At 45.4% G+C, this 112,135-nt stretch carries 103 protein-coding genes, 2 tRNA genes and 1 pseudogene (1 of these 106 running past the window's edge); 28 read left to right on the top strand and 78 right to left on the bottom strand.

The genetic code is table 11. The annotated features are described in order from the left end of the window. The 38 genes and pseudogenes from ABY044_RS03890 to ABY044_RS03705 form a co-directional block, all read right to left on the bottom strand. A pseudogene (locus tag ABY044_RS03890) lies at positions 1-726 on the bottom strand (flagellum-specific ATP synthase FliI); the annotation flags it as partial. A gap of 88 nt (positions 727-814) precedes the next feature. Then, the gene (locus ABY044_RS03885; protein ID WP_373018363.1) at positions 815-1,600 is read right to left on the bottom strand and encodes a FliH/SctL family protein; all 786 of its coding nucleotides are present in this window, start codon (positions 1,598-1,600) and stop codon (positions 815-817) included. Further along, positions 1,600-2,622 (bottom strand): flagellar motor switch protein FliG, encoded by a 1,023-nt coding sequence (fliG, locus tag ABY044_RS03880; protein ID WP_373018361.1) that lies wholly within the window; start codon positions 2,620-2,622, stop codon positions 1,600-1,602. The genes ABY044_RS03885 and fliG overlap by 1 nt, the downstream gene beginning before the upstream one ends. A gap of 1 nt (position 2,623) precedes the next feature. Beyond that, positions 2,624-4,318 (bottom strand): flagellar basal-body MS-ring/collar protein FliF, encoded by a 1,695-nt coding sequence (gene fliF, locus ABY044_RS03875; protein WP_373018359.1) that lies wholly within the window; start codon positions 4,316-4,318, stop codon positions 2,624-2,626. Between the two features lie 48 nt (positions 4,319-4,366). Beyond that, the gene (fliE, locus tag ABY044_RS03870) at positions 4,367-4,705 is read right to left on the bottom strand and encodes a flagellar hook-basal body complex protein FliE (protein WP_373018357.1); all 339 of its coding nucleotides are present in this window, start codon (positions 4,703-4,705) and stop codon (positions 4,367-4,369) included. A gap of 288 nt (positions 4,706-4,993) precedes the next feature. After that, on the bottom strand, positions 4,994-6,361 hold the full coding sequence (locus tag ABY044_RS03865) for a sigma-54-dependent transcriptional regulator (protein WP_373018355.1): 1,368 nt from the start codon (positions 6,359-6,361) through the stop codon (positions 4,994-4,996). Further along, entirely contained in the window at positions 6,358-7,506 is a 1,149-nt protein-coding gene (locus ABY044_RS03860) for a PAS domain-containing sensor histidine kinase (RefSeq protein ID WP_373018353.1), read from the bottom strand. The genes ABY044_RS03865 and ABY044_RS03860 overlap by 4 nt, the downstream gene beginning before the upstream one ends. Before the next feature lie 25 nt (positions 7,507-7,531). After that, positions 7,532-8,644, bottom strand: a complete 1,113-nt coding sequence (locus ABY044_RS03855) for a sigma-54 interaction domain-containing protein (RefSeq protein WP_373018351.1) — start codon at positions 8,642-8,644, stop codon at positions 7,532-7,534. Between the two features lie 90 nt (positions 8,645-8,734). Continuing rightward, complete coding sequence (locus ABY044_RS03850; RefSeq protein WP_373018349.1) at positions 8,735-9,022, bottom strand: flagellar protein FliT; 288 nt, start codon at positions 9,020-9,022, stop codon at positions 8,735-8,737. 2 nt (positions 9,023-9,024) lie between these two features. Beyond that, positions 9,025-9,459: a flagellar export chaperone FliS gene (gene fliS / locus ABY044_RS03845; protein ID WP_373018347.1), complete on the bottom strand. Its 435-nt coding sequence runs from the start codon at positions 9,457-9,459 to the stop codon at positions 9,025-9,027. 36 nt (positions 9,460-9,495) lie between these two features. Continuing rightward, complete coding sequence (gene fliD / locus ABY044_RS03840; RefSeq protein WP_373018345.1) at positions 9,496-11,835, bottom strand: flagellar filament capping protein FliD; 2,340 nt, start codon at positions 11,833-11,835, stop codon at positions 9,496-9,498. Between the two features lie 160 nt (positions 11,836-11,995). After that, positions 11,996-12,442 carry a flagellar protein FlaG gene (locus ABY044_RS03835; protein WP_373018343.1) on the bottom strand — a complete coding sequence of 149 codons (447 nt, stop codon included), beginning with the start codon at positions 12,440-12,442 and terminating at the stop codon, positions 11,996-11,998. 26 nt (positions 12,443-12,468) lie between these two features. Then, positions 12,469-12,882 carry a flagellar protein FlaG gene (locus ABY044_RS03830; RefSeq protein WP_373018341.1) on the bottom strand — a complete coding sequence of 138 codons (414 nt, stop codon included), beginning with the start codon at positions 12,880-12,882 and terminating at the stop codon, positions 12,469-12,471. Positions 12,883-12,917: 35 nt separating this feature from the next. Further along, positions 12,918-13,868, bottom strand: coding sequence for a flagellin (locus ABY044_RS03825; RefSeq protein WP_373018339.1), 951 nt, complete (start codon positions 13,866-13,868; stop codon positions 12,918-12,920). 148 nt (positions 13,869-14,016) lie between these two features. Then, positions 14,017-14,967 (bottom strand): flagellin, encoded by a 951-nt coding sequence (locus tag ABY044_RS03820; protein WP_373018337.1) that lies wholly within the window; start codon positions 14,965-14,967, stop codon positions 14,017-14,019. A gap of 611 nt (positions 14,968-15,578) precedes the next feature. Then, positions 15,579-18,038 carry a 6-hydroxymethylpterin diphosphokinase MptE-like protein gene (locus tag ABY044_RS03815; protein ID WP_373018335.1) on the bottom strand — a complete coding sequence of 820 codons (2,460 nt, stop codon included), beginning with the start codon at positions 18,036-18,038 and terminating at the stop codon, positions 15,579-15,581. 87 nt (positions 18,039-18,125) lie between these two features. Beyond that, positions 18,126-18,851, bottom strand: a complete 726-nt coding sequence (locus ABY044_RS03810; protein ID WP_373018333.1) for a cytidylyltransferase domain-containing protein — start codon at positions 18,849-18,851, stop codon at positions 18,126-18,128. Positions 18,852-18,870: 19 nt separating this feature from the next. Continuing rightward, on the bottom strand, positions 18,871-19,938 hold the full coding sequence (locus ABY044_RS03805; RefSeq protein ID WP_373018331.1) for a nucleotidyltransferase family protein: 1,068 nt from the start codon (positions 19,936-19,938) through the stop codon (positions 18,871-18,873). A gap of 9 nt (positions 19,939-19,947) precedes the next feature. Then, positions 19,948-21,156: a UDP-N-acetylglucosamine 2-epimerase gene (gene neuC / locus ABY044_RS03800; RefSeq protein ID WP_373018329.1), complete on the bottom strand. Its 1,209-nt coding sequence runs from the start codon at positions 21,154-21,156 to the stop codon at positions 19,948-19,950. Next, positions 21,128-22,129 (bottom strand): N-acetylneuraminate synthase, encoded by a 1,002-nt coding sequence (gene neuB, locus ABY044_RS03795; RefSeq protein WP_373018327.1) that lies wholly within the window; start codon positions 22,127-22,129, stop codon positions 21,128-21,130. The genes neuC and neuB overlap by 29 nt, the downstream gene beginning before the upstream one ends. Further along, on the bottom strand, positions 22,129-23,301 hold the full coding sequence (locus ABY044_RS03790; protein WP_373018325.1) for a DUF2920 family protein: 1,173 nt from the start codon (positions 23,299-23,301) through the stop codon (positions 22,129-22,131). Before ABY044_RS03790 ends, neuB begins: the two co-directional genes overlap by 1 nt. Positions 23,302-23,309: 8 nt before the next feature. Continuing rightward, positions 23,310-23,960, bottom strand: coding sequence for an acetyltransferase (locus tag ABY044_RS03785; RefSeq protein WP_373018323.1), 651 nt, complete (start codon positions 23,958-23,960; stop codon positions 23,310-23,312). Beyond that, on the bottom strand, positions 23,953-25,131 hold the full coding sequence (locus ABY044_RS03780) for a LegC family aminotransferase (RefSeq protein WP_373018321.1): 1,179 nt from the start codon (positions 25,129-25,131) through the stop codon (positions 23,953-23,955). Before ABY044_RS03780 ends, ABY044_RS03785 begins: the two co-directional genes overlap by 8 nt. Further along, on the bottom strand, positions 25,124-26,119 hold the full coding sequence (locus ABY044_RS03775) for an NAD-dependent 4,6-dehydratase LegB (protein WP_373018319.1): 996 nt from the start codon (positions 26,117-26,119) through the stop codon (positions 25,124-25,126). Before ABY044_RS03775 ends, ABY044_RS03780 begins: the two co-directional genes overlap by 8 nt. 109 nt (positions 26,120-26,228) lie before the next feature. Continuing rightward, complete coding sequence (locus ABY044_RS03770) at positions 26,229-27,467, bottom strand: murein transglycosylase domain-containing protein (RefSeq protein ID WP_373018317.1); 1,239 nt, start codon at positions 27,465-27,467, stop codon at positions 26,229-26,231. A 58-nt stretch (positions 27,468-27,525) separates the two neighbouring features. Next, positions 27,526-28,560 (bottom strand): flagellar hook-associated protein FlgL, encoded by a 1,035-nt coding sequence (flgL, locus tag ABY044_RS03765; protein WP_373018315.1) that lies wholly within the window; start codon positions 28,558-28,560, stop codon positions 27,526-27,528. 4 nt (positions 28,561-28,564) lie between these two features. Further along, entirely contained in the window at positions 28,565-30,406 is a 1,842-nt protein-coding gene (gene flgK, locus ABY044_RS03760) for a flagellar hook-associated protein FlgK (RefSeq protein ID WP_373018313.1), read from the bottom strand. Between the two features lie 54 nt (positions 30,407-30,460). Next, a complete protein-coding gene (locus ABY044_RS03755) occupies positions 30,461-30,916 on the bottom strand; it encodes a rod-binding protein (RefSeq protein WP_373018311.1) in 456 nt (151 codons plus the stop codon). Between the two features lie 12 nt (positions 30,917-30,928). Then, positions 30,929-32,029: a flagellar basal body P-ring protein FlgI gene (locus ABY044_RS03750; protein WP_373018309.1), complete on the bottom strand. Its 1,101-nt coding sequence runs from the start codon at positions 32,027-32,029 to the stop codon at positions 30,929-30,931. A 445-nt stretch (positions 32,030-32,474) separates the two neighbouring features. Beyond that, positions 32,475-33,185, bottom strand: a complete 711-nt coding sequence (locus ABY044_RS03745) for a flagellar basal body L-ring protein FlgH (protein ID WP_373018307.1) — start codon at positions 33,183-33,185, stop codon at positions 32,475-32,477. A 37-nt stretch (positions 33,186-33,222) separates the two neighbouring features. Further along, positions 33,223-34,014, bottom strand: a complete 792-nt coding sequence (gene flgG / locus ABY044_RS03740) for a flagellar basal-body rod protein FlgG (RefSeq protein ID WP_373018305.1) — start codon at positions 34,012-34,014, stop codon at positions 33,223-33,225. Between the two features lie 29 nt (positions 34,015-34,043). After that, positions 34,044-34,787: a flagellar basal body rod protein FlgF gene (locus tag ABY044_RS03735; protein ID WP_373018303.1), complete on the bottom strand. Its 744-nt coding sequence runs from the start codon at positions 34,785-34,787 to the stop codon at positions 34,044-34,046. Positions 34,788-35,112: 325 nt separating this feature from the next. Beyond that, positions 35,113-36,723 carry a flagellar hook protein FlgE gene (locus ABY044_RS03730; RefSeq protein ID WP_373018301.1) on the bottom strand — a complete coding sequence of 537 codons (1,611 nt, stop codon included), beginning with the start codon at positions 36,721-36,723 and terminating at the stop codon, positions 35,113-35,115. A gap of 81 nt (positions 36,724-36,804) precedes the next feature. After that, the gene (locus ABY044_RS03725) at positions 36,805-37,497 is read right to left on the bottom strand and encodes a flagellar hook assembly protein FlgD (protein ID WP_373018299.1); all 693 of its coding nucleotides are present in this window, start codon (positions 37,495-37,497) and stop codon (positions 36,805-36,807) included. An 11-nt stretch (positions 37,498-37,508) separates the two neighbouring features. Beyond that, entirely contained in the window at positions 37,509-37,919 is a 411-nt protein-coding gene (flgC, locus tag ABY044_RS03720) for a flagellar basal body rod protein FlgC (RefSeq protein WP_373018297.1), read from the bottom strand. Positions 37,920-37,953: 34 nt separating this feature from the next. After that, the gene (gene flgB, locus ABY044_RS03715; protein WP_373018295.1) at positions 37,954-38,352 is read right to left on the bottom strand and encodes a flagellar basal body rod protein FlgB; all 399 of its coding nucleotides are present in this window, start codon (positions 38,350-38,352) and stop codon (positions 37,954-37,956) included. A gap of 483 nt (positions 38,353-38,835) precedes the next feature. After that, on the bottom strand, positions 38,836-40,095 hold the full coding sequence (locus tag ABY044_RS03710) for a hypothetical protein (protein ID WP_373018293.1): 1,260 nt from the start codon (positions 40,093-40,095) through the stop codon (positions 38,836-38,838). A 3-nt stretch (positions 40,096-40,098) separates the two neighbouring features. Then, positions 40,099-41,073 carry a chemotaxis protein gene (locus ABY044_RS03705; RefSeq protein WP_373018291.1) on the bottom strand — a complete coding sequence of 325 codons (975 nt, stop codon included), beginning with the start codon at positions 41,071-41,073 and terminating at the stop codon, positions 40,099-40,101. Positions 41,074-41,175: 102 nt separating this feature from the next. On the opposite strand from ABY044_RS03705, the gene flgA reads away from it, so the two are divergent. From flgA to ABY044_RS03685, 4 genes are all read left to right on the top strand, one after another. After that, complete coding sequence (gene flgA, locus ABY044_RS03700) at positions 41,176-41,895, top strand: flagellar basal body P-ring formation chaperone FlgA (RefSeq protein WP_373018289.1); 720 nt, start codon at positions 41,176-41,178, stop codon at positions 41,893-41,895. Between the two features lie 108 nt (positions 41,896-42,003). Continuing rightward, complete coding sequence (gene flgM / locus ABY044_RS03695) at positions 42,004-42,315, top strand: flagellar biosynthesis anti-sigma factor FlgM (protein ID WP_373018287.1); 312 nt, start codon at positions 42,004-42,006, stop codon at positions 42,313-42,315. 6 nt (positions 42,316-42,321) lie between these two features. Further along, a complete protein-coding gene (flgN, locus tag ABY044_RS03690) occupies positions 42,322-42,822 on the top strand; it encodes a flagellar export chaperone FlgN (protein WP_373018285.1) in 501 nt (166 codons plus the stop codon). A 194-nt stretch (positions 42,823-43,016) separates the two neighbouring features. Further along, complete coding sequence (locus ABY044_RS03685) at positions 43,017-43,601, top strand: PilZ domain-containing protein (RefSeq protein ID WP_373018283.1); 585 nt, start codon at positions 43,017-43,019, stop codon at positions 43,599-43,601. Positions 43,602-43,683: 82 nt separating this feature from the next. On the opposite strand, the gene ABY044_RS03680 is transcribed toward ABY044_RS03685, so the two are convergent. The 8 genes from ABY044_RS03680 to fnr form a co-directional block, all read right to left on the bottom strand. Further along, positions 43,684-43,971 (bottom strand): hypothetical protein, encoded by a 288-nt coding sequence (locus ABY044_RS03680; RefSeq protein WP_373018281.1) that lies wholly within the window; start codon positions 43,969-43,971, stop codon positions 43,684-43,686. 61 nt (positions 43,972-44,032) lie between these two features. Further along, positions 44,033-44,584: an LPP20 family lipoprotein gene (locus ABY044_RS03675; RefSeq protein ID WP_373018279.1), complete on the bottom strand. Its 552-nt coding sequence runs from the start codon at positions 44,582-44,584 to the stop codon at positions 44,033-44,035. 11 nt (positions 44,585-44,595) lie between these two features. Next, positions 44,596-44,853, bottom strand: a complete 258-nt coding sequence (locus ABY044_RS03670; RefSeq protein WP_373018277.1) for a hypothetical protein — start codon at positions 44,851-44,853, stop codon at positions 44,596-44,598. Between the two features lie 18 nt (positions 44,854-44,871). Beyond that, positions 44,872-45,885 (bottom strand): hypothetical protein, encoded by a 1,014-nt coding sequence (locus ABY044_RS03665; RefSeq protein WP_373018275.1) that lies wholly within the window; start codon positions 45,883-45,885, stop codon positions 44,872-44,874. A gap of 91 nt (positions 45,886-45,976) precedes the next feature. Next, positions 45,977-47,365 (bottom strand): penicillin-binding protein activator, encoded by a 1,389-nt coding sequence (locus ABY044_RS03660; RefSeq protein ID WP_373018273.1) that lies wholly within the window; start codon positions 47,363-47,365, stop codon positions 45,977-45,979. A 43-nt stretch (positions 47,366-47,408) separates the two neighbouring features. Beyond that, the gene (gene pepN / locus ABY044_RS03655) at positions 47,409-50,057 is read right to left on the bottom strand and encodes an aminopeptidase N (RefSeq protein ID WP_373018271.1); all 2,649 of its coding nucleotides are present in this window, start codon (positions 50,055-50,057) and stop codon (positions 47,409-47,411) included. 104 nt (positions 50,058-50,161) lie between these two features. Further along, positions 50,162-50,686, bottom strand: a complete 525-nt coding sequence (pal, locus tag ABY044_RS03650) for a peptidoglycan-associated lipoprotein Pal (RefSeq protein ID WP_373018269.1) — start codon at positions 50,684-50,686, stop codon at positions 50,162-50,164. A gap of 62 nt (positions 50,687-50,748) precedes the next feature. Further along, positions 50,749-51,483: a fumarate/nitrate reduction transcriptional regulator Fnr gene (fnr, locus tag ABY044_RS03645; protein WP_373018267.1), complete on the bottom strand. Its 735-nt coding sequence runs from the start codon at positions 51,481-51,483 to the stop codon at positions 50,749-50,751. Between the two features lie 529 nt (positions 51,484-52,012). Here fnr and ABY044_RS03640 point away from each other — a divergent pair. Continuing rightward, complete coding sequence (locus ABY044_RS03640) at positions 52,013-53,215, top strand: PfkB family carbohydrate kinase (protein WP_373018265.1); 1,203 nt, start codon at positions 52,013-52,015, stop codon at positions 53,213-53,215. 125 nt (positions 53,216-53,340) lie between these two features. On the opposite strand, the gene rlmB is transcribed toward ABY044_RS03640, so the two are convergent. From rlmB to ABY044_RS03625, 3 genes are all read right to left on the bottom strand, one after another. After that, entirely contained in the window at positions 53,341-54,075 is a 735-nt protein-coding gene (gene rlmB, locus ABY044_RS03635) for a 23S rRNA (guanosine(2251)-2'-O)-methyltransferase RlmB (RefSeq protein WP_373018263.1), read from the bottom strand. After that, the gene (rnr, locus tag ABY044_RS03630; protein WP_373018261.1) at positions 54,072-56,411 is read right to left on the bottom strand and encodes a ribonuclease R; all 2,340 of its coding nucleotides are present in this window, start codon (positions 56,409-56,411) and stop codon (positions 54,072-54,074) included. Before rnr ends, rlmB begins: the two co-directional genes overlap by 4 nt. A 125-nt stretch (positions 56,412-56,536) precedes the next feature. Beyond that, positions 56,537-57,949: a dihydrolipoyl dehydrogenase gene (locus ABY044_RS03625; protein WP_373018259.1), complete on the bottom strand. Its 1,413-nt coding sequence runs from the start codon at positions 57,947-57,949 to the stop codon at positions 56,537-56,539. A gap of 233 nt (positions 57,950-58,182) precedes the next feature. Between ABY044_RS03625 and ABY044_RS03620 the strand changes: the two genes are divergently transcribed. Continuing rightward, positions 58,183-59,730 (top strand): transglycosylase SLT domain-containing protein, encoded by a 1,548-nt coding sequence (locus ABY044_RS03620; RefSeq protein ID WP_373018257.1) that lies wholly within the window; start codon positions 58,183-58,185, stop codon positions 59,728-59,730. Positions 59,731-59,741: 11 nt separating this feature from the next. Here the strand turns inward: ABY044_RS03620 and thiI are convergent, their stop codons facing one another. Beyond that, positions 59,742-61,184: a tRNA uracil 4-sulfurtransferase ThiI gene (gene thiI, locus ABY044_RS03615; protein WP_373018255.1), complete on the bottom strand. Its 1,443-nt coding sequence runs from the start codon at positions 61,182-61,184 to the stop codon at positions 59,742-59,744. A 197-nt stretch (positions 61,185-61,381) separates the two neighbouring features. Between thiI and ABY044_RS03610 the strand changes: the two genes are divergently transcribed. From ABY044_RS03610 to panD, 4 genes are all read left to right on the top strand, one after another. Further along, positions 61,382-62,353, top strand: coding sequence for a class 1 fructose-bisphosphatase (locus ABY044_RS03610; protein ID WP_373018253.1), 972 nt, complete (start codon positions 61,382-61,384; stop codon positions 62,351-62,353). Positions 62,354-62,441: 88 nt separating this feature from the next. Continuing rightward, positions 62,442-62,978 carry an inorganic diphosphatase gene (ppa, locus tag ABY044_RS03605; RefSeq protein ID WP_373018251.1) on the top strand — a complete coding sequence of 179 codons (537 nt, stop codon included), beginning with the start codon at positions 62,442-62,444 and terminating at the stop codon, positions 62,976-62,978. A 170-nt stretch (positions 62,979-63,148) separates the two neighbouring features. Next, positions 63,149-65,938 (top strand): phosphoenolpyruvate carboxylase, encoded by a 2,790-nt coding sequence (gene ppc, locus ABY044_RS03600; protein WP_373018249.1) that lies wholly within the window; start codon positions 63,149-63,151, stop codon positions 65,936-65,938. 173 nt (positions 65,939-66,111) lie between these two features. Next, on the top strand, positions 66,112-66,501 hold the full coding sequence (gene panD, locus ABY044_RS03595; RefSeq protein ID WP_373018247.1) for an aspartate 1-decarboxylase: 390 nt from the start codon (positions 66,112-66,114) through the stop codon (positions 66,499-66,501). 56 nt (positions 66,502-66,557) lie between these two features. Here the strand turns inward: panD and ABY044_RS03590 are convergent, their stop codons facing one another. The 7 genes from ABY044_RS03590 to ABY044_RS03560 form a co-directional block, all read right to left on the bottom strand. Next, on the bottom strand, positions 66,558-67,283 hold the full coding sequence (locus ABY044_RS03590; RefSeq protein WP_373018245.1) for a flagellar motor protein MotB: 726 nt from the start codon (positions 67,281-67,283) through the stop codon (positions 66,558-66,560). Next, the gene (locus tag ABY044_RS03585; RefSeq protein ID WP_373018243.1) at positions 67,276-68,040 is read right to left on the bottom strand and encodes a motility protein A; all 765 of its coding nucleotides are present in this window, start codon (positions 68,038-68,040) and stop codon (positions 67,276-67,278) included. Before ABY044_RS03585 ends, ABY044_RS03590 begins: the two co-directional genes overlap by 8 nt. A gap of 40 nt (positions 68,041-68,080) precedes the next feature. Then, positions 68,081-68,929: a pantoate--beta-alanine ligase gene (gene panC / locus ABY044_RS03580; protein WP_373018241.1), complete on the bottom strand. Its 849-nt coding sequence runs from the start codon at positions 68,927-68,929 to the stop codon at positions 68,081-68,083. Beyond that, positions 68,929-69,720 (bottom strand): 3-methyl-2-oxobutanoate hydroxymethyltransferase, encoded by a 792-nt coding sequence (gene panB / locus ABY044_RS03575; RefSeq protein WP_373018239.1) that lies wholly within the window; start codon positions 69,718-69,720, stop codon positions 68,929-68,931. The genes panC and panB overlap by 1 nt, the downstream gene beginning before the upstream one ends. A 15-nt stretch (positions 69,721-69,735) precedes the next feature. After that, positions 69,736-70,233 carry a 2-amino-4-hydroxy-6-hydroxymethyldihydropteridine diphosphokinase gene (gene folK, locus ABY044_RS03570; RefSeq protein WP_373018237.1) on the bottom strand — a complete coding sequence of 166 codons (498 nt, stop codon included), beginning with the start codon at positions 70,231-70,233 and terminating at the stop codon, positions 69,736-69,738. Between the two features lie 5 nt (positions 70,234-70,238). Next, entirely contained in the window at positions 70,239-71,699 is a 1,461-nt protein-coding gene (gene pcnB, locus ABY044_RS03565; RefSeq protein ID WP_373018235.1) for a polynucleotide adenylyltransferase PcnB, read from the bottom strand. An 88-nt stretch (positions 71,700-71,787) separates the two neighbouring features. Continuing rightward, entirely contained in the window at positions 71,788-72,456 is a 669-nt protein-coding gene (locus ABY044_RS03560) for a hypothetical protein (RefSeq protein ID WP_373018233.1), read from the bottom strand. Positions 72,457-72,773: 317 nt separating this feature from the next. Between ABY044_RS03560 and ABY044_RS03555 the strand changes: the two genes are divergently transcribed. From ABY044_RS03555 to ABY044_RS03530, 6 genes are all read left to right on the top strand, one after another. Then, positions 72,774-73,379: a TetR/AcrR family transcriptional regulator gene (locus ABY044_RS03555; protein WP_373018231.1), complete on the top strand. Its 606-nt coding sequence runs from the start codon at positions 72,774-72,776 to the stop codon at positions 73,377-73,379. Between the two features lies 1 nt (position 73,380). Continuing rightward, complete coding sequence (locus ABY044_RS03550; protein ID WP_373018229.1) at positions 73,381-73,797, top strand: hypothetical protein; 417 nt, start codon at positions 73,381-73,383, stop codon at positions 73,795-73,797. Positions 73,798-73,818: 21 nt separating this feature from the next. Next, complete coding sequence (locus tag ABY044_RS03545; RefSeq protein ID WP_373018227.1) at positions 73,819-74,925, top strand: MBL fold metallo-hydrolase; 1,107 nt, start codon at positions 73,819-73,821, stop codon at positions 74,923-74,925. A 97-nt stretch (positions 74,926-75,022) separates the two neighbouring features. After that, on the top strand, positions 75,023-75,469 hold the full coding sequence (locus ABY044_RS03540) for an isoprenylcysteine carboxylmethyltransferase family protein (protein WP_373018225.1): 447 nt from the start codon (positions 75,023-75,025) through the stop codon (positions 75,467-75,469). 119 nt (positions 75,470-75,588) lie between these two features. After that, positions 75,589-76,599: a tryptophan--tRNA ligase gene (gene trpS, locus ABY044_RS03535; protein WP_373018223.1), complete on the top strand. Its 1,011-nt coding sequence runs from the start codon at positions 75,589-75,591 to the stop codon at positions 76,597-76,599. Positions 76,600-76,850: 251 nt separating this feature from the next. Further along, positions 76,851-77,789 (top strand): DUF4382 domain-containing protein, encoded by a 939-nt coding sequence (locus tag ABY044_RS03530; protein WP_373018221.1) that lies wholly within the window; start codon positions 76,851-76,853, stop codon positions 77,787-77,789. A 71-nt stretch (positions 77,790-77,860) separates the two neighbouring features. Here the strand turns inward: ABY044_RS03530 and ABY044_RS03525 are convergent, their stop codons facing one another. The 4 genes from ABY044_RS03525 to ABY044_RS03510 form a co-directional block, all read right to left on the bottom strand. After that, on the bottom strand, positions 77,861-78,709 hold the full coding sequence (locus tag ABY044_RS03525) for an amidohydrolase family protein (protein WP_373018219.1): 849 nt from the start codon (positions 78,707-78,709) through the stop codon (positions 77,861-77,863). Positions 78,710-78,721: 12 nt separating this feature from the next. Further along, positions 78,722-79,306, bottom strand: coding sequence for a phosphonate metabolism protein/1,5-bisphosphokinase (PRPP-forming) PhnN (phnN, locus tag ABY044_RS03520; RefSeq protein WP_373018217.1), 585 nt, complete (start codon positions 79,304-79,306; stop codon positions 78,722-78,724). A gap of 116 nt (positions 79,307-79,422) precedes the next feature. After that, complete coding sequence (gene galE / locus ABY044_RS03515; protein ID WP_373018215.1) at positions 79,423-80,406, bottom strand: UDP-glucose 4-epimerase GalE; 984 nt, start codon at positions 80,404-80,406, stop codon at positions 79,423-79,425. A gap of 46 nt (positions 80,407-80,452) precedes the next feature. After that, positions 80,453-81,517, bottom strand: coding sequence for a glycoside hydrolase family 5 protein (locus ABY044_RS03510; protein ID WP_373018212.1), 1,065 nt, complete (start codon positions 81,515-81,517; stop codon positions 80,453-80,455). Positions 81,518-81,768: 251 nt separating this feature from the next. On the opposite strand from ABY044_RS03510, the gene ABY044_RS03505 reads away from it, so the two are divergent. Genes ABY044_RS03505 through ABY044_RS03465 form a run of 9 tightly spaced genes read left to right on the top strand, consistent with a single transcriptional unit; the run spans position 81,769 to position 91,075 of the window. After that, the gene (locus tag ABY044_RS03505) at positions 81,769-82,959 is read left to right on the top strand and encodes a nucleotide sugar dehydrogenase (protein ID WP_373018210.1); all 1,191 of its coding nucleotides are present in this window, start codon (positions 81,769-81,771) and stop codon (positions 82,957-82,959) included. Between the two features lie 54 nt (positions 82,960-83,013). Further along, positions 83,014-84,219 carry an outer membrane beta-barrel protein gene (locus tag ABY044_RS03500; RefSeq protein WP_373018208.1) on the top strand — a complete coding sequence of 402 codons (1,206 nt, stop codon included), beginning with the start codon at positions 83,014-83,016 and terminating at the stop codon, positions 84,217-84,219. Between the two features lie 36 nt (positions 84,220-84,255). Then, the gene (locus ABY044_RS03495; protein WP_373018206.1) at positions 84,256-85,668 is read left to right on the top strand and encodes an O-antigen ligase family protein; all 1,413 of its coding nucleotides are present in this window, start codon (positions 84,256-84,258) and stop codon (positions 85,666-85,668) included. Next, on the top strand, positions 85,661-86,602 hold the full coding sequence (locus ABY044_RS03490; RefSeq protein ID WP_373018204.1) for a glycosyltransferase family 2 protein: 942 nt from the start codon (positions 85,661-85,663) through the stop codon (positions 86,600-86,602). Before ABY044_RS03495 ends, ABY044_RS03490 begins: the two co-directional genes overlap by 8 nt. Beyond that, positions 86,599-87,174 (top strand): serine O-acetyltransferase, encoded by a 576-nt coding sequence (locus ABY044_RS03485; RefSeq protein WP_373018202.1) that lies wholly within the window; start codon positions 86,599-86,601, stop codon positions 87,172-87,174. Before ABY044_RS03490 ends, ABY044_RS03485 begins: the two co-directional genes overlap by 4 nt. Then, a complete protein-coding gene (locus tag ABY044_RS03480; RefSeq protein ID WP_373018200.1) occupies positions 87,171-88,202 on the top strand; it encodes a glycosyltransferase family 2 protein in 1,032 nt (343 codons plus the stop codon). The genes ABY044_RS03485 and ABY044_RS03480 overlap by 4 nt, the downstream gene beginning before the upstream one ends. A 2-nt stretch (positions 88,203-88,204) precedes the next feature. Further along, positions 88,205-89,323 (top strand): glycosyltransferase, encoded by a 1,119-nt coding sequence (locus ABY044_RS03475; protein WP_373018198.1) that lies wholly within the window; start codon positions 88,205-88,207, stop codon positions 89,321-89,323. Beyond that, entirely contained in the window at positions 89,323-89,946 is a 624-nt protein-coding gene (locus ABY044_RS03470; protein WP_373018196.1) for a serine O-acetyltransferase, read from the top strand. The genes ABY044_RS03475 and ABY044_RS03470 overlap by 1 nt, the downstream gene beginning before the upstream one ends. After that, positions 89,939-91,075 carry a hypothetical protein gene (locus tag ABY044_RS03465; RefSeq protein ID WP_373018194.1) on the top strand — a complete coding sequence of 379 codons (1,137 nt, stop codon included), beginning with the start codon at positions 89,939-89,941 and terminating at the stop codon, positions 91,073-91,075. Before ABY044_RS03470 ends, ABY044_RS03465 begins: the two co-directional genes overlap by 8 nt. Positions 91,076-91,120: 45 nt before the next feature. Here ABY044_RS03465 and ABY044_RS03460 read toward each other — a convergent pair whose 3' ends face one another. The 13 genes from ABY044_RS03460 to ABY044_RS03400 form a co-directional block, all read right to left on the bottom strand. Next, positions 91,121-92,176 carry an acyltransferase gene (locus ABY044_RS03460; RefSeq protein ID WP_373018192.1) on the bottom strand — a complete coding sequence of 352 codons (1,056 nt, stop codon included), beginning with the start codon at positions 92,174-92,176 and terminating at the stop codon, positions 91,121-91,123. Positions 92,177-92,229: 53 nt separating this feature from the next. Next, on the bottom strand, positions 92,230-93,171 hold the full coding sequence (locus ABY044_RS03455; RefSeq protein ID WP_373018190.1) for a hypothetical protein: 942 nt from the start codon (positions 93,169-93,171) through the stop codon (positions 92,230-92,232). Positions 93,172-93,196: 25 nt separating this feature from the next. Beyond that, positions 93,197-94,144, bottom strand: coding sequence for a phosphoribosyltransferase family protein (locus ABY044_RS03450; RefSeq protein WP_373018188.1), 948 nt, complete (start codon positions 94,142-94,144; stop codon positions 93,197-93,199). Positions 94,145-94,283: 139 nt separating this feature from the next. Continuing rightward, positions 94,284-95,699 (bottom strand): lipopolysaccharide biosynthesis protein, encoded by a 1,416-nt coding sequence (locus tag ABY044_RS03445; RefSeq protein WP_373018367.1) that lies wholly within the window; start codon positions 95,697-95,699, stop codon positions 94,284-94,286. A 134-nt stretch (positions 95,700-95,833) separates the two neighbouring features. Beyond that, positions 95,834-96,598 carry a WecB/TagA/CpsF family glycosyltransferase gene (locus tag ABY044_RS03440; RefSeq protein ID WP_373018186.1) on the bottom strand — a complete coding sequence of 255 codons (765 nt, stop codon included), beginning with the start codon at positions 96,596-96,598 and terminating at the stop codon, positions 95,834-95,836. Further along, positions 96,591-97,307, bottom strand: coding sequence for an exosortase-associated protein EpsI, B-type (gene epsI / locus ABY044_RS03435; protein ID WP_373018184.1), 717 nt, complete (start codon positions 97,305-97,307; stop codon positions 96,591-96,593). Before epsI ends, ABY044_RS03440 begins: the two co-directional genes overlap by 8 nt. 20 nt (positions 97,308-97,327) lie before the next feature. Beyond that, complete coding sequence (gene xrtB / locus ABY044_RS03430) at positions 97,328-98,200, bottom strand: exosortase B (RefSeq protein WP_373018182.1); 873 nt, start codon at positions 98,198-98,200, stop codon at positions 97,328-97,330. Then, a complete protein-coding gene (gene epsG, locus ABY044_RS03425; protein ID WP_373018180.1) occupies positions 98,190-99,041 on the bottom strand; it encodes a chain length determinant protein tyrosine kinase EpsG in 852 nt (283 codons plus the stop codon). Before epsG ends, xrtB begins: the two co-directional genes overlap by 11 nt. After that, the gene (gene epsF / locus ABY044_RS03420; RefSeq protein WP_373018178.1) at positions 99,041-100,417 is read right to left on the bottom strand and encodes a chain length determinant protein EpsF; all 1,377 of its coding nucleotides are present in this window, start codon (positions 100,415-100,417) and stop codon (positions 99,041-99,043) included. The genes epsG and epsF overlap by 1 nt, the downstream gene beginning before the upstream one ends. 63 nt (positions 100,418-100,480) lie before the next feature. After that, complete coding sequence (gene epsE / locus ABY044_RS03415) at positions 100,481-101,293, bottom strand: polysaccharide export protein EpsE (protein ID WP_373018176.1); 813 nt, start codon at positions 101,291-101,293, stop codon at positions 100,481-100,483. 36 nt (positions 101,294-101,329) lie between these two features. Next, positions 101,330-102,202: an EpsD family peptidyl-prolyl cis-trans isomerase gene (locus ABY044_RS03410; RefSeq protein WP_373018174.1), complete on the bottom strand. Its 873-nt coding sequence runs from the start codon at positions 102,200-102,202 to the stop codon at positions 101,330-101,332. A 24-nt stretch (positions 102,203-102,226) separates the two neighbouring features. Beyond that, the gene (locus ABY044_RS03405) at positions 102,227-103,624 is read right to left on the bottom strand and encodes an undecaprenyl-phosphate glucose phosphotransferase (RefSeq protein ID WP_373018172.1); all 1,398 of its coding nucleotides are present in this window, start codon (positions 103,622-103,624) and stop codon (positions 102,227-102,229) included. A 417-nt stretch (positions 103,625-104,041) separates the two neighbouring features. Next, positions 104,042-104,563 carry an FxDxF family PEP-CTERM protein gene (locus ABY044_RS03400; protein ID WP_373018170.1) on the bottom strand — a complete coding sequence of 174 codons (522 nt, stop codon included), beginning with the start codon at positions 104,561-104,563 and terminating at the stop codon, positions 104,042-104,044. Between the two features lie 491 nt (positions 104,564-105,054). Here ABY044_RS03400 and ABY044_RS03395 point away from each other — a divergent pair, with 491 nt between their 5' ends. The 3 genes from ABY044_RS03395 to ABY044_RS03385 are packed head-to-tail and all read left to right on the top strand — an operon-like array spanning position 105,055 to position 108,800. Beyond that, complete coding sequence (locus tag ABY044_RS03395; RefSeq protein WP_373018168.1) at positions 105,055-106,068, top strand: Fe(3+) ABC transporter substrate-binding protein; 1,014 nt, start codon at positions 105,055-105,057, stop codon at positions 106,066-106,068. A gap of 22 nt (positions 106,069-106,090) precedes the next feature. Further along, on the top strand, positions 106,091-107,719 hold the full coding sequence (locus ABY044_RS03390; RefSeq protein ID WP_373018166.1) for an ABC transporter permease: 1,629 nt from the start codon (positions 106,091-106,093) through the stop codon (positions 107,717-107,719). Then, the gene (locus tag ABY044_RS03385; protein ID WP_373018164.1) at positions 107,712-108,800 is read left to right on the top strand and encodes an ABC transporter ATP-binding protein; all 1,089 of its coding nucleotides are present in this window, start codon (positions 107,712-107,714) and stop codon (positions 108,798-108,800) included. Before ABY044_RS03390 ends, ABY044_RS03385 begins: the two co-directional genes overlap by 8 nt. Before the next feature lie 74 nt (positions 108,801-108,874). Here ABY044_RS03385 and ABY044_RS03380 read toward each other — a convergent pair. The 4 genes from ABY044_RS03380 to ABY044_RS03365 all read right to left on the bottom strand — a co-directional run. Next, positions 108,875-108,951: transfer RNA gene (locus ABY044_RS03380), tRNA-Arg, on the bottom strand. 79 nt (positions 108,952-109,030) lie between these two features. After that, positions 109,031-109,123: transfer RNA gene (locus tag ABY044_RS03375), tRNA-Ser, on the bottom strand. 137 nt (positions 109,124-109,260) lie between these two features. Next, complete coding sequence (gene csrA, locus ABY044_RS03370; RefSeq protein ID WP_373018162.1) at positions 109,261-109,470, bottom strand: carbon storage regulator CsrA; 210 nt, start codon at positions 109,468-109,470, stop codon at positions 109,261-109,263. A 171-nt stretch (positions 109,471-109,641) separates the two neighbouring features. Further along, on the bottom strand, positions 109,642-112,135 hold the 3' portion of the coding sequence (locus tag ABY044_RS03365; protein ID WP_373018160.1) for a hypothetical protein. It continues 509 nt past the right edge of the window; 2,494 of the gene's 3,003 nt are visible here — the last part of the coding sequence; its start codon lies beyond the right edge, outside the window; the stop codon is at positions 109,642-109,644.

The raw sequence follows: 112,135 nt of genomic DNA, 5'->3' as shown, positions 1-112,135 counted from the left end.
TCCGTGCAATCGCATCAAAGGCGGATCGTCTGCGGGTGTCGCCACGACGACAGAACGCTTCAAACCCTCTTCCCCCAGGTTGTTACGAACAAAATCGTTAACCTCGCGACCACGCTCTCCCACAAGACCGACGACAACCACATCGGCATTGGTATACCGCGTCATCATACCCAACAGTACACTTTTTCCGACACCGGTCCCCGCCATCAAACCGACACGCTGCCCTCTTCCCAACGTCAACAAACCGTTAATCGCCTTTATCCCGACATCCAAAGGCTCTTCGATAGGGGCACGTTTCAAAGGATTGACGCGACGTCCCGATAACAGCACTTCATCAGGTGTATCAATCGGGCCATTGCCGTCAAGCGGACTACCGGAACCGTCAACAATCCTTCCAAGCATCGCCGTACCGACTTTAACTTTAACGCCCCCCGGTATCGGAGTGACTTTTGCATTTGGAGATAATCCTTGGGTCTCGCCGATCGGCATTAAAAACAGACGGTCATCGTGAAAGCCGACGACTTCCGCTTCGATGGGATCGCCTTGAGTACTGGAAATTTGACAACGCGAGCCAACCGGAGCATAAGTACCGACAACCTCCAAAGTCATGCCGACCATACGCACCAAACGCCCTTCGACAACCAAAGAGGAAGGCAGACTTATCTCCTTAGACAACTGATCTATCTTTGCCGTCATGGTCTGATTGAGGTGTTTTGCGAAATCCATGTAACGTTCCTAATTCAGCACTGATTACACGTAAAAAAAGAGGAAGTCGAGCCGACTGTTACGGTCGAATTGAAAAGTGTCAAAACAATCATTCGTCATCAGCAGCGTTAGAGGCATCAGCAACGGCTTCAGCCTGCAACTTAACGCTCATACTTTCAAACCGATGATGCCAATTATGTTCGATGGAAGAAAAACCTTGTTTAACCCGGCAAGTTCCGACCGCCACCGCATCACTGCTCGACACCTTCCAATGCTCGGCGAATGAACTCCCGTACTGTGAAATCAATTCAAAATCATGAGGATTCAAAGAGATTTCGATCGGATTCATGCTGTCGTTTAACGCGGCAACCGCTTCGTGAATGATTTTAACGATCCACTCAGGGCTGTCGGTAATGTGTTGCTGAATAACCTCTTCGGCAATATGCAAAGCAAGGCTACTCAAGTGTTCAAAAACCTTCTTTTCCAATAACTTATAAGGTTTATCGAGTGATACTAACAGAGCATCCAATTGCTCTACTTTTGGTGCCAGAGCCGCTTCGGCTTCCGCTAAAGCAATGTCCTTCGCTTCTTGCTGGCCAAGCGCCTTTCCTTCGGCATATCCGGCATCAAACCCCTCTTGCTTGGCAAGTTCATAAGCCTCTTTTTTTAGAACCTCGGTCTGACGATTGATTTCGGGCTGCAACTTCTGTTTAAGGTCGTCGTATACCCTTTGTTCTTTTTCAATCTCTTTCTGCTCGGCTTCCTTGACCAGATTATTCAACTTCCAAGCGCGAATCTGCGGCTTGGCGACCTCTTTAGCCGGAATCACTTTGGCTAATTCCTGAGGTTCGTCGACCACCGACTGATTCGCATTTGAAACAGGCTTGTCCGGCACTATACAAACTCCTCACCGCCACCCGGCATCATCACTTTTTCTTCATCCGCTAAACGGCGCACCGTTTGAATGATGGTACGCTGAGCTTCTTCAACCGCACTGAGTTTCACAGGACCGCCCATTTCCAAATCGTCTCGCATAATATCCGCTTGACGCTTGGAAACGTTGGCCAGGAATTTCTCTTTAAGGTTGTTATCAGCCCCTTTCAAGGCGACAATCAACACCTCATTCGGCACCTCGGCCACAATCGTCTGAATACCGCGATCATCAATACCGATGATGTCATCGAAGACGAACATCTTATCTTGAATGCCCTTACTGACATCTTCATGCTCGACAGCGATATCATCCAGAATACGGGAATCGACGCCACCGCCGACCAAGTTTAGGATTTCGGCCGCACGTTTCTCTCCGCCGATGGTCGCCAACTTACCGCCCTCACCGTCACTAGACGCATTCTCCAACACGTCGTTCAGGTCGAATAACGCTCTCGGCTGAATCGTAGTCAGAGTGGCAATACGGTAAATAACTTCCGCTTGGAAACGTTCCGGAATCCCTCTCAACACTTCTGCCGCTTGATCGGCATCGAAATACGACAAGACAATTGCAACAACCTGTGGATGTTCATTACGCAACATATTGGAGATCGTGGACGGATGCATCCATTTCAAAGCTTCCAGACCCTTGACCTGATCGCCGAGAAGCGCAGCGTCCATCAAATGACCGCCGCTTTCACCCAACGCATCCGCCATCAAGGATTGAGCGTATTCGTTAGGATCGACACCCAGTGCATCTTCGCCCAATTCATCCAGATACGCCTGCATGACATTGTGAATATCGTTACGTGACACGTTCTCGATCGACGTCATCGCCGAACCGATCTGTTGTACCTCACGCGGATTAAGATGTTTTAATACCTGTGCGGCATTATCTTTTCCCAAGGCAAGCAAAAAAATCGCAGCGCTATCCAAGCCGCCGAACTTCTTCCCTTCTCCCATTTCTTCAATGGCTGAATCTGGCATCCTATTTATTCCCCGACATCCACTGTTTCATGATATGAGCCGCCACCTTAGGATCTGCAGCGACCATAGTACGGACTTTTTCAAGTAATTCATGCTCGGCATTCGATTCCGCTTCGGACTGAGCGGCCGTCTGTTCGACTTCTTCACTCATCTGCTCTAGAGCCTTAGAAATTTCATCGACATTTTCAAGTTCCTCTTCCTCTTCCGGAACCTCTTCAGGGTAAGCCAAAATGCTTTCTTCTTTCTTGGCAAGGTCTTTCAACATCGGACGAATGACACCGAAGATGATGATCAATACCGCCAAGCCGGCTAGCAACTGCTTAACTAAATCCCAGAACCAATTCTCTTGCCAGATCGGCGTAATATCCATCTCTTCCGGCGGTGCGGTGACAAATGACGCATTTACAACGGTCAAAGTGTCGCCTCGGGTTTCGTCCAATCCTACCGTATCGCTGACTAAACGGCGATAACGCAGAAGTTCGTCATCCGTCAGTGCGGTTTTGACGACATTATTATCGGCGTCTAAAGCCGCCTTATCATCCAGTACGACCGCTACAGAAAGGCGGTGAATGTTACCCACTGAATTTTTTATATGACTGACAGTACGATCCAGCTCGTAATTTTTTGTCTTCTTCTCGGTCGAGTTTCTTAAATTTGGATCTTTTTCAGCACTATACCCCTCTTCCGGAGCTAACCCTGCACGCGGCGGCTGATTCGTCAAAGCCCCCGGAATACCCGTCGGACCTTCATTACGATTAATTTCTTTTACTTCCTGTTCGGAACGAATGGCTTCCGGATCCGGCTCGTAATTCTCACGCGTTTGCTCTTGCTGGGTAAAGTCCAATTCGGCCGTTACCTGGGCACGAACCTTGTCTTCTCCACCAACGATAGGTGCCAACAATTTGATAATTCGGTTAGACAGGGTTTCCTCAACGGTACGCGTATAGTCGAGCTGCTTCATACTCATATTCAAAGTACCGCTCGAATGGGCATCACCGGTTAATAAATTACCGCGCTGATCGACGACAGTCACGTCTTTGACATCCATATTAGGAATACTGGACGCGACCAAATAGACAATCGAGCTGACCTGCTCGTCATTCAAACTTCTACCCGGATAAAGCTTTACCGCTACGGAAGCGGATGGCTTCTGTTGTTTGCGCACAAAAACGGAACGTTTTGGCAAACCCAGCATCACTCGCGCCGATTTTACGGCATTGATAGAAGAGACCGTTTTAGCCAACTCACCTTCCAGCGCACGATGATATTGAGTTGTTTCTTTGAATTGGGAAATTCCGAAGCCTTGTTCGACATCCAATAACTGATAACCGGTTGCAGCTTGCTTGGGAAAACCGGCTGCTGCCAGTTTAAGCCTTAACGCATAGACTTGATCGGACGGAACCAATATTCCGCCGCTGGACTGATCGATGCGATACTCAACCTGCTCTTGTTCAAGCGTTTGTACCACTTCATTAATGTCTTTCGCGTCCAAACTACCGAATAGTAGAGTATAAGGGGTGTTTTGAGACCAGAGTAAGATGCCCACCGTTAACGCAATACTGGCGGCAAGCGCAATAACGAGACTGACTTGTTTGGCGACTGACAACGCCATAAGATTATTTAAAAGCGTCGTTCCCAAACCCGTCGGTTGCTGCGGATTAAGTGAGGAATCAAATGACGCTTGCGGTTCAGCCATAGGGTTTCTTCTTTATGATTAAGGTTGATAACTCAAAATAAACGCCGATTAAATCGGCATATTCATAATGTCTTTATAAGCTTCCGTTAACTTATTACGGACCTGAGTCATCGCTTGAAACGATAAGCTTGCTTTTTGGGCCTGTAACATCACTTCCGAAAGTTCGACATCCAGATCACCGCGTTCAAAAGCCTCTTTCATAGCACCCGCTTTTTGTTGCTGAGCGTTGACCGCATTGACAGAAGAAGACAACAATTCGGCAAAATTGTCCGCTTTTTCCTCACCTGTCTGTGCCGCACCTTCAACCGGATCAGCCGGCTTGCTAGCCGCCTGCGCCGCCAAAGAACGCATCTGTAACATCAAGCTTTGTGTATCAATTGTGCTCATTAGGCTTAGAACTCCAACTCTTTAAACCAATCCGAATTAACATTTATTCCGTCAATCTAGAAAACCGTGGTGACATTCTTATTTCGCTATTATGTCACATTGAATTATTTTATAACGAATAACACCGGACTAACAGCAATTGATATGCCAAAAAAATGTCAAAAAACCAACAAATCGATTCATTTCGACTAAATTATTTTTTTTCCGGTCGATAACCACTGAATAGCCAGTTCAAACATAAGCTCAATTCTAAGCATTTACCCTCTACTAGGGAATTCGTGATTTAGCTTAAGGGACGTCGACGCCCTGTTCTTTCAGTTTGGCAATTTTATACCTTAAGGTTCTCGGACTAATGTTCAAGGTTTCCGCCGTCTTCTGACGATGCCCGTTATGTTGTTGTAAGGTTTCCAAAATCAAGGCAATTTCACGTGCCTTAAGATCTTTTATTTCATCCGAGTTAGTTATGCCAACCTCTGACTGAACCGTTTCAGTTTCTCCAAAATGCCGTTCGGATGGAACGCTTTCAAATTCCTCGCCGTCAAGATCAAGCAAAATATCCTGCTTTTGAATGGTATCTCCCGACATCATCACCAAAGCGCGTTGAATCACATTATCCAACTCTCGAATATTACCCGGCCACGAGTACTCAATCAAACGCTTCATTGCCGGTGCCGAAACCATCGGTTCAATACGACTTCTACCGCAATGCCTTTGTAACAATCTTTCGGCAATGGCGGCAATATCACGAGGACGCTCTTTAAGAGGAGGCAAACGCATCGGGAAGACATTCAAACGGTAATATAAATCCTCTCGAAAATCGCCATTTTGAATCGCCTGCTTCATAGGCACATTAGACGCACTCAGCACTCTCACGTCCAACTTAATCACCTTATGGCTACCAATTCTTTCGACTTCACGCTCCTGAAGGACGCGCAATAGCTTTGCCTGAAGATCGGGTTTCATTTCGCCGATCTCATCCAAGAAAATCGTTCCGTGTTGCGCTTGCTCGAATTTACCGGGCATCGATTTGGCCGCACCGGTAAATGCGCCTTTTTCGTAACCAAACAGCATGGCTTCGAGCATATTCTCCGGAATGGCGGCACAGTTGATTGCCACAAACGGCTGTTGATTTCGGGAAGATTGGTTATGAATGTACCGCGCCAAGACCTCTTTACCGGTACCACTTTCACCACTGATAAAAACACTGGCATCACTGTCCGCGACTTTTTTCGCCATGTTTTTAATTTGCTGGGTTGCCGGATCGGCTACGACAAAGTCATCTTCACTGGACGCATCGCGATTGAAGTACACTTTGGCTTTTTCAACCAGTACATTGGCTTCGAACGGTTTAACGATGTAATCCACCGCTCCCGCCTTCATCGCGTCCACTGCTTGCTCGATGGTTCCGTAAGCCGTCATCAATACAATCGGCAGATAGGGTTTGATCGCCCTAATCCGCTTCATCAACGTATAGCCGTCCATGCCGTCCATACGAATATCGCTGAACACCATGCCGATATCGTCATCAAGCGCGACCAAAGCGTCTTCCGCACTACTCACACTCAAAGCTTCAAATCCGTTCAAAGACAAAGTATCCACTAAGGCTTCTTGCAGCTCTTGATCGTCTTCTACAATCAATACTTTTGCGATACTCATTCCATTCCCTTTACTTCTGCCAACGGCAATCGTATACCAAACTTGGATCCGTAACCCGGAATCGATTTTACCCAAGCCTGTCCATTATGTGCTTCCGCAATCGCCCTAACGACCGCTAAGCCCAAACCCGTCCCCTTTGCACGACTGGTATAGAAAGGCTCAAACACTTTTTCCAATTTTTCTGCCGGAATGCCCGGTCCGTTATCACTGACGACGATATCCACTTTCTCATCATCAAGCTTATTCACGGTTACCTGCACCCTGGCTTCCTTACCGACCACGTCGATTGCATTGCCGATCAAATTTTGCAACGCCGTCACCAAACCGTCCTGATCACCGCAAACAGCCAAACCAGGCACAAATGGATCGAACAATACTTCGCTACCGCTTAATTTTGCTTGCGGTTCCACGGTTTGCTTCACCAATTCAAGTAAATGACGTAATTCCACTTTCTGTTCACTGCCTTTCCCGCCTTTGGCGTATTGCAGCATATCCTTCACCAGCCCTTCCAAGTGCCTTAAACTGTGCAAAGCTTTGCCGACAAACTTCTCTCGTTTAGAGTCGTCAAGCTGGTCGGAATTCATCTGGGAAACATATAATAATGCGGAGGCCAACGGAGTACGAATCTGATGCGCCAACGACGCCGCCATTTCCCCCATTGAATTGAGTCGTTGATGGCGATTGACATGATCCTGCAAATGACGTGCGGAGGTAACATCCTGGATCAATAAAATTTTACCCAACGCCTGATCCAGATCGGTTTCGGAATACTGAAATACTTTTTCGTCATGAGTTATCAACTCGCCCGCATCGTTCCGGGTCAGGAAGGCGTTCATGACAACCACATCCCAATTCCTTCCCTGTGCATCCGCACCCAAAATCACTTCGGCACTCGGATTCATCTCCACAATCTCGTCTTTATGATTCAAGACGATCACTCCGGCCGGCAATAGGTTCAACAAGCGGCTCAAACGATCGGCGACTTTACGCTTTTCGCGATCGCTTTTGGCAAGCTGCATCTGCAAATCCGAAACTTGCTGTTGAAGCGCCTCATAAGCATGCGTCAACTGTAGAGAAGTTTCGTTAAATAATTCAAATGCCTGCTCGAGTTCGACTAGGCGATTTTTCTCCACTTCATTCAGCACAACCCCTCCCGCTTCTCTTGTTAACCTAGCTTAAGTCGTACTTACGGATCTTTTCGACTAACGTGGTTCGGTTGGTCTGCAGCAACTTGGCAGCTTGGGAAACATTGCCGTCGGTTTGTGACAACGCTTTTTGTATCAACTGAACTTCCATTTCAACCAAATAGGATTTCAAATCCAAACCTTCGTTCAAATTAGGCGTATCATTAAACAGCCCGGTTCCAACGGTTTCTGGATTCGAGGATTCATTCTGAACGTTCAGACTCGCATCCGACTCTGAAATCGGCTGAGTTGTGTCGGCTACCGAAACCGTAGGAGCGGAAGATTCCAACGCCGTCGAATCGATATGGATTAACTTAGCATCGTCGTCCAACGTAACTTGATAACGGCTTGGAAGATCGTCGTATTCCACCGGCAGATCGGGAAATAAAATAGACAAACGCTCAGCCAGATTCCCCAATTCACGAACATTTCCCGGCCAATCATAATTTTGCAAAGCAATCAGTGCACGCTCTGACAGCTTCGGAATCAACCGACCGTTATCTTGAATTTTTTGAAACATGAAGTTGAATAATGCAGGGATATCTTCTCGACGTTCCCTCAAAGCAGGCATTTCAATAGGAAAGACATTCAAGCGGTAAAACAAGTCTTCTCGGAAGGTGCCGTCGGCAATATTATCTTCCAAATCCCGGTGAGTGGCCGCAACCACGCGGACATCACACTGAAAACTTTTATTGCCGCCGACGCGTTCATAGCTGCGCTCTTGCAATACGCGCAACAACTTAACCTGCATCGGAAGCGGCATATCGCCGATCTCATCAAGGAAAATCGTGCCTTTCTCAGCCATTTCGAAACGGCCTTTACGAGCAGTAATCGCACCGGTAAACGCACCTTTTTCGTGACCGAAAAGTTCGCTCTCCAGTAACTCACCGGGAATGGCACCACAATTGATAGGAACAAACGCTTTATCGCTTCGGGCAGAGACGGAGTGAAGGCATTGCGCCACGACCTCTTTACCGGTACCCGATTCCCCCAATATCAAAACCGTCGCATCGGTTTGAGCAACCTGAAGAATCAGTTTTTTAACCTTTTGCATTGCTGGCCCATCGCCAACTAAAGAAGATAAAAGTTCTTGGGACATCTAACCGCCGTTTGTAATTGACCTCTAGGTACCCTTTATATACGGGTTTTTACTGGATGTCAAAAATTTGGCAATATTTTTTGAGGGGATTTATTTTAAATATTTTTTAACAGCGGAATTGGCGTGCATATTTTTTTCCAAATCGACGGCCAACTCATGCTGAGTACGTTGAATACAGTTCTGAATATTTTGATTGTCTTTCATTAGCTGAGGACCGATCGAATTCAACTCAGAACCATATTCGGCAACGGCGGATTCCAATTGAGGTTGCCAAGCGGAATCCAATTGCGAGAAACGTTCCCAATCTTTTTCGCGCGCGGCATTCAACATATTTTGGGAATGCGCCAACAGGGTTAATTTAACCTTTTCTACAGACACTATTAAGCTCTCAATCGTTCGATCTGTTCTTTAGAAGAACGCTTAATCGTTTCAGGCATCTCTTTCCAAGCATCACTTAACGTTTTAATATGTTCAATGACTTCATCAATAATAACCGTATCATTTTTTGTAGAAGCCTCAAGCACTCGACGGTAACAATAGTCATACAAGTCGTAAAGGTTACCGGCCACGTCTCGACCTTTTTCCATATCGACACCGGCTCTTAGCGCGTTAATGATACTCAATGCCTTGTTAGAGAACTCGGCCTTTTTCTCATAATTCTTTTGCTCTATAAACACTTTAGTCAAGTTCAGGTTCTTCAGAGCGCCGTCATACAACATTTCAACCAATTTATGCGGAGTCGCTTCCGAAACGGCTGTCTCTACAAAGTTATTGGCATATTGTTGTGCAAACTTATTTCGCATCGCCATATTCATAGAATTTTCCCTCGTTCAATCTTATTGTTTTATTTATTAATTGTTACTGTTATTGCTGAATGTAGCCGATAAATAATCCATCGTCTGTTGGGAGCTCGAAAGAATCGACTGCAAAGATGCAAATTGCATTTGATACTTCAAAAGCAACTTTTCATAACGCGCATCGATCTTCTTGGTTCGCTCGTCGTAACTCTCCATTTTATCGGTCAAATTACCGATTCTTTCGGAGACCAGTCCCACGCCATCCTTGAACAAATTGTTCACGTTCTCTTCCAGCAAGCTGGCAAAACCTTGAGCATAGGTAATCGTTCCTCGTGCACCTAAAGCGCCGCCAAGTACTTCAAATTCCAAACCTCTCACTTCCGCTGCATTTCCGGAAATGACGGCAAAATCACTGACCTTTACCTTACGGCCGTCGGTAGCGTCCGCATAAGCACCAATATTCATGGTTCCACTCGCCGTCGTGATGGTACCGTCCACATTCTGCCCGATATCGGTCAGATCAGCCGTGAATCCGGCATTGGCGAAGTTGGCAAAACCGGTCAACTCCACTGACGAAAAAATACCGAAACGATCGGAAGTCACGTTCAAAACACCACCCGCAGTCGAAATATTGACGGATGCGCCTGCCGCCATCACATCGGTATTCGAATTGATGTTATTAGTCATCTTAGTCGCCAATTCATCCAACGTATAACGTCCCGCCTGAATCGTCACTGCAGAAGTCACCGATTCGTCGATCTTCACATTAAAGGAAGCATCTGCCGCCGACAGATCGATCAACTGCTGACCGGCATACGCACCGCCCGAGAAGCCTTGACCGGTTAGTCCGGTCGAACTCAAAACGTCTGCCGTGCCCTGACCCGTAGCGGATGAAATTTCAAAACGCGCTTGACTGGAATCATAGGCAAAAGTGGCGATCCCGGCACCAAATACGGCGTCAATTTGAGTTTGAATCTGAGCCGCCACTTCGTCTTTAGTGGTGTATGTACCCGCAATCGAGGACAAATCAATCAAATTTGCCGTCGCTCCGATCTGTAAGTTCAATGAAGCACCGGCATCAATCGTTAATGCCGCCGTGGCATCGGTAACACGATCTCCGGCAACGCTCTCATCCGTAGATAAAGTCACGGCACCGCCACTCACAGTCGCTCTTTCAGCTAATTGAGTGATATCCAATTGATAATTACCGGTTTGAGTCTTTTCGGTACCCGACAGGACATTGACCAATGCGTCGTCACTGCTACCGCCTTTCGAAAACAAGTTCGACAAGGCTTGCATATTCGTTGCCGCCACATTATTCAGAATCGTTTCGTCCAATTGCAAAACACCTTCGCGGTCGAAGCTGATCCCGACCATAGACAAAGAATTGTAATTACTATTTAACTCACCGATCGTTCCCGAAAGAGACGATTCGATCTGGGATTTTACGGAACGTAGCAAACTGTTACCCGCCAAATCTCCAAAATACTTATATTCTTCGGAATCCAACTCTTCTTGAGTCAATTTGCTTTTATCGTAGCTACCCAACTCATCCAATATAACGCCTAATTGATTGTAGACGTCGACAAAACTCTTGACGGTATCGGTTACATTCTGAGAATCCTGACCGACTGTCACCGTCTTCGGACTACCGATGGAAGCGGCATTCAATTGGAACGAAACCCCTTCAATTACTTTATCGAAGTTATTGGTTGAATTGGTTACCGTCAAACCATTCAAAACCATGACTGCATCTTGCGCTTCGGAAGTGGTAGTCAAACCGTTCGTGTCAAAATCCGACAGTCCTGAAATGCTCACCTCGCCGGCCGCACCGGTTTGCTTGGATGTGAACATCATTTGATAGCTTCCGCCGTTATTGATAATCGAAGCCGTCACGCCGTAATCGCCGTTATTGATTACTTTCTGCAACCCTTCCAAGGTATTGTTGGTTGCATCAACCACGATAGAATGCGTTTGACCACCGGCCTGAATATTCAAGGTACCGGCTGAAATAAGATCTGACGGAGAAGAGTATGCTTTATTCGCCACCATGGTATGCGCTTGAGCAAGCTGTCTGGATTCGATTTGATACGAAGCAATCGCCGCATCACTGGTAGAGGTGACTTTAACCACACTCTCATCGGAAGAGGTTGCCGATTTTTGGGAAAAAAGATCAGGAGAAGACAGATCCGTCAAATAGGATTTGAACGCCTGCAAATTGGTTTCAAGAAACTTCAGAGCGTCTAATTCGGTAGACACCTTATCTTGATTCTTTTCAATCAGCGCTCTCGGACCGGCTACTTCGGCTTCCGCCATCACTTTCGCCATACCGCCTATATCAAATTTACTGCTGGTCAGTGTATTTAATAGCGTAGTACCTATTTCGTTTGCCATAACAGCGCTCCTGGTCCTTGATCTTTTTTATTCTTATCTGGTTTAAGCATCATAGATGCCATTCTTATTATAGGTATCGGTCGCACTAAAAAAAACTTTAGCGGATTTATAAACAAAAAAAGCGGTCAAAGACCGCTAAACACACAAGGGAAACTTATTACTAGGCTTGTTCATTTGTAATTAAGCCTGTTGGAGTGGCTACCTTATCAGATAGCTGCTGACGCATTTCTAAAAACTTGGTAATGTTTTGAGAAATCGTCAAAAATTCTTCAGATGGGATTTGTCGAATTACCTCACCTGTTTCACTGTTTTTAACATAGACAATCATTTTTTCCGACTGATCGTCTTTTTCAAACCTCAAATAATTTTGAAGTTTTTCCAACTGGACATTCATATTAGCTAAAAGATCGTCCAATTGGCTTTGGTTAATTTGGCCTTTGGCTTCTTGTGTCGTTGACGATTTTTCCTTAACCGGTTTATTCTCAAAATTCTGAGTCAACTGGTTACGGTCAATCTGCCGATCTTCACTTGAAGCCGCAGGTGTCAGCGACGGACTAGCCGGGACACTATTCAAGCTTTTAGGCTGTATAACATTTAAATCTGCCACACAAACCTCCTTATCAAATCTATCATCTATATGATTTCATTGAATAAGACGCCTGTCAAACCCTCTTTTGGCTGTCCGCCACTTTGTTGTACCGATTCCAGGTAATTTTGGATATTTTTCATAATCCTTAAAGACCCTTCCGTCGGAAACTGCTTCAATACTTCATCAGTCGTCCGATCAATTACCTTTACCACTGAAGACTGAGTATTTTCATCCACTGCAAAGGCCAGTCCTTGACCAAGTTTCAATAATTGATCATTCAATTTCTGAACTTGTTCATTTAACGCCACGGCAGTTTCTTGCTTAGTTTTCTGGGCGGGAGAGATGACTGACTTTTCAGACTGTTGCTGTTTTGCCACTTCGCTTACAGTCGACACAGGGGCCGTCTGTAAGCTCTTTGTGCTATCAGCAGCAGGTGTTGACATAGAATTAATTTCCATACCTGCCTCTCCTCACTAAATCACACTAAAATCAATTAACGTAATAGTGACAGTACGTTTTGTCCTGACTGGTTAGCCTGACTCAACATACTCATACCAGCCTGTTGAAGTACCTGTGCTTTCGCTAAGTTTGCACTTTCTTTAGCAAAGTCAGCATCCGCGATCTGAGATCTTGCAGCAGTGATGTTTTCGTTAACGCTGCTCAAGTTAGATACGGTTGATTCTAGACGGTTCTGCAAAGCACCCCATTTAGAACGCATAGTACCGATGTTTGACAAAGCACCGTCAATTTTCATGATGGCCATGGAAGCACCAGCTTGAGAAGTGATGTTTGCTTTACTGAACGCAGACTCACGAACAGAAATTGCAACCTGAGCACCACCAGCAACCTGAGTACTATAGTGTGTATAGTAACCAAACATGTTAGCACCGCCACCAGAACCAGAGATACCAGTATTGAAGTTACCTAGAGATACATCAATCTTGTTGTCCGCACCAGTCTGCCAACCAGCGTGAATTCCAGTTGGAGTCGCTGCTGCAGAAAGAATAGAACCAGAAGTACCGACGTTCTGCATAACCTGTACACCGTTGAACTTGGTAGTTACGGCAACACGGTCGATTTCAGACATCAACTGTGTGAATTCTTCTTGCATTTGTCCACGGTTTTCTGAGCTGTAAGTACCGTTCAATGACTGAACAGATAGTTCACGCATACGCTGAAGCATGCCGACAACCTCTTCGGTCGCACCATCCATTGTTTGAACCAAAGATACACCGTCGTTTGCGTTACGAATTGCCTGGTTAGTACCGGAAATCTGTGAAGACATCGAAGTGGTGATTGCTAGACCAGCAGCATCATCTGCAGCTGAGTTGATACGTTGACCTGAAGTTAAACGCTCCATCGCAGTAGATTGCTCTAAAGCGGTTTTTTCTAAAATACGGTTTGCATTTACTGCACCCATATTTGTATTGATTACCATTGCCATGATACATCTCCTTTTTGAAAAATAGTCAGTCTTATCCCGTCTGGATCGCTAACTTTAAGTACTCCGCCAACAAGTTGGCAGGTTCTGTTTGGGTATATTCCCAAATTCTTTTTGCCAACGGGCGCTCAAGACGCCCGTTGGTTAATATTTATTGAAGCAACTGCAATACATTCTGACCTTGCTGGTTAGCTTGACTCAACATGCTCATACCCGCCTGCTGTAGCACTTGAGCTTTAGCCAAGTTAGCAGACTCTTTAGCGAAGTCAGCGTCTTTGATCTGTGATCTTGCAGAGTTCACGTTTTCATTAACGTTGTTCAAGTTAGATACAGTCGATTCCAAACGGTTTTGCAAAGCACCCCATTTAGATCTCAATGTATTGGTGTTCGACAGAGCTCCATCAATCTTCATCAGCATCAATGATGCTCCGGCCTGAGTACTGACAGTACCTTTACTGAAAGCGGACTCTCTGACAGAGATCGCAACTTGCGCTCCACCGGCAATCTGAGTACTGTAATGCGTGTAGTAACCGAATAAGTTTGCTCCACCGCCTGAACCCGAGATACCTGTATTGAAGTTAGCCGTTGAGATTGGAATCTTATTATCACCACCAACCTGCCAACCGGCATGAACGTTTAATGTTGAAGGTGCCGCTGATAGAATCGAACCGGAAGTACCTACGTTCTGCATGACCTGTACACCATTGAACTTGGTAGTAACGGCTACACGGTCAATTTCCGTCATCATCTGTTTAATTTCTTCGTTCATCTGTTTGCGGTTTTCGTCGCTGTAAGTACCGTTCAAAGACTGTACCGACAATTCACGCATACGCTGTAACATACTGACGACTTCTTCAGCCGCACCATCTAATGTTTGAACTAGCGACATACCGTCATTCGCATTTCGAATTGCCATATCCGTACCACGGATCTGCGAAGACATACCTTCCGCTACAGCCATACCAGCCGCATCATCGGCTGCTTTGTTGATTCTTAGACCTGAGGTCAAACGTTCCATTGCTGTAGTTTGTTCACCTGCGGTTTTATCTAATAAACGTACCGCATTCATTGCACCCATATTTGTGTTAATTACCATTGCCATGATAAATTCTCCCTTGCTATCTTCTTGTGTTTTGTTTGTGCTTTTATTTTTAGTATTGAGGCAATGTTTCTTGCCTTCAATCTAGTTAACGGCACTCCAATTTTTTCTTTAGCAAAGAAAAGTTTTTTTTTATAAAAAAATTAAAAAAAATACACAGCCCCTCCTCAAAAACCAAACCCCAAAACACCTGAAACCCCTATAAACAGAAGGATTAAAGAAGATAGTCCGATTCAAGAAAAGAAATATAAATTAATACAAAAAAATGCTTAACCGCCTATTTTCCTGCATTGAAAACACCCCTAAATCCGCTCCTTTTAGAACAGAATTAACGACACAGACTGGACGAAGACTCAAAAAACACTGCAGCCAAACAGGCAAACACTCATTTAAGTATTGCCAGAACGGCATTTGATCTACCGGTTCAACGACCGATTCGGTTATGAATGAAATTAAGAGAGAAGAGTTTTAAACAACAAAAATCGAGACTTCTAGATGGAATTTACAGAGGATTAATGAAAAGAAAAAGAAGGAATAAGAGGTTACTTTTGAGGTGAGCCCTAGTACCTACATATCAAATACGATCCACTAGGGCATTAATTTACAAAAGATCGTTAGCGATTGTTCGCCGTCAATAACTGGATCATTTGCTGAACTTGAGGGTTATTCGGCTCTAACTCCAGAGCCTGCTGTAAAGAGGTAATCGCTTCGTCATTACGGCCTGTCTTCAAAGCCAACTCGGCCAGCTTCAACAGAGCAGAGAAATGTTCAGGATGCTCCTTCACAAATGTTTTCAGAACCTCGTAAGCAAAATCGTTCTGCCCGAGAAGAGCTAGGTAGTCCGCATAAGGCAGCATATATTCCAGCGAGAACTCACAAAGGTTTTCAAGGAAAATCAGTACCTTTTCATGCTGCTCGGACTGCATGGCAAAGTTCAACAAACGCTTTAAACTGAATAGCTTAAAAGGTTTAAAGCTGATCTGTTCATAAGCATTTTGCGCGGCAATCACGTCCGCTTGCAGATCGGCCATCATACCTTCGACTAAATAAACCAATTGTTTACCTTCAAAACTTTCCACCTGCGTCAGCTGCTGCGCGATCTCTCCCAATGAGTTCAGATCATGTTTTTCATAGGCTTTCAACGCCTTACCATGCAACTCGACCGGCGAAATGCTTCGATCCTTCAAAAGCTTGGCTTGAACCGTGTCTTTTTGACTGATGTTTTTCTCAAAAATATCGGAAGCCTCTTCCAGCGCTTGTTCATCCGCAGCGCTCAAAACAACACCTTCATGGTATTTTTTCCAGATCAGATAACGCCCGGTCTCGAACTGTTTTTTCCAGATCGGAAGTAAATCGGCCGGGTGGGAATCCTCCACATACTCAAGCATGCGGTTTTTAAGAACGTCAATGGACTTATCCAACTGTTTAATGAACTCTTCGCAGGTCTTCTTCATACCTTTAAAGTAAGCATTCAACGTCAATTGAATCTCTTCTTCAGACATTTGCGAGTCATCTTCAACCGGTCTGAAAGCTTCTCGGAAAGCATCAATGCCGTAGTGATAGAGCACCTCTCCCATTTCACCAAGCTTCTTGTCCAATTTATTTTTGGACTTGGCCAAACGGCTGGAATCGGTCGGATCTTCCTGATATTTGGCAACCTGCTTGATTCCCTCTTCAGACAGTTTGATCGCCTCGCGTAACTGCTGTCTCTCTTTCTGCAAAACCTTAAGCGATGCTTTTTGATGATTGAAAAGCGCTTTCATATCCACATCCAGAACCGAATTGATCTCACCCATCAACGCTTTCTTGGAGGACTGCTCTTCAAGTTGTACAGTCTCTTTGTCACGGTATTCGACACCTTCCACCTTGGCGGCATAAGGACTCAAGTTATAGACTCGACAGTCAGGGGCATAAGTTTCATACCCTTTTACCAAAAAGGCCAGAGAGCTGACTCCATTGGCAAACGGCTGATCGGTTTCCGCCATTTCTCCGGAGTAGGTTTCGACGGTAGTCAGGTTCTTGACGCCGAGCTTACCGATCTCGCTTTCGGCACTGCCCGAAGCGTGTGTTTTACCTTGATAGAAACACAGATCCACACCGGTCAGATAGACATTTTTCGCCCCCATGAAAACCGCCTGATGCAGCGCACTGTGAATAACCGTCGGGCCTGGAGAGCTTGAGTTCTCCTCTTTCACCCAAGGAAGAGAATCACCAAAATAGACACTATTATTCGCCCATTGATTCAGCAATTTAGGATTGATATGGTGACAGTTCATAAGCACGGTGTCGTCACCGAAAAGGAACATCTGTTTTGAGTTATCAAAGCTCAAATCATGCGGATCCACCGAAACCAAAAAATCGGGATCAATCCCCTCTTTCAACAAACGTGCAGAGGTTCGCGCAGCTGCAAAAATAACCAATTTCTCACTGTTCTGCTTAATCCATTCAATTGAACTATCCAAAGACGGTCCACCCCCGACTAGCAACACCTCACGACCCTTCAACATGCCCTGAAGCAATTTAACCGGCTTGATATTACGGTGCAGATTCAACAGTTGGGCATCCACAAACGAACGCGTAACGCTTGTGACGTTTTCGGCAAACAACAGCTTTCGGTACTCGTCTTCAACATGGGCCCAAAGCTGGCCATAAGGTTCATCGTATTTGGCGTCTATCGCTGCAATGGATTTGATCAATGCGGTTTTACCGGAAGCCATGTACTCCACTTCGGATTGACTCAAAATACCCAACGGAAAATCGGCGGGATAGCATTCAACCCAGTCGGGAAGGTTACTAAAATCCGTTTCTTTAGACAGGCTCGCATAATCAATAAAAATGAATTTACGACCCTTACGTTCCCCTTTGAAATGTTCCGCCAGATAAAACGGCAACAAACCGGAATCGGTTCCGCCAATGACATAAAGGGTGTTTTCGTGATTGAATGTTTCTTTGAAATAGCGCCCGAAAACGGTCGATGCCGAAGCTTTTTCAAACAGGTTTTTATTCGCACTAGGGTAATATTTCTCCCCGAAAGCGTTTTCCCTCGGTTCTCCAACTTCGTATTCAAAATCCATTCTCAACTATTCCTAATTCGGTATTATTAAATTTTCACAACAATGCAATTCGCGCATTCTACAAACCAGCTCGCCACTTCAAACAAATCAGTTCGATAACATTTTCAGATAGGCTTCAACCTTGAATACATCTACCAATTCATCAACATCCATTCCGGCAATCGGGCTCATCTCAAATAACTTGGTTTCATTCTCAACCACAAACGCCCGTTGCTCCCTGAACCAATCCGGTTTGATCAGATAAAAGGCACCATTGATCGTGAAATAGTTGTCATCGTAATCTTGTCTTCTGTAAGTTTTTTCAGAAGGCTTCGCCAAGTAGTTCCATTCGCCCTGTTCATTGCGATACATGCTCTTATAAGGATGTTCGACCATCTTATGCACACTGACCATGGAATCCGAGCCGGAATCGATAAACTCTTGAACGGCACGGTTAATATCGTCGGCGGAACGTAACGGTGACGTCGGCTGCAACAAAACCAGAATGTCGGGATACTCCCCAACCTGTTCCAACCAATCCAGGACATCCAAAACCACATCCGCGGTATTGGCACTATCCGTTCCCAAAGAACGAGGTCTTCTATAACGGGTATCGATACCGTGCAATTGAGCGAAGTGTAAAATTTCGTCGTCTTCTGTAGAGATCATAATATGATCCAGAACACCGCTTTCCTTGGCGGCTTCAAACGTATATTGCAGTAAAGGCTTCGCCATGATCGGAAACAGGTTCTTCTTGGGAATTCCTTTCGAGCCGCCGCGAGCCGGAATCAAACCCAAGACACGTCTACCATTGATTTTTTTCTGTTCTACCATTTATGAACCTATTATTAGCCTATTTCTTATTTTTTCTTTTCTGAAAGTGGATTTCATAATCCGCCTGCGCTTGTTCGAAATCCGGCATCTGGCCGATGTCCATCCAATATTCGGTAATCGGAAATCCGCCGACATTGCCTTTTTCAGACAAAACTTCCTCAATTAAGGTCGGCATATCGTAAAACGCCTGTTCCGGAACCTTATCCATGGCCTCGGGCGACAAGGCGTAGATACCGGCATTCACGAAATATCGGTAAACCGGTTTTTCGACCATTTGAGTTACTCGAGTCCCTTGAATATCGACTACGCCATACGGCACCTGCTGTGCATACTCGCGTACACAAGCCGTGGTGATATTGTTGTGTTCGGTATGAAAATCCAGCAAAGCGGTCAAATCCACCTTGGTCAGCAGGTCGCCGTTCATCACCACAAAAGGCAAATCCGGTTTTTCGGGAAGCAGGCTCAATGCGCCGGCCGTTCCCATGCGCTCGTCCTCTTCAACGTATTCAATGTTTACGCCCCACTGGCTACCGTCACCGAAATAACTGCGAATCTGCTCTCCCAGATAGTTGATACAGAAATAGAAATTCACAAATCCCTGTTCGGCGATATGGGTGACGATGGTCTCTAGTATCGGTCGGTCTCCCACACGCAACATCGGTTTAGGAACGCTTTCGGTCAACGGACGCAAACGCGTTCCCAACCCACCTAGCATTAAGACAACCGGGTTCAATCGTTTCACGACCTCTTTTTTGTCGTAATACAGCCCGACAATTTTTTTATCCTCATCCACGATTGGAAGATGACGAATCGATTTTTCCAGCATCTTACGCTTCCAGGCGGTTTCCGTCTGACTCTGTAAACCGACGGTCGGATTCGGATTCAAAGCCGCCGTAACGCTACCGTCCAAACCTTCTCCTCGTAAAAGTGCTCGACGAACGTCACCATCGGTCAAAGTTCCCAACAACACATCATTAGAATCCACGACCAAAACAATCTGTAGAGCTTCACGGTCAAGAACCGTCAAGGCTTCCTTGATCGTTGCCGTTTCATCCACGGCAATACGTCGCCACTCAAAAAGGTTCATCGCTCTCTCCTAATCACTTAAAGGCGGTATAACGGGCAAATCATAAAAAGGTTTTCCTGCCAAATGACTGGCGGAAAAATGTACAAGTCGATCGCAAATCAATTTGGCACTTTCGCCTTTGCCGTAAACACTGATCTTTTTATCGGCAATTTGTTTTTGTTCCAGACTCAACGCTTTGCGCAAAGCTTGCTCAATCGAATAAGCGGACTCATCACAATCGATGACCGAAGGCGATCGCAATCGCCCCTTTTGCCGGGTTCCGATATTAACCGTCGGTACCCCCACAGCAGGGGCCTCGATGATGCCGCTTGAAGAGTTCCCTACTACTGCATCGGCCAATTTCATCAAACTTAAATATCGTAACGAGCCCAAAGAAGTCGCAAAATGCACCTTCAACGGCGTCAGCTTTACCCAATTTTGAATGAAATCGTTCAAATACCGGCCTTCCGCATCGGCATTGGCGCCGGTCCAGATAACGGTGGCCTCTTCGAAATGCTCCAGGGCCAGACACAGGTTCTCCAACGCCTGAACCCCCTGGGTATTCCCCCAAGTGACGGGATGATAAGTCACTAGAAATACCGGAGAATCCAACGAAAGATTCAAATCAGCCTCTAGAGCCTCTTTGGAGAGAAAATCCAATTTTCGAATCACGTCCAGTCCGGGCGCACCGACATTGAAGACCGTTTCCGGGCGCTCGCCCATCTGTATGACTCTTTTCCGGTAAGATTCCGCCGCAGTAAAATGCAGACTTGCCATTTTCGTGATAGCGTGGCGAATAGCTTCGTCGACTGCACCTTCGGTCACCTCCCCGCCGTGGATATGGGCGATCGGAATGTTCATCAGCAATGCGGCCTGTGCCGCCGCCAGGATCTCATAACGATCGCCGAGCACCAGAACGACATCCGGCTTCAAAGCCTGATAGGCATGACCGAAACCGCTCACACCGCGAGCGACGGATTCAACGACTTCAAGCTGATCGTCCTCAGCCGAGTCCTCAAGCATTTCAACCCGCTGGTCTACCTGAAAACCGTCCGCAAGAATCTGATTGACGGTCATGCCGTACTTTTCGGACAGGTGCGCCGCGCAGGCAATAACCTGCAGCTGCAAAGTCGGCTCCTGCTGAATGCGGGACATGATTCCGGACAAGAGTCCGTATTCCGCCCGGGTTCCGGTCACAACACAGATCTTTTTAACCATCGATGCCTTCTCCAGGTTCATAAACTTTCCGCGCCGACTGCCCGATCAAATCGTCCCACTGCTGGGCGAAACTACCGTGGTCGCTGCGCTTCAAAGTCAGGTTCGATTCGCTGAAGATTTCCCCCTCTGCAATCCGGCGGCTCGCGACAATACGTTTGCGCGCCACGGACTTGTTCGCCTTTTCCGAAGAGGAGGCTATTTTCTCTCCCGTTCCCAGCGCGACTTCGATATGGCGGATTCCCTGCACCATCGCTTTGAGTTCTTGCGGTTCCAAACTGGCTTTATGATCCGGTCCCGGTAGGGTTTTATCCAATGTGAAATGCTTTTCGATCACCTCTGCGCCGAGTGCTACGGCCGCAATCGGGACCTCGATTCCCAAAGAGTGGTCGGACAGGCCTGTGGAAACCTCGAAACGTTCAGCCAGCGTCTGCATCGCACGTAGATTAACGTCTTCATAAGGTGTCGGGTAAGCCGTATTGGCGTGCAAAACCGTCAGATTGGATTTGGACAGGCCTGCTCCAATCAAGGTTTCAATCGCTAAACCGACTTCATCCAGATTGCCCATACCGGTCGATAAGATTGTCGTCTGGTCGAATGCGGCAATTTTTCTCAGATAAGGAATGGAGAGTAGTTCACCGGACGGAATCTTCCAGCGTTTCATTCCCAAACTGTGCAGAAAATCGATACTGTCGTCGTCGAACGCGGTCGACATGAATTCAATGCCTTTTTGTCGACAGTAATCGAACAGTTCCAAATGTGCCTGCTCACTCAATTCCAGACGCTTGAGCATGGCGAACTGGCTCTCTTTGACGCCGGTGTTTTCCGTTTGGTAATCCGCCTGTTCGGCAGTTTCGGTGACCAGGTTCTCGGTTTTGAAGGTTTGGAACTTGACCGCATCGGCACCTGCGTCCACCGCCGCATCCACCAGCTGTTTGGCCATTTCGAACGAGCCGTTGTGATTGACACCCGCTTCTGCAATGATAAAGACGCTCATTACACGCCCCCAACCACTTTTGCAGTGACCGGAAGATCCGTAAAATCAAATTCATAACGACATTCGGAAGAGACATAAGATACACGTGACTTTTCCATAAAATCGTTTCCGGAAGAAACTTGATGGGCCTGTATATGGTCATAAGCCTTCCCAAAGAAAGTCAGCATCGACAAATTCATGCCGTGCGCAATCGTTTTAACATATTGTCCGTCTACATCTTCCGGTTCGATCACTTCCATCTGAACCTTAATACCATTGCCGATCATCTGTCTGGCCATCTGAATTTTATCTTCCGTGGAAGCCACCTTATCGTCGACGGCGTGAATGAAATAAAAATAGGTTTCCGGATGATAGCTAGCATACTGCTCGATCTGCGCTTCGGTGAATGCTCGGATATGAAAACGCTTACCGTCAAAGGTATAGGGTAAATCCTTCTTCAAGGTCCAGGCACTGCGGATAAACAGGTTCAATGTAATGTTGCTGTGCAATTTTTCCTTGAACTCCGGTACGCCGTACTCCCTGCCGACGACATAACCGAAATGCGGCGTAGCCCAAGAAGAGTTATCGAACACGGCACGAAAAGTATTAGGAGCGAATTTCGCCGCCAGATTGGCGATATAACCGCCATAAGACGAACCGACCAGAATCACGTTGTCCACCGGAATTTCCTGATCCTGCAGTACATTCCCCACGGCATTGATGATGTCCAATGCCTGCATGACCCCGCCATTCTGGTATTCGCCTTTCCCCGGCTTCATGGTTCCGGTGATGTTTGCCTGCAAATTGTTTTTGGCCAGATGACCGTTCAAGATTTTAATGCCTTCTTCGACGGAATCTCCCGAAAAAGGAAGCTGGCTTTGCAAAAACAACTTCTCGATCAAAGCGACGTCTTCCCCCTCGTAAACGACGGAGTCTTCGAGTTCGGGGCGGCTGTAAAAACAGTGGTAATCGACCGTCATCGCCGCCAAACCGAACTGTTCAGCCACTTTTCTGCAAAAAACATGACGGTAATCCCCGGCGTCTCCACCAAAGCCGGGAATATACACAACCAATCCCTTCGGGGGCTCTGACGGTTTGACCAGATAATAGTCCGTCTGACGGGAGCAATGCTCGAGGCCAAGTTCAAAGTCGGGCGTGGTGGAGAATTGAACGTTTTCTTCGCTTACCGGCATCTGTTTTCCTATTCCTTGGTTTTAGACATTTTTTGAGCAGGAACGCCCAAATAAGTCCCTTTTTGGGTGACGTCCTTATTCACCAATGCACTGGCTCCGATGACCGTTTCCGACGCCACAGATATTCCCTGCAACAAAGTCGCGCATGAGCCAATCAGACAACGCTCACCAACCTTGCAGTCCCCGTTTACGGTTGCGCGGGTAGAAATGTGGCTGTGCGCTCCGATTTTCGATCCATGTTCAATCGCGGCGTAACTGTTCACGATGCAATTTTCTGAAACTTCAGCCAAATTATTGACCAGAGCATAATGCATGATGACCGTTCCGAAACCAATTTGAACCTGACGAGCCACTCTCGCCAACGGCGAAACAATCACCGGTAAGCGCCCGCCGAAACCGAGCACTTTTTCATAAAGTTTCACCCGGAGTTCCGCTTGTTGCAATTGCCCTACGGTAATCACGCAGTCCGGAGTTTGCTTAATCAGCGCTTCCAAATCGTCGTCCGTACCGACAACCGGATAACCCAAAAAATCCGATTTCTCGACACCCGGCGCTTCGACGATTCCCACAATTTCATACTGCTCCGTGCTTTCTATCACGTCGATGATGGAAGCGCAGTGTCCCCCGCCGCCGATCAAAAGCAAAGGGATTTTAACCATGACACTTCACCCCGCTGGGCAAATTCACGACGCGTTCGGCCAGCCATTCGGTTTGAATCAAATCGCCGCGCAGACAATCTTTGTATATCTCAAGCTTGTGCATCGGCGTCCACAAAGGCCGCGTCTGGATCCCCTTTTCATTACTCTCGGCCAGAAAGCGATCACGCTCAGCCGGATCGTGGAACACAATTCCGTTCAACCAGTAATTCGGCAAGCCTGCTTGTAACCCCCCCATGACCGACAGGCTGGTTAGCCTTTCCCCCAGAGTTCGATACATTACCGCCAACGCCCTCTTTTCTTCCAGAAAATCCGCCAAGCGGCTGAATTGGGCCACCCCCAAAGCTGCATTCAAATTCGGCATTCTCAGGTTATAGGCGATTTCGTCATGTTCGAACAGCCAGGCATGCGGTATTTTGGCGGTGGTACTCAAGTGCTTGGCATGTTTGGCCAACGCCACATTGTTGGTTACCAGCATTCCGCCCCCGCCGGTCGTCAGGATTTTGTTACCGTTGAAACTGAACACACCGACATCGCCAAAGATGCCGGTATGCTGTTCCTGATAAAAAGATCCCAAACTTTCGGCAGCGTCTTCCACCACTTTGATATTGTGCTTATGGCAGATCTCGACAATGCGATCAATCTCGCAAGCAAATCCCAAAGTATGCATAGGCACGCATGCGCGGATTATACGACCGCTGCGCGAATGCACGCACCGGCCGTCGAGAATGCTGGTCTGTTCGTTTAGAAATTCTTCCAAAGCATCGGCGGAGAGGCCGTAAGAGTTGGCATCCACATCCAAAAACACCGGATCGGCCTGTAACATCTTGATGGCATTGGCGGTGGCGACAAACGTCAGGGACTGAGTCAATACCAGATCGTCCGGCTGAACACCGACCACCTTCAACCCCAGAAACAACCCCATCGTGCCGTTGACCACCGCCACCGCGTGTTTGGCTCCGGTAAAATCGGCCATGAGTTGTTCGAATTCGTCCACATAACGCCCCACCGATGAAACAAAGGTGGAATCGATGCAATCGTTCAGAGTTTGTTTTTCAGGCTCGCCCAGACAAGGAGCGTGCAACGGAACAAAAGCATCGGTTCCGTAATGCGCTCTGACCGCTTGAATGATTTCATGGATTTCGTTGGAGGTCGCCGACAAAGACTCAGACATTATAGATATCCGCTTTGTAACGCTTCAGGTTTTCAGGCTGGGTAAACCAGTCGATGGTTTTCGACAGACCTGTTCGAATGTCGTTTTCCGGTTCAAATCCGGTGAGTTCACGGATGACACTGTTATCACACCATAAGCGGAACACTTCGGAATCTTTCGGACGCAAACGCTGTTCGTCCTGAACAAACACCACGTCGCTGCCCATCAGCTCTTTGATTAGCTCCAAGGTATCCTGAACCGAAATTTCGTAATTGGAACCGATATTAACGGTCTGACCGACCGTCTGATCGGACTGAGCGATCGCCATCATCCCGCGACAGGTGTCGGTCACGTAGTTGAAATCACGCGTCGGTGAGGTATCGCCTAGTTTGATCTCTTTCATGCCGTTGGCGATCTGCGAAATGATGGTTGGGATTACGGCACGGGCTGACTGTCTCGGACCATAAGTATTGAATGGTCGGGCAATACAGACCGGCATTTCAAACGCATTGTAATAAGACATCGCCATGGCATCCGCACCGATCTTGCTGGCACTGTAAGGCGACTGAGGCTGTACCGGATGTTTCTCGTCGATCGGCACATACTGGGCAGTACCGTACACTTCCGAAGTCGACGTGTGCATGAAACGCTGCACGCCGTTTTCCAGACAGGCCTGTGCCATGTTCAAAGTACCGTTGACGTTGGTTTCAACGTAGGAATTCGGTGCGATATAAGAGTACGGAATGGCAATCAAAGCGGCCAAATGAAAGACTGTATGGCAATCCTGGGTGATTTTCTTGCACAGGAAAGGATCGCGGACATCACCGCTGACCACTTCGATTTCATTGATGACCGGACTTTGATCCAACCAGCCCCAGTCGTTGAACGAGTTATAGAGCGCCAAAGCGCGTACCTTCGCACCGGCCGCCACCAGACTTTCCACCAAATGAGAACCGATGAAACCGTCTGCACCGGTAACCAAAACTTGTTTCCCTTGCCAATAATTCATTTCACGCCAACTTCTATTTTAATTTTAATTCTTTGTTCTTAAATTCCTGCCGGCCATAACAGACTAATAAATTACTCTTCAAAAGCCGGTTAGATGCAATCGATAACGCTTAAACTTCAAAAATTGTTCGGTATTTATTTTTTGCTTTCATCACCTTGTCTAGATAGCGTCGGGTCTCGTCCGATTGATGTTCAAACCGTAACTTACGATAAACCTGACGAGGGTGCAAGCGATTAATATACTCGATCGCCCTCTCTTCCGAATCGCCGAAAAGTTTAAGTACCGTCGACAAACCTCCATTGTATGAAGCGATCGCCAATAACTCTTTGTTGTCTTTGTTACGCACCTTATCCAAATAATCATGAGTCAACAAGCCTAGATACGCGGTTCCCATGCGGATATTATTCTTCTCGTCAAACAGATCCTTGCGTGAAGGGGACCCCTCTTTCAAATCGATATATTGATAAACATCCCTACCGGCCGCTTCCGGCTTTAACTGCATCAACCCCAATGCGTTGGAACGGCTGACGGCATCGGGTTTAAAACCGCTTTCTGTTTCCATAATCGCAAACACCAACGCCGGCGATACATCGAATTTTTTTGCATAGTCGGTTACCCAATCCTTATACAGACTGACCGGCTCGGGATAATTAGGATCAACCAAAGGAATATGAACGGCAACAAACTCGCCCTCTTCATCCTTAATGGTTTCCGAGAATTTCGAGTTCAATAGATAGTCGGCATACTCGAATGCCTTTGCTGGATAACGGATTGGCCGACGATTCTGATCAAGAACTTTCCGGTATAAATAAGGAATGTCTTTAAAGGCTAACGCCTGAGAACTTAATAGATCTTCGGAAAACGGTTGATCGCTCAGCAATAATCGCGATATAGCACGCTTCATATCACGTAGATTAGCGACGGCTTTAGGAAATTCGACGATTAACTCGTCGTCATAAATGATAACGGTAGGCTGGATTACGGTAAGGCTGCTTTCCGCTGTTTGAGTGCTGATCGGACTTTCGGAAACTTCTGTCTCCGGGCTTTGAACGTTTAAAACATCTTGCGCCCGACTCAACTCTCTATCGGTTTCAACGGCTTCAGGCACGACACTTTCGAATGACGTTTTTTTGACATCTTCAACTTCGGAAATCGGAACCGACTTAACCTTCATCGGATCGTTGCTGACCATTCGCATCCCGGAACTCACAAATGGTTGATTTACCTGATTATTCTTTGAATAATTCTGGTATTTCATCCAATTTTCAAAACCTGAAAACGCACCTCCCGCTATCAACAACAGCAAGAAAGACGAGATCGAAATGGCAACAGACATAGGTACTTTCACAAAAAAACCTCCATATAGGAGGTTTTTAGCAAAACAAAGGCCAACTTAAAAAATCGAATTATCTCAGGTAGTTAAATAGAGTCATCCCTTGTACCTGACTGAACACTTGCTGTGCAATACTCAAAGCATTTTGGTTTTTTGTCAAATCCGTAATCCCTTTTAATGCATCCGCATCCTCAAGTCCCGAACGTCGCTCTTCAAGAGCCATCTTAAAGGATTCACCGGTATCATATTGCGTCTGGATTCGGTTCTGTCTCCCGCCAATCTCGGCTCTGACTTGAGATAACTGGGTGATCGAACTATCGATATCTGAGATTACCGACTCCGGAGGCGGCAGTCCAGCGGCCAAAGCATTCTTAAATTCAACTAAAACGTTCAAGATATTGGCATCCTGAGTACCGGTTCCGGAAAAGGTAGTCTGGACATTCGGAACCTGGAAAACTTTATCTCCGTTATCGGAAACGCGAACACGGCTCGGATCACCAAAATCATCCGGATTTACCTTGTTATCTGCATCAAAACCAATCTGCACAAATCGCGAACCGTAATTTGCCAAAGGATCGTACACTGCCGACCCGTCCGTCGCTACTTGACCAATCGCGTTAGTGCTACCGATGTAGGCAAAGTAGCCGGGGTTGTTCGGGTCTTCGACGAACGCCAATTCCGCATTGACGCTGTTTCCGGCAAACAACTTCTCGCCTTCCGAGTTAGTGTAATTCATCATATTGCTAACTTGATCGATGATCTGTCCCAACTCTTCGGCCGTCGCTTTGCGGTTATCGGCATTGTAGGTATCGTTGAGCATCTGAATCCCCAACTCGCGCGCTCTTTGCAACGAGCTGACGGTGTCGGTAATGGCCGTCTCTTCCTGAACCAACTGGGTTTTTGCAAACGTGCCATTTTTCGCATATTGTTCGATGGTGCTGATCATACTCTTCAGACCGTGAATTTGACTATTTGCAACCGGATCGTCACTTGGATTATTGACCCTTTTTCCCGAACTCATTTGCAACTGGGAGTCCAAAACATTTTTCTGGTGCGTTTGAATTGCACTCAGCCCCTGGCTGTGGAACATATTCGTTGAAATTCTCATTCTATTATCCTCTCACCGCACCCAATAGGGTTTGAAAAATACTTTGCGAAGTTGCAATAATCTGTGCCGCCGCCTCATAGGCTTGCTGAAACTTCATCAGGTTCGCAGCCTCTTCATCCAAACTGACCCCAGACAGGGAGTCGCGCTGATTCAGCATTTGTTGATGAACGTTGGTTTGCGCAGTCAACTGAATTTCCGAACTACGCACATACATCCCGGCATTACTCGTCATTTTAGCAAAACCGCCCAAAATAGTTTCGGTTGCCGCGCCGTTATTATCCGCCAACAAGATTTTTTTCGACTGTAAATTTGCCATATTGGCAATATTAACGTTGTCCCCGTAAGCCGCCGGAGCAGGCACTTCGTCATTTAAAGAACCGTCATTATTGGAGTCGATCTGGCTTTGACCTCTGGAAGCGATCAAATCCGAATCGGTGATCAACGTCTCAAATTGCTCCAACATATCTTGATGCGGTTTGACGATAAAACGATCGCCGGCCGCGTAGGTACCGCCGTCGGCCTTAAACTCCAAACCATCAATTATGGACGGATTTAAAGGGTCGTTTGCAAAAGAGCCTAACACCACGCCTTCGTTCTGACGATCATAAACATCGAAATTACCCGTCGTGCCGTTATAGATCATCAAATATTCTCTCGGCTCCATTTCACCGATTGCATTGATGGCATTATTAAAATACTCTTCCTTATCACCATAAGTCGCCGGCTGAGTGGCCGGCGTATAAGGCGGTTCGCCGTTAAACCCGGCGGCCGGCTGTGGCGGGTTAAACGTAATGGCGATTCCCGTTCCGTCATCCGACGCGATATCATTGTTGATATTTTTGATGGCCGTCGACGCCAGCGGTTGAAACAAGCTGGTACCTGCATCGCCGTTTAAATCGTAACCTTGATAATGTTGCCAGTTCATCGACGCAACAAAACCGTTCATCGTCAACCCTAATTCATTCTGGGCCACATCCAACATATTCGATCTAAAATCCAATACGCCACCAAGCTGTCCACCGGAAATTTTGTCGCTGATGACCTTTTGCTCTCCGCCAAGCGTCATGTACAGCTCGATACGGTTTTCATTGGAATAAGGTCCCAACTCAGCCTTAAGCTCGGTGATGGTATTATCGCTCAATAAAGGAAGCTGCCCGTTGGCGGTGTGAATATCGATACGCCCGCTTTCTTGGTAAAACGTCTTGATGCCAATATAACCACTCAACTCCAAAATCGCTTGATCGCGCTGATCCAACAAGTCATTAGGCGGTTGAGATCCGTTATCGAATGCTCTTTCAACCTGATCGTTAATCGACTGTATGGTCTGTAAACGATCGTTGATTTCGTCCGCCATGCTTTTAATTTGGCCGTTTACCTGCTCCTGTGTATCGGAGAACACGGTAGTAAGATTGTTCAAGTGGCTTTCGATATTGCCCGCTTCGTTCAACATCATTTGACGACTGGTACCTGAAGTCGGATTATCGGCCACTTCCTGCAAACTGTCGAAAAAGCTTTGAATAAATGTCTGTACACCGTCTTCACTACTGGAAACGATCCCTTCCACCTGCTGTGAAAGCTGCAATTGTTGATCGTAACGCTCTACGGATGCATTACTTGTGTTTAGCTGTCGCTGAATGTAGTCAGCCTGAATACGCATGACCGTATCGACATAAGAACCGGCACCGCTGAATTTAACGCTAGACAATCCGGGAGCGCTGCTCATTATCTCAGCTCTTTGACGGCTATAACCGTCCGTGCTCACGTTAGCAATGTTATGACTTGTAACGTCTAATGCAGTTTTATATGTATTGGCTGCACTAGAACCAATCGACAGCATATCAGCCATATCAAATTCCTTTTCTGGTCAATCTTTGCGCTTTTTCAAATGACAGTTCAACGCTTATTTTATTTTTCTTAAAGCGAGTGCCTGCTCTGTCGTCGGTAATTCTTTATGATCCATTTTCGGATTCAACGCCCCGTCTCTAGGGGATATTCCATCCCATTTTGACACTTTTTGTTCACGAGGGGCAAGCTGCTCAACTATTTTATCGGCAAATCCCAAGGTTCCTTTAGCAGAAAGATCTTGAGATAACTGTTTATCGTACCAATCTTTATAAAAATCACCGTCGCTGCCGTCAAGCCAATTATCGTCAAAGCTTACTTTGCGCGCTTCCTTTAAGACCTCTTGAACGAACAAAGCCTCAAACTGTTCCGCCACGGGACGCAAAGCCGCCCGCTGATCTTCACGGGCTTGTTTTTTTAAATCGTTTAGAGCACCGACGTCCGCGTAGTTGTTATAGCTTTTAGGCAAAGCCGATTGATTGGGAGCAGCCGTTAATATGCTTGAATCACTCATCTCGAATCCACCTTAAATAATCATCAATTCCGCTTTAAGCGAACCGGCTTGTTTCAACGCCTCTAATATAGCGACCAAATCTCCCGGTGCCGCGCCAACTTTGTTGACTGCTTGAACAATATCATTCAACGAAACCCCTTCCGGGAATTCGAACATGCGACCACTTCCGGTCGAGGAAACGGCAACATTACTGTCAGGCGTTACCGCGGTATTTCCTCCGGCAAATGGATTTGGCTGGGAAACATCGCTCTTTTCGCCAATCCTGACCACCAACCCGCCATGGGTAACCGCCGCCGGACTGACACGAACATGTTGTCCGATAACGACAGTACCGGTTCTGGAATTCACAATGACTTTGGCCGCTTCTTGACCCGGCGTCACATCAATATTTTCCAATACCGACAAAAAGGCCACTCGCTGATTAGGCAAACGCGGAGCCATGACTTCAATCGATTCTCCGTCAACTGCACTGGCCGTCCCATCACCTAAAACCTCATTAATAGAATTCACCATATTGGTTGCGGTAGTGAAATCGGCATCTTTAAGATTCAGAGTAATCGTATTCCCCAAGTCAAACCCGGTATTGACCGTTTTTTCGACACTACCGCCACCCGGAACTCGACCGACACTCGGGATATTGATCGTAATACGGGAACCGTCGGCACCGCTTGCATCCAAGCCGCCGACAACCAAATTCCCTTGCGCCAAAGCGTATACGTTACCGTCCACCCCTTTCAACGGGGTTAACAATAAAGTCCCGCCGCGCAAGCTTTTCGCATTCCCTAAAGAAGAAACCGTCACATCGATTTTTTGACCCGGTTTAGCAAACGCCGGTAAATCAGCATGCACGGCAACCGCAGCGATGTTTTTCGAATTCGTTTTAACGCCGGCAGGAACATGAATACCAAACTTATTAAGCATGCTTAACAAACTTTGCTCGGCAAAAGGCGTCTTATCGCCCGAACCGTTCAACCCCACTACAAGACCGTAACCAACCAGTTGGTTAGTTCGTACCCCACCGACATTTGCCAAATCTTTTACTCGTTCGGCAAAGCTTTGAGTGCTCCACATAAGCAACAGCGTCAAAAAAATGACTAGTTTTCTGGTCAACATAAACTTTCTCCCTAAGTGTCGAAATTACGCCTGTTGTTTGGCTATTTGCCGTGTTATTGGTGTTTTATTTATTCAACAGACGCATCTTTTTTACGTTTGCAATATGCATAGCAGAGGGCGTGCCAAACTGGCATTTCAGTATCGATTATGGCAAATCCATCTTTAGCCGTTAAAAATGACGTTAAGAAATCGATCAACAACCACTTAAATAAATAGAATCAAACTAAATAAAAAAGCCGATTCAATCGATCGGCTACAGATAAGAAAAGAAAAAACCGACCTGCAAAAAGGAGATGTATAAAAACAGGCCGGTGTAAAAAGGTCTTTTCCCTCCACAAAATCCGCAACGCAATCAAAACATCGCGAATTTCTGTCCACTCTTTTCGGACGGCGAAGGAAAATTTAAAAACGGATTATAACAATATCTTTGGATTCAAACACTAACCTAAATCGGCCAATATTTATTCATCCATCGAGTCAAAGCACTCGGACGATTCGTATCTCCCGATACGCCTACATCTTTATAAACTAAACGCACGTCCGCGACCTTGGTCGAATCGATGGTATTATCCGGACGAATGTCTTGCGGACGAATAATTCCGGCAAATTGAACCAACTCGTCACCTTCGTGAATGGTCAAACGCTTTTCGCCGCGAACGACCAAGTTACCGTTGCTAATAACCTCAATCACGGTCACGGCGATCGATCCAGTCAAACTTGAATTCTGCTTAACATCACTCTTACCGGCAAAGGTACCTTTTGAACCATAACCAACACCCAAAGTTCCCAATTCGGATGCCACTTGACCTGCGCTACGACCAAAGATGTCCAATGGGGTACTCACCCCGAAATCCTGACTATTCGATTTATTGTATTTCGCTTCGTCTTTTTTCTTGGCATCAAATTTTTCGGTCAAGCTAATCGTAATAATATCGCCGATACGGTGTGCTCTCGAATCGTCGAACAAGGTCATACCGCCCGCCTGATAAAGCGACCCGTTCTGAGTCTGAACCTGCTGAGGGATATTCGTCGGATAGCTCGGTTCGAAACTCATATTTTCGATTCTTTCCGGTGTCGTGCTGCACCCCGCCAACACCAACGAAGACAATATCGCCAGCCACCCGGTTCTTTGCATGCGTTTTATAATGGTATTCATCTCACTACCCTCTTATCACTTCTGGTCAATTTTATGATTATGTATTATTGTTCAAGTACTGCATCATGCCATCGGCTGCAGAAATCGCTTTAGAGTTCATCTCGTAAGTTCTTTGCGCCTCGATCATACCGATTAGCTCTTCCACCGTATTAACGTTTGAGGCTTCAAGCGAGCCCTGCAAAACGCTTCCCGCTTCCGCGGTTTCCGGGTTGTTAACGTTCGGTGCCCCACTTGCAGTCGTTTCGGAATAGAAGTTTGCTCCGATGGATTCAAGCCCGGCCGGATTAATAAATGTTGCCAATTCGATCTGACCGACCTGATTCTGCTGCGTCTGTCCCGGCTGAGTTACATAAACCGCACCGTCACGACTAATGGAAATGCTCGTAGCATCCTGCGGGATATTGATATTCGGTTCCAACAAATAACCGGAAGAAGTCACCACATCACCGTTCTGGTTAACCTGGAAAGAACCGTCTCGGGTATACATCAGGTTACCGTTGGCATCCAACGCCTGAAAGAAACCTTTTCCTTCAATAGCGATATCCAACTGGTTATCGGTCACCATGATGTTACCCTGAGTATGAATTTTCTGAACTCCGATCGCCTTTACACCCGTCCCCAACTGCAAACCGGAAGGCAAAGTATTGGCTTCGTCTTGCGTAGCTTGAGCACCGGGCTGACGGACATTCTGATACATCAGATCATCAAACTCAGCGCGTCCGGCCTTGTAAGCGTAAGTATTCGCATTCGCCAAGTTATTCGAAATGGCCGCCAATCGGAATTGCTGAGCCTCTAAACCGGTTTTTGCAACATATAATGCTCTATTCATGATATTTACCTACTACTTATTTATCTCAACTAACTCAACGATAAAATTTGATCAGACTTCTGTGCGTGCGTTTTCGCAATCGACATCATCTTGACCTGCATTTCATACTTGCGCGAAAGTTCGATCATATTTACCAAAGCCTCTGCCGTATTCACGTTACTGCTTTCCATAGCGCCCGAGACAACTTTTACGTTCCCTTGAATCAATTCCGGAGACCCGGGTACTTGACGAATAAAACCGTCCTCGCCTTTTTCCAGATTTTTAAGATCCGGTTCAACCAAACGAAGTTGATCCAATACCACCAGCTCATTACTCGGCGACCCTTCGGGAACGATCGAAATGGTTCCGTCGTCACCGATCGTAACGTTCTTGGACGGCGGAATATTGATCGGCACACCGCCGGTATTCAAAATCGGATTGCCTTTTACATCCACCAAATCTCCGTTAGCGGTGATCTGCATACTGGCGGTACGCGTATAGGCTTCGTCGCCTTGCGGCGTTAAAATGGCTAAAAAACCACTGTCTTTTGTCATCACGTCCAGTTCGCGCCCCGTCACCTTTAAGGCACCAGGCGTGAAATCCGTTGCAGGACGTTCGTCCAGACTATAAGTCCGCGACTGCCAGCCCGGCCCCTGAACATGCTGGGCTCTAAATTCATTAAAGTCCTGCTTAAATCCATCCGTGTTGGCATTTGCTAAGTTGTTGGCGTTATTTGCTTGCGACAACATAACTTCCTTAGCACCACTCATCGAGATATACAGCATGCGATCCATAATGATTCTCCCAGCGAAAGATCGATTCCAGTCAAAATAGAGGTCGAGAAAATCAATTTCTAAAATTAACCTTCCCAACCGAAAGAACACATTCTTTAAGTTCTAACGACTCTGAAATGCGTCTGTTTTCCTTTGTGTGTTAGCGTTTTGACACTTATTTTTATTTCGATAGGTATTGAGCATAGTCCGTGCCAACTTTTACAAAAAGTTTTTCTAAAGTATTCAGAAAACGGCCGATAAACTTATATGGGTAAATATTGCCAGGGCGGCAAAAAGGCCGGCAAAGGATTTGCCGGCAAGACCAGAAAAAGGTTTAAATTGATTATTAAAGTTGTAGGATAGTTTGAGTCAATGTCTGAGAGGTAGAAATGACTTGCGCAGAAGCTTGGTAAGTTCTTTGAGTTTGAATCATATTTACCAACTCGCTCGCCACATCCACGTTCGAGTACTCAAGCGATCCGGCGTTGATTGACCCCATACCACTGGTTTCAGGCTTCGCCAATTGAGCCAAACCGGAATCGAATGATTCGGCGTAAGTCTGTCCGCCCAATTTCTGAAGTGCGTTCTTATCCGAGAAGTTCGCTAAAGCCAACTGTGCAACCGGTACCGAACGGCCGTTTGAATAACGCGCTTCGATCACACCGTCAAGACCCGTATTCAAACCAACCAAGTCCCCTACCGAATAACCGTTCTGTGACACACCGCGCAAACTGTAAGTTCCGGCGAACTGAGTCATGTCACCCAAATTGGCGTCGATATTCACAATCGTTGAAGCATCGTTTGGATTCCCTAACGGATCATTGGCACCGGTTAACGGAGTATCGATAATGAAATCTAACTGAGGCTGCGTACCAACGGTCTCCCAACCTGAAGCACCACCGTTAACGATATCAGGCAACGGCGAATTAAGGACATCCTGACCTACGATATTCGTCGGATCGTAAGTTCCACCCGCTGCCGTAACCGGCATTCTGACGTCGATCAAGTTACCGCTGGTATCGTATCTTAATTCAAAAACCTGCCCCTCTTCAGTGGTTGCAGTAGGAGGAACGGCTGTCTGATCCGCACGGTGACCGCTTGTTTCCCATTGACCGGTCGTTTCATTGTAATCCTGCATCGTATATTGCACGATCCAACTGGTGTACTTAGTATCCCCCGTACCCGCTGCTACCGCTGTATAAGAGTCGGTTGCCGGCACATAGGTTAAATCGGAATTCGTCACAGAAACGACATCCCTTTTGTAGAAGTTAGCCGTTAATCGATGCTCGCCACCTAAAGAGTCGTGAATGATCTTATTGGTCGAGAAATCCGGAAAACCGTCGTAAGGGCCTGCCGCCGTATCGATATCCACCAACTTATCCAAGTTAGCCGCCGTATCGTTACCAACGGAAACACCCGTTACAGGATCGATATTATTCGCTTCTTCCCCATCCAGGTTAATGTCGAAGTTCATCTCGTCTGTCGCTTTAGGTGTTTTATTCAACTCATCCAAATCAATCGAGCTTAATGTTGTATCGAAAACAGGATTGGTTTCGGTCGAAAGCGCCAAATTTAACTGATAACCTTGAACCTTGTTGCCTTCCTGGTCCGTCAAATAACCGTCTTTATCCAGCTTGAAGGATCCCTCTCGCGTATAGATATTACCGTAACGCCCGGTCTGGTCTTCCAATACAAAAAAGCCTTCACCATCGATTGCCATATCTAAATCGCGACCGGTACCGTTAATGGTTCCTTGTCCGAAATCTTGCGTGATCGCTGCGACACGCGCTCCGTTACCCGCGGTATTCTGGGCACCCGAAAACATATCCGCAAATTCAGCACGTGAACCTTTAAAACCGACCGACTGCGCGTTGGCCAAGTTATTTGAAATTACACCTAACCCCGTAGATGCCGCGTTGATACCACTTAAGGCATTTAAATCGAATGATACACCCATGTCTTTCTCCTACTGCCTGATTAAATCAGAAATATGTTTTGCTATTAAATAAAGCTATAAATCAAAAAAGTTTTAATTCCGTTAGCCGCTAATTTCCCTTACCGCATCCATTGCGACGCGCTCGCCGGTTGCCAAGGTCAAAGTGATTGAACCGTCGGTATTGATTCCAACGCTATTCACCTTTGAAGGCACAACCGTATCAACGGATTTGATATCGCCGTTTTCATCGGTTCCGTAAGCGGTTAAAGAGTAAATTCCATCGCCGCGCTCCACACCGACGTTATCTAAACCGTCCCAGCCGACAATATCCTCACCTTCCTGCAAAGTACCGACATAAAGTTCTTTAACTACGCCGTCTTCGTCGCTAATAACCACTTTAACGTCCGTCAAAGGCTCATCGGTACTTAAACTAAACTGAGATTCTTGCCCCTGAGAATGGGAAAAATCTTCTCCGTTTACCTGAACGCTTTTACCGATCAACGATGCACCCTGTAAGGTTTGCATGTTTTGAAAACCGGTTGTCAACGCCATAATCGATTCCGTCATTTTATTGGTCGATTCCAACTGACTCATTTGCGTCAAATCGGTGACAAAACTGGTCGGATCCATCGGTTTTGAAGGATCCTGATTCTGCATTTGAGTCGTCAACAACATCAAAAAGTCTGCTTGACCAAGCTGGTTGCTCGGTGCAGAAGAAGACGAATCCGTTTTCTGCTGCAATGCAGCCACATAATCGGAACTATTGGTCGAAACTTCCGGTATATAACTAGCCATGATTCATCTCCTTACTTACCAAGCTGGATCGTTCTTAACAAAAGCTGTTTAGAGGTATTCATCACCTCGATATTGGTTTCATACGAACGCGAAGCCGACAGCATGTTCGCCATCTCTTCAACCACATTGACATTAGGGCGGTAGATATACCCTTCTTCATTCGCCATAGGGTGGTTCGGGTTGTATTCCATTTTGAGCGGTGCCTGACTTTCGACGATTTCCTTAATACGCACCCCGCCTTTCGGCTCGTTGGTGGCGCCGTCCAGAATCGTCTGAAAAACGGGCTGTTTTGAGCGGTACGTTTCATCCTTATTGGAACTAACACTGTCCGCGTTCGCCATATTGGAGGCGACAGTATTCAAACGCACTGTCTGCGCATGCATCGCCGAAGCGGAAATATCTAAAATATTAAACATGGACACTTTTCGTCTCCTCCAATCAAAAATTCATTAAGGCTTATTCGCCGCGTAAAGCACCACGAATGCCTGAGATCTTAGAATCGATAAATTCCAACGTTGCCTGATGTTGCATGGCGTTTTCCATGAACTTAGCCTTCTCGACATGCGTCTCTACGGTATTGCCGTCCAACGAAGGTTGCGTCGGCACGCGATACTTCAAAAAGCTTTCGGTCGTTGCATCTGCAAATCCGCTAATATGACGAGAATTGGTTTTCATCAAATCCGGCTTGGACTGAGATAAACTCTCCTGCGCCTGCGAAATAGCCTGACGAAAATCAATATCTCTGGCTTTAAAGTTTGGCGTATCTGCGTTTGCCAAGTTATTCGCCAAAACCTCACCTCGCGCCGTTCTAATTTGTAGCGCGCGTTCATGAATACCAAAAATTGACTCTGCCATAACGACTTCCTTTTTACTTTTTGCAATGTTTTCGAACTACCTCTATTGCCAATTCGAAACATTCAAAATAATCGTCTTTCTTTGCGAAAAGATTTAGCAATACGAATGCCAATCCCACAAAAACTTCCGTTTTTTTCTCAAAAAAAGCTAAAGTTTTTAAAAATCGGCCGAATACTGCCCTTTTCACGAAACTTTAGCGTTAGTTAAAATAAAGCTAATTCTTAACGGAACCGACGAGGTCAATTTTTTGACAATCATAAGCGGCAAGAACAGTCGGCAAAAAAAACGACAAGTAAGAAAGTGAAAACGATTTATTCAAAGCGAAGTTCTTAAAGAACGTTTTCGGCAGAGGGGCCTCTGGAAAACAAGTAAATGAAATAAAGGGAAACTAAAAGGAAAGAGAAGATAAGAAGCATTTAAGCTTCAATTTAAATATAAACAGACTATGACATAAATCTGGGAAAAGCCTTAATTGAGAGAACTCTACCAGGCTTTTACGATATCCCCGACTTGAACCACGCCTTTTTTGGCAACCATCTCGGCAACGGCGAAACGCGGCAAAATACGTTTGATCCGGATGAATGCGCTAGGCGTTTCATCCATCCCCAAATCGACGCCCTGAAAACGCACGGCACGACCGTTTCGGGCATACACAGCCAACTCATCGCCGACTTTAGCACCGGAGTCGGCACTTAAAAATAAAACGTATTCGTTATTTCGAACATCAATAACTTGCGTTTCCAATGGCTCGCAACGCAAACTGGAAACCACATCCTGAACCTGCTGATTCAACAAAGCATGAAACGCAATCCCGGTATCGGTCGCAAAAAACGCATTACTACCAAACGCACGATCTCGACCGACGCGTACGTCGCCTTTCACATCGAAACCGGCTCTTTGCTGATAAACCAAAGTTCGCTTCATCAAATCGACCACATACCAATCCACTTCGATGTAACGGGTGTCCGGTTTAACTTCTAAATCATAAAAACGTTTAACTTTATTCCAATACGGATGATCTTCCGCATGTGCGGAAACAGAACGTAATACCGACATCAACAAAAACTGGGCACCGGTACGGTCACGAACAGGTTCTAATAAATCTTTTGAAAGGTTCGGGGTAATGACACCCTGCTCGTCAATACCGACCTGCGAATCCAGCATGGTAAGATTACGATAACCTCTATTCAACAATCGACGCTGCAGCTCAACCTGATAGCCGGGAATAATATTGGAAATATCACGTGCCTGATAACTCTTGGCAACCACTAAAGGCGCAATCGCCAAACGTGTTTGATACTGATTACCCGATAGATTTTCACACACCTTCGGATCTTCGGTAAGACACACATTCAACTTAACTTGATAATGCAAAGGCCCCTTTTTCAACTCACCGTATTCACCGTAGGGTTCTTCCAATCCCTCTTCTATCACTTGATAGCCTTTTACCTTACTATGCGAAGTAAAACGGGTCGCTTCTCGGGTCAATTGAAAGTTTTCGATCGATTGATCGGATGAAATAGTGACGTTGTTCTGTATACCCGCAAAGGTCAAGGCATTACGAATCGCCATTTGTCGGGCAAACGCTTCATCCACATTTTCGGTTGAGGCAGACCCCGTCACGGTGACACAATGTTCCTGTTCGGGAGAAAAAGAGCTCGACGACGAATCCTCGGCAGCAAAACATAAAGGGGAGCCTGCAAGCAGACTGATTAATAAATAACCTTGCCACCTAAGCTTCATGCCTTACCCTTCCTTCACTATCTTTTGTCTTGAAACTTCTTCTATGCGGTTAACAATGACTTTCGCCAACTCTTCACCGTGCCACTTAGATAAAAATACATTGGCACCGACCTTTTCGGTCAAACTTTCATTGAAACCGCCACTCAAAGAGGAGTTCAGCACGACATAAAGGTCTTTTAAACGATCATCCTTGCGAATGCTTGTCGTCAGGGTATAACCGTCCATTTCCGGCATCTCGATATCCGAGATAACCATCAACACCCGGTCACTGACCTTTTTACCCATACCGCTATCGGCTTCATCAGCCCAACTTTTCAATAAACTTAACGCCTTGCGTCCGTTACTGACAATTTGATTGCTCACACCCAACTTATCCAACGTGTTTTTAAGTTGCGTTCGCGCCACCGTCGAATCATCCGCACCCAAAACGAAAAAGTTTTGTCCTTGAGTCATCGGTTTATGCGACGAGACAAACTCGTCCGACATTCCTTCCGGCAATCCGGACACCTCGGCCAAAACCTTCTCGACATCGACGATTTCGACAATCTGCTCTCTCGCACGAGTAATGCCTGTTAAATAATTGACACCTTGTAAACTATCCGGAGGTGGAAGAATGTCTTCCCAACGCATATGCACAATGCGATCGACATCTTCAACCAGGAATCCCTGAACCGAACTATTGAATTCCGTCACGATCGTCAAGGTATCCGAATACTTGTCCTCCGGAACCGGCTCCAAATCCAAGGCCTTGGCTAAATCGATCATCGGCATAGTCAAACCGCGAATATCCGATACACCCACTACTCTATGGTCGGACTTGGGAACAGGAGAAATTGGCGGAGTACGGATGACTTCCCGAACTTTAAATACATTAATTCCAAAAAGCTGCTTCCCCTTAATGGTGAATAATAGCAACTCCATGCGGTTCATACCGGCCAAGGAAGTTCTTTGATCAACCCCTTTCAAAAAGCTAGACATTGTTAGCCACCTTATCCATCTATAATTCCATTCCGATTCAACCTGCCTACTATAACGCAAGCCACTCTTAAAAGTCTTTGAAACTCATGTTAGACTGCCCACATGGCAAAAAAATACTTTTACACAATCGCATTCTGGGTCATCATGCTGAACCAAACTCCAGCATTGGCAGCGTATGAATCCGCTCAACCCAATGAATTTCAATCACTTGAAGTTATCTACAATCAAGTGCTGGATTTCCTTAAGCAAAAAACCGACCAAAAATTATACGACCCCCAAATTCATGTAAAAAAACTCAGTCAGCGCATCCGATTACCGCAATGTAAAACCGACCTCGAAATTATTGACCGAAACCCAACTAAATACGCCGGAAGAGTGACCGTCGGCGTCAAATGTAACGCCCCTGCATGGCAAACATATATCAGTGCAACCATTGACGGCAAGTTACCCGTTGTAATCACGACTCAAGGAATCTTAAAGTTGGCCGTTATAAAAGCTGAAGACGTCAAATTGACACTGGTGAGTTATAAAAAAGCCGGTTCCGACAGTCTGATTTCGACGGAAACGGCGATTGGCATGAGAGCAAAAAAAGCCATTGGCCCGAACGAAATTTTAAGCATTCGTGATTTACAGCCCCCTTACTGGGTATTTAAAAAACAAATGGTCACGATTGTTTCAAAAATTGGCGGCATCGAAGTGAGAACAAAAGGCATCGCATTACAAGACGGCGTGGAGAATGAACAGGTCGAAGTCAAAAACGCTTCGTCGCAAAAAACGCTAAAAGGCATTGTTATTGCTCCCAACACAGTCTACGTGCCATAAAAAAAACTAAAAAAATAATTAAAGCTTTTCTAAAGATGCCGATAACGCTATTAGAATATTGAATTTATTGGTAGAATGACTACCACATTAGGTGTGAGGCCGACGATTATGGATATTAAAAATCTCAACACAAGCATCTCTTCCGGACGCGGAACCGAACAGCTTAAATCTCAAGAGAAAAGCGGTTCGACCGTTAATCAGGGATTGGACAATGCAAACATTTCAGGCGATAAAGTAACGCTGACTGATATGTTGACACAAGTACGCGAGCTGGAAACCAAGGCAAGCGGCGTTGAAGTTGACAATTCGGATCGAATCGCAACATTGAAAGCGGCGATTCAAGACGGTTCATACCAAGTCAATCCGCAGAAAATTGCCGAAAAATTAATGCAGTCAGAAGCGCTATTTGCAAACATTTAATCCAAAATGACGCCATTAAACGAGCTAGCCGAATTTAACCAAACGCAATTTTCCTCACAAATTGACGCGTTAAATCAGCTATTGCTCGATTTCCAAGCTTTACTCAAATCCGAATCGGATCTTTTGACACAAAGCGATCTCGAACACCTAAGTGAAATCGTCGAGAAAAAAGCCGAACTCGGCCAAAAAATCGAAACCGCTTCACTCGAACTCGACAAGCATTTCGACAAATTAGATTCCGAAAACACGTTTTTTTCACTTGCCCAAAGAAAAGCCTTTGCTTCGATTTCCGAAGAATTGCAAAACAAAGTCGATCAAGTCCTGGCGCAGAGCCAAGCTTGCAACGACCTCAACCTATCCAACGGCATAACAATTCAAATCCTCAGTAATATCAACCAGGTTTCTATTAACTTACTTAGACAACAACCCGAGTCGGACGTTAATCTTTATAATTCCACCGGCGAAAGTAAAAAGGTCAAAGGCAGTTCAAGCCTAGGCAAGGCCTAACCCCCTTCTCTTCAAAAAGTGTCATAATTATGACCTTCCACTGTTTACTTGCAGTTGGCTTAATTTCTGCTAATCTGTTTGCATTCACAATTCCCCTTTCTCACACAGTGAAACAACCAAAACGGGAATAAATCGATTTAGAATAGAGTACTCTTACTCAAACAACAAACACAACAGAGTTTAAGCGAGTCCACATGAAAAACGATCAACGTTTATTTTTTAGAATTGACGTAATGATGCCATGCAGTTACCGCATCGTATCTAAAGACGAGCTGGAAAAGATTACACTTCCGGAAATACCGGATTCGAAATATATCGAAGAATACTTCATGCAGAATTTGGCTCAACTCGATGAGCAGATCAACGAAGTTGTTGCCCAAATCAACCTTAAAAGTAGCTTACTCGCTTCGGCTTTAAGCGCCATGAACAGCAAAATCAACTTCATGATGCAAACCATCGACGCCAATCAACTGGCACGTGCAATCCCACAACGCCTGGTCAACTTAAGCGGCGGCGGGGTTTCTTTTAATATCAATGAAACCATCGAGCCGGACGACAAGATCGATTTATTGATCAAGCCTCTAGAAAACGAACCTCCGATTTTAGTGCGTTGCGACGTGGTGAATATCACTGCCATCGAAGATGAAGACAATGCATTCAGGGTAGCGCTTGAATATCAAAACCTCGCGGAAGACGATCGCAGAAAACTGTTATTCTTTATCCAATCCAAAGAGATTGAGTTCGCACAACACGAACGTAAGAAAAATAAAGATGACTAAACTTAACACTCTCATCACCCTCTAAATAGAAAAACCCGGCATAAGCCGGGTTTTTATTTGAGTAAATAACGTTTTTCAAACTTTACGGGAAGGTATAGCGTTTATCCTCGCCCTTAGAGTTTTTATCCGCTTGCATGTCGGTCATGATCTTTTTCACCTTCTTTTCCAGGTCGTCAACCACATCCAACTTGCCGTCAACTTTCTTTTCATAGTTCTGACGGGCCAATGTTTCGGATCGAATTTTCTTATCGTGCTTAGAAACCTTGCTTTCCAAAATTCTTACTCTGGTGCTGATACTGGCGGCTTGCGCCACTTCCATCCAAGTAAAAAATGCAAGCAACATCACTATTACGATTTTCTGTTTGTGCATTTCAAGCACTCCTACCCATAAAAATCAAAGAAACTTATCAATGAAGTTCCATTTCCTTAAATCAATAAGAACTGGCTTCGTAGCAGCTCACGCAAACTTCGGCCGGAACCATCGCTTCCGTTTCTGAATTTGATCTATAAATAAAAGTGTCTTCAAAGAAACGTTTATCTACATACACTTCTAAAACCGTTTCATAGTTCTGGTCGGCCATCGGAGTGACGCTGACAACACGAGCACCTCTTACGACTGCATTAACTCGCGCTCTAAAACTATCGTTTTTAGCCGTCAAAGTAGAAATCGACGTATTACTATCGATTTTAATTCCGTATAACTGCTCGGCTAACGCGCGATACGCATCCAGCTTTGAAGCTCGAATCGCCATTAATCGACGTTGTCCCGGAGTATAAGCTGTAAACGTGCTTTCCGCTCCATAACCGATCCCGGTAATCTTAATACGCTCCGGCTTTTTATAAACGACAGGCGCGGCAACTTGAATTTTAGTTGCCTGCGTAGCAGTAGATGCAGGCGCATTTGACACTTCTGACGTGGTGGAACAACCTGCCAACGAAGCCGAGATTAATATACCCGCTAAGGCAAATGTGCGTTTTTTCATGATTTTCTCCATTATTTACTCAAATAATATGGTTTTTCATACTCGCGATGCTGTACATATTCAGCTCGGTCACATTGACCGTGAAGCTCACTGCATCGCAAATCTCTTAAATAATACTTTTTTCCAACCGAATACTTTTCGGGAATCAGGCTTGTTTCATAATAATCCGGTACCCGATAATGCTCGGATTCCATGAAACTGCTACATCCAGTCAATTGCAAACCTACCAAACAAGCCAATCCCCATTTGAGAATATTGCAATACTTCACGTTAATACCTCTGTCCGCTTATGGATAAGTATCCGGATGGGCCTGTTCATAAGCACCCTCAGGTGCCGAATACTGATAGACCGGTTCATCGACGGTTTTAGCCGCTTCTTTTTCTTTAGGTGCCGCCTTCACTTGCTGATCAAGCATCTGCTTCTCAACCACTTTCACACTATGCAACAACGTGCTGTACTGACCTTGTAGCTTTTTGACCCTGCTATTCACTTCGTCAATGCGTTTTTGCGCCTTGGTCATTTTGTAATACACGGAATTCAATTTATCCGTTAACTGACCGCTCACTGCTGGAGTCGGAGCGGCAACCGGTGCCGCCACAGGGGTAACATTTTCAGCGGTTGGAGTATTGGTATTCGTGCTGGAAGCGCCGGATGCAGGCGTATTGTCCGCAATTTTGGTACGCCCTTCCAAAACGGCAATATCCGCCGTTATCTGCTCCAACTGATAACTCAAGGCATCAAGTTTCTTCTCCATCGAATCCATCGATTTAGCATTGGATAAATGATTCATGGTATTTTTTTCGGTGCCGGTTTTAATTTCCTCAATCATGGTCTGAGTTTCTTCATCCAAACCATGCGAAGCGGCCAACGCAGCCCAAACGCCGATACCAATCATGGTCAACGCTAAAACAATAATGGTTGAGCCGAAAATAATAACGAGTTTCTTGATTGCATCCATTTCTGCCGCCGATAATCCATTGTTAGATTGATTTTGTGCCGCTGCACGTTTCGATAGAAAGTCTTCACCATCCAGCTCGGGCTTTTGTCTACTGTCAGCCATCTCCCTCGCATCAGCGTTAACCGTCTGAGCGCTTTCAACTTCCGGAGACGCGACATTATCCACCTGAGGTTCGATTTCCTGAATATCAGGTACCGCTGCCTGCTCATCTACTTTAACGGCCTCTTCGTCTAAAAGAGTATCTTCCTCAAGGTTCTCTGCAACCTCTTGCTCCGCCTCATCAAGTAGCGCATCAATACTGTCTAGATCGTTAGGATCGAAAGTTTCATCAACCGATGCCACAAACTATTCCTTTGCTATCGTTTATGGAAAAATAATTTTGACCGTCCATTCTTGGAATAAACCATCAAATACAAACTTTCAGTTTCGGAATTCACTCATACCGAAACTGGGATTCAGGCACTGACTGTAACTGCTTGTCATCTAACCAGAACACATCCGGCAACAATTGCAACTCGCCCAAATCGTCGCTAATCAAGGTTCCCAAGGGGGAATGTTCAATCAGCTGGTTAGGCTGCAATACCCGAGGATTTTTGATAATCTCTGCCGCCAGCTCACCTAAAGCATAAAACAGGCCACTTTTATTATCATACTGGTTTTCTTCTGAATCTTGTTGCTCCAACTGAGTTAAGTAAGGAGGGAGGAAAACATAAGTTTGCTGCCAAGCGAAAAGATTCGTCTGGAGTTCTAGACGTGATGGGAATACAGAGGGGTACCATAAGCTTATGGTGCGGTTTAAATGGTAAAAATCAATTAACGGTTTGATTTGAACCGCGTCTTCGCGACTCAAAAAATGAACTACCGCTTCGATATCCTGGCGGGCTCTGGGCTCGAATTCGACACGCGTCTGAATGTTTTTTTCCAACCAATTATGGCGGATCATGGAACGCTTTACCTTTAGAGCAGTTTGCAAAGTCTGATCGGCCGTGCCATCAAGCGTATAACTTTCGTAGTTGGAATAGGGATTGGCTTGTAACCAAGTCTGCCGGAATTGATTTTCTAATATTTCAGCGGATTCGGAGGTATCTTTAAGCACTAATAAATGCGAAAAACCGCCGTTTTCAATAAAAGACTGCAACGTTCTTAGTCCAGCCTGTTTATTTGGAGACAAGCCCTTCTCGTTCTCATTAAATCGATCCAACTGATTAAGATAAAGAGTGGGAATATGAGTCTGAATAGATTGCCAGGCTTGTGATTTCGTCCTGTCGAGCGGACCTATGACAAAATCGGGGGAATACAGTTTGACCAGTTCCCAGAGTTCGTACAGGTTATCGTAAATGGCGGTATCCAAAACCACCGGCGATTTCGAAAAAGGCCAACGGGCATTGATCCCGGACAGGATTGCTTCCCCTGCCACCGCATACTCACCGCTCAACGGTAACAAAATCACGACATTGCTATCATCGTCCGGTAAATAAAACGCACTTTCAACCGGAGGCTTAACCTCTTGATGCCGAAAGAACTCTTTAAGCTGGTCTAATCGTGCCTGAAAACTAGGAATCAACTCCATCTGTTCAAGCTGATGGATATAACGTTCCAGGCTGGCCATATCTCCGTTATTACGGGCCAGTTCGGCACGTAACAAGACAATCTCCTGATCGATCTGCTCAATTTGTTGTTGAAGTGAAATCGACGGCGTTTCCTTTTGCCCGGCAAGGCTTGCCGCAGGAAAAGCCATCGCTAAAGCGCAACACAAAGCCACGTTTTTAAAACGCGGCAATCGCAAACAGACTTGTTTATGGAACATAAAAGAAGACAACATATCTTGAATTAACTCACCTATCCTTTACGATCACAAACAAACACTATGCCGCTAACGATTTTGAAACGATCTCAAACACATCCTTCGACAACCCTTTTTCAGCCAACAATTTCTGTAAGGCCGCTTTCATCTGCTGCTGACGCTGATCGTCATAACGTTTCCAGTGCGTAAACGGAGCGACAATTCGAGCAGCCACCTGAGGGTTGATTTTATCGAGTTTCAAAACCTGATCGGCCAAGAAGGCATAACCTTCACCGTTAGCTCGATGGAAGCCCAACAAGTTTAAACGGCCGAATACGCCAAGCACACTTCGTACCCTGTTCGGATTTTCATAGGTGAAGTCGACGTGCTCAACCAAAGCCTTAACGTGCTCCAAAGCGTGGATATGGTGCGATCCTGCCTGCAAAGCAAACCACTTATCCAAAACCAAAGGATCCTGTTTCCACTGTTCGTAAAACGCATCCAAACATGCCGGTCTATTGGCATGGTCGGTATGCGAAATGGCATTCAATGCCGCCAACACGTCAGTCATATTCTGTTGCGCTTTAAACTGACCCTCTACCAATGTAAAGCGGTCTTCCAATAGCGCCAAGTAACTTAAACAGACGTTTTTAAGCATACGATTGGCAATCTCGCCCTTCTCGTAACGATATTCTTCTTGGCGTTCCGCTAATTGGGCGTAAACCGATTCCAGCTCAGCCTTGAAGGTAACGGCCATTTGGGTACGCAACCAACGGTGTACCTCATAAACGGCTTCGACATTAATGACGTCGAACTGCTCACCGATATAGGTCAAATCCGGCATGCTGATGGTTAAAGCGATTAACGCCTTATCGGCGTCGGAATCAACACCGGCATCTTTCAAAATGCCGCCGAATGCGGAAATCAACGCTTGCGAAGCCTCCAAGTCTTGTTGCTGTTCATAACGTGAAATATTGCGTTTAATTTCATTCAACATTAAAGTTTGAAACGCTTCCCATCGCACGAACGAATCCGGGTCTGAACGACCAAGCAGACTCAAGTCCTCGGCGGAATAATCGAATTCAAGATGAACCGGGGCAGAAAACCCTCTTAAAAGCGACGGAACCGGTTGAGAGGAGACATCTTCGAACACGAACGTTTGCTTTTCTTCCGTCATGCTCAATAGCACCTCCTCGACACCGACCTGTTTTTCGGAGTCCGAGCCCGGAACTACGCTGAAACTCAGGACTTCTCCACTTTCCGATAATAATCCGACCTTAACCGGAATCAACAGCGGTTTGAAATCGCACTCTTGCTTCGGTAACGATTGACGACATTGCAATGTATAAGTCTGCCGCTCGACATCGTAATGCCCTTCAATATGTAATGTCGGCGTACCCGATTGAATATACCAGTGATGCATCTGAGACAAATCCAGCCCGTTGGCATCTGCCATCGCACTTCTAAAGTCTTCCACCGTTACCGCTTGTCCGTCATGGCGTTGGAAGTACAGCTTCATCCCTTTTTGGAAACCTTCCTCACCCAACAATGTGTGATAAAGCCTGACGACTTCGGCACCTTTCTCATATACGGTCATGGTATAGAAATTATTCATCTCAATATACGATTGGGGCTGAATCGGATGTGCCATAGGTCCGGCATCTTCCGGAAACTGATTATTTCTCAAGCGACGGACATCTTCTATACGCTTCACTGCAGGCGACAACATGTCGGCAGTAAATTCCTGGTCACGGAAAACCGTCAGCCCTTCTTTCAACGTCAACTGGAACCAATCACGGCAAGTGACCCTGTTTCCTGTCCAATTATGGAAATATTCATGGCCGATGACCGCTTCGATTCCTTCATAGTCAACATCCGTTGCGGTTTCCGGCTTGGCAAGAACAAACTTGGAATTAAAGACATTCAATCCCTTGTTCTCCATCGCTCCCATATTAAAGTCGTCTACTGCAACGATCATATAAATATCCAGATCGTAAATTAAGCCGAAGCGTTCTTCATCCCATTTCATCGACTTGATCAAAGAATCCATAGCATGCTGACACTTGTCGATATTACGCGCTTCTACATAAATTCGAAGTACGATCTTACGTCCGTCCGCTGCAATAAAATGGTCTTCGATAAATTCCAAATTACCGGCAACCAGTGCAAACAAATAAGAAGGCTTTTTAAACGGGTCTTCCCAAATCGCATAATGCCGATCATTATCTAAATCACCGGATTCGACCAGGTTACCGTTTGACAGCAAGACTTTGCATTCCTGCTTGTCCGCTACGATTTTAGTCGTGAAATAGGTCAAAACATCGGGACGATCCAGAAAATAAGTGATCTTTCTAAAGCCTTCCGCCTCGCACTGGGTGCAGTAATTGCCGCTGCTACGGTACAGGCCTTCCAAAGAGGTATTCGTTTGAGGCGAAATTTCAGTCACCACCACCATCTCGAATTCGGATGGAACCGTTTCTAATGTCAAGGACTCGTCGTCAATTCGACAGGCTTCCGTCACATCTTGATTATTCAACAGCACCTTAACAAGCTTGAGGCTCTCACCAGACAACACCAAGGGCTGATCGGCCTCCAAAGCACTGAAACGCATCGTATTGGTTACGACGGTCTTCTGCGGCTGCAAATCAAACTCAAGAAAAACCGAATCGATTGAAAAAAACGGAGCCTGGTAATCCGATAAATAATTGACTGTTGGTGCCTCTGTGCTCATAACCACTTCTTACTCTCTAAACTTAAACCTGAATTATAAACAAAAAAGCCTTCCCGACTTATAAGTCGGGAAGGCTTTAATAAACCGCTTTGCTTTAAAAAATCTTAATAAGAAAACTCGGCACGTCTATTTTGTGACCAAGCTGCTTCATTATGACCTTCCGCAACCGGATTATCTTCACCGTAGCTGATAACGGTAATACGATCTGCACTCACACCTTCGGCGATTAAAGCATTCTTAACCGCATTTGCACGACGCTCACCCAATGCAAGGTTGTACTCACGTGTTCCGCGCTCGTCACAGTGACCGCTCACAGTCACTTTAGCATTGCTGTCGGCCATTAGGTATTCGGCGTTAGCTTTGATTGTATCGTAAAATTCGGCTTTGACTTCAGAACGGTCAAAATCGAAACGCACAACCATACCGGCTAATTTAGCTTGCATGTCATTCAAGTCAGTTGCTTTAGCATCTGTTTGATCTGCAACAGCCGTTTCAACAACACTTTTATCCATCACTTCCTGATTAGCCGTATCTGCATCACCTTCAGTAGTTGGGGTAGAGCTACACCCTACCAACATCAATCCTAAAAACCCTGCTGAGAATAATACTTTCAAACTTTGTAATTTCATTTCATCCATCCATTTCTAAAAAAAATCTTTTAATCCAAAGCCAACAGCTAAATCATACAAAACTATACAACCTTAGCGTTGGAACTCGAATCACAATAATGACTGCCGGCTAACGATCGTAGCGCTTGCTCGTCATGTATATGCAATTCTTTCTTTTTCCACGTGACCACGTTGTCTTGGTGTAGTTTAGCCAGGATTCTGGAAACCGTCTCCGGCGTCAAACCCAGATAAACTGCAACATCCCTGTGCAGAATGCTTAATCGGAATTCGAGATAGTGATAACCTCGGCTTTTGAAACGCTCAGCCATACTCCAGATGAACTGCGCAATTCTTTGATCTGCATTCTTCTTAGTCAACAACTCGGAATGCAAACGCCCGTCCACGACCTCTTTGCTCATTATATTAAACACTTGCTGATTCAAATGTGGAATTTTCAGCGATAAATCGCTCAATTCATCAAATGGCACAGCACACACACTGGTAGAATCCAGGGCCGTCGCATTAAACATATGAACCTTGGACGCTAAAGCATCAATACCGACGACGTCGCCCGGTAAATAAAATCCGTGAATAATCTCTTCCCCACCATCCGAAAACGAATATACCTTAATTACACCCGCTCGAATCGCAAACAAAGAAGTGAATTTATCACCGGCGGAAAACAGCATCTGATTCTTCTGCAAAGGTGCTTTCCTTTGCACGATATCATCCAGTTTATCCATTTCGGATTTTGACAATCCGGTCGGAAAACATATCTTCTGCAAGCCGCAATTCAAACAACTTGCATTAAAAGCCATCTTAACGTCCGTCATAAAACATCGTTTTTATTATTGATACATATACATGATTGTATAGCTTTTAAATTTTTTTTCATCATTGTAAGGAATTTTTTATTTTTTTATTTTTTTGCGACCGGAATTCATCCCAATTTCTTAAGTAATATGCTCACTGTATAAAAAATAAGCAATTTAATATTTATCGGCTAGTTTAAAGCACTTAAGTTCCTTTTTATTACTTTACTCACAAAGTTATCCACAGCTTCTGTGGATAATGCACAACTCGATTAAATGAATTTAAGCAAGCCAAAACTTTTGCTTATATCCTATATAAAACAACAATTTATATAAATAACATAATCCCATTTAGAGATATAAAAAATAACGTAGATTATTTATATGTCAAGCCTTATGAGAATTTTATTCACTTCAAGCTAAAATTATCCACTTGACAAACCAATTATGATCAAGAATGGCTTGCTATGCTAAAATACCCTGCAATTTCATTAACTCTATTTAACGTCTCGACAATCATAAGAAAAGGCTTAGCATGGCAAAAATCCTTGGAATCGGTAACGCTGTTTTAGATATTATTTTAAAAGTCCCTCATGCCCTTCACGATGATGAAGAAGTTCGCGCCACTGATCGAAAAACACAAATTGGCGGCAACGTCAGCAATACACTCTATGTTTTATCTCAACTTGGGCACGAAACATCGATTTGCACCACTAGCGGTGGCGACAGCGAAGCAAAACAACTGATTAACGGCCTAAAAGAACGTGAAATCGACATCGAACACATTCAACGTTTTATCAAAGGACGTACACCGACTTCCTATGTAACACTGAATGCACAAAACGGACACCGCGCCATCGTTCACTACCGTGACCTACCCGAACTAAGTTTTGACCACTTTGCAAAAATTGAAATCGAGGAATATGACTGGCTGCACTTCGAGGGGCGCAATATCGAAAACTTGAAGGGGATGCTTAATATCGCAAAAACCTTTTTGAGCCACCAACCAATCTCGTTAGAAGTCGAAAAACCCAGAGACGGTATCGAAAGCCTATTGGCCCATGCCAATTTGATCTTCTTCTCTCACCATTACGCTTCGGCCAAGGGGTACCAAAACGGAGAAGAACTGCTAAAAGACATGCAATCTCAACTACCGAACAGTAACCTGGTCTGCACCTGGGGCGACCAGGGAGCTTGGCTATGCCCCGCCAATGGTCAGATTTCACACGTTCCGGCCGAAACCGTATCACCTGTCGTCGATACCTTAGGTGCAGGAGATACCTTTAATGCAGCGGTGATTCATCATTTAATTTCAGGAAACTCATTGCACGAAGCCGTTCAACAAGCTAGTAAGCTGGCGGCACAGAAATGCCTAAGACACGGATTGGATAACTTACTTGAAGCATTGGAGCCCGCTAAACCAATTGCCAACATCAGCAAGCTCAGCAATGCCAAAACGATGGTAGTCGACACCGATGAAGCACCTAATTCGGTGGTGCTGATCAAATATGAAGACGGTGTAAAAGCCTACGTGAACAACTGCCCACACCAGGATGTACCTTTAAACGAAGCCTACAAGATCGACGTTAATCCATTTGAGAAAACCATGAAATGTTCGGTTCACGATGCCTTTTTCAGAATCGAAGACGGCGTCTGTATCGAAGGGCCTTGTTGGGACGAAGCTTTAGAAGCACTGGAAGTGCGAATTGATGAGAAAGGCGACATTTACTTGGTCTAAGATCAACTTAACACCAGTAACGCTAACTAAACAAAGCCAACAAGTCTGTTGGCTTAATCTATGCGCTTAAAAATGCCGCTATTACAATCAAGAATCCAGTAATGATTGGATATAGAAAAATCCGATTAAACTAAATGGCGCTGACGATAGGCTTCATAGAGTGCTACGCCCGTCGCTACGGATACGTTCAAACTCTCGGCCACACCCTGCATAGGAATCGCAGCCAAATGATCACAAGCATCCTTGGTCAATCGTCTCAAACCACTGCCTTCAGCACCCATGACAATTCCGATGGAACCCGTCAGATTATGCTGATAGATCGTCTGATCGGTCTCACCGGCCAGACCGATCATCCACATTCCCGCCTGCTGCATCGTTTTCATTGTTCTAACCAAGTTGGAAACGACAATCAGATTAACGTTTTCAGCCGCACCCGAAGCAACTTTACGAACGGTTGCATTCATGCCGACCGAATTGTGTTTAGGAATAATCACGGCATCGACGCCGACGGCATCGGCCGTTCTCAGAATGGCACCTAAGTTATGTGGATCCTGGACTTCGTCCAAAAACAGAAACAAGGGATGATCCAGCTTTTCAATCAAGGTCGCCAAATCGTTTTCATTCATTTCCGGTCTTGCCGCTACAAGTGCCATTACGCCTTGGTGGTTACCGTCAACCTGATTAAAAGCCGACTTGGAAACGAATTCAGGCGTCAATCCCAATGACTTGGCTTGATCGACCAACGCCTGCTGGCGATTGTTCAAGCGCCCTTTAATAACACTTAAACGATAAACCAGATGCGGTGATTGCTTGATAAACTTTTCGACCGCATGCAAACCATAAATAATGTCCTGCTTCACGATTTACCTTTTGTGCTACGGGTACCGCGTTTCTTTTTATGGTAATAACGCTTTTTGCTACGTTTCTTTTTCTCAGGAGAATCCGAATCAGCCTGTTCAGCCTCGCCATCGATGACAGCTTGAGTCTCAACAACTTCTTCGTCACCAGTTTCGCCGGCAATAAAGCGCAAATCAACCTTACGCTCGTCCAAGTTCACCTGTGCGACCTGAACACGAACGCGATCCCCTAAACGATAGACCTTACCGGTACGTTCACCTTTCAAACAATGACGGGCATTATCGTAATGGAAGTAATCTTCGCCTAGTTCGGTGATGTGAATCAAACCTTCAACATACAAAGGATCAATTTCAACGAATAAGCCGAAATTAGTCGCTGCAGTAATCACCGCATCATACTCTTCACCTAAACGATGCGACAAGAATTCACACTTCAAGAACGTAACCGCATCACGCGTTGCTTCGTCCGCACGACGCTCGGTATCGGAACAATGCGCTCCGAACTCAGCCATTTTAGCTTCGTTATAAGCAAACGCTGCCGGACCTTTTTTGGTCCAAACATGACTGATAGCACGGTGAATCAATAAATCCGGATAACGACGGATCGGTGAAGTGAAATGCGTGTAGTGCTCGTAGTTCAAACCGAAGTGCCCTTTATTCTCAGGCTGATATACCGCTTGGTTCATACTGCGCAACAAAACCGTCTGCACCAAATGTTCGTATGGCTGGCCTTTAACTTTAGCCGCAACGTCGGCATAATCATGGCCGGTCGGCTCATCGCCGCCACCCAATTGCAAACCGAAGTCAGACAAGAAAGTTCTCAGGTTCTTCAAACGCTCTTCCGTCGGAGATTCATGCACACGGTATAGCATAGGCATCTTGTGCCATTTCAAATAACGTGCCGTGGCAACGTTAGCCATCAACATACACTCTTCGATCAACTTATGCGCTTCGTTACGGACAACCGGTACGATTGAGTCAATTTTACGAGCGTCATCAAAAATAATACGCGTCTCGACCGTATCAAACTCCAAAGCTCCACGTTCTTCGCGCGCTTTTACCAACGTCTGATACAAGCTATTCAACTCTTCCAAATGCGGAACAAGATCGGAAAATTCCTTTCTATATTCACTGTCTTTATTTTGAAGAATGTCATGTACTTGGTTATAGGTCAAACGCGCTTTCGAGTTCATCACCGCCTGATAAAATTGTGTTCTTTCCAAGGTTCCGTCGTCGTTGACGGACATGTCCGCAACCATACACAAACGATCCACCTTAGGATTCAACGAACACAGTCCGTTCGAAAGTTTTTCCGGCAGCATTGGAATCACGCGCTGCGGGAAGTAAACCGAGTTTCCTCGTAGATAGGCTTCCTTATCCAGAGCGGTTCCCGGTTTAACGTAATGCGAAACATCCGCAATCGCCACAACCAAACGCCAACCATTCTTACGACGTTTCGCAAATACGGCATCGTCAAAGTCTTTCGAATCTTCACCATCGATCGTGACTAGCTGCAAAGAGCGTAAGTCTTTACGATCGGCAAAATCCGCTTCGACAACTTCATCAGGAATAGCATCCAATTCTTTCAGCAACTCTTCCGACCAGGTATTCGGAATCGAATGATCGTGGATTGCAGAGTCGATTTCCATGCCCGGCGCCATATAATCGCCCAACACTTCAATGACCTTACCGATTGGTCCGGAACGCAATGAAGGCTGGTGAATGACTTCAACCAGTACAATCTGCTCTTCTTTCGCATCCAACAACCCATCCTGAGGAATGAAAACATCCTGAGTAATTCGGGTGTTGTTCGGTCTAACCCACGCCAAACCGTCTTCAAAGGCTAAACGCCCCAAAATCTGTTGATTAGCGTGCTCGGAGATTTCAACGACCATCCCTTCGCGACGGCCGCGGCGATCTTCACCGGTAACGGAAGCAATGACGATATCGCCATGCAACACTTTATGCATCTCTTTTTCGGATAGAAACAGATCCTTGCCGCCGTCTTCCGGCACCACAAAACCAAATCCGTCCGGATGACCTAAGACACGACCTTTGATCAAATCCATTTTTTGCAGAAGCCCGAATGCTCCACGGCGGTTACGTACCAACTGTCCGTCACGAACCATGGCCTTAACTCTACGAGACAATGCCTCGAAACGTTCCTCATCTTCCTCCGGAACGTCTACTAATTTAGCAATCTCAAATAGACGCAAAGGCTTTTGTGCCGCCTCTAGAGCTTCCGAGATAAATTCACGGCTCGGAATTGGGTTTTCATATTTCTCGGCTTCGCGCTGAGCATATGGATCACGTTGTTCTTCAGTTTTTTGACTAGTCACTCGATACCATCTAAGTTAAAGCCCCGAAGACCCTTTAAATTGTGCACTAAATCCAACACAATCAGAGTTCAAGCGAGGCTAAATTAATAAAAATTCGCAATATTATACCAAAAAACAGTTACTTTTTATTGCATTACTGTTAATTCTGGCGAAGACGACCTTTCATCTTCGGGATATACGGCATAATACAACTTTTGAATGACAGACTGAACCGCCTCTTCCAACACCGGATGATAAAAAGGCATTGTCATTAAATCGGCTACCGTCATATCTCGTTCTACTGCCCAATTCAGCAAATGCGCAAAATGTTCGGCATGCGGCATAATCATCTCGCCGCCCAATAACTTTTTACTTTGCTTATCTGCATAAAGACAGATCACACCATCGTCTTCATCCATGACAATGGCCCGGCCGTTACTTCTTTTCAAATCAAATGTAACAACTTCAACCTTATCAAAATCCAAATCACGGTAAGAAACACCAAACAGACCGATATTAGGCTCGGTAAAGGCAACCCCCATCGGCGTTTTACGTCTGTAAGCCGTCACATTCGGATAAGACACGGCATTTAGCGCCGCCATCTTACCTTCATATCCCGCTTCATGCAGAATAGGACGATAAACATTTGCGTCACCGGCAATAAAAATCGGCTTGTCTTCAATTTGCATGGTATTTAAATTGAATGTCGGGATTCCTCTACCATCCAATTGAATACCCACCTTATCTAAACCCAGCTGATCGATATTCGGGCGTCTGCCCAACGAAGCAAAAACGGCATCCACTTCCATTTCCACTTGAGAATTTTTTACTATGACTCGATCGCCCTTTCTCTCGATCTGAGCGCCCTCCCCGGTATAAATCGGAAATTCCTTGGACATCAATTCCAATGCTTGTTGATTCACTTCCGGCACCGATAATCCACCGATTTTATCCTGCATTTCAAAACCAATCACCTTAACGCCTAAGCGCGCCATCGCCTGACCGATCTCCAAGCCGATCACCCCCAAACCGATTACGGCGATGCTCTTCGGCAAAGACGGCTGTTCGAAAATCGTATCGCTGGTATGCAATAAATCCCCTAACTCTAACCAAGGGCCAGGCACTACGGGACGCGAACCCGTCGCGATGATAATACGTTCGGCTTCAATGATTTCCCCATTCACTTCAAGACGGTTTTCGGCTACAAACTTGGCGAACCCGTGAATCGACTGTCCCTCTTTTAAAGCTTCAGTCGTTCCGGACTTTACTCCGGTGGTAAACCGGTCACGCAAGCGCCTAACCCGCTCAAGCACTTTTGGTACATTGACCGTAACCGCTTCGGAACCACTCAAACCAAACTCTTCGAAAGCATGTCGCTTATGATAAATGTTAGCCGAATAAATCAACGCCTTGGACGGCATACAACCAACCCGGGCACAGGTCGTGCCGTAATGTCCGCCATTAATAATGACAAAATCGTCGGTCTGTTTTCTGATCACACCCAAAGCTGTCAAACCCGACGTTCCCGCACCTAAAATCGCATATTTCACTTTACGCATTATCTTCTAACCGTCCAAACCGTTGTTTTCAAATGACATCATTACCGTTAGATCAACCCAAACCCAGGTTAAGCATACGGTATTATGATCCTTGACTCACTATATTAATGTTCTCTAATGACATTATTGTTAACCTTATCGATGTACTTATCGATATAAAGACAAATTATGGCTTGTCTACAAAACAAACTTGGCTAAAATGAATCTCTCTATTTTTTACATTGGCGCCCAGCTTGGTTAAAACAGCACGCTCGTCCAACATACTGGTCATTGCAATCGGCTTTATTCTTCTAAGTCCGGTTTCACTCGCTCAGGCGCCGCCGCAGAATACGTCATTAACGGAACGCATCAACGAACCGTTTATCGGCGATCTGGACGAAATTCGTCAAAGACGGATCTTAAGAGTCCTAGTCAGTAACAACCGTACAAACTTCTTCGAAACCCAAAAAGGCAAACGCGGCATTGAGCACGACTTGCTTCGAGCTTATGAAAGCTTTTTAAATCGAGGTCCGAGAAAAGAACGCTACAAAACCCACGTCGTTTTTCTGGTCAGACCATTTGAAAAACTATTTTCCGATTTGACTCACGGCAAGGGCGACATCATTGCATCTGGACTCACCATCACACCGGAACGAAAAGCCTTCTTGGATTTCACCGATCCCTATATTGAAAACGTACAAGAAGTATTGGTAAGCAACAAACACGGGCAAACAATAGAAAAACTGGAAGACTTATCGGGCAAACAAGTTATCGTGGTGGCAAACAGCAGTTACATTATCCACTTACAGATGTTCAACCAATTCCTCGGACTTAACGGTCTGGAACCGATAGAAATCGTCAAAGCCGACCCTTTAATGGAAGCCGAAGACATTCTGGAAATGGTCAATGCGGGAATTTATCAATATACAGTCGTCGACAGCCACATAGCAGACATCTACAAACAGACCTTACCCGAATTGAAAGTGTATGACGACGTGGTGTTCTATCACGGAGGCCAGATCGCATGGGCCATCAATCCAGGCCTACCGCAACTCAAGGCCTCGCTAAACCAATTCATTCACTCATACGCCAAACCGGGAAGATTTCTAGGCAACAGTATCTATAAAAAATACTTTGAAAACGCCTACTGGATCAAAAAACCGCAACTGCTTTCGGAACTCGACAAAATTGACTGCCTCTCTTACTACTTACAACTTTATTCGGAATTTTACGGGTTTGACTGGTTCCTGATCGCCGCTCAAGCCTACCAAGAATCAAAATTCAACCCCAAACTGACCAGCCAGGCCGGTGCTTACGGCATCATGCAGATCAAACCGTCCACAGCAAAATCGAAAAATGTGGGAATCAAAGACATCAAAAACCTGGAAAACAACATCCATGCAGGAATCAAATATCTGGCATTCCTCAGGGACAATTACTTCAACGGCAATGAATATTCGGACGAAGACCGCATCAATTTCTCACTTGCCGCATACAACGCAGGGCCGGGGCGAGTTCGCAGAATGCAGCGTAAAGCGCAACAGATGGGATTAGACCCTAACAAATGGTTCTACAATGTAGAAGTCGTGGCTCGCAACACCATCGGTCACGAAACCGTCGACTATGTGACTAAAATTCAAAAAACTAAAATTGCATTACAAAGTTACAAAAAACTTTCGGACACCAAAAAACTCATTAAAGCGACCCAGATGGAACAAGAACAAGTCGTCGACATGCCTCCAAAAGAAGAAGAAAAACCAAACGATTTTTCAAAATCGACCGAAACGGTCAGCACGCCCTAACACACCGAATATCATTCCGGACGATAGACCGTTACATTATCAAACCCTTTATCTTTTAGATATTGGGCGTGCAACTGGCTCATTACCCCTTTTTCACAATACAACAAGTAAGCTTTACTCTGATCCAATTTGCCGAATTTCTGATTCAATTCGTGGAACGGGATAGCAATCGACTCAATCCCGCTAAGCGGCTGGCGCAACTGTTCCGCTTCGGCACGAATATCGATCACCACCCCGTTTTCCGGTACTTGATTGAAAATCTCGATATGCGCGGTAGCCGTCACATCGTCGATAATTTTATCAACCGGGATAGTAACGGCGGATTCGATCGCACGATCAAGCACGGTATAATCGAAACGTGCCGCTTCTTTCTCCATCCGGTCAAAAGAGGCGTTTGTCACCGGGTTTTTCGAAATGACACCGCAATACTCCGGCATGCTTTCGGCAAAATGCCGCGTACCGATCTGATCCGCCATCGCCATAATTTCCGGCTTATTCATCGTGGCCAACGGACGCAGAACCAACATATTCGTCACACTATCAATGACCGCTAAATTTCTTAAGGTTTGACTACTGACCTGTGCAACACTTTCACCCGTGACCAGTGCATCGATCCCCATCTGCTTGGCAACTCTCTCCGAAGCCGTCAACATCAACCTTTTCAAAGTGACGCCCATATAACTTTCATGGGTGGAGCGGAATATTTCGCCGACCACTTCCTCAAACGGCACGGTCACAAACGAAACCCGATGAGATGCGCCAAATTGGCTCCATAAATACAGTGCAACCTGCTTCACGCCGATCTCGTGAGCCGCACCGCCTAAATTGAAAAAGATGAAATGCGTCTTCAGCCCTCGTTTCATTGTCAGATAACTGGCGATCGTCGAATCGAAACCGCCTGACATCAACGACAGTAACTCTCCCTGACTCCCCATCGGAAATCCGCCTAAACCGGTCAACTTTGACGTGACGATATTCACGTTATCCTGATGAATCTCAACCTCGATTTTCACTTGGGGATTGTGCAAATCCACCCCTAACGGTGCGCCCTTCTCATATAAAACGCCGCCGATAAAACGTTCCGCTTCGTAAGAACTGAAATCGTGCGTACCGCTTCGCTTGGCACGAACGACAAACGTTTTACCCTCAATCCACGGAACCGCATGCTCGGCCACCTTATCTGCAATCGCCTGCAAATCCTTACCGACATTATGTTGAATCACTTCCAACACCTGCTCGACGCCGGGGGTTTGCGTCAAGATCCGACGCACAGCCTGCAGATATTGATCGTCCGCTTGAATTTCGATCTTGTCCCAAAAACGTTTAGTTTGAATGTCCGGACTCACTCTCAACAACAAAGTACGCAAATTGTCATGCAACTGGCTGATCATTTTCTTTTTGACCGCCGTTCCTTTCACCATAATTTCCGGAAATAATTTAACGATAAATTTCATGACACTCTCTTTGCTACTTTATTTTTTATAGCCGCCTATTTTAACCAATCCAGGCACTTGATATCGAAAAACAATTTCATGCTTCCATTAAAAGTTCATGGATTTTTGCCGGAGGACTTGGCGATGAACTTGTACCTTTTAAAGTCAACATGATAGAATTGCCGCAATTTTTTCAATTAAACATAGAGAGAATCTCGATGAAACGACTAGATCAAGTATTAGCTGCCGATGGCGTACCAGCGGAATTAGAGCTTGTTATCAAAGATGTAATGGTTGCATGTAAAGATATCGCATACAAACTAGGCCAAGGTGAGCTAGCGGGCATCTTAGGCGCAACTGAAGATGAAAACGTTCAAGGTGAAACTCAAAAGATGCTTGACGTTATCTCTAACGACCTACTAAAAGACATTCTAGTTGCAAACCCATATGTCCGCGGTGTTGGTTCAGAAGAAGAAGACTACACAATTGCCGGTCATAACGATGGTAAATACCTAGTTACATTCGATCCGTTAGACGGTTCTTCAAACATCGACGTCAACCTTTCTGTCGGTACGATCTTCTCTATCCTTGAAGCAAAAGACGACCAGTCAGGCGACAACCAAGAAGTATTCCTACAAAACGGCCGCAACCAAGTCGCAGCCGGTTACGTTCTTTACGGACCTTCGGCTTTATTGGTAATGACAACCGGTAACGGCGTAAACCTATTCACTCTAGATACTAACATCGGTGAATTCGTACTGACCAAAGCGGCTCTTCAAATCCCTGAAGATACTGCCGAGTTCGCAATCAACATGTCAAACCAGCGTTTCTGGGAACCGGAAATGAAGCAGTACATCGACGACTGTTTACAAGGTGAAGAAGGTCCTCTAGGCAAGCGTTACAACATGCGTTGGGTTGCATCCATGGTTGCGGAAGTACACCGTATCCTTATCCGTGGTGGTATCTTCATGTACCCTTACGATAACCGCGATCCTTCTAAAGCCGGTAAACTTCGTCTAATGTACGAAGGTAACCCAATGTCTATGATCGTTGAACAAGCAGGTGGTGCTTCTTCAACCGGTCGTATGGACATCATGGACGTACAGCCTCAAGGCATCCATGACCGTGTACCTGTTGTACTGGGTTCTAAAAACGAAGTGGCAAAAGTAGTGGCTTACCACAAAGGTTAATCAACAACCTTTAAGCATCAACTTTTAACACCCGCAACAGCGGGTGTTTTAATTTAATCGTTACCAACAGAATTTAAGGAATAAAACCATGGGTTATTCAGCCGTTCCTGCAGGAAAAGACCTGCCAAACGACATCAACGTAGTTATTGAAATTCCGGCTTTTGCTTCTCCGATCAAATACGAAGTCGATAAAGATACCGATCTTGTATGGGTTGACCGCATTCAGGGCGCTACGATGCAATATCCGGCCAACTACGGATATATCAACGACACTTTGGCTAACGACGGTGATCCGGTCGACGTTCTTGTCGTCACACCTCACCCGCTAATGATCGGTTCCGTTATTCGCTGCCGTCCGATCGGAATCCTAAAAATGACAGACGACGGTGGTGAAGACGCTAAAGTCGTTGCGGTTCCTGTGGATAAACTGACCCCGATCTACAAAGACATTACCGCGGTTGAGCAAATCCCTCTACTTAAAGAACAGATCGAACATTTCTTTAACCACTACAAAGCCCTAGAGCCTGGTAAGTGGGTAAAAATCGACGGCTGGGGCGATGTCGAAGTCGCTCGCGAAGAGATTTTAGCCGGCGCTAAGCAATACCAAGAAAAGAGCAAGGCATAAGCCCGACGCCCTTCTTATAAAAGAGCCCCTTTTCGGGGCTCTTTTTTTATCACCACACATCAACCGTTCCCACATGGCCGCGCCCTAGCAAGCAAAAAGAGTTTCAAAAATCATTCAAATATTCTGTTATAATTCGCGGTAATTTGTGTTTAAAAAAACTGAGAGTGAACATGGCTGTAGAAAAGCGAGATAAGCAACTTAGAGCAAGAGTCAAATTACTTGGGAGTCTTCTAGGTGAAATTATTGAAACACAGGTTGGAAAGCCTGTCCTGGATGCTATCGAAAAACTACGAACCGGCTATATTCAACTAGACGGCAAAGAAGATCCTGCACTTCGTTCAGAACTCACCGCATTTATTGAAGAACAGTCTGCCGAAGATCTGATCCTGATCATTCGCGCTTTCAACATCTATTTCAGCTTAGTCAACCTTGCCGAAGAAGAACACCAATATCACGAGCGTCAAAGCCAGTTGAAATCCGACGGCCCGTTATGGGAAGGTTCGGTTTTAAAAACCGTTGAAGAGTTCAAGTCTCAAGACATCTCAGCCGACGAACTCCAGCTTCTGTTAAATAAATTGAATTACATCCCGGTCTTCACCGCCCACCCGACGGAATCAAAACGTCGTGCGGTCATGGAAAACCTGCGTAAGATCTTCCTGACACTGGGTGAATTGAACGAAGCGGAAGCGTATAACAACCCTTATGCTCAAGAAGAAGTTATCAGAAAACTTCAATACCAGATTCAGGTTTTGTGGAAAACCGACGAAGTCCGTCGCCAAAAGCCAACCGTTCAAGACGAAATCCGCAACGGGATTTACTATTTCCGCCAATCGCTGTTCACGGCGGTACCTCAAGTGTATCGTTACATGGAACGTGCTTTGGCAAGATTCTATCCCGACGACAATATTGAAGCGCCAAACTTCCTGACTTTCGGTTCATGGATCGGCGGCGACCGCGACGGTAACCCGTTCGTTACTCACGAAACCACTGTTGAAGCACTGTTACTGCAAACACGCTCGGCGCTATATGAATACCAAAACCGCGTGTTCGATCTAAGCCACAAGTTGACGCACTCTCGCTACATCAGCAACATCAATCAAGACTTGTTGAACAAAGCGACCATTGTAGATGCAGACCTGCAGGAAGCCGTATTCAAGAAACGCCCGGATCGTTTCAAAGACGAACCTTACCGCCGTTTCCTATATTTAATTCGAGGACGTCTACAACAAAACTTGAACTATGTAGAAGCCAAATTGAACGGTACGCCGATCAAAAGATCCGGCTTTGCTTACTCGGGTGAAGACGAATTATTGGCTGACTTGCAGCTTATCCATCAATCACTTTGCGAACACGGTGACGAAAATGTAGCCAATGCCGACCTTCGTGACTTGATCCGTTTAGTACAAACTTTCGGTTTCTACTTAATGCGTCTTGATATTCGTCAGGAATCGAATGTGCACAGCGATGCCGTAGCGGATTTGCTATCACACCTGAACATCGACTACCCTGCTTTACCGGAAGCGGATAAACTTGAGCTTTTGGCTAGTCATGTTGCCTCTGCGACGATCATCGACACTCAGCATCTGAAACTGAACAAGATGACCAAAGAAGTATTGGAAGTCTTCAACGTTATCCGCAAAATGCGCAAAGAAATCAGCCATAAAGCGTTTAACAACTACGTTATTTCGATGACGCACGAAGCCAGCCATGTGATGGAAGTACTTTTCCTAGCCCACCAGGCAGGGCTTGCCGGTTACAATGCCGGCAAACCGTATTGCGATATTCAAATCAGTCCTCTATTCGAAACCATTGAGGACTTGAAGCACATTGTACCGGTAACGACCTCATTACTTGAAAACGCAACTTACCGCACGATGCTGCACGCGTCGGGCAACCAGCAAGAAATCATGCTCGGTTACTCGGACTCGGCGAAAGACGGCGGAAACCTTTCATCGGCCTGGAGCCTATACCAAGCCCAACAATCGATTATGGCGGTTGCGGATCAGTACGACATTGAGTGCCGACTATTCCACGGACGTGGGGGCACGGTCGGACGTGGGGGCGGACCAACTCACCATGCGATCCTTTCGCAGCCAACCGGCACGGTTCGCGGTGCAATCAAGTTCACCGAGCAAGGGGAAGTTCTGTCGTACAAGTACAGCAATGCTGAAACCGCTATGTATGAATTGTCACTGGGTGTCACCGGCTTGATGAAAGCAAGTACCGGTTTGATCAAACCGACCAAACAGGACAACCCTGAATACTTGGAAATCATGCAAAATCTTGCCAATCAGGGTGAGCACTGTTTCCGTGAATTAACCGATCATACTAAAGGATTTTTTGAATTCTTCTATGAGGCGACTCCGGTTACCGAGATCGGCTTGCTTAACATCGGCTCTCGCCCTTCTCACCGCAAGAAAGGCAATTTGTCCAAGTCTTCCATCCGTGCTATTCCATGGATTTTCGGTTGGGCACAAGCTCGCCTGACGTTCCCTGCCTGGCAGGGAACCGGTTATGCTTTGGACAACTGGATCAAAGAACACGGCGACGACAAACTGAAAGAGATGTACGAAAACTGGCCGTTCTTTAAAGGCTTGTTAAGCAATATCCAGATGGCGCTATTCAAAACCGACCTGCAAATCGGTGCGGAATACACCAAACTTGGCCGTAACCAAGAAGATGCCCAGAAAATCTATAATATGATTGCCGAAGAGCATACTCGCGGCGTGAAACGCATTCTTGAAATTACCGGGAATGAATACCTAATGGCGGAAACTCCGGCATTGGCTCTGTCCTTGAATCGTCGTACGCCTTACTTGGAACCTCTGAACAACATCCAGGTTGCCGTATTGAGACGCTACAAAGACGAAAACACCAGTGACGAAGAAAAAGCGATCTGGTTAACGCCTCTGCTTAACAGCATCAATGCCATCGCGGCAGGTATGCGAAACACGGGTTAAACTGTACATACAGGCCTTAAAAAACATGAACCCCGCAGCAACGCGGGGTTTTATGTTTTTTTCCAAAAAAATCAGTATAATATCGCGCTCAACTTTAAAATTTCGCGGTTAGAGAGCTTATTGGCTCCAAACTAAGTAATGGTGATCCCATTCATTTAACCATAGAGATAAGTATGCAAGTAACACTTTTAAAATGTAAATTACATCGCGTCACGACCACGCATGCGGAATTAGATTATGAAGGTTCCTGCGCTATCGACGGCCACTTGATGGAAGTCGCCGGCATTCGTGAATATGAACAAATTCAAATTTACAACATCAACAACGGTAAGCGCTTTACGACTTATGCGATCCGTGCTGAAGATAACAGTGGAATCATTTCGGTCAATGGCGCTGCGGCTCACAAAGCCAGTCCCAACGACCTATTGATCATTGCTACATACGCCTCCATGAGCGAAGCGGAAGCGGATCAATTTAAACCTAAATTGGTCTACGTCGACGGTGAGAACAAAATCACCCATACCCGCAACACGATTCCTACCCAAATGATGAAAGCGGTTTAATTACCGAAATCATCCGACAGCTATAATCAGGCCTGCGCAGAACGCAAAAAATATTTTTAGCGATTGCCGGGCCTGTGATCCATCGGCACAATCAAAACTTCGACACGTCGGTTTTTAGCCAGTTCATTTTCCGTTGTTCCGGATGCAATAGGGACCGTATCAGCCAAACCAATCGCCTGAGCTTGCGACGACCTGATAATTCCTCGATTAACCAATTCTACGATCACACTGGCCGCCCTCGCACTGGATAATTCCCAGTTTGATTTGAAGCGCCCCCCGATTACCGGCAGAGCATCGGTATGACCGATCACCTGAATTTGTACATTCTCTTTATAAAAACCATCAAAGTTGGTTAACATTTCGATAAATTCGGGCTTTAATTCGGCCTTACCGGGCGCAAACGCGATCTGCTCGGGAAACGTCACCCTAATCTCGTCACTCTGCTTAATGTAATCAATCTTAATGGTCGATTGACCACCTCCGTTCTGAGAGGAAAAGTTATCGATTAAATCCCGATAAAGTGGATATAAATCGTTGGAAATGGTTTTCTGTTCGCTCGGGAATTGCGTTCTGCCTACATCCAAGGAATGGAAATAATTGGCCTGCTCGTCGGAAAGCACCGAACCGTGCCCCAAAGTCTCGGTCAAAGACTCCACGGCGGCTTTGTATTTAGGAATCTCGATACTCGACATTGCAAACAACAATACGAACACCGCCATCAATAGCGACATCAAGTCGGCAAATGTCATCAACCATGCCGGCCCGCCCGCTTTTTTAGCCATCTACTTCGACCTTTTTACGGCCTTGTAGATAAGGCGCCAACAAATCACGCATCACCGCCGGATTATGCCCTTCGGTAATGCTTTCTATCGCTTCTATAATCATCATTTGACGATAAGATTCACCCTGGGCCCAGGACTCGATTTTGTCAGCCATAGGCAATGCAAACAGGTTGGCGATCATCGCACCATACAAGGTAGTCAACATGGCAACCGCCATCGACGGCCCGATACTCCCCGGATCGCTCAAATTCGCCAGCATCTGAATCAACCCGACCAAAGTTCCCATCATACCGAACGCAGGGGCTGCATCGCCCACGGCTCGAAATACGCCGGCACTGGTTTCCGCACTATCGATCAACAGACGGTTCTTCTCTTTCAAGGCCTGCTTAACCAGTTCGGAAGAGTAACCATCGACCAGCATTCGAATACCGTCACGGTAAAAATCATGATTGATTTCGTACCCCTCCATTGCCAAAGGCCCTTTAAGACGGTTAATCCTCAAAAGTTCTTCCGTAATATCAATAAGTTGATTCAAATCCTTGATTTGATGATCCGTCCTCAGCACTCTAAACGACATGCCAATGGCTGAAAAAGACTCTTTCATGGAATAACGAATCATGGTGGCGGCGACGGTTCCACCGACAACGATCATTACCGAAGGCACATTGATGAACAGCGCAAGGGATGAGCCCATCGTCATAGCGACGAGAACAATAGAAATACCGGCAAACAAACCGATTAAGGTAGAGAAACTCATAAGCGCATTTTAACCTTAAAAAAAGAAAGGTTGATAATTTTTAGCTGACCAATATGTTGTCTAACAAACGGGTATGGCCAAGCTTTGCAACGGCAAGTACCGCAAATTCGTTTTCTTGAGGAGCGGATTCAAGCAACGTCTGAGGATGGACGATCTTCACGTAGTCAACACTGTCGAAACCGACCGCCGACAAGTTTTGTATCGCAGCCTTTTCCAGCGCTTGAAAATCTCGATTTCCGGACTTAAGCGCCGTAACGACATCCAGTAGAGTCACATACAGTTTTGGGGCAATTTGACGCTGCTCCGAGCTCAAATACTGATTACGGGAACTCAAGGCCAAACCGTCTTCATCGCGTGCAATCGGCCCGCGAATCAATTCGATCGGCATCGCCATATCCCGCACCATCTGCTCAATAACACAGAACTGCTGGTAATCTTTTTGTCCGAATACGGCAACATCCGGCTGAACCATGTTGAACAGTTTGGAAACTACCGTGGTCACGCCGTCGAAATGACCGGGGCGACTCGCCCCCTCAAGCAACTCCGTCAACTTCGCCGGTACTTTAACCAATGTCTGATCTTGCCCCTGAGGATACATCTCTTCGACACTAGGGTAAAAAACGGCGTCCACCCCCGCCATTTGCAACTTCTGCTGATCCGCTTCAAATGTTCGCGGATAAGCATCGAAATCTTCATTCGGGCCAAACTGTAACGGATTGACAAAAATACTCGCAACCACCTTATCGCAATGCTGTCGGGCTAACTCCATCAGACTCAAATGGCCGTCATGTAAATTTCCCATTGTCGGCACAAAACCGATTCTCAGCCCTTCCGACTTCCACTCTCGAACTTGAGCTCTTAAGCGTTCAACCCGTTCGACAATCAACATCAACCTACCTCGTGACAAGCTTCGGGAAAACTCCCCGCTCTAACAGCCGAAACATAATCGGTCAATGCCTGCTGAATCGAACCACTCTGCTGTAAAAAGTTTTTTGAAAATTTCGGTGCCTTGCCGACAGTCAACCCTAACAGATCATGTAACACCAACACCTGCCCCGAAGTCTCTTTACCGGAGCCGATACCGATGACCGGAATAGAAAGGTTCTCGGTAATCATTTTTGCCACACCGCTCGGAACGCATTCCAACACTAACATTTCAATGCCGGCATCTTGCAATTCGACAGCCTCTTCCAACAATCGCTCGGCCGAATCGGCATCTTTACCTTTCACTTGGTAACCGTGCTTTTCGACGGATTGCGGCAACAACCCTAAATGTCCGCAAACAGGAATACCCAGTGCCGACAATGCCTTCACCATCGGCAACACTCTGGCACCGCCTTCCAGTTTCACCATATTTGCGCCGCCCTCCTTCATCAGACGCGCCGCAGCATACAGGGCGCCGTCCAAGGTAGAATCCGCCATAAACGGCAAATCGGCAATACACCAAGCCTGACGATTGCCCCTTTGAACCATTTGGGTGTGATAAACCATATCATCCAGAGTGACCGGCAAAGTCGTTGCATGCCCCTGCACGACCATCCCCAAAGAATCGCCGACCAAAATTACATCAACACCGGATTCGGACAACCAATGCGCCGTACTGGCGTCATAGGCCGTTAGACACACGATCTTTTCTCCATGCTGATATAGTTTTTTAAGTTGCTGCAAAGTCTTATGCATATAAATCCAATTTCATTAAATTTGATTATTGGCTTGCCAGGGAACGACAAAGGTCGTCTCTAACTGCGCGATTAAATCTTCCACCGTCCCCTGACCGGAAACGATCAAGCCCGGCGATATTTCGGCCAACGGCAACAAAACAAAATCTCTTGAAGCGATTTCTTTATGAGGGAGATTAAGGCGTTCGGAACTGATTTGTAACTGACCGTAAAGCAAGATATCCAAATCGATGCTACGCTCACCCCAATGACGTTTTTTTACCCGACCTTGAGCCAGTTCTATCGCCTGCAATGCATCCAACAACGCTAACGGTTCAAGATCAGTTTCAAGTAAACACACCGCATTCATAAAATCCGGTTGATCCTGAGGACCTAAAGGCTTGGAAGCATAAAGTCGAGAACGTTTGAGCAGACGCGTATCAGGCAAATTATCCAAAGACGTCAAAGCCGTTTCGATCTGCTTTCCGGGATTTTCGAGATTACTTCCCAGACCGATGTAAACCAGTTCCGCCATTCTGATTAATTATCGGCCGAACTTGCCGGAGACGACTCCGATCCTTTTTGGCTACGTTTACGTAAGAAATTTCGGTTACGGCGAGGCTTTCGCCCTTTACGCTGTTTTTTTTCGACGGCATTCGCAAAGGCAACCTGCTCAACCGGATCTTTTTCTTGATACTCGGTCCACCAGTCAAACAACTCTTGAACTTCGGTTTCTCCCGCGGCCGCACGAATCCCCATGAAATCATATGCAGCTCTGAAACGAGGATGTTCGCTCAATTTCTGTGCTCTCGGTCCCTGTCGCTTAGACAAACGCCCTTGCAGATTCCAAATATCGCGCATCTGTGCGGTAAAACGCTTTGGAATCGCCGTGCAGCGAATCTGCTGTTCAATCACGTCGTTGGCCGCTGCATATAATGCATCCTGGTAGACCATTCCACTGTCCAAGTGCACCTGCTTTCTCTGCAACATCGGCTCCCACAGCATGGCCGAGAACAAGAACGACGGATTAACAGTCTTACCACTACGAATACGCTCGTCGGTACTTTTAAGTGCCTCGATAACCAGCATACGCGGGAACCCTTGCGACTCCTCGGCTAAAATCTGCTCGGTCAACGGGAAAAGATATGAGAACAAGTCGTAATGACGCAACTTCTCGAATACGGAAATCCCGGCACCGCTGTGGAATAATTTCAATACTTCTTCGAACATGCGCGCATTGGAAACATCCGACAATAAATGCCCCAACTCGGCAATCGGCGCTTCGGTCTTAGCCTCGATATTGAAACCGAGTTTTGCCGCAAAACGAATCGCGCGGATCATGCGCACCGGATCTTCACGGTAACGGGTGACCGGGTCACCGATTAAACGCAATTGGCCCGCCTTAATGTCGTCCAAGCCGCCGGCATAATCGATGACAGTAAAATCTTTGATATTGTAATACAGCGCATTCACCGTAAAATCGCGACGCCAAACATCTTCATCGATCGTGCCGTAAACATTATCGCGCACCAAGCGCCCAGAATCGTCGACTTCACGTGCTTTACCGCTTAAACGCCCCTTACGGCCGAAATAGTCTTGGCGATTTTCGCCTTCTCCCTGCCCCCTGAAAGTTGCCACTTCGATCACGGTACGACCAAAACGGACGTGCGCCAGACGAAAACGTCGTCCAATCACCTGACAGCGACGTTTAAACACCTCTTTAACCTCGTCGGGATCGGCATTGGTGACCACGTCGAAATCTTTAGGCTCCAAGCCCAAAAGCAAATCTCTTACACACCCGCCAACCAAGTAGGCGTCATACCCGGCGCGTTTCAAACCATACAGTACATCCAATGCCGATTTATCAATGTCTCGGCGCGAGATGCCGTGCTCTTCTCGAGTAATAATTTTGGGCGTGGTATTAAGCGGTATGTGTGCGGTTGGTTTCGCAGTTTTGCGATTAGAGAGATAGGATGAAATTTTTCGAATAATTCGTTGCATGGAATGCCATAAGTTAGCGTCTGAAATTAAGTGCCCATTTTAGCCGCTTTTCCTCAGAGTTCAAAGTATTAGATGGTTTTAGAGGACTTTAAATGACTTTTTCATAGACTCTCGACTCACCGACGAGCTCAACCTCTTTATCGACGCAGACATCCAACAACTCCAAAAGAAATGCATTGAAAAAAGGACACGACAATGATTGCTGAGAAATCGTCTCCTTTATTTCAAGATAGGAACCGTTGATGGACATCGGTTGAACCCCGTACTTCCTTAATTTTCGCAAGTTCATATCGAGGTAACGGTCGAGTTTCTTGTCACATCGCGTCTGCCTGACGCGATCCAAAATATTATCGATCACTTCCTGAGTCAGGATTTTAAACCGCGGCTCTCCCGCAATTTTAAAAACCTCATGATGGCAACTGGTCGCATGATGATGAAGGCAAGAATCCGTAAAAAATTTAACGGCGACGGTATATTCAGACGGAATACCATGAGAGTTATGGGGCGAATACCACTCCAGCAACCCTTCCGTGACCACTCGCACCACCCTTTTATCCCCAAGATTCCGCATAGCCTGCAATGCCTGCAACTTGGGAAAGCGAATCTCTTCATTCATCGCCTCACTGATCGGCACAGTCGACCAATGATACTTCTTCGGGTCTTTCTGTTCGTTAAACGTAGAAATAAGATGCTCCCGGTTCACAAACTCCAAGTAGTCTCCCGAGCCGTCTTCAAAAATACGAAATAAATAAATCAATAAATCTTCCCACCCCAGGTCGCCCAAAAATTTCAGACGGTAAATCATTAAAAAAATTGATTGAGAGTAATAATTCTATCCTATGACGCATCACATTTAAACCCTAATCAAAATTAGAGTTTTTTATGAAATCATAGAGTTATTAAGAAGTTAGAACCAAGAAGGGCTAACTCGTCTTTATTAAAAGCTTTCATGAGATGTACCACCCTATAAAAGCAACAAATTGCAAACCGTCGCTCTTAATAAAAACGGGTTGACTTTTGTACTAGAACAACTATTCTAGAATTAAGATTCTAGGCAAGATCCAAGGAAGGTTAATGTCGTACCTCAACACCCAAAACCACTCGAATACCGTTCTCAAGGTACTCAACAGTGCACTCGTACTATTTGTTGAAAAGGGTTTCTTCAATACCTCAATACCCGATTTGGTAAAACATTCCGGCGTGAGTACCGGTTCCATCTATCACGCTTTCCAAGACAAACAAGCCATTGCAGAAACTTTAATGTCGGCCCTACTTCAACAGATAGAACGCGAACAACTGCAAATACTCAATCAGCACGGCCGCTGCAAGGCACGATTTTACGCCTTGTCTAAATGGATGATTGATACGGCGGAAGAACATCCACATGTCATGCAATTCATTTTGACGGCACGTCACAAAGAATTTATGCCTGATTTAAAACCGATTTGTTCGTCTCAACCATTTATTACTTTGAGAAACGTCATCCACCAGGGAATGCTGGAAGGCAGCGTTCAAGAAATGGATCTAATGGTAGCAGCGGCCAGCTCTTACGGCGGCATACTAAGACTCATTCAACTGGGTCTGGACGGCATGCTGGAACGCCCTCTGAACACGTATTTGGACGAAATCACCCAAGTTTGCTGGAAAAGCATCGCCATCGATCAAACAATAGGAAAATAATATGGTCAAACCTCAAATAAACCTTATCTGGACATACTGGGCCATTACCGACATCCTGCTTATCATCGGCGTCACGGTAGAACCGCAGGCATTGCTCATCGCCATCGCATTTAACGTAATTCAAGTCATCCACTTTTTCTGGCTAACGCCGCAAATCTCCAACTTTGCCGTGCAGGTCAGGATCGCATATTTACTGCTACTGATTGTCGCCATGTATCCGCCACTGTATTTCATCTTCTACTTACAGATCATCGGAACGACGGCAATGGTTTTACTCAATTATTGCTTCCTAGCCCGCGTCATGTCTCTCATGCCCTGGAACATGAACGAGTCCTACAATCGTTCGTTAATCTGGAGAACCTTTTTTTCAAAACCGGTTTCAGGTAGCGTGCAACGCAACTCAACACCGGCCGTTTAATCGTTAAGAGTAAAATACACCATGAAAAAAACCCACTTCATTACTGCTATCGGGATGGCTATTACACTTTCCAATAATGCCTATTCTGCCGACGCCTATACGGAAAGCTTCGCCAACTATGCAAAGGAAATGCAAAAGTATCAAAAAGACGAAAGTTTTGATGCCTCAATCAACACTTACGAACGGGATGTAGCCAAAACGCAAAAAGCGGCCGGCTATATCGGCAAGACCCTGCCATTACCCCAACCCGTTAAAGTAGCGGATGGCGTTTATACCGTCGTCGGCAGCTTAATTTGGCACAACCCAAGCAATTACGGCCTCAACAATAACCTGACGTTCATCGTTTTCGAAGACGGCGTTTTCGTCTTTAACGGCGGAGCCAATCCGGCTTTAGCGCACGCATTCCACAAGCAGATTAAACAAATAACCGACAAACCGGTTAAGTGGGTGGCGGTCGAAAACAGTCAAGGCCATGCTTATCTAGGAGCAAGCTACTGGGTCGACCAAGGCGTTAAAAACCTCTATTCGCACAGTGTCGCCAACCGTGATTTCCATAATAACTTCGCAGGAATCAAACAGAGCTGGGGAACCCGTGTCGGCCATGAATTGACGGAAGGCGCTCGCGACGTTTCCGACAAGTTCACGACATTTGACGACAAACTGACCGTAGACGTCGGTGGTGGAGAACAGGTCGAAATCCTTAATTTCGGCCCCGGACACACACCGGGTTCCACGATTGTTTACCTGCCCAAACGCAATATCGTTCTGCCGGGAGATTTAGCTTACAACCAGCGTATGCTTGCCCTCTTCTCTTACACGGACACTCAAAAATGGACTCAAACGTTCGAAACGTTCATGGAAGCTATGCCGAAAGACGTTACCGTCATCCCCGGACACGGTGCTCCGACCACTTTGCAAAAAGTGAAAGAAGACACCTACGACTACTTAAAATTCATGCATAAAGCCGTACAAGAAGTGATTGATGCGGGCGGCACCCAAGCCGATGCAGAGAAGATCGATCAATCCGCTTATAAAACCCGCTCGGTTTACGAACAAACCTATCGAAACAACGCGGTTCACATCTATAAAGAAATGACCGGCGGCGACCTGGGCCTAAGCGACGAATAAACGCTAGTGCTCGGCCTTATTTCGGGGTTAGAATAAAAGCGTTGCCGCAGACTCGGCAACGCCTTTTTATTTGCAAATTACAAAATACAGGCCAGCCATGACCCAGATCAAACACCCGATTCTATCCTTTTCTCTGGTGACCCTACAGTTCGCCCTGATCGGGATTTTATTATTGGTTTTACCCTTAAGCCTTCACCCGATTATTCTGGGCATTCAAGCGCTTGCCATCATCATCGGTTTATGGGCGGTCTTCGTCATGCATATCGGACATTTCAACATCGTGCCCGACCCGATGCCGGAGATCGAGCTAGTAACCCATGGCCCTTATCGCTTTATCCGCCACCCAATGTATTTCTCAATCTTGCTATTTTTCCTGCCGATCGTTGTCCTTGATCTAAGCTGGCTTGCCCTTGCCCTGTATTCCGGACTGATTTTGACGTTATTCGTCAAATTAAGCTACGAAGAACAGATGCTGATGGATACGCTGCCGGAATACGAAGACTACCAACTTGCCAGCAAAAAAATCATCCCTTTTGTTTTTTAGGCAGACCGGTTCCGCGCTTTTAGGCGCTGGTCTCTGGTTATTCTCGGCAGAAAGTGCGAAAATAACGCCCATTTAAAATTCCTTAAAATCCTTAAATCGCGATTACGAAAGAACACGTCATGACAAACAAAAAACCAACACTTTTTAGCGGAATCCAGCCTTCAGGCGACCTTATGATCGGCAACTACATCGGTTCGATCAAAAACTGGGTAAAAATGCAGGACGATTACAACTGCCTGTTCTCTCTGGTCAACATGCACGCCATCACCGTAGAGCAAGACCCGAAAGACCTGTACAACCGAAGCTTGGACTTTGTGGCCCTTTACCTGGCATCCGGAATCGATCCGGACAAAAGTACGGTTTTCATTCAGTCGCACGTACCCGAGCATGCCGAATTGGCATGGGTCTTAAATTGTTCTACCTACATGGGCGAACTGAATCGCATGACGCAATTCAAAGACAAGTCGCAAAAACACGCTCAAAATATCAACGTCGGACTATTCGACTACCCGGTATTGATGGCGGCTGACATCCTGCTATACCAAACAGAAATGGTTCCGGTCGGCGCCGATCAGAAACAGCACTTGGAATTGACCCGCGACTTGGCGATCCGTTACAACAACCGTTTCGACCGGGAAATCTTCAAGATACCCGAACCGTTCATTCCACCGGCAACCTCAGGCGGCCGCATTATGAGTTTGCAAGACCCGACTTCAAAAATGTCCAAGTCGGACGAAAACAAAGACAACTTCATCGCCCTATTGGACGACCCTAAAAAGATTATTAAGAAGTTCAAAAAAGCGGTCACGGATTCCGGCTCGGAAATCGTTTACGACGTTGAAAATAAGCCTGGCGTTTCCAACTTGCTGACCATCTACTCGGTCATCAGCGGAAAATCGATCGACGAAGTGGTCAAGCACTTTGAAGGCAAGATGTACGGCCACCTAAAAGTCGAGCTTGGCGAATTGGTTGTGGATTATCTTGAACCGATTCAAACCCGCTTCCATGAAATTCGCGGAGAAGAAGCCGAGTTACGCGCCATCCTTAAAAAAGGTGCGGATCAGGCCAGAGAACAGGCTCAACAAACCCTCAAAGCCGTCCACGAAACCATCGGATTCGTTTTACCATAAGTATCGCATCCAATCGGTAGTTGCTAAAAAAGCCCCGCCAAATGGGGCTTTTTTTATTTCCGCCGATTTGTATTTCCCCATCCGAATCCATTCCAAATTCATTCCAAATTCATATCTCAAGTCTTCAAAAACCGCCACGATTTCGCAACAAACCCAAATTTATTCAATGACTGCCATTAAAAGTAAATATTTCCCATAAGGAAACATTGTCACTATAATGAACCTTTAACCATGATAATAAGGAGATCGTCATGAAACATAAATTAGCCCTTGGCATTGTTGCTCTGCCGTTATTACTCGCCGGTTGCGGCGGCGGCTCTTCGGACTCCAGCAGCACGGGAACCCTAAACCTAAACCTGACCGACGCCCCAATTGACGAAGCGCAAGCGGTTTGGGTCGAATTCACCGGCGTCTCCATTAAAAAACAGAATGACGATCCGGAAGCGCCCGAAGAATGGATTGATATCACATTCGATCAACCGAAATCCATCGACCTACTGACACTTCAGGGTAGCCAAAACATCCAACTGCTTACCGATCAGGCACTGGAAGCCGGAACCTATTCTGAAATTCGCCTGCACGTGAATGCCGTGCAAGACGGCATCGAAGACTCCTACATCACGCTGGACGACGGTAATCACGAATTAGACATCCCTAGCGGCTCGCAGACCGGATTGAAAGTGAAAGGCGAGATCGTCGTCGCGGCGGATCAGGCTGTCGGCTTCACCGTTGATTTCGACGTACGTAAATCCATCGTCGTTCAAGGCAACGGCGACTATAAACTCAAGCCGGTTCTTCATTTAACCCAAGACTCGCTTACCGGACACATTGCCGGTACGGTTGAAAGCCAATTATTAACCTCGTTAGCAAATAACTGGACTTGTTCGGACGAAGATCCTAATACCTATAATGCGGTTTATATCTATTCGGGTGCGGGAGTCACGCCGGTAGACATTAGCGGCGGCGTAACCGATCCAATATCGACGGCGCTTGTAAACTACAATGCCGATACGACCGCGTATGAATTTGAAGCTGGTTATCTGACCACCGGGGACTATACCGTGTCGTTCACCTGTCACGCCGATGCTGAAAACACCGAAACCGGCGGTGAAGACCTGCATTTCATCGGGTCGCAAAACGTTACGGTAACAGCAGGAGCAACCGCAACCGTGAACATCGTTGCACCATAAACTGCGATTTAACTCATGCAATAAAAAAGCCCTGATTTGCAGGGCTTTTTTTTATTTTAAAAATTTGCACACTATTCGGTTAAAAACAACTTCCTGGCATTTTCATAGGCTAATTTCTTGGCTACCGGTTCCGGTAACTGCGAGAGCCAGGTACGAATATCTTTCACCACAGAATCGAATGTGTTCCAGCGGTTGACGCTAAAAGTGTCTACCGCCACTAAAAATCGATCCTGGTAATCGGTAAACAACAGTACCCATTCGTCGGTTAACCCTTTATGATCGGAAAAACCATCCGTACCCAACAACAGCGTATCCCGCACCGAAGTATCGATATACAAATGATCAGGGTGACGCTGTAGAACCGAACGCAAAAAATCCGGCTCCGGACGAATACCCATGTGCGCCCATAGAACTGTGACTTTCGGTGCGATTTCAAAAATCGCATCAATGATTTCGGCGTCGCCGTGCGCCTGCAACATCAAACCATGCTTTTCGGCCAGCTTAACCAATCCTTTGAAGACTGGACTATTCTTGTCTTTAGCAAAAATATGAAATTCACCGATTCCGCGATAAAACCCTTTCTTCAACGCTTCTTCAGCTTTGGCGACAACGGTTTCGTCATACATCCAGTCACGCTTGTCTTTCAACGTTTCATACACGCCAAGAAACGGAATAATGCGTTTTGGAGCATAATGATACAACGCTTCCGTGCCATCGTTAGGCGTACTGGAAATCAAAGCGTGCGTAACCTGATTACGGTCGAAAATGGCCATAATCTGCTGCGGATCATAAGCCTTAACGTCCTCTCCACCGTAATGCAAATGACTGTCGAAAATCGGCATTTCCGCGCGAACACTCAAGCTCAAACTCAGCAAGACCAACAAGCCAGGCCACTTCAATAAATTAACCTTTTTAAACACCTTACCACTCCGTTATGCCAGGTTTTCCAAAAACAAAGAAACCAATTGTTCGCCCGCCTCTTCAATCGTGGTTTCGTTCTCGATAATTCGCATGGAACCGGTTGCCGGCAGGACAAATTCGGATGCTCTTGCAATACGTTCTTCAATCTCATCCACACTTTCTCGGCCGCGTTGAACCAGTCTTTGGCGTAGAGTCTCGGGCGGAGCCGTGATCATCACAGGAATCAAATCAGGATGAATCGAACAGGCCTGTTCAAAATAGCCGCGCGAACCGTTCATCACCACATTCAATCCTTGATTCAACCAGGTATCCACTTCCGTTCCCAGCGCATACATCCAACCGTGGCTTTGCCAATTGAATTTAAAACATCCGCGCTGCAATCGATTTGTAAACTCTGCTTCCGAAAGATGAATATGATTCTCGCCCTTTAATTCGACGGGACGGGTTATGTAGCGATGTGCAAAAATCACCGGCGCCTGACTCAAACGTTCGCGCGCATACTCCATCAAAGTATCCTTACCCACTCCGGAGGGCCCGATCACATAAAACAAGCGACCAAGCCTGCCAGCCGTTTGATTTTTATAGCTTGATTGCATTCATCTTCCTCTGTTTACCCGATAAGGCCAACATTAAAAAAAACGCCATTGTATTAAAGGAGTGCTTGAGATGACACCGAAAATTAGAGATCGAAAAAGCGAATGAACAATGAAACCTACAATTTCTTTTCCCATTGCCAAGCATGCTCAACAATGGTTTCCAAATCCGGGAATTGTGGCTTCCACCCTAACGACTGCATTGCTAAACCGGAATCCGCAACCAATACTGCAGGATCTCCTTCTCTCCTAGCACCCTCTTTTACGGTAACCGTTTTACCATCGACCGCCACAACAGCCTTAACGACATCGATCACCTGCTGAACCGAGAACCCATGACCATTACCCAAATTATACGCCAGCGCAAGTCCCGAATTTTCAGTCGTGATTTTATGTAAAGCCAAGGCGTGTGCCGAACACAAATCGTTTATATGCACATAATCCCGAATGCACGTTCCATCCGCTGTCGGATAGTCCCTACCAAAAACGGTAACGGCTTCTCGTTTACCGGAAGCCACCTGGAGAATAATGGGGATTAGGTGTGTTTCCGGGTCATGGCACTCACCAATTTCTCCCTCCGGATCTGCACCGCAAGCATTAAAATAACGCAATGAAACCGAATTCAAACCATAAGCCAGCGAATAATCCTGCAAAATCCGCTCCACCATCAACTTACTCGAACCGTATGGATTAATCGGGTTTTGTCGGTGATTCTCATCAATCGGAATATATTCAGGCTCACCAAACGTCGCCGCGGTTGACGAAAAAATAAAATGCTTCACATCATGCTTCAACATCACATTCAGTAAATTAAGGGTGTTGGCAACATTATTACGATAATACTTTTCAGGATTCTGCATGGACTCACCCACTAAACTACTCGCGGCAAAGTGCATCACGGCATCAAATCCCTTATCCGTAAACAATTGTTCCAATCGGATCGTGTCGGCCATATCTCCAACGACCAAATCGCCATAACGTGCCAGACGCTTGAAACCCGTTGACAAATTATCCAATACGGTCACGGAATGGCCGGATTTTGAAAGCATTTTTACCATGTGGGAACCTATGTAACCCGCACCTCCAACCACTAATATTTTCATACACCACTCCACACAATAAAGATACTTACAATGAGTTATGTCACCGTCAATGTCCCAATAGGGCTTTCTTCAACGGTTCCCTCCAAGCGCCTTTCTTTGGGTCATATAAACCAAAAGAAGCCGCAAGCTCCCAGTACGCCCAACCAATTCCCCTTTTCTCGAGTTCTTCACGTACAAAAGAGGCATAATTCTCTCTGGATTGCATATCTGCTTTGTTGTAAGTTCCAAACTCACCCAGATAAAGCGGATATCCATGCTCTTGACTCCAAAGCATTGCGAAATTCAATTGCCCAACAATCTCTTTTTTCTGACTTTCATTGCAGCAAGTCACGCCGGTCGGCATATCCATCGGCAAATAAGTCACGCCCTGATGTGTAAAGAAAAACGGCGAATAGTTATGAATCGTAACAATAATGTTCTGATCTTTCGGCACTTTCAATTTCGGCAAGTCGCGTACATTGTTGTAATACGTCGGCCCAATCATCACAATACGATCCGGATTCGTCTCACGCACAATCTTAAGCGCTTTGGCAGACAGCACATTCCATTTTTCGGCATTTAAACTACCATGGGGTTCATTGAGTAACTCAAAAAGCAATTTATCCGATTTATTTCTGAAACGATATGCAATTTGCCGCCACATATTCAGAAAACGTTCCTCCACCACATCGGAATCCACTCCAAATTCATTGATGTGCAGTTCCTGACCAAACAGCTGACTATAATGATGCATATTCAAAATGACATACAAGTTGCGTGACAACAACTCATCCACAACGTTTTCGACACGCTCAAAAAACGAACTATCAATGGTTGCTTGAGCCTCTTTAGAGGCATGGTTGCTCCAACGTACCGGAAGCCTTACCGTTGAAAACAGACCGTCTACCAAATCGATAAAGCGCGGCTCGACACGCACTCCCCAATCACCTTCTCTTGGCGCTTCCAGCATATTACCAAAATTGATTCCCCGGCCTAAAGCGTGGGCCACTTCACAGGTATGCTTGCTCACGGAAAAACAATTTTGCATCATTTTTTCAGAATCAGAAGCACTGGCCGTACCCCAAGAAAAGACCAAAGTTATTACGCCTAAGAACAGAGATAAGAGATTCACTGCCCCCTCCTAAGTATTTGAATATGATAAAAAATAGTCAAGAAACCGTTCCTTATAAAAAAAAGTGATAAGCCACTACTATCATCAATATTTTCATGATAACCTAATAACATTATTTTATATAAGCATATAATCTAATTTAGTGAGTTCTTTTGTGCAATTGATTTAATTAACGCGTTTTTTACCGTTTTCACTAAATAATTGTTCAAGCCTTTTGAAGTGGTTGAGCTAAAACGCTAGGAAATAAGGATATGAATACACCTCATAAAGACACCTATAAGATTACCGTTGCCGGAACGGGGTATGTAGGACTATCACTTGCCGTACTACTCGCTCAACGCCATCAGGTAATAGCGATTGATATCATTCCGGAAAAAGTTGAACTCATTAATCAAAAAAAATCCCCTATCGAAGATAAAGAAATACAGGAATACTTATCTTCGAAACCTCTAAACTTAACAGCCACAACCGAAAAAGAACTCGCCTATCAAGGTACGGACTTTGTCGTCATTGCTACTCCTACTGACTACGACACACAAACCAATACCTTCAACACCCGTTCTATAGAAGCTGTAATTGAGGACGTTTTACAATACAACCCGAATGCAGCCATGATTATCAAGTCGACCATTCCCGTCGGCTATACGGACAGCATAAAACAAAAATATCCCGACTCGATTATCATCTTCTCTCCCGAATTTTTAAGGGAAGGTAAAGCACTTTACGACAACCTCTATCCTTCTCGTATTGTCGTCGGAGAACAAAGTGAAACCGCGAAAATTTTCGCCAACCTACTCGCGGAAGCTTCACTTAACACGGATACACCGGTGCTACTCACGGATGCCACCGAAGCGGAAGCCATAAAACTATTTTCCAATACTTACCTAGCCATGCGTATCGCCTATTTCAACGAGTTAGATAGTTATTGCGAAAGTCACGGCCTTAACAGTCGTCAAGTAATCGAAGGCGTGGGCTACGACCCTCGCATAGGCAGCCATTACAATAACCCTTCATTTGGCTACGGCGGTTATTGCCTACCTAAAGACACCAAGCAGCTTTTAGCCAATTACGAAAAAGTTCCAAACAATATTATTAAGGCGATTGTTGAAGCCAACACCACACGAAAAGACTTTGTCGCCGAGCAAATCCTCAAGAACGCTCCCAAAAAAGTCGGAATTTATCGTCTAGTAATGAAACACGGTTCCGATAATTTCAGGGCATCTGCAATTCAAGGAATCATGAAACGCATCAAAGCGAAAGGAGTAGAGGTCATCATTTACGAACCAACACTCACGGACGATACCTTTTTCAATTCGCGCGTAATCAATGACCTCGAAACATTCAAGGCCCAAAGCGACATTATCGTCGCCAACCGGCTTGATCAAAACCTGGAAGACGTTTTAGAAAAAACCTACACTCGAGATTTATATGGTCGTGATTAAGTCCCCATTCACGGCGATCAAATTTACAAACTTATAAATTAAGGCAGGCTAATCGTGAAACATTATATCCAGCGCCGATACTCAATAGGCATAGTCACGCTTTTAGCGGTCTTGTCCACACCTGCGAAAGCCGTTGAAGGTACAATTACCCCCATTTTTTCGGCTGGATACCTATATGATGACAACATCCTAAGGCTCGACAAAAACTCAACCAGTACATTAAAGCGTGAGGATTCCGTCACCCAACTCAGTGCCGGATTGGATGTCAATGTTGAATTCTCACAACAGACATTGCAAATCAAAGGCCTGCTCACTCAACACAATTATCAAAACAATTCCCAACTAGACAACACTCAAGAACAATTGGATACCAGCTTTAACTGGAAAATCGGCCGCGCCCTGGAAGGCGACATCACCCATCGCTACACAAAAAAATTAGCCAACCTTTCCGACAATCAAACAATTGGATTAAGCGGTTCACAGCAAACCATCAACGATTTGGGCATTTCAGCCGATTTCGCCATTGCACCGGACTGGAAACTCGGAGCAAGTTACAGTGACAATAAATTAGACTTTGTTGACGACCCTAACAATCTCTATAACAGAAAAGACCAAATTTACGAAACGCGGATTGTCTACACATCAAAACGAGAAAATCTGATTGGCCTAAAATATAAACAACAACAATCCACATACCCTGCTCGCGACTATATTGACGGCGTTTCAACCATCGACAGCGGATACACTCTGGACTCGGTTTACCTAACCGGCAACTGGCGACCTTATGAAAAACTGATCCTAATCAGCCAAGCCGGATTCCAGTCATTGACCAACGACCACCTCAAAGCCCGTGACTTTCAAGGTTTTTCCGGAAGAATTCTAGCCATCTGGAACAAAAGTCCTAAATTCAGAGTTCAGACGATGTTCTACAACGAGATCAACCCGACAGAAGAAATATCCGCCAGTTATGCCGAATCGACCGCGTTCAGTGTAGAGCCATCTTGGCAAGTCACCGCAAAAAGCAACCTACAACTGACTTTAAAAAATGAATATAGGGATTATCAAGGTGATCCCGGCTTTTATGAACAAGCGGGACGATTTACCGACACGCTACAATCGGCCTCCCTGACTTGGCAATATGAATACAATGACACAATAAGCTTAAGCTCTGAGTTGAAACATGAAAGCCGCGACTCGACAGGTTCCTTGAGAAACTTCGAAAGTAACTCGGTGTTTGCGGAACTTACTTTGAAATTGTAATCACGTTCTCACTTAACGAAATAGAGAAAAACAATTATGATTCTTATCGCTTCTCCCATAATCGGTTTCATCACCGCCTTAATTGCGACCATCACCGTATTTATGGGTATCAAAGCGGCATCAAAGGCTAAAGACGGTGTTTTAAAGTACTATTTTTATGCCATTCTCATAAGCAGTGCAGCAACCATGTTACTTTCAAACAGGGATTTTTTGCATGAAGGGCAATACTTTCAAAGCGCTATTTTAACCAACCCGATTGCCGAATGGCTGACACGCTTCGCATCCCTTTTCACCATGCTCGCCGCCCTGGAAAGAACCGTCAACTATTTACAACACAATCGTTGGGACGGCGCACGAATCGCAATGTTATTGGTACTGACCTACTTTTGGATTACCAACCTGTTTATTCCCTTATTCATTACCAGCCAAGGTCAACTTGAAATAAAGTATTTCTACTCTTTGGCCCTCTCAATCGGTATCGCACTCAGTATTCAAAACGACCCCCAGGATGTCATCAAACATGCCCGCAACGCCATCGTCGGCTTTGTAATCGCGAGCTTGGCATTCATTTTCATCCAACCTCTCAGTGCCCTGGATATGAACTACAGCCAAGGCTATATACCCGGTCTGCCTAGATTATTCGGCCTGGCGCCTCATGCAACCAGCATGGGGCTGTTTGCCGCTCTTGCCATCTGGATCACGCTGGCTTATCCCTACGGCAAAAAAACCACGAACAAGTTGGTTATTTCACTCTGCTTCGTCGCGCTCGTTCTCACTCAATCCAAAACGGTCATGGTCTCGTTCATCATCGGGTTGCCGTTCATACTTTTCTATCTTTCAAAAGACTTTAAGAATCAACATCCCGATAAAACCAACTTCTACCAATTCGGGCTCTATACCTATATTTCAGGCGGAGTGCTATTGTTGATCATGGCATTGTCCGTTCTGCTGTTTCTCGATTACCAAGCACTCGCTTATCAATACCTCGGCGCAGAAAAAATCCACAACCTGGTCACACTTACCGGAAGAGATGTTATCTGGGAAATAGCGCTGAATGAATTCCATCAAAATCCAATTTTTGGTTACGGAGCGGGCCTTTTCTCTCCTGAGTTTCGTCAAAGCATAGGAATGATGAACGCCACCCACGGCCATAACCAATTCATTGATGCTTTGGGACGTTCGGGCATAATCGGATTTTCAGGAGTCGTTCTGCTATTTGGTTACATGCTGTTCCACTCAATCAAAATTGCCGGACAAACTAAAGGGCTTTCCCTTACATTAATGACATTACTTTGCTTGAACTCCATTACCGAAGTGCCTATTACTCTGGGAACAATCGGTCTGAACGTCTTACCCTACTACTTACTGTTAATCCTGATTTCTTCCGGCCATACGCACGCCAGAACCAAATCGGTCGAACCTAATTCAAGGACGGCCTATCATGTTTAGCGTCGTAATTCCCGTATACAATAAAGAGCATTGTCTGGCCACAACACTTCGATCCGTTTTAGATCAAAGCTACCAAGATTATGAGGTCCTATTGGTGGATGACGGTTCTACCGATCGGAGCATTGACATAATTAATCAATTTGAAGATTCTCGAATCACCCTCATCACCCAAGCAAATTCCGGGGTATCAGTGGCTAGAAATACAGGGATCAAAAATTCAAAACACCGCTGGATCGCTTTTTTAGATGCAGACGACTGGTGGCATCCGGAATATTTACAGCATCTATTCCAGGTTATTAAGCAAACTCCTGCCGCACAAACGATCGCTTCAGGATTCTATTGCATTCAAGATACCCCTGATTGGCAACCGACTCCATGGCCTCTCAATCCACCCGAGCTCGAAATCATAGAGAACTTACCGACTCGATGGATGCAAGGGATTCCGTTTTTTACCAGTTCAATCTGTGTAAAACGAGAATTCCTAATGAAACAAACGGTATGGTTCCCAGAAGGTGAGTCCAAAGGTGAAGATTTAGACTTATGGTTCAGACTTGCAGAACAGGCACCAATCCATTATCTGAATTTAGAATTAGTCGCTTACCGTGTAGAACAAGCAGGCAGTCTAAGTGAACGGAACAGCCCGACCGAAGAGAGCTATTTCATCAAACAAATGGTCAAACGTCTTCAAAACAAAGACATCCCTCGCCAACTTAGATGCCCTACAAAAGTATTTATCGCTCAAGAAAAATTACTTCGTGCCAGACAATACCTTGTTCTAAACAATAGAAAATCCGCCATAGAACTAATATTGAAAGCCTTGGCCGCCATCAAAACCAAACGCTGGTGGATGACTTTATTCATGGCCTTGTTTTTAAAGCCGGAAACCATTAAAACCTGGAACCAACAACGCTCAGGCAGAAAGGAAATATCGTGAAAAGCTGGACATTTTTCCAAGATCTTAAAGCCTCACAAGAAGGTCTATTATCTTTAGGTTTTTGGGCTTTACAAATCTATCGGTTTGGACACTTACGCTATCGTTTTACAACAAAACTTATTCGTTGGCCTTTAGGCATTATTCACCTGATTTTCGCCAAAATCGGGGAAATGCTATTTGGCGTCACCATCGGAGTATCGGCAAAAATTGGTCAACGGCTAACGATTGAACATTCAGGGGCAATTGTAATACATGGCAATGCCGTATTGGGTGACGACTGTATCGTAAGACAAGGGGTTACGATTGGGAACCGACGTCTGGATGCTCCTCTTGAAGCGCCCAAAATCGGAAACCGGGTGAATATCGGCGCCGGAGCCAAAATATTGGGAGGCATCACAATAGGAGACGATGCCGTCATCGGCGCCAATGCCGTCGTACTGATAGACGTTCCTGCCGGCGCACTCGCAGTCGGTGTGCTGGCCAAAATCAAAACCTTAGGTGTAGAGCAAAAACCGCTCGACACCTCCTCACCGATCCAAAACGATTCCGGTGAACAAGAGGCTGAAAAATGAATACAGACACTCCATCACAAACCTGCGTCGTCAGTATCATTATCAAAGCTCTAAACGAAGAAAAACGCATTGCGACAGCCATTGAAAGCGCACTGCAAGCTGTCGACTCCGTTGGAGGAGAGGTTATTCTGGCAGACTCCTATTCTACGGACAGGACGATTGAAATTGCCGAAAGATACCCGATCAAAATCGTGCAATTGGCAAACCCGAACGAGCGATGCTGCGGAATTGGGCCGCAACTAGGCTACCAATTCGCTCGTGGTAAATTCGTATATATTCTGGACGGTGATATGCAGATGCTACCGGACTTTTTGCCAAAAGCACTCGAATTCATGAGAAAGACCCCTCAAGCCGGCGGGGTCGGAGGCCAAGTCATTGAAATGAACACCCAAAGCCTGGAATTTCTGGCTCGCGTCGAACGTGCCGCTCATCATATGCAACCTGGGCTGGTCGATCGTTTGGACATGGGAGGGCTTTACCGAAAAAGCGCAATCGATTCCGTCGGTTATTTTTCGAATCGGAATCTACACAGCTATGAAGAGCTGGATTTAGCTGTCAGACTCCGATCTAAAAACTGGAAACTCTACCGTATCGAGTCAGAAGCCGTACGTCACTGGGGACATGACGCCCCACCTTACCAACTACTGACAAAACGCTGGAAAACTCGATACATCAATGGCTTAGGTGAAGTTTTGCGTGCAGCTATCGGCAAACCGCATCTAAAACTATTGTTAAAAGACATTAAAGAACTCCGCATTTATTTAGCCACGATCGTGTGGTGGTTGGTTCTAATTGTGACCTTATTCCTGCCTTTGAACTGGGGCAGCACCCTGGCACTGTTCTCTTTAATCGCCATCGCTCCAATCGGCTTAATGAGTATCCGCAAAAAAAGTTTTAGTAAAGCCCTCTACTCAGTCATTTCATGGAATTTCAATGCCGCCGGTTTGATTAGAGGTCTATTCAGCTCGCAAGCCACACTCGCTAAAATCGATTCAACCTTTTCAGATATTACACACGATAGGCCGTAACTATGTCAGACAAAATACTGCACATCATAAATGGGGAATTCTTCGCCGGCGCCGAGCGAGTACAGGATCTGCTTGCCATGAATTTGCCCGAACTCGGATTTGATGTTGAATTTATCTGCTTAAAGGAAGGAGAGTTCAATAAAAGAAGAAAATCCACCTCTCCTTCTGACGTATTTCAAATGTCATCCAAATTCGATTTTGGTGTGAGCAAAAGGATAATCGACCACATTCGTGATAAAAATTTCAAAATCGTCCACACCCATACGGCAAGAAGCGCTTTAATCGGACGAAAAGTAGCAAAATCATTGAATATCCCTCTCATTCATCACCAGCACAGTCCTACTTTAAGAGATACTGAAAACCCGTTCCGGAATTTTCTAAACGCTTTTATCGAAGATAAATTGGTACTACCGAATGTGGATCATTTCATTCCCGTCTCTCTCAGTTTGAAGGACTATCTAATCGAACACGGCGTAGCCAAATCTAAAATCACGCCTGTCTTCAACGGCGTCCCCATCGTAAATGACAAAGTTAATTGGATGTCACCTCAAAATGGAGAATGGGTTATCGGGACGGTAGCTTTATTTCGCCCCCGAAAAGGTTTGGAGGTGCTTCTTAAGTCGATCCATCACCTCAAATCCACCGGGACCAAGGTCAAACTTAAAGCCGTAGGAACATTTGAAACCCCTCAATACGAGCAAACAATTAAAGACATGGCAAAAGATTTAGGTATCACGGAGCTAATCGAATGGACCGGTTTCAGCTCAGATGTCCATAAAGAAATGAAGGATATGCATCTCTTTGTACTTCCGAGCTTATTTGGCGAAGGGTTACCAATGGTCGTGATCGAAGCCATGTCAATGGGCATTCCGGTCGTCTCAACCGAAGTGGAAGGCATTCCCGATGTATTAGAAAACGGTCTCTCAGGTGAAATTGTACTTCCTAATGATGAGCATTCTCTCACCAACGGTATACTCAACTACATTAACAACAAAAAAGAACCCGATAAAACAGCCGCAAGAGCACTCGAAAGGCAAGCGAATTATTACTCGGACAAAGCGATGGCGAAAGGCGTCGCCCAAGTCTACAGTCGATTGATCCATACACACGGAAAACCATAATGGACACCCTCTATCCGAACCATTCATTGTCGGAAGCCATTAAAGCCGACACATTTCGCCAATACGGCAATCATAGTCGACTGAATACGCTCAAAGGTTTCTTCTTTAACCGCCATTTTCGTTCAATCATCACACTCAGACTTTGTCAGGCCAGTCAAAAGTGGCCCATGCCCCTGAAACTGATTTTTTTCCCTCTATTCAGAGTCGTTCACAAAATCTCAGTCAATCTTGCTTCCATCGATTTGCCTTGGGAAACGAAAATACAGCCTGGGCTTGCTATTACGCACGGATGGGGCCTGGTCATCGCGCCGGGTTGCATCATTGAAAGCAACGTCACCCTATTTCATGGCGTTACTCTTGGAAGGCGAGACCGTATAACGGAAAAGGGGAACGAATTGATCGGTTATCCGCATATTAAGGACGGAGTTTGGATTGGCCCCAATGCGATTATTGTCGGTGCCGTGACGGTTGGTGAAGGATCACGTATTGCCGGCGGCGCCTTTGTAACCGAAGACGTCCCGCCCTATTCCTTAGTAATTGGGAATCCGAGTCAAATCGTAAAATCCGGTTGCCTACCCGATATACCAAATGCAGTTTCTCAAAAGGACAAAGATTATGAATAAAATTTACTTAGACTTTTTGAAACGCAAGGTCGCATTCAAGCTCAGAAAAAAACTGAAAAATATTTCTCGGACAGACGGCACGCCCAAAAATGCCAATACCCTATTGGTTTCCTACAAACACGAACTTTCGGAAACCATGCTCTACCCCTTTTACTGGTATGAAAACGAACTGAAAAAAAAGTTAGGGTTAGTCTTCTGCGAAATCATCACCACAGACCTGATCGATGAAGTCAATCATCACACTAAAATCACTGTTCAACCGCAGATAAAACGTATTTTTTTCCAAGCTGAATATGAAATGCCGGCCGAGCTGATGCAGGCCTGTTTTAAACATTTACAAGAAGTGTACCCTAATGCAGACATCGCATTTATGGATTGGTATGCGCCTTTACACATCAGACCGTCTTCAATTGTCGGTCCCTACATTGATACCTACATTAAGAAACAAACCTATTCCGATTATAGTGACTATTCCAAACCGACGGTGGGTGATACTAACTTAAGTGATTATTACGCTAAGCGACATAATCTGGAACTCGAAACAATGCAGTTCATTCCTCCCGAGAACTTTGAAAACAAAATAATGCTTTGGAGTAATTTTGGCCTGTCTCCCCAAATGATCGACCTGTTTTTAGGCAATCTAAACCCCCATTCTTCACGCCCGATTGACCTGCATGCTCGATTAGCCGTAAATGGTGTTCCCTGGTATAAGGCCATGCGACAGGAATCAAAAGATGCCTTAGACAACCTGCAACTGCCCGAATTGGAAATCGCATCCGAAGGACGCGTTAAACGATCCAAATTTTTTAAAGAAATGGCCCAGTCCAAAATGTGTTTCAGCCCATTCGGATATGGAGAAATTTGCTGGCGCGATTATGAAGCCTTCGCAACCGGATCATTACTTTTGAAGCCGAATATGGATCACCTTAGGGTTTTTCCCGATATTTTTGTAGCGGACGAAACTTATATTTCTCTCGAATGGGACTTATCGGATTTCAAAGAAAAGCTCGTCGCTTATTCCCAAAACCAAACGGCAAGGCAACGGATCACCGCCAATGCATTTGAGGCGATGAAAACCTCCATTACAAACCATTCAATGGTTGAGAATATCTCCGCCCTCTATACATAACAAAGAGATAAATAGCTAAACGATCACTATTGCCTATAAAAGGCCTTACCAGCCGATGATGTATCTACTTCTAGCCTTGAAGACGAACTTAACGGCATAAGCCGCCGCTATAGTAATGCTCAGTACGACAAAGAAGTTAATGATAAAAAAAGCGGGTCCCGGCAAGATCGAATTCATAAATTCATCAAATGATAGCTTTCTTAAAAAGATAATGACGACCCCATGTAGAAAGAAAATTGCGAAACTCATGTCGGCAAGTTTTTTAAGTAACACACTTTCTCGATCTTCATAACGCGACAGCAAAGCAACAAAAAACAGAGAAAGGAAAATTTTCTGCAACAGAATCACATCTATTCCCGCATATTCAAAAGGATCGGCTTTCATGAAGTTGCCCACATTATTAAGGAAAACAGCCTGAAAAACCGCTAACAAAAGCACGATTGCCAACAATATCATCACCTTCCCCTGAAGCCGTTCCATTACTCTTTCACGGTACTGTGAAACATAAATACCAATTAAATAAACTGGTAAAAAGTAAAAGAACGAATGAACCGGATTAATGTTATCGAACGGACGATGGATCAACAAAGATACGATTAACGTAATTAATATGATCAGTGACTGTTGCAACTGAGTACGCTTGATGAAAAACAAGAAAAGAGGAGATGCGATAAAGATCAACATAATAAAAGGAATAAACCAAAACGGCAGAGCGTATCCCTTAGTGAAAAGATAAAAAATCAGCAGTTCGAAATAGTCCGTTAATGTAGAGGGCGCTTTGTAAAAATACTCCTGATAAGCGGTAAAATCAGCCCCATATAACAAGCCGAAAACAATCAACGATACAGTCAGTACCAAAAAAGGCACAAATACAAACTTTGTTTTTTTAATCAAAAAATCGGCGTAATCAAACCTTTTGTAGAAGACATAATGGAAAAAGAAACCGGAAATGAACACAAACAGAGCCGTTCCACCGGTGATCAGGTTGGACATGATTTGTTCCCAAAGTGCATCTCTCTGCCAATAATAACCGTATGTATGTCCCGCTACGATAATTAAAATTGCGATCGCCCTAAAGTAGTCGAAAGCCTGTATTCTCATAAGTATTCTCTTTAAGGTTAAGGGGGTAAATACTTTTATCGTCTAAAAATACTTTATCCGCGCTTTAAAAAAGAAAGGCGCCTTTTAATTTTTTTCATCTGGGTAATCGTATTGGATACTTTCGCATTGATAAACGTGTGATTTTCAACGCAAAAAACGGCTTTTTGCGTCTTATTGAATATCTCCGAAGCAACCTCTTTTGAATAACCGATGTACAAAAATGCATCCAGACTCGAATACTGATTGATTTTATATGTGAGAGAACGATTCTGATCTTCGCTCTCTGTTAAAACCGAATCATCGGGGTTCATTATCAGCATGCCATATTGCACATTGTGTTTTCGCAACCATGATTCGGTTTGTTCGCGGTAACGTTCCGGCCTATCTGCGATGATAAACCCCACCTCAACAGTAGGAATAATTCTGGCTTTTGCATTATTGATGAATGCTTCATAGGCTTTCGTTGTTGCAAGCTCTTTAGCCTGCGGTTTTAGGCAAATAACCCCATCCATTTCCATACAACTTCTTTTCAGATGCGGATGATGATAGAGATTCCACTCAAACATTTGGGGATAGTCCAGCTTCTCAAGTGCAATATCAACCATTGCCATGCCTTGAGTAGAAACATAAGCGGCCAAAAAAGTTATCCGGTCATCCAAATTTAGAGACGCTACCTGTTCCTTCAAGCGTTTCATTTCCCAACCGGTTGAAACGGAGTCATCCACAATCAGCACATTTCTAACCTGTTTCCCATCTTCCTGAAGGCGGTTAGTTCTCTGGCCTCCCAATGGCGTGAGTCCATTAATATATTCGTTGTATGAACACATTCTGGTATTGATGTTCAATGCAATCATGGCGGCAACCAGATACCCGCTTCTGGGAACGGCAACGACTAGATCGATCTCTTCAGGAAGGCTGGGGATTTTGCTCAATACCAACTCATTTAAATCGTTGATACTCCTAAAATTAATCTGTTCTTTAGCAAGCACCTTCATCTAATCACCTCCGGAGCTATAATCGTTATCGACCCATCATTTTCTTCAAACGGCGTTTCACCTTCCGCTTGAAGTCATGCCGAACAATTTCCGTCACTCTATTCAAACTGGAATTGGGCGTAATCAGCAGCTGATTTTTATAATCAAGAGCATGTTTGCCGGTCGCGTTTGCAATATCAAAGGCCTGCCAGTTCTCACTTTCTATAAACAACCTGCTTTCAGGCAAAGAACCATAGACCTCGGCCTTAAATGAAGCATATCTGCCAAGCTTCTGCCTTGTCTGTGCATCAGGCAAATCCACCATAAACAACTCTTTATACTCAATATTTCTACTTTGAAGCCAATCCTCTGTTTCAGCGCGATACTTCTCCAATCGACTGGTAACAAGATATCCCAGAGGTTTGCTGGAACGTGCAACCTGCTCGGCATTCAGTATGAAATTTCGATAAGCATCACCATCGTCGTTCTCTTCTTCGGTCGGATCAAGACATAAGACTCCGTCAATGTCATAGCAAAAAGTCGAGGTCTCTTCTCTATGTAAAAGGTTCCATTCGAAGTACCGGGGATGCGGTACCAATTCTAAAAAGACGTCTACAAACTCCTTCCCGCCTTTACACGCATACACTGCCGCATAAATCAGTTCAAAATCCTCTTCAAAAGAGGACAGGCGTTCTTTTATTTTTGTCATTGAGGTACCGGAACTGACACTATCGTCGATCACTAATATTTTCTTGGCTTGTTGAGGGTACTCGATTTCTGTTTTTTGGGTGTTTCTTGTATAACCATGACTAAGTCTATGATTATTTATAAATGCTTCGATATCGCAAAATTTAATGTTTAAGTGCAAGGCGACCATCGGCGCGACCAACATTCCGCTCCGGGGAATCCCCACGACCAAATCAATGTCCTGTGGTAATTTCCATAAGTTTGAGGCAACCGTTTTCGATGCATCGGCGATTGAACGATAATTCATGTTACTTCCCCTAAAAACACAATCAAACAAAACACTGAATCACTCGGATTCAATCCTTCCAATATTCATAAACCTTTTTCCGGCTTTCAATATCGATGCCTCAAACACCGTTACTTATTTAAAAGCGTAAAAACACCGCTCAGGCTACTTTTGATAAACGCGAACGCACCATCTCCAAAAGTAACTCCAACGCATGAAATTTAAGCAATTTAGCAAACAATAAATACACTAAGAGGCCGGTGGTTCCCAAGACGATCAACTCATAGAAAGCAGGCCACTCCAAAAGTCCTGCACCCAAATACACCCCTGCCGAAACCCCTAACGATAAAAATAAAATCGGCAAAATATCTTTTATTTGTTCGTAAACACTGTAGCCCAAGAGTTTTGACATATAGTACGACTTAGGTAAATACGCTAATAAAAGAGCAATAATCTCTCCGATAATCACCCCCGTCACCCCATAGGGAATGGCCAAAAGAAGAAAAGCGAGTTTTAGCAGTTTTTCATAAACACCAATATAAAAAATCACATCGGATCGATGCTTCACCATCAAAATGTTTAAATTAATTTGGTTCAACGGAGCCCAAAGCCCCAGTAAACACATTAGCTGCAGATACTCCACCGCTCCATACCATTTTTCCGGCAGCAAAAACCTAAACAAAGGTTCCGAAAGCGCCGCTAATAGTGCCAGTATAGGAAAAACAACAAGAATAGACGTCTGAACGACTTTTCTATACCCTTCCTTCAGTCTGTCTCCATCTCCGTTAATTTTGGATAAAGCCGGAAAAGTAACCTGCTGAATTGCACCGACCAATTGCAAGATGACCAAGTCCTTAACCTTCTCAGCAAAAAAGTAAAGACCCGCCGTAGTAATTCCGAAGAACTTAGCAACGGCTAAAGAATACATTTTTGCAAAGATTTCCCTCGACACCCCATCAACCAGCATAAACGAAGAAAAATTCAACAAAGGCCTCAAACAACCAAAGCTAAATTGAAACTTGAAAACCCATAACTTTAAGCTGAATAAAAATACGGCGTTTATAATCGGAAAAAGAACCATTTGAGCAATTATTGCCCATACACCGTAATCCCAATAAGCCAATAAAATGGCAACCAGCCCGGAAAGAACCGAAGCTGGCAAAGTCGTCTTCAATTGCAGCTTAAAACGCATCTCACGCTGTAAAACGACCATGGGGACGATTGTAAAACCTTGAGCGATAACCGCTAATCCGGCAATTCTTATTAGCTCTACCAGCCTTTCATGACCATAAAAATCGGCAATAAACGGGGCTGACAAAAACAAAAACGCATAAAACACTGCACCCAAAAACAGGTTAACGAAAAAAACGCTATTCAAATCCAGGTCTGATACATTCTCAGACCTGATCAACGCCGCATTTAATCCGCCGTTTACAAACACGATCCCAACCGCGATGAAAATGCTCAACATCGCCACATAACCAAAATCTTCAGGCGTCAACAACCATGCCAGCACCAAGGTAACCAATACGGCCGCCCCTTTGCGCAACGAAAGTTCAAAAAAACTCCAAAGCACATTAATAATGGTTGATTGTCGAAGAGTCACTATTTTTTCCTACGCATACGTTTCATGATTGATTTAAATTCGATTCATCCTAAATATCCCCTGTTTTCAGACCGCTCATTCTGGATTCTCCGACTCATCGGGAATTACCCCCCATCAAGAAGCGGCCCTTTATTGATTGCCTTGAGTTTTTTCACTCGTGACAAGAACAGAGGATTACCGATCACATAACGCTTAAATAAACGTTTGGGCTCGATAGCAAGACGATAAAGCCATTCAATACCTGAATCACGCATCCATTTTGGCGCGCGACTGACCTTGCCGCCTATAAAATCTAAAACAGCCCCCCCGCAAATAATTAAACACGGATGATCCAATTCCACTTTAAGACGACTTGCCAACAACTCCTGTTTAGGCATGCCCATCGCCAAGAGAATGACATTCGGTTTTGATTCTTTAGCGGCCTGAATGTAATCTGAAAAATCCAAAAAACCATCAAGCTCAGATAAAACGGCGTCACCGTCCAGCCACTGTTCGATCGTATTTTTTGCATTTCCGAGATACGGTTCTTGCGTCCCGTAAAGCGCAATTTTCTTATTTCGGGACTGCTTCAATATTCTTGGAATCAAGTCCGTACCATTAAGGTTTAACCCGGGGTTCATGCCATTTGATTTAAACAACATTTCAATACCCGACCCGTCCCTGAAAATCAGGTCAGCCTGCACAAGCGACTCATAAAACTCGGATTGGTTCACGACTTGATTGAGCGCATGGGCATTCACAAACGCGAGTATTTGGGTGGTTTGTGTATTGACGAGTTGCTCAATACGTTCACTTAGTGCTTCTTCATCCTCAATGACCTCAATCATCTTCAAAACACGATTCCAGCGTTCCGCCCACTCGCTACCCATTTCGGCCTCCTATAAACCGCGCTTCGAACTCATTCGGCAACGCACCGATGAAACTTTCAAGAAAGGCTCGCTGGCGTTCATATGCCCGCGTTTTATCAGCATCTATCGACGATACACGAATTAACAACCCGTCCGGAATGAGTCCTTGAAAACCATAACGCATTTCTTGGATTTTCTTTTCCAATCCGTTTTTGAATGGGTGCTCGCCAATCATCGACCAAAAGGTAATCGGCTCGGTTCTGGACTGATACTTTGCGACCATTCGTTCGACACTCAATGACCGACCATCCAGGTCGAACAAAACCCTCTCTTTTTCACCTACCTCAAATCCTTGAGCCGGATAACAGACCGTTGGTTGATGAAGGCTTAATCCGTCCCTTTGGTCGCTTCCATAAGCAATCGAAAGCATAATCCGGTATCCCTGCTTATCTTCGTAAAACCGCTCCAATACTTGGCTGTATATCTCTTCTTCAATGATTTTCTGTTCCGGCGTCACAATCCCGTGCACATTTAGATGGATTTGTTTCCACTGGCCTATTTGAGAAGGCACAACGGCTTCAAGCTGAAGCTTAGAAACCGTACTGGCAAAATAAACGTCGGGCTTTAAATAGGCCGTCGCAAAAGCCAACGCAACGGCAAGCAATAACACTTTAAAGTTAACCATGTAATTGCGTTTCAGCCAGTCTGACTCAAAATGTTTTGCGTTCATTATCGCCACCAACACATGCTTTATGGATAACCACGATCTTGTCTCTTACGTTCAATACTATGAATCAAACCGTCAAGCCCTACGATCAAAACCAACGCGCTCACAAACAATACGATGCCAGCGACATAATGAAGATAACTCTGTCCTGCGGCATCACCAAAATGGTATGTAATCAGCGTTAAAAACAACACCCTAAGAATATTGGACACCAAAGATATCGGAATGATCAGCAAAGCCAACGTTGTGTTTCGAAACAATGAGTTACGACGCACCAAATTAAGATACAAAAGTCCCAGTGCTTCCAAAGAAAACAAGGTATGCAATCCGGCACATGCATCCGCCACCAGCAACATATAAGGCCCAACCTGAATAACCACCCCTTTGCGAGCAACAGGATAATCAAACATCAAAAGCACATTCTCAACCGAGAAAGAGACCAGCAACTTCATTGGCATCGTTAACGTATCAACAATCACACTAGGAAGTGGGATCATAAAAAACATGAAAAACAGCGCAAACCAGTGGACTTTCAACGATTGGACGCCGTGATTGAGTAAAATAAGCCCGCTTAAGAAGAAAATCATCGAGCCCAACTCAAATACAATAATGTTTTGTGTCCGACCGACAAAATACAACAAAAACGCCAGCGTAAGCACAACCCATCCGGATGCGCCTGTGTCTGTCGACGACTTGGCAACCATTTCAGGCCACTTGCGAATCATTAACCAGATGGATATGGCAAATATCAACGGACCATGCATCTGCTCGGGTTTCAGCCATAAATAAGTAAACATGTCGTACATCGTCGGAGCATATAAAACAGCTATCGCCGCGACGATAAACGCCATATTCAAATAAAAGGGTGGGATGTCCCGACGCACCCTAATATTCATTGGCAACGGCACCAAACACGACTACACCGCTGTCTTGCAACCTATTCGATAGTTTTGAGATTTTCGAAGTCATAGACTTATTCATTCTACAAACAATCAAACAAGCCCCCGCTTGCGAAGCAATGATTTCCGCATCTGCACTTTCATCGGAAGAAGGTGTATCAATCAAGACCATATCGAAATTTTCATCGGCGTATTGCAGCAAATGCTTAAACGACTCTTTACTCAGCAACTCCTGGGGATTCGGCGCGACAGGACCGGCACTCAACACACTTAACTCAGGCAAAACATCAACTTGTTCGATGACGGCCAGATCCGCACGTCCGGACAAATAAGAAGAAAGTCCTTGTTTGCTTTGTAGATTAAAGATTTTGTCCTGTCTCGGATTACGAATCGCCGCATCAATCAACAGTGTTTTCTGTCCGAGTTGCGCAAACATGACCGCAAGGTTAGCGGCCATAAAACTACGCCCGTCTCCCGATTGCGGGCTGACAATCGCAACTTGTTTTTTTACGCCGTTCATATTCGAACACTTCAGCGCCAATTGACTTCTAAGATCCCTAAAACTCTCCCCCACCTTGCTGAATGGTTTAAATAAAGAGACCAGTTCAGGACTTAAAGAGGTACTTTTCGAATCCAAATAGGCATAATCAAATTGCTTGGATAAGGCCAAATCCAGCTCTTTACGCGATAAAATATTAAGCTCGATCGCGGCCTCACCAAATGGCAAACCCTGTTTACGTTGATACTCCGTGATCCGATCCACATCGCTTTTTTCAAGCTTGCCGGCTGCCGTCAGGATGTCACCAATTGAAGATTGTGTAATTGACTGCTGTAACATTATCTACCCGCTCCATTTTTGATCGCCTTCATTGTCCCAGTCGCAGAACCGATCGTTCCTAAAACGGGAATAGCCAGATTTTCACTGATATCGTCTACAGAACGGATTCTTCTTCGAGTCAGTTCCGTCAAAATTGCCAAAGTAACACCCAAAATAGTGCCTAGAAATGCCGCCAAAAACAAATTCAGTACCACATTCGGCTTGGCCGGCAACAGCGGTTGACTCGCAAAATTAAGAATGGAAACCTCTGTTGAACTCGCTTGACTCTGCAAACTCGTTTGCAAAGCGCGCTGACTGACGACATCATATGCCTTCTGTGCAAATTCCACGTCACGCTTTAATAAACTGACATGGTCATGCACCTGGTTTAAATCCAATACGATCTGCTTTTGCTCTTCCAACATTTTCTTTAGTTGGGATTCGCGGCGTAAATTCACTTCGTAAGAAGTATCAATAGAAGAGATAATATTGCCCTTCTCCTGAACCAGTTTTGATTGAAGTGCTTTAACCTCACTTTCTAAAGCTCTGGTTTGCGGGTGATTGCTTCCCAAAGACGTGTTGCTTTCAATTAATTTACCCTCTAGTCGAGCAATTTGTACTTTAAGCTCATTAATCACAGGGCTTTGAATCATTTCAATCGTCGTTTCAGTGCGGCCACTCTGACGTTTACTTTTACCTTCCGCTACAAGTGATTGAACCTGCGTTAACTGTCTGGAAAGGTCATTCAACTTTTCGACTTCAAGATCCAAACGATTATCGACGGCGGTAATTCGGTTTTTATTTAAAAACTCGCTCATCTTTTTCTGATTTTCCTCAAGTTTTTTACGGGCATCGGACATCTGCTCTTCAAAAAAACTTGAATATTGACGGGCGGGAGAAACCTTTAAATCCAGAAAAACATTCAAATAGGCTTTTGCGAAAGCGTTTGCCAACACTTTCGCCTTATTAGGATCTGTATCAGTGTATTCAATTTTAATGATGTTGCTTTCTCGGGAAGTCATGACCGTTAAGCCTTTTGAAATTTTCGTAGACAACCACTCTTTAAAATCGATTTTTCCTTGCGTGGCTAACTGCCAGTTTTGAACCGTCTTAGGCTCTTCACCCAACTCAAGCATTTCAATCACTTTCTCGACGGTCCGTTTACTTTTCAGTATGTCTACCTGGGTATTGATATATGTATTGGCAGCCACACCCTGTACCATTTGCCCGGTGACGGGGTCCGGTGATTTGAAATCCAACATTAGAGAGGAAGTCGCAACATACTTCTTAGGCGTCATCAAAGAAATAACACCGATCAGAACCACCGTGACAACCAAGACACCGAGGATAATGCCTAACCTTGCATACAAAATTAAGAAAAACTGTTGAATACTCATAAATCATCACCTTTTTGGGTTGTCTTGCTTGTAGTTGTGGCTAATAACGTATTTAAATCCTGCTTAAAAAATACTTTCTTTAATATAGATAACGTCATCCGGCTTTACCGATGCCGTCAAGGATGGCTCTTTCTCAACTAATTGACCTGACGCATTTTTTGTTTGAATGCGAACGCCACTTAATGTCCCCTTAGAGGTAATGCCGCCGCTTTTGGCAATGGCCTGCATAACCGTCATCCCTCTTTCCAACCGATAGGCTCCGGGCTGCTGAGATTGACCATAAACATAAAATACGTCAGCTCTGTGAACGTACAAAGTGTCGCCCTTGTGGATTTGAATATTCAAGCTTGTTTCGTTATCTATAAAAATCTGAGTGATGTCGACCGATGCTTTAAACGCCTTCCCATCTCTAACGCCCGATACAATAACTTTATCCCCCCCTTCGGCATTTATACCTCCGGCCATGGATAATACATCCGTCAAACGCAATTGAGTCGAATCCAGAACATAACGTCCCGGAGCATTGACCTGCCCTAAAACCGACACAAAGTTTCCAACTTTCTTTTGGACCACCACAGAAACGTGCGGTTTATTGACAAAACGCCCTTCATGCAATCTTTTTGCAATTTGCTCACCAAGTTCGATCGACGACAAACCTTTCGCCTTAACCTGACCGATCAAAGGGTAAGAAATATTGCCGTTATCCGAAATGGCTGTTTCAACGGCCAAGTCGGGGTTTTGAAAGACATCGATCTTAATGACATCGCCAACAGTGAGTTTATAATCGGATTCTCCGGGTGCCGCATTTGCGGTAAAACTCAAGGGAAACAACAAACAAGTTATCGCCAAAATTCTAATTAACTTATAAACGTTCATATCTGGGACCTTACTGTTATTGATGGTATTAACAAACTACATTTTGCTTTCTGCATGATTCAATTGATTGAAATCGCCGAAATATGAAATATCGGCCCTTTCACGTAATTTTTTCACTAAAGAATCAAGTGCCTGGCGCTTTTTTTCTTGATACAAATAGCCCTTGATGATGGGTTTTGCATTTTTTAGCTCAATGCTTTCAGCTAACGCCGTATGCACTTGATAAAAATGATTGTTTTCCGGTGATTTGAACAACACATCAAACTGAAGTGTCGGCGAGAAAAACAATTCAATCATTTCCGGTGTCAGTTGTTCGGCACCAGTCATTTTATGTAGTTGAATGAACTTGATATTTCGATCATTTAATAGCTCGCGCAACTCTTCCAGAGTCAAATCCTCTAATTTTTTCCCTTTTAAAGCGTCATCAACTAATTTGGCATCGTCGTCCGAAACGACCAATTCGGAATAGGCGAAAACTTTACGTTCATTAAAAATTTTCGGATGCGCTTTAAAATAAGTCTCAACCTCTTTGTCCGTTGGTGGAGCCACTGCCTGTAAAGCCCTATCTATATAGGCTTCAACCAAAACCTGACGCTTACCAAATTCCAGTGCCATCAATACAGAAGGATCGTGTTCAATTTCTGCGCCTTCAGCCTCACTGACAATCAATTCTTGGTTAATTAAGCTTTCCAGAACCTTATTCGCTAAGCTTTGATTATCGACATTCAGGCTTCCTTTTTCTCTGGACATAGCAAAGTTAAGCTGATGAACCGTAATCTCGCTACCATTTACATCGGCAACCAACTGCGTCTTTTGCGCGATTTCCGCACCATCCTGTCCACACGCCTGAAGCAGCACAAATACGCCTAAAATTAAACTGCGCACACTATAAGACTTTACTTTCCCCATCGAACTCCGCCACCCATAGCTTTTTTAATAAGCATTTTTATCCGTAAACCCTTTGAAAAGAGTTAAAAATATTATCTTCAGATCTAAAAGTACCGACCACTTTCTAATGTAGACCAAATCAAAGTGGATACGTTGTTCCATCTTATCCAACGTATCCGTTTCTCCCCTGAAACCATTTATCTGAGCTAGCCCCGTAATACCCGGCTTAATTTTATGGCGCAACATATATCCGGTTATCTGTTTGCGATACTCTTCGTTATGAGCGACGGCATGAGGACGGGGACCTACAATCGACATCCTCCCCTGAACCACATTGATAAACTGCGGTAACTCATCCAATGAAGTGCGACGGAGAAAAGCTCCTAAAGGGGTAATCCGGGAATCATTTTTTTTAGCCTGAACGACTTTATCCCCATTTTCAGTGACCGTCATGGAACGAAACTTCCAGACTTCAATTTCCTTACCTTCCTTACCATAACGTTTTTGCTTGAAAATAATGGGGCCGGGTGAGGTTCGCTTAATCGCAATCGCAATTACCAGCATAGGTATCGAGATCAATATCAAAATAATCGAACCCAAAACGATATCTTCAAGCCTCTTTAGGAAAGCATTCATGCCACTAAAAGGGGATTCATAAACACTAATAGCCGGTATGCCCTTGTAATCTTCTATCTTTGAATGCAGCAAGTCGAACGTAAACATGTCGGGAACAAAATAAACAGAAACGGTCGTATCGGCCAATTCTTTGATGATGGCTTTGGTTCTTTTCTCAGCCTGAAGGCTTAAAGTGATATAAACACGTTCGAGCTTACCTGCCTTGCAGTCTTGTATCAGGCGCTCCGCCCCTCCCACAAGCTCTAACTTCTCTCTTCGGTTCTCTACATCTACCTTTCGGTCGTCATAGAACCCGACAAAACGGAATCCGCTTAAAGGCATATCGCTGATGGTTTCTACAAAATTCTTACCCAAGGCCGTCGCACCAAAAACTGCAACTCTACGTGCGTCCATCCCTCTTTTTCTAAAAAAACCAATCGCCAATCGAACAACAATATGAAAACTGACAATCACGAGCGGAACAACAATCCCCAGAGCTAACCAAAAAGCGTAAGATTCCGCGGCCCGACGCTCCATGAGGAAATGACCAAGTAGCCACACCAAAACCATAGATGCGTACCAAGAAATTACAATGCTTGAGACTTCTTCAGATAAACTGCCGCCTCGCCAGGAATGATATACATGCTGGGATTCGGCAAAATAGTTATAAATGAATATAAATAAAATGACATTCCACGATAACTTGTTTTCCCAGTTATCATCAAAAAGATCACCTATAACCAAAACCAGAGTAAACACAACCAGACTGTCAAACAGTCTAAAAATCGCATTCAACTTGGCATCATAGCGAATCACTTTTTGTTGCATCACATATCCCCTATAGGAGTCGGCCGCTTTTATTCATTCCTGATTAATCAACAAGCATCAACATCAATACTTAAGTATTACAATCTACATGGTTTTTATTACACTCTTATTATAAAAACTCCCCACCTCATAAAAAGTCATCAATTTTTTTGATCTTTTACTATGAATCAGAACTTTTACCTTATTTTCAATCCCTTACGACTAGCCAAAGACACTAACCATATAAGTTATACTATTTTTATCATAAAAAATACTTAACCAAAACTATTAAATGAATTTTTTTTTACTAATATGAATATTTTATGATTGGTTCTCTTAAAAAAGACATAAAAAAACCCCGGTTTCCAAAAAGGAAACCGGGGTTCTAACCAACGTTGAATTCTCAACGTACTAATTTTTTATATAGGTTAAATCATCTCAAGCCTTTGCATTACGCATTCTGCGCTTAGCCGCAAATCCAACAATACCTAAACCTGCTAACATTAAAGCTAAAACACCTGGCTCCGAAACCGGAGAAACCGTAGTGTTAAAGCCATACTGACCACCAAATGGACCAGCATATCCAGACAGATTCATCGTATAGTCACCGGCTGTCAAGAAAGCATCGTAAGTTTTTCCGAATCCAGTAATGATGTCATATAAACCATTAGACAATGTGATCGAGAAATCGGAAATTCCTGAAAACGACAAACCATCCAACTTATAGCCCCAAACGACACCACTTACACCAATATCGGAACCGACCGTAAAAGTATAATCATCAGAAAAACCACCATTCACATTAAATGAATAAGCTTGTCCCAGATTAATAGGAGTCGATGCCTGAACCGAATAAGAACACAGTAAAATTGAAACTGATATCAACAGTTTCTTAAACATTTTCATTTTTAAACCCTCAATAAAAATCATAAATTTAATGAAAGCTTGCAACCCAGCCATGCAAAATCTCTGCACCTGTGGCTTTCCGTTCATCTTCGTTGATGATTGGCGTCCGCGTAAAAATGATACTACTTATAACTTAGTCGACATGCAAACATTTTTTAATTTAAATTATTGGTTTTAAAGGTGAAAAACAAAACATAAATAAAGTTCACCTCCACACTAAACAAGCAATCTGCCATGAAATACAACCAATAGACAATCCGTCTAAACGTTAATTTAAAGACACGCTAAAAAATGGATTAAACAAAAATAATGGATGCGTTTAGCAGATAAATTCTTTATCGGGAAAATATAAAAACTGTCCGTTTTGGCTAACCGCATTTGACTGGGCTGGAATGATGGTGTGCCAGAAAAGAGATGACTTCCATACAGGCTTTTGAGGCTTACAGGTTCATCACATTCCGTTAATCAATATAATCAACACTGTAAATCATAACTATTATCATTTACAATATCACCCTAAACTTCAATCAAGCAAGGAGAGGACAATGAAACATTTATGGATCGGATTAATGACAGTCATATTCAGCCTGCCGGTCAACGCCAGCGCTGAAGAAGTAAATGTTTACTCTGCTCGTAAGGAACAATTGATCAAATCCATTCTAGATCGTTTCGAAAAACAGTCGGGCATCAAGGTGAATCTGATTACAGGCAAGGCCGATGCTCTTTTAAAACGCATTGAATCTGAAGGCGCAAACACACCGGCGGACGTTTTGATCACTACAGATGCAGGCCGCCTGCACCGGGCGAAAACAGCCGGAGTACTTCAGGCTGCCATCACCCCGGACATCGAACAAATTGTGCCGTCCAACCTTCAGGATCCCGAACATTACTGGATCGGACTCACAACCCGCTCCCGAATCATTGTTTACGCCAAAGATCGCGTACAGGCTTCCGAGCTCAGCACTTATGAAGCGCTTAGTGAGCCCAAATGGAAAAAGCGCCTTTGCATCCGTTCGTCGAACAATATCTACAACCAATCGCTTGTTGCATCCATGATTGTCCATCAAGGTGAAAAGGCAACGGAAGCTTGGGCTGAAGGGCTGGTTAAAAACTTCGCACGCAAACCTAAGGGCGGGGACCGCGACCAAATCAAAGCGGTTGCCGCTGGACAGTGTGATATCGCGGTAGTTAACACCTATTACTTAGCTCAAATGCTAAACGGAAAAGACCAAGAGCAACGCAAAGCGGCTGAAAAAGTCGCGGTATTCTGGCCAAACCAGAAAGACCGTGGCGCTCACATCAACATCAGCGGCATCGCAATCACCAAAGCGGCAAAAAACAAAGACAACGCTCTTGAACTCATTCGCTTCTTGCTGACAACCGAGGCGCAGACCTGGTATGCGGAGGTCAATAATGAATATCCGGTCATCAAAGAAGCGCCTTTAAGCAAAACTTTGAAATCCTGGGGAGAATTCCACAGCGATGCGCTCAACCTGAATGCTCTCGGAAAACATAATTCGGAAGCGGTTCGCATCATGGATCGAGCCGGATGGCGATAAAAACCGAGCACACGGCAACTTGATGAAAGCACCTCAAAACAAATGGGTCATAGCCACCATCGCCATGGCCCTGCTATTGACGACACCTCTATGGGTGCTGGTCAGTTTTTTATTCGAACCGGGCAACGAAAACTGGCATCACCTGGTCGATAACTTACTGCCTGAATACATCATCAACTCACTCTGGCTGATGCTGGGAGTGAGCATAGGAACCTTAACGCTGGGCTTATCCACCGCATGGCTAATCAGCCAATATGATTTTTTCGGAAAGAAGGTTCTCCATTGGGCTCTCCTTTTGCCCTTGGCTATGCCCGCCTATATCATCGCCTATACCTATACAGGGCTGCTGGAATTCGAAGGCCCGGTTCAAAGCTTCCTTCGAACCCTTTTCAGCGCGCAAACCGTCAACCTATGGTTTCCCGAAATCCGCTCTCTGCCGGGCGCGATCGTCATGCTGTCGCTCGTACTCTATCCTTACGTATACCTATTGGCTCGAACCGCCTTCTCCGGAAACACCCAGCAGGTCATTCACGCCAGCCGCACCTTAGGCGCCGGACCTTACAGAAGATTTTTCAAGGTCGCCCTTCCTATGGCACGCCCCGCCGTCGTAGCCGGACTGACGCTTGCACTCATGGAAACCCTGGCTGATTTCGGTACGGTACAATACTTCGGTGTACCTACGTTCACAACAGGAATCTATCGTACTTGGACCGGATTTGGAGACACCACGACCACCGCTCAACTATCCTTGATTTTATTGGTCTTTGTTACCATCCTGATCGCCATCGAACTCTGGTCCAGAAAAAAAGCCGAATACTTTTCTCAAGGGAACAAGAGTGACACACAACCAACGCCAATACTTAGCGGCCTTAAAGGGCGCCTTGCATTCATAATCTGTTTGATACCCGTCAGCTTAGGCTTTATTGTTCCCGCAGCCCAACTGCTCGCCTGGTCAATCCAAACCGCGGAGACCGGCTTCAACGCCGAGTTCCTGACGCTCATCTGGAACAGTTTCCATCTGGCTGCGATAACCGCACTCGTTGCTGCCTCCATCGCACTGATGCTTGCTTATGCTCAACGTGTCCAAAACCGACCGGTCACTCGACTTTCGCTACGAATCGTCACACTGGGCTACGCCATCCCGGGTACTGTCATTGCCGTGGCCGTCATGATCCCCTTTGCCTGGCTCGACAACACCGTCGATTCCTGGATGCGCAGCACCTTCGACGTCTCAACAGGCCTATTGCTTTCCGGTACCCTATTCGCATTGGTATTCGCCTACATATTCCGTTTTCTATCCATTTCGTTACAAACGGTCGAATCCGGTCTGAAACAAATCAAACCCTCCATGGACGAATCCGCACGCACACTCGGAGCAAGCCGATGGAACATTTTAGTTAAAATCCATCTACCGCTACTCAACCGCAGCTTGCTTGTTGCATTTCTACTGGTGTTTGTCGAAGTACTCAAAGAGTTGCCGACCACCCTTATTTTAAGACCGTTCAACTTCAACACCCTCTCCGTCAGAGCCTATGAAATGGCTTCCGACGAACGATTGGCAGATGCCGGACTGCCAGCCCTATTAATTGTTCTGACCGGGCTTGTACCCGTCATTCTATTGAGTAAAGCGATTGGAAAACGTCATGTCTAAACTTACCGTTCATCAAATCATCAGTGCGCACAAAGAAAACCAAGTGCTTAATCACATTGACCTTACTTTAAAAGAAGGAGAAATCGGTTGTTTACTAGGACCGAGCGGCTGTGGAAAAACCACTTTACTGATGTGCATCGCCGGACTTCAACCCGTCCAAGGTGGCGAGATCTATCTTGACGGTCAACTGATTTCTTCCAAAAACTTTCAACTTGCGACAGAACAGCGCAATATCGGCATGGTGTTTCAAGATTATGCGCTCTTTCCGCACATGACAATCGAAAAGAACATTGCTTTCGGCATCCCGGGACTCAACAGAAAGGAACGCAAACAACGCATCAACCAACTATTGGATCTTGTGGGTCTTACCGGCTTCAATACGCGCTACCCACATGAACTTTCCGGCGGGCAACAACAAAGAATCGCCCTGGCAAGAGCGCTGGCGCCTAAACCCGACATTCTACTTCTGGACGAACCTTTCTCGGGATTGGATGTCGAATTACGCGAACTGCTTGCCCATGAAGTCAGAAGCATCCTTAAAACCGAAGGCATTACCGCACTGATGGTCACCCACAACCAGAATGAAGCGTTTGCTATCGCAGACTCGGTCGGCGTCATGAAAGACGGCAAACTTCTGCAATGGGATACGCCATATAATATCTACCATCAACCCGCACACCCGTTCATAGCCGATTTTATCGGCCAAGGCGCCCTGATCGAAGGTACCGTGTGCGACTGCCATCAGGTTCTCACCCAGCTAGGCCTGTTGAAAACCAGTCTGCCTTTCGGGGCAACCATAGGTGACAAAGTCTCGGTCCTAGTCCGTCCCGATGACATCCGTCATAATGACGAAAGCGATTGGCAACTGGAAGTCACGAACCGCGCCTTCCGCGGCTCGCACTTTTTGTTCACGCTAAAACTACCCGACGGTGAGCATGTACTTTGCATGAGCCACTCTCATCACGACCACCCGGTCGGAACCAAAATCGGCATAGAATTGGAAATGGATCATGCAATCGCCTTCCCTCACCAGAAAGGAGATACCGATGAGAGCTTTACTAAGCTGATGGAAAACAACTAGACAGGTTTGTTCAGACAATAAAAAACCCCCGTCCATTTTGGCTAAAAGCCGCATGTGACGGGGGTTTGGAATAATGGCGCGCCCGAAGGGAGTCGAACCCCTACCCGCTCGGTTCGTAGCCGAGTACTCTATCCAATTGAGCTACGGGCGCTTTGAAAGTGAGGCGTATTCTATGGAGTTTTAATAAAACTGTCAAGAAACTTTTCACTTATTTTTTTCTAGGTTTGAAATGGCGGAGACGGAGGGATTCGAACCCTCGATGGAGCTACAAACCCCATACTCCCTTAGCAGGGGAGCGCCTTCAGCCTCTCGGCCACGTCTCCTATTTCAGGCGCGTATAATACAAGTTATAAGCTGGCTTGTAAACCTATAGTGGGTACTTTATGCGTTTTTTTTAAATTATAAAAAATGACGCACCTCAATAAGCCAATACCTATGCACCTTTGTGCAGTACAAACCGTTAGGCTTGAACATTCACTCCAAGAGATGCCGGTTTTTCGTTAGAAGCCTCACCCGATTTTTCGTTTAAGATTTCTTCCCGATGTACCGGCACCTCGCGTGGCGCTTTGATTCCCATGCGAACCTGCCCCCCTTTCACCGCTAGAACGGTCAAGGTAATGTTTTCATTAATAACTAATGACTCACCCTCTTTTCTGGTTAAGACTAACATACGAATCCTTTCTTCTTTAGTACAGCTACAGTTTATTCCATAAAGCCGTTCGTATAATTGATTATTTCTATCAAAATATATAAGAAAACACTAATAAAGGGAAGGAATTGGCGTTGACGGCGGCTAATTAAAAAAAAACCCTCTTTCCGAAATCGGAAAGAGGGTTCGGTTTTATTTAATCAAAGTTAACCCGCCGCCGCTATCGGCAACATAAGCTCGGCCGTTGATTACGACGACATCCAACGCCGAACCGACCGTATTGATATGTTCTTTCAGGACGGGTGCCGTCGGCTCCGTCCAATCGATTTTAATCACCCCGGCATCGCCGTAAGCAACATAGACCAGCACTTTGCCGTCAACCTGAACGATATCCATACCGGCCGCACCGCCTCCCAAGTCCGCCATGTCGGCGCTGCCGAAGAAATTGGTGTCTTGAAGTTTGAAGCGGGCCGTCACTTCCGGTCTTTGATCCGTTCCGTTTTTAGTCCAGATACTGGTCGGATCGGTACCTTCAATCAGTGGTGCAATCAAATCGGCAATTCGATATTCGACCACACCGAAGCTGTCATAGGTGAATATGGCGTAATCTCCAACTATTCTCACTACAACGCTTTTACCGTCCGCTTTCCCGACGGTGCTGTCTTCGATTTTGATCGGTTCGAACACCTTAACCAAAGACATGTTCGTCGGATCAGTTACATCGACAACCCCAACACCGCGGCTTCCGGCGGCAACAAAGGCATAGGATTTTCCGCTCGCGGAATCCTCCCATAACGCCACACTGGAGGCCTGACCAAGTGGTGGCTGGGAAACCGTATCCCCACCGATGTTACCGACCACATAACCGCTTGCCGGATCCGTCGGGTCTTTACTTAAATCATAAACCGTCAAACCATTGCTACCGTCCGCCGTAAAGGCCAGAGTCCCTTTCAACGCCGTACCGTAGGTATGATCTTGCATAGACAGTCCGGCGACATTACCGCCATCCGTATTATGCTCGAAAATGTCTGTCAGCTTAGGATAGAGCAATACCGGTTCGCCAACGGCACCTTCTTCCGTGGTGTCAATTCTTCGCAACCCGCGACTTTGCGACATAACCAAGACAGACTGATTGGCACTGTCAACGACGACATCGTAAGCATGAGGAGTCGGATTAATGGTTTCCGTACCCAATGTTACCGGATACTCACTTTGCAGCGTATTGGCCACCACATGGACGTCATCGATGGCATTACAATCTTCATCTGCAATCTTCCAGACAGACATTCCGTGCGGACCGTCCGCTAAGAAAAGTAGATTTCCGTATGCTTCGATCCCTTCGGAGTGACCGATATTGATCTCTTGCGTCGCCGTGCCGTCAGCCGCCGCACCGATCTCGTCGGTAGTCGCGAAATGTACCGGCACTTCAAACTTAGGATCTGCTGAAGTGTTGACGTCAATGAAGTTCAACCCGCCGCCTCCGGCGGTTAGCGCAACGTCAACCGCACCGCTTGCAGCAGGATCGAACACACTAGATAACGCGAAGTTATTACCGTGTCCGCTCACTTCACCCGTTGCTAATACAACAGGTGATTCATAGACATAGGTCGGAATTTCTTCCTCACCATCTGGAATCGGCGTCATATCGTAAGAGGTAACGAACTCATAATCCGGCCAATGATCGCCAAGGGTTCCGCCCGGTTCGTCGTTGTTATAAGCACCGGCACCATTAGGACCATGCCATTGATTCGGGTTGTCAGCATGATCCAACACCATCAAACCTGAAAAATGATCTGAAAAATAGACCTGATTATTAGCCGCATCGACTTTCACATCGACGACACCCGCCTCTTTCAACATCCCCGCACCAAAATACGGGAAAAGACTTTTCGCTTCTTCACCGGTCTCATCATTCGGTCCATGCGCCGGAACGGCTGGCGCGTAACCTAAATAAGAGGCCTGCAGGAACGGTTTGGCATCGTCTACATTGGCCGTACAGGTTGCATTTCGAGGACCGGCGTTGTCATAACCGGTGACATCCACAGCCACCATACCGGCAAGACCATAGGCGATATAAGCGATGGTTTTGTCGTTACCCGGGCCACCCGCATCCGGATAGTTCACCACATCGACTTTACGTGCCTCGTAATAAAATTTACCGTAACGATCGAAATCGGCCCACGGCGTCGGCGCAACCACGTCGCCATGCCAAACATTCACGATTTCAAAATTGGTCTGATTGTAATCAGGCATTCCGGTACATGCATCGATATTGCCCGCTTGTACGGCACTGGAAACATCCAGATTAATAAACCAGTCTTCTCCGCCGTTTGCTTCGGTCGCATCGGTATAAAGACTGTACTGCCCCACTTTCTCCAACGTTTCAGGATCGTAAATACCGATTCCCAAATAACCTTGGGCGACAAACAATCTCTGATTCAGTCCGGTACCGTACAATGTCAGACTCTTAGGACCTCCCCATGGGTTTTCTCCGGCATACTGCAACGTATACACTTCGGAATCGATCTTTAAGCTGCCGTCCGCTTCACGCCCATCAACCTCGTCAAACAAATTGTTTAACGCCGTCTTGTGCAAACCGTAGCCTTCATCACCGATAATCAACTGTACCGGTGTATTCGGATCACCGTCGTTATAAATAGCCAACGAGCTAATCGGCGCACGCGAA

Source organism: Thiomicrorhabdus sp., assembly GCF_041583835.1.
Lineage (GTDB): Bacteria > Pseudomonadota > Gammaproteobacteria > Thiomicrospirales > Thiomicrospiraceae > Thiomicrorhabdus.
Note: the sequence above shows the minus strand (reverse complement) of the source record. Positions and strands in the feature narration are given on the sequence as shown.

Coding starts and splice junctions, on each gene's coding strand:
- phnN (WP_373018217.1), bottom strand. CDS start 79,306: ATGCAATCAAGCTATAAAAATCAAACGGCTGGCAGGCTTGGTCGCTTG.
- ABY044_RS03530 (WP_373018221.1), top strand. CDS start 76,851: ATGAAACATAAATTAGCCCTTGGCATTGTTGCTCTGCCGTTATTACTC.
- thiI (WP_373018255.1), bottom strand. CDS start 61,184: ATGAAATTTATCGTTAAATTATTTCCGGAAATTATGGTGAAAGGAACG.
- ABY044_RS03470 (WP_373018196.1), top strand. CDS start 89,323: ATGGACACCCTCTATCCGAACCATTCATTGTCGGAAGCCATTAAAGCC.
- ABY044_RS03755 (WP_373018311.1), bottom strand. CDS start 30,916: ATGAGTGATTCAAGCATATTAACGGCTGCTCCCAATCAATCGGCTTTG.
- ABY044_RS03610 (WP_373018253.1), top strand. CDS start 61,382: ATGAAACGACTAGATCAAGTATTAGCTGCCGATGGCGTACCAGCGGAA.
- neuC (WP_373018329.1), bottom strand. CDS start 21,156: ATGAACCTGGAGAAGGCATCGATGGTTAAAAAGATCTGTGTTGTGACC.
- ABY044_RS03465 (WP_373018194.1), top strand. CDS start 89,939: ATGAATAAAATTTACTTAGACTTTTTGAAACGCAAGGTCGCATTCAAG.
- ABY044_RS03830 (WP_373018341.1), bottom strand. CDS start 12,882: ATGGAAATTAATTCTATGTCAACACCTGCTGCTGATAGCACAAAGAGC.
- epsE (WP_373018176.1), bottom strand. CDS start 101,293: ATGAACGTTTATAAGTTAATTAGAATTTTGGCGATAACTTGTTTGTTG.
- epsF (WP_373018178.1), bottom strand. CDS start 100,417: ATGAGTATTCAACAGTTTTTCTTAATTTTGTATGCAAGGTTAGGCATT.
- ABY044_RS03815 (WP_373018335.1), bottom strand. CDS start 18,038: ATGGATTTTGAATACGAAGTTGGAGAACCGAGGGAAAACGCTTTCGGG.
- epsG (WP_373018180.1), bottom strand. CDS start 99,041: ATGTTACAGCAGTCAATTACACAATCTTCAATTGGTGACATCCTGACG.
- fliD (WP_373018345.1), bottom strand. CDS start 11,835: ATGGCAAACGAAATAGGTACTACGCTATTAAATACACTGACCAGCAGT.
- ABY044_RS03775 (WP_373018319.1), bottom strand. CDS start 26,119: ATGAATTATTGGCAAGGGAAACAAGTTTTGGTTACCGGTGCAGACGGT.
- ABY044_RS03405 (WP_373018172.1), bottom strand. CDS start 103,624: ATGCAACAAAAAGTGATTCGCTATGATGCCAAGTTGAATGCGATTTTT.
- fliF (WP_373018359.1), bottom strand. CDS start 4,318: ATGGCTGAACCGCAAGCGTCATTTGATTCCTCACTTAATCCGCAGCAA.
- ABY044_RS03455 (WP_373018190.1), bottom strand. CDS start 93,171: ATGAAGGTGCTTGCTAAAGAACAGATTAATTTTAGGAGTATCAACGAT.
- fliS (WP_373018347.1), bottom strand. CDS start 9,459: ATGAATATGGCGATGCGAAATAAGTTTGCACAACAATATGCCAATAAC.
- ABY044_RS03555 (WP_373018231.1), top strand. CDS start 72,774: ATGTCGTACCTCAACACCCAAAACCACTCGAATACCGTTCTCAAGGTA.
- ABY044_RS03400 (WP_373018170.1), bottom strand. CDS start 104,563: ATGGCTGGGTTGCAAGCTTTCATTAAATTTATGATTTTTATTGAGGGT.
- ABY044_RS03495 (WP_373018206.1), top strand. CDS start 84,256: ATGATTCTTATCGCTTCTCCCATAATCGGTTTCATCACCGCCTTAATT.
- pal (WP_373018269.1), bottom strand. CDS start 50,686: ATGAAATTACAAAGTTTGAAAGTATTATTCTCAGCAGGGTTTTTAGGA.
- flgM (WP_373018287.1), top strand. CDS start 42,004: ATGGATATTAAAAATCTCAACACAAGCATCTCTTCCGGACGCGGAACC.
- ABY044_RS03390 (WP_373018166.1), top strand. CDS start 106,091: ATGAAAGCACCTCAAAACAAATGGGTCATAGCCACCATCGCCATGGCC.
- ABY044_RS03545 (WP_373018227.1), top strand. CDS start 73,819: ATGAAAAAAACCCACTTCATTACTGCTATCGGGATGGCTATTACACTT.
- ABY044_RS03385 (WP_373018164.1), top strand. CDS start 107,712: ATGTCTAAACTTACCGTTCATCAAATCATCAGTGCGCACAAAGAAAAC.
- flgL (WP_373018315.1), bottom strand. CDS start 28,560: ATGAGAATTTCAACGAATATGTTCCACAGCCAGGGGCTGAGTGCAATT.
- fnr (WP_373018267.1), bottom strand. CDS start 51,483: ATGGCTTTTAATGCAAGTTGTTTGAATTGCGGCTTGCAGAAGATATGT.
- ABY044_RS03680 (WP_373018281.1), bottom strand. CDS start 43,971: ATGCACAAACAGAAAATCGTAATAGTGATGTTGCTTGCATTTTTTACT.
- ABY044_RS03660 (WP_373018273.1), bottom strand. CDS start 47,365: ATGTTGTCTTCTTTTATGTTCCATAAACAAGTCTGTTTGCGATTGCCG.
- ABY044_RS03710 (WP_373018293.1), bottom strand. CDS start 40,095: ATGAAGCTTAGGTGGCAAGGTTATTTATTAATCAGTCTGCTTGCAGGC.
- ABY044_RS03640 (WP_373018265.1), top strand. CDS start 52,013: ATGGCAAAAATCCTTGGAATCGGTAACGCTGTTTTAGATATTATTTTA.
- ABY044_RS03450 (WP_373018188.1), bottom strand. CDS start 94,144: ATGAATTATCGTTCAATCGCCGATGCATCGAAAACGGTTGCCTCAAAC.
- ABY044_RS03790 (WP_373018325.1), bottom strand. CDS start 23,301: ATGCCGGTAAGCGAAGAAAACGTTCAATTCTCCACCACGCCCGACTTT.
- ABY044_RS03460 (WP_373018192.1), bottom strand. CDS start 92,176: ATGAGAATACAGGCTTTCGACTACTTTAGGGCGATCGCAATTTTAATT.
- flgK (WP_373018313.1), bottom strand. CDS start 30,406: ATGGCTGATATGCTGTCGATTGGTTCTAGTGCAGCCAATACATATAAA.
- ABY044_RS03440 (WP_373018186.1), bottom strand. CDS start 96,598: ATGGGTAGCGAGTGGGCGGAACGCTGGAATCGTGTTTTGAAGATGATT.
- ppc (WP_373018249.1), top strand. CDS start 63,149: ATGGCTGTAGAAAAGCGAGATAAGCAACTTAGAGCAAGAGTCAAATTA.
- flgA (WP_373018289.1), top strand. CDS start 41,176: ATGGCAAAAAAATACTTTTACACAATCGCATTCTGGGTCATCATGCTG.
- ABY044_RS03585 (WP_373018243.1), bottom strand. CDS start 68,040: ATGAGTTTCTCTACCTTAATCGGTTTGTTTGCCGGTATTTCTATTGTT.
- ABY044_RS03590 (WP_373018245.1), bottom strand. CDS start 67,283: ATGGCTAAAAAAGCGGGCGGGCCGGCATGGTTGATGACATTTGCCGAC.
- trpS (WP_373018223.1), top strand. CDS start 75,589: ATGACAAACAAAAAACCAACACTTTTTAGCGGAATCCAGCCTTCAGGC.
- ABY044_RS03725 (WP_373018299.1), bottom strand. CDS start 37,497: ATGGCTAGTTATATACCGGAAGTTTCGACCAATAGTTCCGATTATGTG.
- ABY044_RS03540 (WP_373018225.1), top strand. CDS start 75,023: ATGACCCAGATCAAACACCCGATTCTATCCTTTTCTCTGGTGACCCTA.
- ABY044_RS03825 (WP_373018339.1), bottom strand. CDS start 13,868: ATGGCAATGGTAATCAATACAAATATGGGTGCAGTAAATGCAAACCGT.
- ABY044_RS03410 (WP_373018174.1), bottom strand. CDS start 102,202: ATGGGGAAAGTAAAGTCTTATAGTGTGCGCAGTTTAATTTTAGGCGTA.
- panD (WP_373018247.1), top strand. CDS start 66,112: ATGCAAGTAACACTTTTAAAATGTAAATTACATCGCGTCACGACCACG.
- fliG (WP_373018361.1), bottom strand. CDS start 2,622: ATGCCAGATTCAGCCATTGAAGAAATGGGAGAAGGGAAGAAGTTCGGC.
- epsI (WP_373018184.1), bottom strand. CDS start 97,307: ATGAACGCAAAACATTTTGAGTCAGACTGGCTGAAACGCAATTACATG.
- ABY044_RS03685 (WP_373018283.1), top strand. CDS start 43,017: ATGAAAAACGATCAACGTTTATTTTTTAGAATTGACGTAATGATGCCA.
- ABY044_RS03805 (WP_373018331.1), bottom strand. CDS start 19,938: ATGAACCTTTTTGAGTGGCGACGTATTGCCGTGGATGAAACGGCAACG.
- flgN (WP_373018285.1), top strand. CDS start 42,322: ATGACGCCATTAAACGAGCTAGCCGAATTTAACCAAACGCAATTTTCC.
- pepN (WP_373018271.1), bottom strand. CDS start 50,057: ATGAGCACAGAGGCACCAACAGTCAATTATTTATCGGATTACCAGGCT.
- ABY044_RS03745 (WP_373018307.1), bottom strand. CDS start 33,185: ATGAATACCATTATAAAACGCATGCAAAGAACCGGGTGGCTGGCGATA.
- ABY044_RS03735 (WP_373018303.1), bottom strand. CDS start 34,787: ATGGATCGCATGCTGTATATCTCGATGAGTGGTGCTAAGGAAGTTATG.
- flgB (WP_373018295.1), bottom strand. CDS start 38,352: ATGGCAGAGTCAATTTTTGGTATTCATGAACGCGCGCTACAAATTAGA.
- neuB (WP_373018327.1), bottom strand. CDS start 22,129: ATGAGCGTCTTTATCATTGCAGAAGCGGGTGTCAATCACAACGGCTCG.
- ppa (WP_373018251.1), top strand. CDS start 62,442: ATGGGTTATTCAGCCGTTCCTGCAGGAAAAGACCTGCCAAACGACATC.
- ABY044_RS03625 (WP_373018259.1), bottom strand. CDS start 57,949: ATGCGTAAAGTGAAATATGCGATTTTAGGTGCGGGAACGTCGGGTTTG.
- ABY044_RS03675 (WP_373018279.1), bottom strand. CDS start 44,584: ATGAAAAAACGCACATTTGCCTTAGCGGGTATATTAATCTCGGCTTCG.
- ABY044_RS03865 (WP_373018355.1), bottom strand. CDS start 6,361: ATGAGTATCGCAAAAGTATTGATTGTAGAAGACGATCAAGAGCTGCAA.
- ABY044_RS03475 (WP_373018198.1), top strand. CDS start 88,205: ATGTCAGACAAAATACTGCACATCATAAATGGGGAATTCTTCGCCGGC.
- xrtB (WP_373018182.1), bottom strand. CDS start 98,200: ATGAATATTAGGGTGCGTCGGGACATCCCACCCTTTTATTTGAATATG.
- ABY044_RS03730 (WP_373018301.1), bottom strand. CDS start 36,723: ATGGGTGTATCATTCGATTTAAATGCCTTAAGTGGTATCAACGCGGCA.
- galE (WP_373018215.1), bottom strand. CDS start 80,406: ATGAAAATATTAGTGGTTGGAGGTGCGGGTTACATAGGTTCCCACATG.
- ABY044_RS03550 (WP_373018229.1), top strand. CDS start 73,381: ATGGTCAAACCTCAAATAAACCTTATCTGGACATACTGGGCCATTACC.
- pcnB (WP_373018235.1), bottom strand. CDS start 71,699: ATGCAACGAATTATTCGAAAAATTTCATCCTATCTCTCTAATCGCAAA.
- folK (WP_373018237.1), bottom strand. CDS start 70,233: ATGGCGGAACTGGTTTACATCGGTCTGGGAAGTAATCTCGAAAATCCC.
- ABY044_RS03505 (WP_373018210.1), top strand. CDS start 81,769: ATGAATACACCTCATAAAGACACCTATAAGATTACCGTTGCCGGAACG.
- csrA (WP_373018162.1), bottom strand. CDS start 109,470: ATGTTAGTCTTAACCAGAAAAGAGGGTGAGTCATTAGTTATTAATGAA.
- ABY044_RS03395 (WP_373018168.1), top strand. CDS start 105,055: ATGAAACATTTATGGATCGGATTAATGACAGTCATATTCAGCCTGCCG.
- flgG (WP_373018305.1), bottom strand. CDS start 34,014: ATGAATAGAGCATTATATGTTGCAAAAACCGGTTTAGAGGCTCAGCAA.
- panC (WP_373018241.1), bottom strand. CDS start 68,929: ATGTTGATTGTCGAACGGGTTGAACGCTTAAGAGCTCAAGTTCGAGAG.
- ABY044_RS03820 (WP_373018337.1), bottom strand. CDS start 14,967: ATGGCAATGGTAATTAACACAAATATGGGTGCAATGAATGCGGTACGT.
- ABY044_RS03780 (WP_373018321.1), bottom strand. CDS start 25,131: ATGTCTGAGTCTTTGTCGGCGACCTCCAACGAAATCCATGAAATCATT.
- ABY044_RS03490 (WP_373018204.1), top strand. CDS start 85,661: ATGTTTAGCGTCGTAATTCCCGTATACAATAAAGAGCATTGTCTGGCC.
- ABY044_RS03480 (WP_373018200.1), top strand. CDS start 87,171: ATGAATACAGACACTCCATCACAAACCTGCGTCGTCAGTATCATTATC.
- ABY044_RS03810 (WP_373018333.1), bottom strand. CDS start 18,851: ATGGTAGAACAGAAAAAAATCAATGGTAGACGTGTCTTGGGTTTGATT.
- panB (WP_373018239.1), bottom strand. CDS start 69,720: ATGCATAAGACTTTGCAGCAACTTAAAAAACTATATCAGCATGGAGAA.
- fliE (WP_373018357.1), bottom strand. CDS start 4,705: ATGAGCACAATTGATACACAAAGCTTGATGTTACAGATGCGTTCTTTG.
- ABY044_RS03750 (WP_373018309.1), bottom strand. CDS start 32,029: ATGTTGACCAGAAAACTAGTCATTTTTTTGACGCTGTTGCTTATGTGG.
- ABY044_RS03785 (WP_373018323.1), bottom strand. CDS start 23,960: ATGGTTAAAATCCCTTTGCTTTTGATCGGCGGCGGGGGACACTGCGCT.
- ABY044_RS03705 (WP_373018291.1), bottom strand. CDS start 41,073: ATGTCTAGCTTTTTGAAAGGGGTTGATCAAAGAACTTCCTTGGCCGGT.
- ABY044_RS03855 (WP_373018351.1), bottom strand. CDS start 8,644: ATGTCCCAAGAACTTTTATCTTCTTTAGTTGGCGATGGGCCAGCAATG.